The following is a 115,343-nucleotide window of genomic DNA, read 5'->3' on the forward strand; positions in this document are numbered from 1 at the left end:
CCGCTGGCGGCGTAGAGATAATCAATCCGGTAGAAATAAACCGGATAACGGTTAATCCAGTTGCAGCTGTGGAATCACCTGTTTGGCAATAGCCAGATACTCGCTGCGATCTTTACCACTTAACCCTTCTGAACGTGGCAACTTAGCCGTCAATGGGTTAACCGCTTGCTGGTTCATCCAGAATTCATAGTGCAGATGTGGGCCAGTAGAACGGCCAGTATTACCTGACAGCGCGATACGGTCGCCACGTTTCACTTTTTGCCCCGGCTTAACCAGCAGTTTCTTCAAATGCATATAGCGCGTGGTGTATTGGCGACCATGGCGGATAGCCACATAGTTACCTGCCGCACCACTGTGCTTGGCGATAACGACTTCGCCATCACCCACCGCCAGCACCGGTGTCCCGACCGGCATAGAGAAATCGACTCCTTTATGCGGCGCGATACGCCCGGTGACAGGGTTAAGACGACGAGGATTGAAGTTAGACGATACGCGGAATTGTTTTATCGTAGGGAAACGCAAAAAACCACGCGCCAGACCAGAACCCTGGCGGTCATAAAACTTACCGTCATCGGCGCGGATCGCATAGTAATCTTTACCACCGGAGCGCATACGCACCCCAACCAGCTGGCTTTGTTCACTACGACCATCAAGGATTTCGCGCGACATCAACACCGCGAATTGGTCGCCTTTACGCAGTTTGGCAAAATCCAATTGCCACTGTAACGCTTTAGTCACTGCGCGGATTTCAGAATTAGTCAAACCGGCCTTTTTCGCACTGGTAACAAAACTGCCATCAAGCCGACCCGTAAGAACCGAATTACTCCACTCACCCTTCTGCAGCTCTTTGGTCTCTTTGAAGTTATTACCAACGCGGTTATAAGTGCGGGTTTCACGACGTGAAACTTCCCACGTCAAACTTTGCAAATCACCGGCATCATTAACGGTCCAAGAGATTTGTTGCCCAATTTTCAGATTACGTAAATCACGATTCTGATTCGCCAATAACGACACATCGGAAATATCGATACCATATTGGGTAAGAATGCTGCTCAGGGTATCCCCCGTAGAGACAACATACTCATGGACGCCCGCTTCAGTGACATCCTTGGCATCTAATTCATCTTGCGGGATTTCGTCATCAGGGGCTGGCTGATCGATAGGTTCGCTGGCTTCAGGTAATAAAATGCGGGGTTGACTGTTATCTAACACCACGCTTTGGGCGATGGGTTCGTGCTCCGGATGATAAACAAAAGGCCGCCAAACAGCGACGGCCAGAGTCATTACGGTCAACGACCCCAGCATGATGCGGTGGGGGCGAGGGAGATTGTTATACGCCAAAGTGATAGTTCGGACTATCTGCTGCACTTATGAGTATCCTTTTAATCTTACTTCAGGCAGCTCACGTATTGGTTAGACAACTGAGACAAAAAGTTCACATAGCTGTCCTTGCCTAATACTATGCCACTCCCCAAAGGATCCAATGTGCCAGAACGCACATCTGTTCCTTTGGCGACAGCACTAATGACGGCCGGCCTGAATTGTGGCTCAGCAAAAACGCATACCGCTTTGTGCTCAACCAACTGTGTTCGAATTTGATGTAAACGCTGCGCACCAGGCTGTATTTCAGGATTGACTGTAAAATGCCCTAATGGGCTCAAGCCAAAGTGTTTCTCAAAGTAGCCATAGGCATCATGAAAAACGAAGTATCCCTTACCTTGGGCAGGCTTGAGCATAGTAGCAATATTTTTTTCATTTTGCGCTAGTTGATCCTCGAATCGGCGCAGGTTAGCATCTAATTTGTCCTTATTTTGTGGCATAAGTTCCAATAATCTGTCGTGAATAGCGATTGCAGATTGTTTTGCTATGGTTGGCGACAACCAAATATGCATATTATACTCGCCGTGGTGGTGCTCATCGCTGTGATTATCTTTAGCATGATCATGGTCATGCCCTGCTTGTTCCCCTTCATCTTCATCATGCTCGTCGCCTTTCATTAATAAAGGCGTAACAGAAGGTAATTCAGCCAGAGCTATCTGCTTGTTATCAGCAACTTGCGTCAGAGGCTTTGCCAGAAATGCTTCCATTTCAGGTCCGACCCAAATAACCAGCTCAGCACTACGTAACCGCTGGACATCTGATGGGCGTAGAGCATAATCGTGTGGCGACGCGCCATCAGGCAATAAAACTTCTGTTGGCAGCACACCATCCGCAATGGCTGAGGCGATAAAACCCAGCGGACGCACTGATGTAACGACCGCAGCCGAGGCAATATTAAATGGGTTAGCGACTAAAATTACGCTGGCCAGCATTGCCCGCTTCAGCCATTTATTTTTATGTAACATAATACGAATTCTCGACGTTTTGATGGGTAAAGCGTAATATTATAACATTCAATCGGTTCTGCAAACGTAATCATAATGTCCACATTGGTAACTCTAAATAAGATATCCGTCACTTTTGGTAGTCGACGGGTACTAAATGATATTTCCCTTTCTCTGCGTCCGGGAAGAATACTCACCCTGCTTGGGCCTAATGGCGCGGGCAAATCAACACTGGTTCGCGTGGTGTTGGGTTTGATTGCCCCCACTAGCGGCACACTGGTACGAGAGCCGGGTTTACGGATCGGCTATGTCCCGCAAAAACTCCATCTGGATGCAACGTTACCGCTCACTGTCAGCCGCTTTATGCGCTTAAAACCCGGCGTTAAAAAAGCAGATATCCTGCCGGCCCTAAAACGGGTGCATGCCGCTCATTTATTAGATCAACCGATGCAGAAACTGTCCGGTGGTGAAAACCAGCGCGTGTTGTTAGCGCGGGCATTATTGAATCGGCCGCAGTTATTAGTGTTGGATGAGCCGACGCAAGGTGTTGATGTTAATGGGCAATTAGCGCTGTATGATTTGATTGAGCAACTGCGTCGAGAGCTGGGTTGTGCCGTCCTGATGGTTTCCCATGACTTGCATTTAGTGATGGCTAAAACTGATGAAGTATTGTGCCTCAATCAGCATATTTGCTGCTCCGGTGCACCAGAGGTGGTATCAACTCACCCTGAGTTTATTGCCATGTTTGGCAATCGTGGAGCCGAACAACTCGCAGTTTATCGTCATCACCATAACCATCGTCACGATTTACACGGAAAGATTATTTTGAAGAACAGCGGGAGTCGTGACGCATGATTGAATTATTGCTGCCCGGCTGGTTAGCGGGTGTATTATTGGCAACCGCGGCGGGGCCACTGGGTTCTTTTGTGGTCTGGCGTCGAATGTCCTATTTTGGCGATACTTTAGCTCACGCATCTTTGCTTGGGGTGGCATTCGGTTTACTGCTAAATGTAAATCCATTCTATGCCGTGATTGTGATGACTATGGTATTGGCGCTGATTTTGGTATGGCTAGAACGTCGCCCGCAATTGGCGGTCGATACCCTATTAGGAATCATGGCCCATAGCGCATTATCACTAGGTTTAGTGGTGGTCAGCCTGATGCACAATGTGCGGGTTGATTTAATGGCCTATCTGTTTGGCGATCTACTTTCCGTAACACTGAGTGATATCTGGCTGATTGCCGCTGGTGTGGTGGTGGTATTGGGGGTTTTGTGCTGGCAATGGCGCGCACTGTTATCAATGACCATTAGCCCAGAGTTAGCCCATGTCGACGGGGTGAATCTGGAACGGGTACGCATGCTATTGATGTTGGTGACCGCACTCACTATAGGGTTGTCGATGAAGTTTGTCGGCGCCCTGATTATCACTTCACTGCTGATTATCCCCGCAGCTGCTGCACGTCGCTTTGCTCGAACACCAGAACAAATGGCCGGAATTGCCATCGGTATTGGCATTATTGCCGTGACTGGCGGCTTAACATTCTCTGCGCTATATGACACGCCAGCGGGGCCTTCAGTGGTGCTTTGCTCTGCGGCAATGTTTGTTCTTAGCCTGTCACAAAAAGCACGCGGGTAATCACTTTCTCTTGGGGTTTATATTGATAAGCCCCAATTCCCCTCAAACCTTTTCCCCTGCTATTCTTAATTATACTTAGTTGGTCATCACTTTATTCTCTGCCGATAAGCATCAATTCTGTATTTTATATTTTAATTAGTGTGATCAACCACAAATACAATTGATAGGCAGTGTAATACCCTGCCATTCTCTCAAACTAATGAGCATTATAATGGTTATGCAGTTATTTCTGCATAGGCTTTGTACGCTCCCAATTTTCGCACAATGATTATTGCGCAGAGGCGACCTATCATGGATAGATCCACCCCCACTGGTTTACTTCAGCAACCTAAACCGTTCTTTATGATCTTTTTTGTCGAGTTGTGGGAAAGGTTCGGCTATTACGGTGTGCAGGGGATTCTTGCTGTTTTCTTCGTCAAGGAGTTAGGTTTCTCGCAGGAGCAAGCATTTGTGACTTTTGGCGCTTTTGCGGCATTGGTTTACGGCTTGATTTCAATTGGTGGATACGTTGGCGACCATCTATTAGGCACCAAACGCACGATGGTTTTAGGCGCAGTGGTGCTGGCTATCGGCTATTTCGCCACCGGCCTATCACTGTATCAACCCAACTTAATTTTCTTCGCACTAGGTACCATCGCCGTTGGTAACGGTTTATTTAAAGCCAACCCAGCAAGCTTACTGTCGAAATGTTATCCGCCTAAAGATCCACGTCTGGACGGGGCCTTTACGCTGTTTTATATGTCGATCAATATTGGCTCCTTACTGTCACTATCATTGGCACCCGTTATCGCTGAACGTTTTGGTTACACCATTACCTATTACTTATGTGGCATTGGTTTGATTTTTGCCCTGTTGGTCTACTTCTGTTGTCGCCATATGGTGCGCCATATTGGTTCAGAGCCCGATGCAAAACCCTTAAATTGGCGAAACCTCTTCCTGGTACTGGCTGGGACGGCGGTAATGATATGTGTCTGCGCCTGGTTGATGAACCATGTGATTATTGCCAATCTGGTGCTGATCGTGTTATCGCTAATTGTGGTGTTTATCTTCTTCAAAGAGGCATTGAAGCAGGACCAACTGGGCCGCAATAAAATGTTTGTGGCTTTTATTCTGATGATTGAAGCCATCGTGTTTTATGTTCTGTATGCACAGATGCCCACCTCATTAAACTTCTTCGCTATTAATAATGTTCATCATCAAATTCTTGGGTTCAATATCAACCCGGTCAGCTTCCAGGCATTAAACCCATTCTGGGTGGTGGTTGCCAGCCCAATTCTAGCTTCGATTTATACCCGTTTAGGCAGTAAAAACCGGGACTTATCCATGCCAGCAAAATTCACTCTAGGGATGTTTTTATGTTCACTGGGTTTTCTGACCGCAGCCGCAGCCGGGATGTGGTTTGCTGATGCACAAGGTCTGACATCCCCTTGGTTTATTGTTCTGGTTTACTTATTCCAGAGCCTAGGGGAATTGATGATCAGTGCGCTAGGTTTAGCTATGGTGGCTGCACTGGTGCCGCAATATCTGATGGGATTTATTCTGGGGATGTGGTTCCTGACACAAGCGGCATCATTCCTGATTGGTGGCTATGTCGCCACCTTTACTGCGACACCGGAGGGGGTAACTGATCCGCTGGAAACATTGCCTATCTACACTGATGTGTTTGGCAAAATAGGTATGGTTACACTGGTCATTGCGTTGGTTATGGCGCTGCTTATCCCATGGCTTAACCGAATGATTAACACCCCGGTAGTAGAGAAAACCGCCGCCTGAAGATAGTCATAAACAGGGCTGATACTGACTCAGCCCTGCATTAAAGAAAACTTACTCTTCGCGAGTGATACCGAAATGTTTATAGGCATGGTTGGTGGCAATACGCCCACGTGGTGTCCGCTGAATAAAGCCTTGCTGGATTAAGTATGGTTCCAGAACATCTTCAATGGTTTCACGCTCTTCGCCAATGGCGGCTGCCAGATTATCTAGCCCCACCGGGCCGCCCATAAACTTATCAATAACTGCTAGCAAGAGTTTGCGATCCATGAAATCGAAACCTTCGGCGTCGACATTCAGCATATCCAGAGCTTTCATTGCAACATCACCGTTAATTGCGCCATCTGCCCTGACTTCGGCAAAATCCCGCACGCGGCGCAGCAAACGGTTGGTGATACGTGGTGTACCCCTTGAGCGACGCGCTAATTGATGCGCCCCTTCGGCGGTTAATTCCAGCCCCAGACACTTGGCGCTGCGTGAAACGATATGTTCTAAATCAGCAACTTGATAAAACTCCAGCCGCTGGACAATACCGAATCGATCACGTAATGGCGAGGTCAGTGACCCTGCACGAGTCGTCGCGCCAATCAGAGTAAAAGGCGGCAAATCAAGTTTGATTGAGCGCGCAGCTGGCCCTTCACCAATCATGATATCCAACTGATAATCTTCCATCGCCGGATAGAGAATCTCCTCAACGACTGGCGATAAACGGTGGATTTCATCAATAAACAGCACATCGTGGGGTTCCAGATTGGTCAGCATGGCCGCTAAATCACCTGCTTTCTCCAACACCGGGCCAGAGGTTGTCCGTAGATTTACTCCCATCTCATTGGCGACGATATTCGCCAGTGTGGTTTTACCTAACCCCGGAGGGCCAAAGATCAACACATGGTCCAGTGCATCGCCACGCTGTTTAGCCGCCTGAATGAAGATTTCCATCTGCTCGCGGACATGAGGCTGCCCGACATACTCTGCCAACAGTTTCGGGCGAATAGCCCGGTCAATACTCTCTTCATCACTGATAACACCCGCAGATATCAGGCGGTCTGCTTCAATCATCCTTAACCCCTATTATTTCTATAACGCGGCGCGCAGGGCATCACGAATGAGGGTTTCACAATCTGCACCCGGTTTAGCTATTTTACTGACTAAACGGCTGGCTTCTTGTGGTTTATAACCTAAAGCCACCAGCGCAGAAACAGCTTCTGCTTCAATATCGGCATCGGAAGTTTGCGAAGCACTGGCGGGTAACTGAATATCGCCGGTATTGTTGAACAAATCACCATTGAGGCCTTTAAAGCGGTCTTTCATTTCGACCACTAACCGCTCAGCGGTCTTCTTGCCCACACCCGGTAACTTCACCAATGTAGTGATATCTTCTCGCTCAACCGCTGCGACAAACTGCTGCGCCGACATGCCAGAGAGAATGGCCAGCGCAAGTTTTGGCCCAACGCCATTAACTTTGATCAATTCACGAAACAGTGCCCGCTCCTGCTTGTCATTAAATCCGTACAGCAGTTGAGCATCTTCGCGCACCACAAACTGAGTGAAGATAATGGCTTCTTGCCCCAAATCTGGCAGCTCATAAAAGCAAGTCATCGGCAATTGGACTTCATAGCCAACACCGTTTGTTTCCAGCAGCACTAATGGCGGCTGTTTTTCCAGAATGATACCTCTGAGGCGCCCTATCACGTTGACTCTCTCCTCGATTACCCACATTAGGGTATGAACATAATGGCTGTTTATAGCATAAAAAAGGCTGGATGGATATCCAGCCTACAATAACAGTTAACCCGCTCGCATAAAATAGTGGCTAGCGAATTCTACCGCGAGCCAACGTCATCTGCTCATTACCCAGTCGCAGGGTATTTTGACTCAGATGGCAATGGGTAATAGCAATTGCCAATGCATCAGCAGCATCGGCTTGTGGGTTCGCCGGGAGTTTTAACAGCGAGCGCACCATGTGCTGGACTTGGCTTTTTTCCGCCGCCCCGGTTCCTACTACCGTCTGTTTAACCTGACGAGCGGCATATTCGGAGACGGGCAAATTCAGATTTACCGCCGCGACAATAGCTGCGCCACGCGCCTGCCCCAGCTTTAAAGCTGAGTCTGGGTTTTTCGCCATAAACACTTGTTCGATGGCAAAAAAGTCGGGTTGAAACTGAGTGATAATTTCAGTCACGCCTGCATAAATTAACTTCAGGCGAGTAGGCATATCGTCAACAACCGTGCGAATACAGCCGCTGCCCAGATAGGTTAGCTGACGACCTTGCTGGCGGATCACGCCATAACCGGTGACACGAGAACCGGGATCGATGCCTAATACGATCGCCATACCAGCTTATTTACCTTTTCACATCAAAAGCCCTGGCCACCAATGCGGCCAGAGAGGATTACAGATAGATTTAAAGAGTAGGGTGAGTCAGCGATGATTTACAGGGTTGCTGCAACTTCATCAGAGATTTCACCATTATGGTAAACCTCTTGCACATCATCAGAATCTTCTAACATATCAATCAAGCGCAGCAGTTTTGGTGCCGTTTCAGCATCCAGATCCGCTTTAGTTGATGGAATTAAGGAGACTTCAGCACCCTCAGCAACCAGACCCGCAGCATCCAGTGCATCTTTCACCGCACCCAGCGATTCCCAGGCAGTGAACACATCAATAGCGCCGTCATCATAGACCACGATATCATCCGCACCCGCTTCTAGCGCCGCATCCATCACCGCATCTTCTGCTAAACCTGGTGCATAGGAAATAACACCTTTTTTGGTGAATAGATAAGAAACCGAGCCATCAGTCCCCAGATTACCACCTGTTTTGGTGAATGCATGGCGGACTTCAGATACAGTACGGTTACGGTTATCACTCAAGCATTCGACCATGACCGCAGTACCGCCCGGGCCATAACCTTCGTAAATGATGGTTTCCATGTTGTTATCTTCGTCACCACCCACACCACGGGCAATCGCGCGGTTCAGGGTGTCGCGTGTCATGTTATTCGACAACGCTTTATCGATAGCAGCACGTAAACGTGGGTTGGCACCCGGATCACCACCACCCAGACGTGCGGCAGTTACCAATTCACGAATAATTTTAGTGAAAATCTTACCGCGTTTAGCATCCTGTGCCGCTTTGCGGTGCTTTGTGTTGGCCCATTTACTATGACCTGCCATAAATAAGTATCTCCAAAATAGCCTAATTATCCCCTTGGTACTTGAAGCCACCGCGGTGTTAGCTGCCCTCACTCACCCGAATCACTTGCTTATATACGTTCAGCGGGCTGGTTCGGTGGTCGCCTACCTGTAATTTCAATTACCTTGGGGATAGACGGGAATTAAATAACAAACTCTTCAATCGCTTGCTGATTACTCCAGGACTTGGTCGATGCTGCGGCCTCCACAGCATCTACCCACTGATAAGCAAGATGTTCAGTAATAACCACATCCCGCTCTTCAGGTAACGCCAGACAGAACCAATGTTCTTTATTCCGCGTCACACCCGGTGCATAGCGATGGCGAAAATGCATAAAAATTTCAAATTCCACGCAGCGTTGGCAGTCGATCAACTCAAGGTTTTCACCCAGTATATCAATGCCGACCTCTTCCATTACTTCGCGCTGCGCAGTTTGCAACGGGGTTTCTCCCTCTTCCAGACTGCCGGTCACCGACTGCCAGAAATCAGGGTCATCACGCCGTTGCAACATCAGCACCCGACCACTCGATCTGGCGTAGATAACTGCCAGTATTGATTCGGGGCATTTATAATTCATTACTTCTCGTCTTCCACGCTATCCGTCGCCCCTTTCTTCGCCACAACGCTGATAGACAGCTCTTGCAGTGAAGCAGGATTAGCAAAACTTGGCGCATCAGTCATCAGACAAGCCGCAGCAGTGGTTTTCGGGAAGGCAATGACATCACGAATGTTATCGGTGCCGGTCAGTAGCATCACCAGGCGGTCAAGGCCAAAAGCCAGACCGGCATGTGGTGGGGTACCGTATTTCAATGCGTCCAACAAGAAGCCAAACTTCTCACGTTGTTCATGTTCATTGATACCCAGAATACCAAACACCTGCTGTTGCATTTCAGTGCGGTGGATACGCACCGAACCGCCACCTACTTCATAGCCATTGATGACCATATCGTAAGCATTGGCGATAGCTGTGGTCGGTGCCGCAGCCAATTGTTCCGGGCTCATATCTTTAGGGGCAGTAAACGGATGGTGCATGGCGGTCAGACCACCTTCGCTGTCATCTTCAAACATTGGGAAGTCAACCACCCACAGCGGTGCCCATGTCCCCAACTGAGTCAGTTGCAGGTCGCGGCCCACTTTCAAGCGCAGTGCGCCCATGGCGTCAGTGACAACTTTGTCGCTATCTGCGCCAAAGAACAGGATATCGCCGCTTTCTGCCTGAGTACGAACCAGAATCGCTTCCAGCACTTCTGCACTGAGGAATTTCGCCACCGGGCTTTGTACACCTTCAACCCCCGCAGCACGGTCATTCACTTTCAGCCATGCCAAGCCTTTTGCACCATAGATGCTAACAAACTGAGTGTATTCATCAATTTGCTTACGAGTCACTTGAGCGCCGCCCGGAACACGCAGTGCCGCAACACGACCTTTCGCATCATTAGCTGGGCCAGAAAAGACTTTAAACTCAACATCTTTGACCAAGTCAGCGACATCCACCAACTCTAATGGGTTGCGCAGATCGGGCTTATCGGAACCATAGCGACGCATCGCTTCGGCAAAAGTCATTACCGGGAAATCGCCCAGTGAAACACCTTTGGTCTCTTGCCACAATTCACGCACCAGTTTCTCCATCACTTCACGCACTTGATCGGCGGTCATGAAAGAGGTTTCCACATCGATCTGAGTAAATTCAGGCTGACGGTCAGCACGTAAATCTTCATCACGGAAACATTTTACAATCTGATAATAGCGGTCAAAACCAGACATCATCAACAGCTGTTTGAACAGCTGTGGCGATTGTGGCAAGGCATAGAATTTGCCTTTATGTACCCGGCTTGGCACCAGATAGTCACGAGCACCTTCAGGAGTTGCTTTCGTCAGCATTGGGGTTTCGATATCAAGGAAACCATGGCTGTCCATAAAGCGACGTACGAAGCTGGTAATTTTAGCGCGGGTCTTCAGGCGGTCGGCCATTTCCGGGCGGCGCAGATCCAAATAGCGATACTTCAGACGCTGCTCTTCACTGTTAGTCTGGTTGGAGTCCAGCGGCAAAGGCTCGGAACGGTTGATAATATTCAGCGCGTGGGCAAAGATTTCTACTTCACCGGTAGGCATATCTTTATTGATTTGGTTGTCAGGACGCGCGCGCACAGTACCAGTAATCTGAATACAGAACTCATTACGCAGCTCAGAAGCTTGCTCATAAGCGGCTTTATGGTCCGGATCGAAGAACACCTGAACGATGCCTTCGCGATCGCGCATATCAATAAAAATCAGGCCACCCAAGTCACGACGGCGGTTAACCCAACCACAAAGAGTCACTTCTTGGCCCACATGGGACAGATTCAACTGCCCGCAATACTCAGTACGCATACAATATCCTTTTACTCAGCCGATGCCGCACGCGTTATCTACTGTCCGTGCGGCTGTTTTCTGATGAGCCCTTATTGAGCCTCAGCTACTACTGTCTGGTTTACTCTTATTATCTGGTTTGCTCTTACTGCCCGGCTTGAAATCTGTCGCGTACCAGCCGGTGCCTTTCAATTGAAAACCGGCCGCAGAGATAAATTTCGATAACGCGGGCTGATGACACGCAGGACATTGAGTCAGAGGCGCGTCGGAAAATTTTTGCAGTTTCTCTAATCGATGGTTGCAAGCGCTACACGCCCTATTTTATCCCAAAAGAAGTTATATATTGGCATAGGTATTGATAGATTAAAGAGTGTTGAAAAAAGGGGGCCATTATAAAGGAATTTCGTGGCATAGATAAGAGCGAACGCACAGCTGAGAGACAACAAAATCCCTTTCGGTGATGTTTTAACACATCATTTAACAAATTTGTTCCCTCGCAAGGACTGCCCGATAACATATGTTGGCATAAACTGGTCAGCAGATTGAGCCAGTCGTTTTGGCTCTCCCCCATGATATAGAGGCACAACCACATGAAACTTGATGCAAAAACCACCGCTCTGGTACTGATCGATTTGCAGCAGGGGATTTTACCTTTTGCCAAAGGCCCCTACACTGCCGAGCAGGTTATTGCCACCAATGCTCGCCTGGCTAATACCTTTCGCCAGTCGGGTGCCCCAGTCGTTTTCGTGCGTGTGGGGTGGTCCGATTCATTCGCTGATGCGCTAAAACAGCCGGTTGATCAGCCAAGCCCACCTCCTGCCGGTGGTTTGCCGGAGTCATGGTGGACTTTCCCTGAAGAGTTGGCGGTGACCGATGGCGATATTAAAGTCATAAAACATCAGTGGGGAGCCTTCTACGGCACAGATTTAGATTTACAGCTGCGCCGCCGAGGGATTAAAACCATCGTATTGGCCGGAGTTTCCACCAATATTGGTGTCGAATCCACCGCCCGGGCAGCCTGGGAGCTGGGCTATGAGTTAGTCATTGCCGAAGATGGTTGCAGCACCGCAAGTGCCGAAATGCAGCAGTTTGCGGTTAACAATATCTTCCCGCGGATATCCCGCGTGCGCAGCAGCAGCGAAATTGTTGCAGCCCTTACCGAGTAACGATAAATTCTGTCGAGAGAATATCGCTAACTCGTTCTGTAGCAGCAAATATAATAAATTTACCCAAAATATTGGGTGTTACAGCCAGGCGGCAAGTGAATAAGTCCCGATGAGCTGACACCGGTCAGTGATTCGGGCGCGTGAATGCAGCCAACAACCCTGTAGCAGCAAATATAAGAAATTTACCCAAAGTATTTGGTGTTACAGCTAGGCGGCAAGTGAATAAGTCCCGATGAGCTGACATCGGTCAGTGATTCGGGCGCGTGAATGCAGCCAACAACGCTGTAGCAGCAAATAAGAAGGGTAAACATGTATATAGGACTGCCGCAATGGCAACACCCAACCTGGAACCGCTTGGGTATCAAGGATTTGGCCGATTACAGCCGTTATTTTAATTGCGTCGAAGGGAACACCACTTTCTATGCATTACCCCGGCTAGAAATTGTGCAGCGCTGGCGTGATATGACGCCCGATAGCTTCCGCTTCTGTTTTAAGTTCCCCGCCACTATTAGCCACCAAGCGGCCCTACGCAACTGCGATCAAGAACTGGGCGCTTTCTATCAATGCTTAGCACCGCTGCACCAGCGTATTGGCCAATTATGGATACAACTCCCCGCCGCTTTCGGGCCGAATGAACTACACCGCTTATGGCAATTTATCGACAAATTACCCGCAGATTTTCATTACGGCGTAGAAGTGCGCCATCCGGAGTTTTTCGCTAAGGGGGCAGCAGAACTGGCTCTCAATCAGGGTTTACACCAACGAGCCGTCAATCGCGTGATGTTGGACAGCCGCCCGATTCATGCGGCTAAACCGCTCACCGCCGCAGTGCGTGATGCGCAAAGTAAGAAACCGCGCCTGCCAGTGCATGCCATCGTCACTGGTGGCCAGCCTTTGGTGCGCTTTATTGGTGGCGATCAACTGGATGATAATTTAGCTCTATTTTCACCTTGGTTACAAAAACTGCCACAGTGGGAACAGCAATATCAGCCTTATGTTTTCATTCACACACCAGATAACAGTGACTCGCCACAGCAGGCACAAAAGATTTGGCAACAATTAGCCGCAATAATAACGACCTTACCTCCTGCACCTGACTGGCCAGAACAAGACCAACTGTTTTAAGGATATTGGCGTCTTTTTCGCCCTAACCCAGGGCTTTGGTCGCCTAACGCCACAATGTATCCGCAAGCTTATCTTTCCAAACATGAAACTGACTATTAAGAATTGTGCTTCTGTCCACTTTTTCTAGCGACAGTTTCTCGGTAGGCGGTTATCATTATTCAGCCAGTCGATGGTTGGGCAATGGAGTTAAAAATGGTTAGCTCGCTTTATGTCGTGTTGGGCGCACTGTTACTGATCAAGCTTTCATTTGATGTTGTTAAATTGAGAAATCAGTACCGAGTCGCTTATGGCGACGGTGGTTTTTATGAATTACAAACCGCCATCCGCGTGCATGGTAACGCCGTAGAATATATCCCGATTGCTGTCATTTTACTCATCATGATGGAAATGAACGGCGGTGAGACATGGATGGTCCATATTTGTGGATTAATGCTGATAGTCGGTCGTCTACTGCACTATTATGGTTTACGTCATCGCGAAATTCGTTGGCGTCGTTCTGGGATGAGCGCCACTTATGTTTCTTTAGTATTGATGATTATCGCAAATATTTACTATTTACCTTGGGATCAGATTTTCAGTCTGACCTAATAATGACTATTTTGTCGGTTCCGCAGCCAAACAGCCGGAACCTTGCTACTCTGGGCGGCTTATCACCGCCTTCATGTCTGCCTTTACCTATCTGATCCCCAACCTTCGCTTTATCGCGCTTATCTGCGGAGTTTTCTGTTATAATATGCGCCTTTAATTTCTTGTTAATGCCAATGACAGTCATGCCAAATCGCGACACTCAATCTCAAAACGACGCGCAGCACCATCAGTCTGGGGCAACAGAGCCACAGCGTGATAGCCTGTTTGCTGCCCCTATTGCCAAATTAGGTGACTGGACCTTCGACGAAAAAGTCGCTGAAGTATTCCCTGATATGATTCAGCGATCGGTGCCCGGTTATTCCAATATCATTTCGATGATAGGTATGTTGGCGGAGCGTTTTGTGCAACCCAATAGTCAAATTTATGATCTGGGCTGCTCGCTGGGCGCGGCCACACTGTCAATGCGCCGTAATATCAAAGCTGCGGGCTGTAAAATTATTGCCGTGGATAATTCACCGGCCATGGTTGAACGCTGCCGCCGTCATATAGATGCTTTTCGGGCAGAAACACCGGTGGAAGTGGTGGAGTCGGATATTCTCGACATCAAGCTGGAAAACGCCTCAATGGTGGTGCTTAACTTCACACTGCAATTCCTTGAACCGGCTGACCGTCAGCGCTTGCTTAATCAGGTATACCAAGGGCTGCGCCCAGGTGGCGCCTTAGTGCTGTCTGAGAAGTTTAACTTTGAAGATAACGATATTGGTGAACTACTGTTCAACATGCACCTCGATTTTAAGCGGGCTAACGGTTATAGCGAACTTGAGATTAGCCAGAAGCGCAGCATGCTAGAAAATGTGATGCTGACCGATTCCGTTGAGACTCATAAGCAGCGCCTGCATCAGGCCGGTTTTGAACATGCTGAAGTGTGGTTCCAATGCTTTAATTTTGGTTCGCTGATTGCCCTGAAATCGGGAGAGGCTCAATGATTGAATTTGGCGATTTTTACCGGCTGATAGCCAAAGGCCCATTAAGCCCGTGGCTAGATACCCTGCCCGCTCAACTCAGTGCCTGGCAGCGCGAATCATTACACGGTAAGTTTAAAACCTGGTTTAACGCAGTCGAACATTTACCGGCACTCACCCCCACGTCATTGGATTTGCGCGAAGGCGTGCGGGCAGAAATGTCCCCGCCGATTTCTGCTGGCCAGCGTGAAGGGATGGAAAATATGTTGCGCGCCCTGATGCCGTGGCGCAAAGGCCCATTTTCATTGTATGGGTTGGATATTGATACCGAATGGCGCTCCGACTGGAAATGGCAGCGAGTCTTGCCACACATTAGCCCATTGGCAGGGCGTACAATTTTGGATGTCGGTTGCGGTAGCGGTTATCATTTATGGCGCATGATTGGCGAAGGTGCTCATCTGGCGGTTGGCATCGACCCAATGCAGCTGTTTTTATGTCAGTTTGAAGCCATTCGCAAACTGTTGGGCGGTGACCAGCGCGCTCACGTGCTGCCGCTGGGTATTGAACAACTGCCTGAATTAGCCGCCTTTGATACCGTGTTTTCAATGGGTGTGCTGTATCACCGCCGTTCGCCGCTAGATCACCTCTATCAACTGAAAAATCAGTTGGTCAGCGAAGGGGAACTGGTGCTTGAGACTCTCGTGGTTGAGGGGGATAGCCAGCAGGTCTTGGTGCCCGGCGACCGTTACGCACAGATGCGTAATGTGTACTTTATTCCATCAGCACCGGCGTTGAAAGCCTGGCTTGAGAAATGCGGTTTTGTCGATGTGAGAATCGCCGATATGGCGGTGACCACCACTGATGAACAGCGCCGCACTGATTGGATGACCAGCGAGTCATTGGCAGAATTCCTTGATCCGAATGACCCAAGCAAAACCGTTGAAGGCTATCCGGCCCCACTCAGAGCGGTATTAATCGCGCGGAAACCATAAAAAACCCGGCCTAAGTGCCGGGCTTTTTATAAGCTGATATCCGTCAGTGACTCGGGTAAACCAATGCCACTAACAACGCTGTAGCGCCAAAGTCGCAAATCAAGACCCAAAGTCATTGGTGTTACAGCTAGGCAGCAAAATGAGTAAGTCCCGATGATCTGACATCAGTCAGTGACTCGGGTGAACGAATGCCGCTAACAACGCTGTAGCGCCAAGGCCGCAAGGTCTATGCTGACTGCGGTAAAGGCGCGCCCATCACCAACAAACTCTTCATTGCTTCAACCACTTCACCATCGACGCAATAATGAGCGAACTCATCAACATCACTGTCGGCGCACATGGTGACACCGGCTTTACGGTATTTCATGGCTGAGGGAACAAGACGCCCGGCTGAACTGTGTAGCTCGCGGATACCGGCATCGATAAATTTCTGCATATTGGTCAGGCGCACCCCCGCTCCAGCCATAATCACTGGCCCCTGATCTTTGGTTGCAGCCACTAAATCTTTCAATAATGCCAGCCCCAGCTCCGCATTCTGCTGCTGGCCAGAGGTTAAAATCCGCGCCACGTTAAGGTCGGCTAATTGCTGTAGCGCCACCATAGGGTTCTGGCACATATCAAATGCGCGATGGAATGTGACCGCCAATGGGCCACTGATCTTCATGATTTCCCGCATCCGCGGCATATCAATGTGACCATCAATATCCAGCAACCCCACTACAACACCCGCAAAGCCCATATCGCGAATTCGGGCGATATCATTCTTAATGATGGCAAAATCATTATTGCTATAACAGAAATCACCGCCACGAGGACGGACGATCGGGTGGACAGGGATAGTGACCGTCTCTCTGGCTTGCATTAAAGCGCCGATACTCGGCGTCAAGCCCCCTTCAGACTGGCCGCAGCATAATTCAATCCGGTCGGCTCCTGCCTTTTCTGCTACTTGCGCGCAATCTACGCTATAGCAACAAATTTCCAATGTAGTCATTCTCTCCCCCGTTTGATGGATGCCACTGCGACAGGCATATATCCATATTATTTCTGAACATATAAATAGGTATTCAACAATTACACCGTTGAATAAATAAAGTGCTGAATATAACGTTCACGCTAAAACAGAATGTAAGTAAACATGCTGAAGCATTTACTATGGCACTCATTTTGAATCCATGAGTAGATGTCAGTCACAGTGATAACCATAAGTGATAGTCGGTATTGAAATAAATAACCCATAGACGTTAGTCATTGCGTTCGCTATCCACTATTTGCCACAGAGTGTAAGGGTGAAACTTAATGGTTATCTCGCCATCACTCACCGCCAGTGTCGGGTTAGCCAAGCGCTCATGTTCACCTTGTGGTGAGCTAAATTTGGTATGAATCCCTTCTGGCAATGTGGCAGGTAATAAGGCCAGAGCACGTTGGTGCAAGGTTTGCGGATCACCGGACAACACCAGCTCAATGTGCTCCCACCCTTCATGAGGATAATGCGTCTTCCCCGGATACGGCAATTCGATACAGTCTATTTGCCATGGCCCGACAGCCAGTGGTTGCGCCAACTTGAACAGGCAAATGGGTCGCCCATTAATTTGCGACTCGGACATCAAATTACCACATTGCTCTAATCCACTGCGCCAGCGTTGCGCAGTCTCCGTCTGATGGCAGCGCAACGAAATATGGTCAGCACTGAATTGCGTTAAATCCAGCGTTAATTTAGCCGCGAAAATAGCCAGCTTTTGTTCAAAGCACGGTAAGTCAGTTAATAACTCCTGTAATTCGACGATATTTTTCAGGCCGTGCATCTTATTTTCCTTTTAAACTGTTATTTCCGGCATCGAAGCGGCCATAATCTACAGTTATTAGCGCTAATCAGCCATATTTAATCTGACTGTTTTATGACTTTACATTATTCATGGCTAATAAAATTGTCTGCGGCATTTCAGTCAAAATAGGCACCTCAAATAGATTAGCCGCAACCGTAGGCCTGATGCTGACGTCGGGGGTCAAATATGGTATAAATCCTGCCATCTTGTGACTAACGTTGTGTCAGACCATCACGCCGCTGGTCATTCTTTTGTGGTGTCATGTTTTGGCTCCGTTTGAATTAACTGGCACACAGATGCTCTTGTGTGTCTTTTGTGCGTAATTAAGGTAACCCGGTGAATATTCAGGCTCTTCTCTCAGATAAAGTCAGCCAGGCGCTGATTGCAGCAGGTGCTCCAGCAGGCAGCGAAGCTCAAGTTCGCCAATCTGCCAAAGCGCAATTTGGCGATTATCAAGCTAACGGCGTTATGGCCGTTGCCAAAAAACTGGGTATGCAACCCCGACAACTGGCAGAAAAAGTCATTGAACTGCTCGATCTTGACGGCATTGCCAGCAAAGTTGAAATTGCCGGTCCCGGTTTTATCAATATTTTCCTTGATCGCCAATGGGTTGCCAGTAAGGTAGAGCATGCGCTGACTGCGCCCAAATTGGGGGTTGCGCCAGTTGAGCCACAAACTATCGTGGTCGACTACTCGGCACCTAACGTAGCGAAACAGATGCATGTGGGCCACCTGCGCTCAACTATCATCGGTGATGCGGCGGTACGAACTTTAGAGTTCTTAGGCCACCATGTTATTCGCGCTAACCACGTCGGTGACTGGGGTACTCAGTTCGGTATGCTGATTGCCTATCTGGAAAAAATGCAGAATGAAAACGCCAGCGATATGGGCTTATCCGATCTGGAGCTTTTCTATCAGCAGGCCAAGAAAACCTATGATGAAGATGAAGAGTTTGCCCAGCGCGCCCGTGCCTATGTGGTGAAACTGCAAGGTGGCGACGAGTATTGCCGTCAGATGTGGCGCAAATTGGTGGATATCACCATGGCACAAAATCAGATTGCTTATGATCGTCTGAATGTCACCTTGACCAAAGATGATGTGATGGGTGAAAGCTTATATAACGCCATGTTGCCCGGCATTGTTGCTGACTTGAAAGCTAAAGGTCTGGCGGTGGAAAGTGATGGCGCAACCGTCGTGTATCTGGATGAGTATAAAAATAAAGATGGCGAGCCAATGGGCGTCATTATCCAGAAGAAAGATGGCGGCTACCTCTACACTACCACTGACATTGCTTGTGCCAAATATCGCTATGAGACTCTGGGTGCCGACCGTGTGCTGTACTATATCGACACCCGTCAGCATCAGCATCTGATGCAAGCTTGGACTATCGTGCGTAAAGCCGGTTATGTCCCTGAATCCGTGCCACTAGAGCACCATATGTTCGGCATGATGTTAGGTAAAGATGGCAAGCCATTTAAAACCCGCTCCGGTGGTACCGTCAAACTGTCCGATTTGCTGGATGAAGCCATCGAGCGTGCTGGCAAGCTAATTGCTGAGAAAAACCCTGACATGCCTGCGGACGAGCTGAAGCAGGTGGTTGAAGCTGTCGGTATCGGTGCGGTGAAGTATGCCGATCTGTCAAAAAGCCGCACCACCGACTATATCTTCGACTGGGATAACATGCTGGCGCTGGATGGTAACACCGCACCTTATATGCAATATGCTTATACTCGCGTGGTTTCCATATTTAAGCGTGCTGGAGTCGATGAAAACAGCCTGACACTGCCATTGGTCATTACAGAAGACCGTGAAGCTGCACTGGCAACCCGCCTGTTGCAGTTTGAAGAAGTTATCACCACCGTGGCCCGTGAAGGCACACCACACGTGATGTGTTCTTATCTGTATGACTTGGCCGGTCTGTTCTCAAGCTTCTATGAACACTGCCAAATCCTGAATGCAGAAACTGAAGAAAGCCGCCAGAGCCGCCTGAAACTGGCCATGCTGACAGCCAAAACCTTGAAACAAGGGTTGGATACCTTAGGCATTCAGACCGTTGAACGCATGTAGTTTTTATCGCTAGTCATTACTAAAAAAAGGCCCCGAGGGGCCTTTTTTATTACTGTAAAATCAGTTGGTTCTGCGCGCAAAGTCACGCAGTTTAAACCCAAGTAAGGCCAGCGCCCCAAAATAAGCAATAACCCCCGCCACCACGATAGCAGCCAGCCGGAGTAAACGATATGCCATACCGCCAATATCCCACGCTGGCATCACCCACAGCAATGCCAGTAACACCGCAGACATCACGATAACACCAATAACCAATTTGGTTAGGAACACCGCCCAGCCTGGTTGTGGCTGGAAGATATCTTGCTTACGCAATTGCCAATATAACAAGCTGGCATTCAGGCAAGCTCCTAAGCCAATCGACAGTGATAAACCGGCATGTTTAAGCGGCCCAATGAAAATCAGGTTCATCACCTGAGTTAATATCAGGGTGATAATGGCAATCTTGACCGGCGTTTTAATGTTCTGGCGCGAGTAGAAGCCCGGAGCCAGCACTTTTACCACGATCAGCCCCATTAAACCGACGGAATAAGCCACCAGCGCACGTTGCGTCATAACCGCATCAAAAGCGCTGAATTTCCCATACTGGAATAACGAAACAACCAGCGGCTTGGCTAGAATGCCTAAGGCGACCGCACTGGGTAATGCCAGCAAGAAGCACAGGCGCAGCCCCCAATCCATCAGTTTGGAGTATTCATCATGGTTACCGCTAGAGAAGCTTTTGGCCAGCGAGGGCAACAGAATTGTCCCCAAAGCCACCCCCAGCACACCCGATGGGAACTCCATTAGGCGGTCAGCGTAATACATCCATGACACTGAACCTGAGACTAGGAATGATGCAAAAATAGTATTTATGATCAGCGAAATTTGGCTAACGGATACCCCGAGTATCGCGGGCCCCATTTGGCGCATCACACGCCAAACTCCGGCATCGCGCAATGACAACCTTGGCAATACCAACATCCCTATTTTTTTCAGATGAGGTAACTGGTAGCCCAATTGCAGGACACCACCGACCACCACAGCCCAAGCCAGTGCCATCACCGGAGGATTAAAATAAGGGGCAGCAAATAGCGCAAAACCTATCATGCTGATATTCAGAAAGGTGGGCGCAAAAGCTGGGATGGAAAAACGGTTCCAGGTATTAAGAATCGCACCGACTAATGATGCTAATGAAATCAGCAAAATATATGGGAAAGTTACCCGCAAAAGTGCAGAAGTTAGCGCAAACTTATCCGGTGTATCGGTAAAACCGGGGGCAGTAATAAAAATAACCCACGGGGCTGCCAACATCCCTAACACCGTGACCACCGCCAAAATCAAGGTCAACAGACCAGAGACGTACGCCACAAATGTTCGTGTGGCTTCCTCACCCTGTTGGCTTTTATATTCGGCCAAGATAGGCACAAAAGCCTGTGAAAACGCCCCTTCAGCAAAGATACGACGCAACAAATTGGGCAATTTAAATGCCACAAAAAAAGCATCCGTTGCCATACCCGCACCAAAAACCCGTGCCACAATCGCATCACGAGCAAAGCCTAATACGCGGGAAAACATGGTCATAGAACTGACAGCAGCCAGTGATTTCAATAGGTTCATAGATTTTTCTAATAGACTTGGATGACAAAACTGGCGCTAGTCTACGTAATCAACACTGAATAGCCACTGATAGATGTAACAAATTAATGGCCCGTTATTATTTACGCCCATATTGCTATTGCTGCAAAATACGCTCAATCATCCGCTGTGCATAAATAGCCTGCTCACCAGAGACTTGTGGCGCGGTTTGGTTACTCACTGCGGTAATAAAGTGATGAACTGCGCCACTAAACCCGCGCTGTTCCAGTGTGGTTTGCCAGCCCGGTGTTGGCAGACTGATCACCTGCCCTTCAGACTCCTGTTGCCACTGGCGCATATCGGTAATTTGATAACAGGCTCCGGGACTGACGGCCTGTACACTTTCCCGCTGGGTGCCAGCATGTCGATGCATACTGGTGGTAATTAAGCAGTTACCCGCCTGAAAAAGATGCTCCGCATAGAGCATTTGCCCCTGCTCATTTGCTTGCACCGAGCCGGTCATCAAGGTTGCCGACTCGCCACCTAGCCACAGTGCAGTGTCAACCACATGCAGATAGTCATCAAGCAGCGTAAAACGAACATCATGTGGCCCAATACCATTCTGACGATGTTTCTCCATCCGCAGGGAGGCCGGCTGATTCATCTTTTGCTTAAGCTGCTGATACAATGGCGCAAAACGACGATTAAACCCCACCATCAGGGCCAAACGCTGCTTCGCCGCCAGGGCAATCAGTTGCTCGGACTGTTCGATTGTCTCGGCGAGCGGTTTATCGACATAAACATGAATACCAGCCTGCAATAACTCACTCACCACCTGAAAATGGCTGGCGGTGCTGCTGTGGACAAAAATGGCATCACAATCCGCCGCTAAGCTATCCAACCGCGAAAAATAGCGCATTCGATAGCTGTCACACACCGGTTGTGCTTTAGCCTGATTCGGGGAGAATGCCCCCACTAACTGCCAATCCAGCTCTTGCGTCAAGAGGGGCAAATAGGCTTTTTGCGCAATCCCACCAAGGCCGACAATGCCAACCCGCAGTTTTTTGCCAATAGAGGGCTTTTTCATAGCATCCTTATTAATCATCCAGTTGCAACAGCACTTCATCCAGACGTCGTGTTAGTGCAATCACCTGCTGCTCAAGTTGAGCCACGCGAGCTTCAAGGGCGCTGCTGCCCCCTTCGACACCTTCTTCCACTGACAACGTAGGCGCAATATCACCACTGAATAGATGCATAAAGCGGCTTTCACGTTTCCCCGGCTCACGAGCCAGACGCACCACAAATGGCCCATCTTCGCGTAAGGACAACTGAGTCAGAACCTCTTCAGTTTCAGCCACATCAGCAAACTCATACATACGATTGGTTCGGGTACGTAATTCACCCGGCGTCTGGGCGCCACGCAGTAATAACGTGGTGATCACCGCCAGTTCAGCGGGTGAAAATTTAAGATTACCAAACTCAGAATTACAAAAACGATGTTCGTATTTCATTACCCGGTTACCACTTTGGGTACGGATAAGATGCTTTTTCAGTAGGAAATCCAGCGTCTGTTGCACTTCTGACTCAGACAACTCCATCACCGGCTCGCGGTTAGTTTTCTGATTACAGGCAATAGTTACGCCGTTAAGCGACATCGGATATTGCTCCGGCGTCGTCACTTGTTTTTCCAGCAAACAGCCAATAACTCTGGCTTCCAGTGCATTTAAACTGTGTTTCATCCTGACCTCAGCGAGTTGGCGTCCATTCTTTGTTAGTCAAAGCCGTCAGCACGTGATCGCGCCATTGACCATCAATGAGTAAATAATCTTTCGCGTAACCTTCGCGCTCAAACCCAAGGCGCTCAAGTAAACTGCCACTGCGATGATTATGCGGCATATAGTTAGCCATAATACGGTGCATCCGCTCTTGGCGTTGCATATAACGAATCAGCGGTTGCAGTGCTTCAAACATTAAGCCCTGGCCTTGCCAGCGTTCACCTAATGAATAGCCCAGGAAGCAGGCGTGGAATGAGCCGCGCAATACATTGCTGAAATTCGCTACGCCACGCACTTCTTTTTCTTCTGGATCTAACAAAATAAAGTAGTAGGCGCTGCCCTGCTTTTGCAGCTCCATGATCATGCCCAGCCGCGCTTGCCAACCTGAAGGCATGCAGTGACTTTGATCGCGCACCGGTTCCCACGGTTTTAGAAAAGCCTGATTCTCAGCGTAATACTCCGCCATGCGGTAAGCATCACGTTCATTAACCAGCCGCAGTGACATACGGTCAGTCGTCAGGCGTATTTTAGGTGTTGCTGAATGATAGCCGAACATCTGCTCCCCTTGAGATATGCGCCGGACTTGATTTCGCGACACGCTTTTTCTTCAATATACCTGCTACGTCGTTGCCGCGTAAAACCACACTTGCGCGCTTTCCATACATCAATACAACAAAATTACGCAACAAAAGGGCTTAAATTGCATTTTATTATGAAATTGCTGGTGAGGTAACGTATTGACGATAAAAAAATATTATCAATCTACCCTCTAGAGTTCCCGACAATTTGGGTACAAACTATAAGCGTAATTTCCATTCCCTCCCTTTTTAATTTCTGACGGTGAAGCATGGCCTTGGTATCGCAAGCTCGCAGCTTGGGTAAGTACTTTTTATTGCTCGATAACTTATTAGTGGTGTTGGGTTTCTTCGTTGTCTTCCCACTCATATCTATCCGATTTGTCGATCAATTAGGGTGGGCTGCGGTGCTGGTGGGTCTAGCCTTGGGCTTAAGGCAACTGGTCCAGCAAGGGTTGGGGATTTTCGGCGGCGCGATTGCGGACCGTTTCGGTGCTAAACCGATGATAGTCACTGGCATGCTGATGCGTGCGGCGGGCTTTGCACTCATGGCAATGGCAGATGAACCCTGGATACTGTGGTTGGCTTGCGCACTATCTGGCTTAGGTGGCACCTTATTTGACCCACCGCGTACCGCGTTGGTGATTAAACTTACTCGCCCTCATGAGCGTGGCCGTTTTTACTCCATACTAATGATGCAAGACAGCGCCGGTGCGGTGATTGGCGCACTGATCGGCAGTTGGCTGTTGCAATATGACTTCCATTTTGTCTGTTGGACCGGTGCGGTTATCTTCATCTTGGCGGCAGGATGGAATCTCTGGTTGCTGCCCGCCTATCGCATCTCAACAGTGCGAGCGCCAATGAAAGAGGGCATGATGCGGGTGTTGCGTGATCGCCGCTTTGTCACCTATGTGCTAACACTGACCGGTTATTACATGCTATCGGTGCAGGTGATGTTGATGTTACCTATCATAGTAAATGAAATTGCCGGTTCACCTGCGGCAGTGAAATGGATGTATGCCATAGAAGCCGCACTTTCGCTAACCCTGCTCTATCCGATTGCTCGTTGGAGCGAAAAACGTTTTCGTCTTGAACAGCGTTTGATGTTCGGGTTGTTGATCATGACATTAAGCTTGTTCCCTATTGGCCTGATTAACCAGCTACAAACCCTGTTTATGTTTATTTGCTTCTTCTATATGGGTTCTATTATTGCCGAGCCAGCACGCGAAACTCTGGGTGCTTCACTGGCTGACTCCCGTGCTCGCGGCAGCTATATGGGCTTTAGCCGTCTTGGGCTGGCGTTGGGTGGTGCGATTGGCTATACCGGCGGCGGGTGGATGTATGATACCGGCCGAACCCTTGAAATGCCGGAGTTACCTTGGTTCCTGCTCGGCGTGATTGGCTTAATCACCTTGGTCGGGCTTTACTGGCAATTCAATCAGCGCCGCATTGAGTCGGCGATGCTGAGCGGAAGTTAGTCGGTTACTCGCCGGAGCCGTTTTGTCTCCGGCTCTTTTCCTCTCATTTCTATGTTCTCTGATTCAGGGTTATCTGATTGGCAATGACCCAATACTGCCGCACTATCGCCCTCCATCCCAAACCGTCATTGAACAAACAGGGTTAATAATACAAAACAGCTGATTAACCGGTTACTATTGGGCAAATTCTTTTTGTTTGATGTGATGAGTACATATTGCTACGAGGCTTTAATGAATAAATTAATGTGGGGCGCAGCGGCGCTGATAGTGACGGCAACACTGGTTGGCTGCAACCAACTGACGCAGTACACCCTGAGCGAGCAGGAAGTTAATGACTATCTGCAAAAGCATAATAATTACGAAAAACAGATTGGTATTCCGGGTCTGGTGGATGCTCATATTACCCTGACCCAATTGCAGAGCCAGATTGGCCGCGCCGAACCCGGTAAAGTGACATTAACCGGCAATGCTAAAGTGGATATCACCTCGATCCTTGGCCCGCAAACTGCTGATATGACACTGACCTTAAAAGCACAGCCAACATTTGATCGTAAAAAAGGCGCTATTTTCCTCAAAGATATGGAACTGACTGATTATCAGGTCAAACCGGAAAAGATGGATTCAGTGATGAAAGCGCTGACACCTTATTTAAATCAGTCGTTGAAGTCGTATTTTGATCAACAACCGGCCTATGTGTTAGACGGTGAGAAGAGTAAAGCGGAAGCAATGGCGAAAAAGCTGGCGAAAGGTTTAGAAGTTAAGCCGGGGCAATTAGTCATCCCACTGACTGACTAATCCTACCCCCAGCTTATTATGAGCAGATTAACTCTGGAGGAGCTCGAAATCATTCCTCCGGGTTATCTGCCTCAGACAACTCATCCCACATCGCCTGCAATGCTTCGCGGCTTAACTGTGCCAACGTGCGATAGAATCCGCTGGTGGCATGAGCTTCAACTTTACCCAGAAAACGGCCGCACCATGGCAGTAAATAGTCGCTAAACAGCGCAGTTTGTGCCGCAACTTCATCTTCAGCCGCTTGATCTTCCAGCCAGGATGCCGCCAGTAATAGCCCGCCAAAATGGTCAGTTGGCCCGTCACCCAGCGGCATACCGCGCTGTTGCAGGAAGGCTCTGACCTCAGATTCAGGGCGAGCATCCTCGTAATCAGAGCCATAAGGCGAAACGCTGCGCTCGTCACCCACGAACAGCGCGTTATAATCGGCACTCAACACTTCAGGTTGATACTCTTGCTGTAAGCGAGCCAGTAATTCACTTTGCTCCAGCGGCCAATGCTGTTCTAACTTCCCCTGGCTTATCAATGCAAACAGAGGTTCCAACAGCGGGTCTTGTGGCTGGCGATAAAACAGTGACCCGAGGATGCGGCACACCAGAGAAAAATCATTCATTTACATCTTCCTGTTTCTATCTATTTTAAAATCACATTTGTGACAACGTCACTATTTAACCTATAACTCAGCCAACTCAGGGATAGCAGGACGACCACGCTGCTCAAGGTAATCCAGTAAGCGACGTGGGCTGACATTCAGAATCCGCTCTGGTGGGAAATCCACTTCGGCAATAATACGTTCGCAGTGCTCAAAAATCCCCAATGAATAAGCGATATGGGAGTCAGAACCCAGCGCCAACCAGCCACCAGCATCTCGCACCGCGGCAGCGATGGCACGGCAATTAGCTTCACTGCCCTTACGTGAATGTGCGAAAGATGAGTTATTCAATTCCAAAGCTACATCGTAGTGAGCCGCGGCTTCAGCAACAGCTTTAATATCAATGGGATACTTAGGATTTCCGGGGTGACTGATGATATGCACATTGCCCTGCGCCATAGTAGCAATCATAGCTTGGGTATTGGCAGCCTTATCTTGGGGCGGGAACACCGGCTCATGGAAACCGGCAATCAGCAGATCGACAGCATCAAGCATAGGTCCAGTGCAATCAATGTCGCCGTCCAGATTTTTAATATTCGCTTCGATGCCGCGCAAGATCCCAACACCGTCAACCAGCCGTGGCCATACCCGCATATTCATGAAATGCCAATAATGGGGAGCATCGGCCATGTCCGGGCCGTGGTCAGTAATGGCAAACAGTTTGATATTTTTCAGCTTAGCTTCGGCGATATAATCGTGCAGGGTACTATAAGCATGGGTGCTGGCGATGGTATGCATATGTAAATCAACAGGATACATGACTACTCCACAAAGTCTTTTAAGGCGAGATAGATTTTTTGCAGGCAAAGCATAGTCCGCTAATGATAGCAGGAATTCTTCTCATCAACAGTGCTAAAAACCTCACCTGCCAATCACCCCAGTGAACTCAGGAGCGCCACGAATCAGTATCCTCGTGCCACATCAACCAAACCGACCGGTTCCCTGCCCGCTTCAATAGCATGAATGTTGGCTACCACTTGATCCATTGCGGCTTCGGGTAAGGTTACCGCGGCAATGTGTGGCGTAATGGTAATCCGCGGATGGCTCCAGAAGGGGTGCATTGACGGCAAAGGTTCTTCAGCAAACACATCTAATGTCGCCGCCGCTATTTTACCCGCACTCATGGCTGCCAATAAGTCCCGCTCTAACAGATGTGCCCCACGGGCAATATTGATGATATAGGCATTGGCATTCAGTTGTGAAAAGAGTGACTGATTAAGGATCCCGGCAGTTTCTGGGGTATTCGGTAGCAGGTTAATCAACAATTGTGTCCCTTGAATGAACGCGGGCAACTTTTCTTTACCGGCAAAACTGACCACACCATCAATATTTTTTGGTGTCCGGCTCCAACAACGTACTGTAAAGCCGAACTCAGCCAGCTTGTGGGCAACACTTTTACCTAATACCCCCGCGCCAAGAATACCCACGGTAAATCGGTCGTGCTGATGAGGTTCCAAGGGCTGCCACTGTTTCTGTTGTTGTTGCAGTTGATACTCGTCCATTCGGCGGAAATAGCGCAATACACTGGCAACGACATATTCCTGCATTTGCAAAGACATCCCGGTATCTTCCAGCCGAATTAATGGCACTCCGGCAGGTAATGTTCCCGGATAACGCCGCTCTTGATCCAAGATAGCATCCACACCGGCACCCAGAGCAAAAACCCCTTTTAACTCAACACGTTTTGCCAGCATTTCTTGTGGTGGCTGCCAAACCAGTGCGTAATCCGCCGGTTGTGTATCACCACGTCGCCATTGCCTGATTTTCGCGGTAGGTAAACGGGATTGCAGCCCTGATAACCACGGTTTTGCTTCAACAAACGGGTGATAAAAAATAATATTCATTATTTGCCAGCTCCTTGCGAAAGTGCCTGTTAGATTTCCGCGATTATCGTTGAGATGCAAGTGCTACTCGCAAGAAATGCCGATGAAATCAGCAAACTGCTGCAACTTTAGCTAAACAGCAGCAAAGCACACACAAGAGGGTTGACGCTGGGCACACTTTTGCCTACATTACGCCGGTCGACGACGGATAACGTGGTTGATAGCAGTAACACGGTGAGGTGTCTGAGTGGCTGAAGGAGCACGCCTGGAAAGTGTGTATACGCGTAAGCGTATCGAGGGTTCGAACCCCTCCCTCACCGCCATATTAAAGCAGTTAATAAGCGGCAATCGATGACAAACTTGGTGTTTTCCCTCAAGGCGGTTAATCAGATTGCCGTTTTTTTTCATTTTTTCTTCCCCTACACATTGGGCTATCTCATAACGTCCTTGGCTATTCCATGTAAATGCCACTCTGCATAAGCAGCAAGTCGCCTCATCGATTATGAACAATCTCTGTTATTAATTGATTGCGCTAGCGGCTCAAATTACATGCTACAAGGTAGTTTATATCTCCCTGAAATATAAACTACAAAGGTATAACGCATGAGGCTATATATTGGTTCGCTATTATTCATATTCGGTTTTAGTTCTGTATTTGCGTCCCCATTGATTGTCGCCCACCGGGCCGGAACAGCAGATCATCCAGAAAATACCCATCACGCCATCAGTATGGCGCTACATAATAAAGCCGATGTTGTATGGCTAAGCATCCAATTTAGTAAAGAAGGTATTCCGGTATTATATCGTCCCAGTGACCTTAAAGAACTGACTGATGGCAATGGCCCGGTCTCCAACTACTCTTGGGAGGACTTGCAGCAATTAGATGCTGCATATGCCTTTAATATTCAAGGCCAATATATTTATAGAGGTAAAGGAATAAAGATACCTTCATTGCGAGAAACAATTCTGTCCTATCCGGACGCAAAGTTTTTTCTGGATATTAAATCACCTGATACCGCCCCCATTATCATGGCTGGAATACTTGATAAGCTGATAAAAGAGACGCATTCTTTCGATAGAGTGACATTTTACTCTACCGAGAAAAAATATTTGGCCGCCCTGCCGGAATATATTAATAAATTTGAGACTCGAAATTTGACCCGCCGAATTCTCACTAATGTCATTATGGCCAATGACTGCAAAATCACTAAAATCCCCGAGGATATGTTGGTCAATGAGCCTGATAAGTATCATGCCTTTGAATTAAAGCGTGATGTCAGAGTGGTCGAAAAGTATACCCTTGGTAGAGGCTCATCACGATCACAGTTGATTTGGAATCAGCCAGCCATGGCATGTTTTAAAATAAACAAAGACACCAAAGTGCTATTAATGGGGGTCAATTCCTATAAAGACTACCAGTTAGCTGACACGCTGGGAGCAGATTATGTGATGGTGGATTCCCCGTCCGCAGCCAGATATTGGCGTTAAGTAGGCATAATTCGCCTGCGAATTCTTCTATATGAGTGCAGAATAACCAGATGACAAACAACGAATAAATACTGCTTGACCATCAGGCTGCCGGTCACTATAGTACCGCCCCGTTGCAGTGCATAGCGCGGTAACGTACGGTGAGGTGTCTGAGTGGCTGAAGGAGCACGCCTGGAAAGTGTGTATACGCGTAAGTGTATCGAGGGTTCGAACCCCTCTCTCACCGCCATATTCGAGCGAAAGGCTCTGACGAAAGTCAGGGCCTTTTTCTTTGCTGCCCCATCTGGTTGCTGCTCCGTTATGACTAGCGGCGGCGCTTCTCTTTCACCGTGCGATCCCCCAGTGGAGAAAACGGCATTAAGCGGCTATAAACCACTTGATTACGGCCTTGATTCTTAGCTTGATACAGTGCTTCGTCGGTCATTTTCAGTGCTGTTAGCATCGACATTCCCGGTAGATAAAGTGAAGCGCCAATAGAAATGGTCGCCTTTATTGTCCGTCCATCAGACAATTCTACCGTTAAGTCCTCAACTCGCTGTCGAATGCGCTCAGCAACGGCTTTAATAGCCTGTGGTTCATGACGATGAGTGATAATAATAAACTCCTCCCCGCCATAGCGGCCGACAAAATCCTCATCCCTGATAGCTGACATCAATAACTTGCCAACCGCCGTCAGCAAAATATCACCGCCGTTATGTCCATAGGTGTCATTAACGGATTTAAAATGGTCAAGATCTAAAATCATCAGGCCACATGCCTGACGACTGTTATGAATTGCCGTCAGCCGATAATCGACGCTGGCTCTGTTATTTAATTGCGTTAATTTGTCAGTATTGGCTCGGTTCTTCATCGAAAAATAGGCGTAAATATGGCGCTCTTTAAAATTCAACGCATGATAACAAATAGCCAAACAGAGCACAGAAATCAGCTGATATACCATGACCTGAGTCCAGGTAAGTGATTGCGGTACGAGTAATAAAGCGGCGATCATTCTGTAAATCGCGATTAAAATAATCGTCATGTAGAATATGCGATTACTCTTTTTCTCCCATACCTTAGAGAATAAAAGAGGAATAAAAGCTATTGTTATTAAAATGTTATCTAGCGTAATCCAGCCGGTAAAAGCAAAGTTTATCACCAGCGCAGTCAAACTACTGAGCCAGCCACCATAAAAGGTAACCAAAATAATTGGGATAAGCTCGAAGCTGTAGAAGAATGACCCGGAAATAATCCACTGGTCTTGATTGAGATAGAGTGAAACCAACCCCGAAGCAAAGCCAAACACGATGCGTTTCCAAATGTCACCATCGTAAGAAAAAGCGCTATTTTTACTTAAGGCAAAATAACTAATAGAGAGTGTCGCATAGGTTACACAAGCATCTCGATATAACGTTGACAGAGATTCTAATTCACTCATGGCGTAGCATCAGTCCTTTGAATTTTATATGTTGATTCTGACCGATATTGATGTTGCCAACTGGCGACTAACATTAGTTCGCTTTTTAATTTTAAGTTATTCATTGCAATTCCTAAACATTCAATTTGGCAATGGCTCTAGTTTCTAATCTAGATCTTAGCTGTGAGATAGCCTTTATTCCTGAATAATTTCATTATGCGGCCTGCCTCTCTCTTCAGGTAACAAGATATCTCCTAATCACTTAATTCTCATCCAACAGCGCCAGGTTTATCAGCTCTTAATGCTTATTATTCAGTTTCTGGTACTTGAGGTGGATAAACAGTGCTATAGAGCATAATAGCTACTTTTCATTTGCTGATAGCGTAAATTCTCTTGCCAGCTGTGAATCTGTTCATTTAAACCACTTTATAAAACGGACGGTTATCTACTTTTCCGCCAGAGATTGATATACATCTAGATCTCATCCTGCGAATTGGCGTATCGTTGTTATTAGCTACTCGAGACGGACCCATATTGGCCCGCCATTTATTTTGTCTTTTCTTTATTTGGTTTGCACCTTAGATGAAAACGCACGGAATTAACGGCATTAGGCCGTTCAGCGCGCTTATTGACGCTTGCTGGCGAGAAACCTATACATTTCAAAGGCTTATCAAAGATATAATTGCCGGTGTCACCGTCGGTATTATTGCCATCCCATTGGCTATGGCACTGGCGATTGCCAGTGGTGTTCCCCCACAATATGGCTTATATACCTCGGCTATCGCCGGGATCGTTATTGCTGTTAGTGGTGGTTCGCGATATAGCGTATCTGGCCCGACTGCCGCTTTTGTGGTTATTCTTTATCCCGTTTCACAGCAATTTGGTTTGGCTGGTTTATTATTGGCCACATTAATATCGGGGATATTTTTACTGTGCATGGGATTAGGCCGACTAGGGCGCTTAATAGAATATATTCCATTGTCAGTGACCCTCGGCTTTACTTCGGGGATCGGTATCACCATTGCCACCATGCAAGTGAAGGATTTCTTTGGCCTTCACATGGAGGAAGTGCCGGAAAACTATGTTGGCAAAGTTGCAGCTCTCGCACAATCACTGCCAACCATTAACTTCAGTGATACGTTAATTGCCACTGTCACATTGATGGTGCTGATTTTGTGGCCACGATTAAAACTAAAGTTACCGGGTCACTTACCTGCATTGGTTGCTGGCACCGCCGTTATGGGCCTGTTATCGCTGTTTGATCATCAGGTTGCCACTATCGGCTCACGTTTTGGCTATTTGCTGGCTGATGGTACTCAAGGCCACGGCATCCCCCCTATTCTGCCGCAGTTTGTCCTTCCCTGGCACCTTCCAGCTGCCAACGGGCAAGAGTTTGTCCTGAACTGGGCCACTCTCTCTGCACTACTGCCGGCGGCCTTTTCGATGGCCATGTTAGGGGCGATTGAGTCATTGTTATGCGCGGTGGTGCTTGATGGCATGACCGGGCAAAAACACCATTCAAATAGTGAATTGGTTGGGCAAGGATTGGGTAATATGGTCGCACCATTCTTTGGTGGCATCACCGCCACCGCCGCCATAGCGCGCTCAGCGGCCAACGTCCGCGCCGGGGCAACGTCACCTGTATCGGCCATTGTCCATGCCCTACTGGTGTTGCTAGCTTTACTGGTTCTGGCGCCGATGCTGTCTTATCTGCCGTTAGCTGCCATGGCCTCTTTACTGTTGATAGTGGCCTGGAACATGAGTGAGGCGCACAAAGTTGTCGATTTACTGCGGCGTGGCCCCAAAGACGACATCATCGTGATGCTGTTGTGTATGAGCCTGACAGTCTTATTCGACATGGTGATTGCTATCACTGTGGGGATTGTATTGGCCTCATTGCTATTCATGCGCCGTATCGCCCGCATGACGCGCTTAAGTGAAATACCGGCAGAAATGAATGAGCACACCTTGATATTGCGGGTTAACGGGCCGCTGTTTTTCGCCGCGGCTGAGCGCATATTTAGCGAGTTATTGAGCCGTAGTGAACATTACGAAACGATTATTCTGCAATGGGATGCCGTGCCGGTGCTGGATGCGGGGGGTCTAAATGCCTTCCTGCGCTTCACTGAGGCGCTGAATGAACATCAGCAACTCATCATCACAGATATACCTTTCCAGCCGCTGAAGACGCTGGCAAGAGCTAGAGTGCAGCCAATTGAGGGCAAGTTGAGTTTCTATGGCTCATTGCCAGAGGCCCTGGACGTTTTACGCGCCAAAGCTTAACCCGTTTGACACTCTTGTTCGGCGATCAAAAAAGGCAGTGTAGTTATCTACACTGCCTTTTATTTATTCACGCTAAATACCGAAAATATTAAGTTACTTGCTGGTATCTAGCTCTGGGAAGCTTTTGACCAAATCATCAATCGCTTTCATCTGCACCAGGAAAGGTTCCAGTTTGTTTAATGGCAGTGCTGATGGGCCATCGCATTTAGCGCTGTTTGGCTCTGGGTGTGCTTCAATGAACAACCCTGCCAAGCCAACAGCCATGCCCGCACGAGCCAGTTCCGCAACTTGTGCACGACGACCGCCAGATGCAGCACCAAACGGATCACGGCATTGTAAAGCATGGGTCACGTCAAAAATCACCGGGTGGCCGCCCGTTGCTTGCACCATGACATTGATGCCTAACATGTCAACCACAAGGTTGTCATAACCGAAATTGCTACCGCGATCGCAAAGAATAACCTGGTCATTACCGGCTTCTTTGAACTTCTCAACGATATTGCCCATTTGGCCCGGGCTGACAAACTGAGGTTTCTTAACGTTGATAACCGCACCGGTGCGGGCCATCGCTTCGACTAAATCGGTCTGGCGCGCCAAAAATGCCGGTAACTGGATAACATCGACCACCTCGGATACTGGCTTAGCCTGACTGGCTTCATGCACGTCAGTGATGACTTTTACGCCAAATTGCTGTTTCAGTTCCTGGAAAATTCGCATCCCTTCTTCCAGGCCTGGACCACGGTAAGAGTGAATTGAAGAACGGTTGGCTTTGTCAAACGAGGCTTTAAAAACGTAAGGAATACCCAGTTTTTGGGTCACAGTTACGTAATGCTCGCAGATGCGCATCGCCAGATCACGGGACTCAAGCACATTCATGCCACCAAACAGCACGAAAGGCAGGTCATTCGCTACCTTGATATCGCCAATGCTAACCACTTTCTGTTTCATACTAATACCTTTATAAAGGGTAAATCGAGATTAATAACAGCAGCTTAACCGCAACAAATAACGCAAGAATCCTGTCGCCGATGCTGCGCCACATCCGCTATAGAAAAGAGAATCAGTGCAACGTCACTCGCTGTTGTTCAATGGAGTGGATCTGCATTTTTATCATTTCAGCGATAGGGTCTTCTGGGCACTGTTCAACAAAATAGCTTAAATCCGAGATAGCAATGTGATTGCAATCCAGTTGGGCATAAATCAGGCCACGGTCGCGGATTTCATATGGGTCATCGGGATCAAAAGCCAATACCGCTTCACTGGCCCGCAAGGCCAGCTCCATCTGCTTCTCTTCCATTAATGCCGCTTTTAGTGTGTCGAGCATTTTGCGTACAATCAGGGTATTTTCCGCTTCTTCCAAATCTTCATCTTCCAATTCGGCACTCAGCCCCAGATTACCCTTGATCCACACTTCCAGCACATGCTCGTTCAGTGTTTCACCATTCAGTGGGTTAATCAGCCACATCTCTTCATCGAGCCAGTCGGCACGAAGAATTAATTGGGTTGGGAAAATGACTGGCATCAGCGGCAAGTCCAGCTGATGTGCAATATGCAAGAAAATAACCCCCAGCGACACCGGAGTCCCCTGCCGTTTATCCAGCACTTTATCCAGCCAGATAGCATCAGACAGACGATAAACACCACCTGCACCACCAAATTTCCATTGGTGGTAAAACAGATCGATAAGCACTTCTAATTGCTGATCCTGATTGAGCCCCTCGGGCATCGCAGCCTTGGCATCATCGACCAGCTGTTGCAGTTGATTGCGCACATCAGCCAGTGGAAAATTCTGTCGAATCTCCTGGGTAACCAGTAGCACCCCCTCACACAGGGACGCGTTGTTAAATTCGAAATCAGCAATGCGACTCATAGATATCCCATCAGCAGTGGTAACTTAGTTGTTGCCAGTTTGACAATTAAATACAGGCAACCCAATGCGAGTATAAAGGCCAGCCAGCGACTTTTCTGGCTGCGGGTTCGCTTACCTAATGCAACATAGCCAAGCAGGATATAGATAATAACGCCAAACAGCTTTTCAGTCAGCCATGTTCCTTGCGGACTGAAAGGATAAAATCCGGTAATAAAGATCAATACAATGCCGCTGACAAATAGCAGCGTATCATTAATATGTGGCGTTATCTTTACCCAGCGTTTGTCCATCATAGCTGAACCACGACATTTCCAGAAGAAACGTAGTACAAACAGCGTAATACTGATGACCACCGTGAGTAAATGCAAATACTTCATGGCGATGTAATCAATCCACATGACTTCGCTTCCTTATTTTACCCATTTTGATTGGTATTGCAGCCATCTCAGCCGCCTTACTCGTGACGTTGGGCATATGTTAATTATTCATCGCTATTTATGTATTCAGTACAGAAATTCGATTTTAACGGGAATTTTCTTGATTAAACCGCCACTGCCCAAGTGTGACACGATCATTATTACCATAATCTTTATGCGTCATTACAGCACTAAATCCCGCATTCTTAAGTAATTTCTGTACCGCCCCGGCTTGCTGCCAACCATGCTCCAGCATCAACCAGCCTCCCGCCTCTAAATATGCCGGCGACTGGCGAATAATCTCAGCCAAATCAGCCAGCCCTTCAGCAGGGGCCACCAGTGCACTGTGCGGTTCATAGCGAACATCACCTTGGTTAAGGTGGGGGTCATTAGCATCAATATAAGGGGGGTTACTGACAATCAGCGTAAATAGCCCGCTCACTGACTCAAACCAGCTACTTTGCAGAAAATACACATTATTGATGGCAAGTTTTTCTGCATTATGGCGGGCTAGTGCCACAGCATCGGCTTTAATATCGCCGCCAACCACTGAGCAATCTGGGCGTTCGCTGGCGATAGCTAATGCGATGGCACCGGTGCCGGTACCTAAGTCCAAAATGCGGCAAGGAGTGGCGGGTAGATGAGCCAATGCCTGTTCCACCAAGCATTCGGTATCTGGGCGCGGGATTAATGTGGCGGAGGAAACACTCAATGGTAGCGACCAGAATTCGCGCTCCCCGACCAAATATGCTATCGGCTCCCCTTGTTCACGACGAGCAGCCAATGGCTCTAATACAGCTAATTGTTCCGCGGTCAGCACGGTTTCACCGAAAGCCAGCAAATAGGTACGCGCACGCCCTGTCACGAAACTCAACAGGATCTCGGCATCGCGCTTCGGGCTGTCACTCTGGTTAAAACGGGCTGCCGCTAACGACAGCCACTGCTGATAATCCATTAGTCTTGCTCAGACAACGCAGAGAGTTGATCAGCTTGATATTCCTGCACAATTGGCTGAATCAACATATCCAATTTGCCTTCCATCACTTCATCCAGACGGTACAGTGTCAGGTTGATACGATGGTCAGTGACACGCCCCTGTGGGAAGTTATAGGTACGATTGCGGTCTGAGCGGTCGCCAGAACCTAACAGGTTGCGACGTTCAGAGGCTTCCGCCAACTGACGCTTCTGCATTTCTGCGGCACGGATACGCGCCCCCAACACTGACATCGCTTTAGCTTTATTCTTATGCTGTGAACGCTCGTCCTGACACTCCACCACAATCCCTGTTGGGATATGGGTAATACGAATGGCCGAATCCGTGGTGTTAACGTGCTGACCACCGGCACCTGATGAGCGGAAGGTATCAATACGCAAATCACCGGCATTGATCTCTGGCATTTCAGCTTCAGGAATAGCTGGCATCACCGCAACGGTACAGGCCGAGGTATGAATACGGCCTTGCGATTCGGTTTCTGGTACACGCTGCACACGGTGACCGCCGGACTCAAACTTCAACTGGCCAAAGACGCCGTCACCGGAAACCTTGGCAATGACCTCTTTATAACCGCCATGCTCACCTTCACTGGCGCTCATGATTTCAACTTTCCAACGGCGCGCTTCGGCATAACGGCTGTACATGCGGAACATGTCACCGGCAAAAATAGCTGCTTCGTCGCCACCGGTTCCAGCACGAATTTCCAAGAAGCAATCGCGCTCATCGTCAGGGTCTTTTGGCAGCAATAACAGTTGTAATTGCTGTTCCAGCTCTTCACTACGAGCTTTGGCTTCTTTCAGTTCTTCCTGTGCCATTTCACGCATTTCAGGATCTTCGAGCATCATTTCTGCCGCTTCGAGGTCATCTTGCACACTGCGCCATTCTTTAAAACAGCGAGTGACATCCGTCAATTGCGCATATTCACGAGATAACGCGCGGAAACGGTCTTGATCGGCAATAACGCTGGCATCGCCAAGGTGCGCCAGCACTTCTTCGTGGCGCTCTTGTAACGCTTCCAGTTTGGCAACAATAGAAGACTTCATCCGTGGTTTTAAACCCTGTAATTAGAGGAAACTAGTGCTGATCCAGCCCAAGGCTGTCGCGTAATAATTGCAACCGCTCCATATCGCCATCGCTGGCTGCCTGCTGGAGGGATTTGGTGGGCGCATGAATCAGGCGGTTGGTTAGCTTGTAGGCCAGTTCGTTCACCACCTGTTCGACATCAGCCCCCTGCTCAATGGCGGCTAAAGCTTTCGCCGTCATTTCACTGCGCACCTGCTCGGCCTGAGAGCGGTAATCACGAATGGTTTCGACCGCCCCCTGCGCACGCAGCCAGGTCATAAAATTCATGCTTTCTTGTTGTACTATTGACTCAGCCTGAACTGCTGCCGCCTGACGCTGCGCCATATTGTGCTGAATAATCGCCTGTAAATCATCAACACTGTATAAATAGGCATTCGACAGTTTACCGACCTCAGGCTCAATATCCCGTGGCACGGCAATATCAACAAACAACATTGGCTGATTACGACGACTTTTCAGAGCGCGTTCGACCATGCCTTTACCAATAATAGGCAGCGGGCTGGCCGTTGAACTGATAATGATATCGGCATCCGCCAGCCGGGCATCAATCTCCGGTAAAGTAATGACCTCGGCCCCGACTTCTGTCGCCAATGCTTGGGCGCGCTCACGCGTTCGGTTAGCAATAATCATATGCTTAACTTGGTGTTCGCGCAGATGACGCGCTACCAGCTCAATGGTTTCACCGGCACCGACCAGCAACACATTCAGTTCAGAGAGTGACTCAAAGATTTGGCGTGCCAGCGTACAAGCGGCAAAAGCGACTGAGACCGCACTGGCGCCGATTTCAGTTTCGGTACGGACCCGTTTAGCCACTGAGAATGACTTTTGGAATAAACGCTCCAACTCGCCAGAAAGTGATTGCCCACGTTGAGACTCGGCAAAGGCTTTTTTCACCTGCCCCAATATCTGCGGCTCACCTAAGACTAAAGAGTCCAGGCCACTGGCAACGCGCATCAAATGGCTGACGGCATCATTTCCGTGATGCCAATACAGGCTTTTTTTCACTTCGTCCGGGCTAAGCTGATGATAATTACATAGCCAGCCGACAAGCTGTTCGTGCAGATTTTCTTGCTGTTCTACGCTGAGATATAACTCAGTTCGGTTACACGTAGACAACACGACACCGCCCTGCACCAACGGCTGTTGGAGCAAGCTAGCAAGTGCCTGATCGATAGATTCCGGTGAAAATGTCACGCGTTCACGTAGCGATACAGGTGCGGTTTTGTGGTTAATGCCTAATGCAAGCAGAGTCATGAGAACGGCTTCGAGTAATACTGGTGTTAGTATGGATTCTCGTCTGAACCGCATTCTACTTGATGCGAGGGATCAATAAAAGTCGCAGTGCATCATCCTCAGTATTATCCCAAATTATGCTCAGAAATTGATTATATGATGTACAAAATAGAACAAGATATTGACGCTCAGCCCTCAGGTCGTTAGCGTGAACAGCAATAATGCCGATTTAACATGCATCAAATACAACACATCAAAACGATTTGCTTTATTATTAAGTTGCTTCATTAGAAACGTGCCGCCAGTGAAAACCCTGCGACCGATAGGATTTATACCCATATGCCTCAGCGCAAAATCAGTTTTTATCGCCTACTTCCATTAGCTACTCTGCTGTTGGCTGCTTGTAGCACTACGCCGCCAAGCGGCCCTGCAACTAGCCCGACATCGCCACAATGGCGTCAGCATGAGCAACAATTACAGCAACTGAGCCAATTCCAAACCCGTGGTGCTTTTGCTTATATATCTGATAAACAAAAAGTTTATGCCCGTTTCTTTTGGCAACAGACTACCCCTGAACGCTACCGCCTATTGCTCACCAACCCGTTGGGTAGCACCGAGCTTGAGTTAGTCGTGCAACCCGGTGTGACTCAGTTGACGGATAATCAAGGCAAGCGCTATGTCAGCGATGCCCCACAAGAGATGATTCAAAAATTGACCGGAATGTCGATTCCGTTGGAGAGCTTACGCCAATGGATTCTAGGCTTGCCGGGAGATACCACTGACTTCATCCTTGACGATAAATACCGTCTGAAGCAACTGACTTACCGGCAAGATGGCGTGACATGGGTGGTTGATTATCAGGAATACAATACTCAGGTAACACCCGCATTGCCTAGCCGTATGGAATTAAGCCAAGGCGGGCAGCGCATCAAGCTAAAAATGGATAACTGGACGGCCAAATAGCATGACTATCACCAATCAACATGTCTGGCCGTCGCCCGCAAAGTTGAATTTATTTCTTTATATCACTGGGCAACGTGCTGATGGCTACCATCAGTTACAGACCTTGTTCCAGTTTCTCAATTATGGTGATGAACTCACTATCGTGCCGCGAGATGATAACCAGATTCGCTTGTTAACTCCCATTGCTGGTGTGGAAAATGAGCAGAATCTGATCGTTCGGGCAGCTCGCTTGCTACAACATCATCATAAACAGTCCGGTGTGATAAATATGCCACGCGGCGCGGATATCAGTATTGAGAAGCGTTTACCAATGGGCGGCGGACTGGGCGGTGGCTCTTCCAATGCCGCCACCGTGCTGGTCGCACTCAATATCTTGTGGCAATGTGGCTTATCTGATGAAGAATTAGCCGCCATAGGCCTAACATTGGGGGCCGATGTGCCGGTATTTGTGCACGGACATGCCGCCTTTGCCGAAGGAATTGGTGAAAAATTACAACCCGCAGAGCCGCCAGAGAAGTGGTATTTGGTCGCACACCCCGGTGTAAGCATCCCAACACCCATTATTTTTTCCGATCCTGAATTAAAAAGAAATACGCCAGTTCGCCCGCTGGCGGCGCTTTTAAGCGATCCGTACGCAAATGATTGCGAACCGATCGCAAGAAAACGTTTTCGCGAGGTTGAACAGGCTCTTTCATGGCTGTTAGAATATGCCCCGTCACGCCTAACCGGAACCGGCGCTTGTGTGTTCGCAGAATTCGACACTGAGTCTTCGGCCCGAGAGGTGTTAAGTATTGCCCCAGAGTGGTTGCACGGTTTTGTCGCCCGTGGCGTGAACATTTCGCCATTGCATCGCGTACGCTCTGGGAACATTGTAAGCAGTGAGCACAGATAACGATTTACAGCGTTATGTAAGGTCGAAGTAATGGCCCCACAGACCTTGAGTTCTGAAATACTTGTCTCACTTGATTGAAAGCCGGTTCATAATGCTGTTTTAGGTTTGATGTGTTTTGGCTTTAAATACCCGTATGTATATTGCAGTCAGTATGTGTTAATCGCCCCTGATTACTGATCTGACAATATCTTCTCTGGACGCATGCCTGAGGTTCTTCTCGTGCCTGATATGAAGCTTTTTGCTGGTAACGCCACCCCGGAACTAGCACAACGTATTGCCAACCGTTTGTACACCAGTCTTGGTGACGCCGCTGTAGGTCGTTTTAGCGACGGCGAAGTGAGCGTGCAAATCAACGAAAATGTACGCGGTGGTGATATTTTCATCATCCAGTCCACCTGCGCACCCACGAACGATAACCTGATGGAACTGGTTGTCATGGTTGATGCCCTGCGTCGCGCCTCCGCAGGACGAATTACTGCTGTTATTCCTTACTTCGGTTACGCCCGTCAGGATCGCCGTGTGCGCTCCGCTCGTGTACCTATCACTGCCAAAGTTGTTGCCGATTTCCTCTCAAGTGTTGGGGTTGACCGCGTATTGACAGTGGACCTTCATGCTGAACAGATCCAAGGCTTCTTTGATGTTCCGGTTGATAACGTATTTGGTAGCCCAATTTTGCTGGAAGATATGTTGCAGCAAAATCTGGAAAACCCAATTGTTGTCTCTCCAGACATCGGCGGCGTTGTTCGTGCCAGAGCTATTGCAAAACTGCTGAACGATACTGATATGGCGATTATCGACAAACGTCGTCCACGCGCTAACGTTTCTCAGGTGATGCACATCATCGGTGACGTTGCTGGCCGTGACTGCGTATTGGTTGACGATATGATCGATACCGGTGGCACTTTGTGTAAAGCGGCTGAAGCCCTGAAAGAACGTGGTGCTAAGCGTGTATTTGCTTACGCAACTCACCCGATCTTCTCTGGCAATGCGGTTGAAAACATCAAACATTCCGTTATCGACGAAGTGATTGTTTGTGACACCATTCCGCTGTCAGCTGAAATCAAAGCATTGAAAAACGTACGAACTCTGACATTGTCCGGTATGTTGGCTGAAGCTATCCGCCGTATCAGCAATGAAGAGTCAATCTCAGCGATGTTTGAACATTAATCAGTATTGAGTAATGAATCTGCGGTGCTGGCTGGCCGCAGCTCTAACGTGATCAGCCACTTTCAGGGCATCACATTAGGTTATTCATTACTTTTTGATATTGTGCGATGAGAGAATTAAAGCAGATAAAGAAAAACCCGTTGAAGCGGATGCAACAACGGGTTTTCTACTCTTGATCGATAGGTTCTTGATCAGTTGATTCTTGGCCAATAGATCTTTGAGCCGTCATTTACCCCTCCCTAACATCAGCTCATTAAAAAGCCGTGACGATAGGTTGTATATTTGCTGCCTTTACCACCGTAACACTATCAATAATAGCTAAGCACGCTAATTGTTAAGAGTGACGTTGGTTACGATTGCAACGTTTATCAAAGTGTTTAACCCACCAATAACGGTCAGCCACTTCTTCACGCCCGCCAATACGTGCACCAACTAGCCATAACAGTGCCCCGACAAAAATACTCATCACTGCACCGTGGGCAAAGAATTGCGGTAAACCAAGTTGAGTGACTTCAGTTAGTATGGAGTAACCTACCCCACCGACCATTGTCACCAAACCCAGACCCATCAGCACATTACCGAGCATTGCTGCGCTTTTACGTTTCATATGCCACCTCCACTTGGGTTGCCAATAAATAATCACCCAGCTACGCATCCCGACTGCTTGCTTAATGCGATTATTCATGTCCACTTAATAACCAAGTATAGTCAGGCTGGCGACAAAGGTATTGCGCTGGCGATCACAACTGGCAAATATATTCCAACAAATCTTTACATTATCCAGTCATTTGGCACTAAACTTGAATTATACAGATATGTAATTATTCACATTGTAAATTAGTTCACTTATCATCTGTACCTAAAGTAACTGCCACGCTGGACTGCCGGCAGCGTCAAGCACCAAGTATGCAAACCTTGGTTTTGTTATTACGCGCCATGACAGGTAAACTGTCACACTTTAATTCCTTTAGTAATAGCGAATGACGACGTGAGCAGTATTAAATTAATCGTTGGGCTGGCAAATCCGGGCGCTGAATATGCCCAAACCCGCCATAATGCGGGAGCCTGGTATGTGGATTTATTGGCTGAACGCCATAATCAATCACTGAAAGAAGAGAGCAAATTCTTCGGTTATACCGCACGGTTAAATCTGGCAGGCCAGGATGTTCGCTTGCTGGTGCCCGCTACCTTTATGAATTTAAGTGGTAAAGCGGTTGCGGCGATGGCTGGATTTTATCGCATTTTACCAGAAGAAATTTTAGTCGCTCACGATGAGCTTGATATCCCACCGGGTGTGGCAAAATTGAAGCTGGGCGGCGGCAATGGCGGCCATAACGGTCTGAAAGATATTCAGAGCAGACTTGGGAATAACCCGAACTTCTATCGCCTACGCATTGGTATTGGCCATCCTGGCGATAAAAGCAAAGTGACCGGATTTGTTCTGGGTAAACCACCCGCAAGCGAACAAACGTTAATTGACGATGCCATTGATGAATCTATCCGCTGTACTGAAGTATTGCTGAAAGAAGACATCACCAAAGCAATGAATCGCCTGCATTCCTTTAAGGCGAGTGCATAGCCATTCATCAGGTTCCCCGGCTGGCTAATATGCCTCGGGGAACCCGCTTTTAACCCTCACTCATTTCGATTGCACAGTGCGTTGATCCCCTGCTGCCCTTCGCTCGTCAGTACCACCCCAGCAATAATCACCTTCACTCGCCCAAGAAAATTATTGCTCTTAGCATCATATTCACCAGCAATATCTTGTAGTTCGTCAGTGCAAAATAGCGACGCCCAATCCGCCGCCTTTTTCTTATTTTCTGCCAATTCGTGGCCACGTTCGAATTTGTCGTTTATGGCAGTAAAGGTCAGTTGAACACTATCAAAATCCTCATAAAGCGTATTTTTCTTATAGCCGACATATCTGACACTCTTGCCAGACTTGTTTTCTATTTGCACACCATATTGGTCGACAAGCTGCGCAAAAGTGGGCCCTGCTGGCTCAATGTCTGCCGTTAGAAAGCGCATGCCTACAATGCCTACTACTCCCCCAAACAGAATTACTATCAGCCATTTATAGATGCTCATTTCCATGGGGATTATCCAAATTCCTATGCAGACTCTAATGACTTGTTATCGGACATTAGCCAGAAAACTTCAGATAGCAGAAGCGTGATCTCGGACACAGAGTTAGAAAAATCAATTACCTATCGGCTATGGCAGCAAAAGTGATTCCGGCAACGCAAGAGCATGATCGAGATAAATCGTCATTATGTGTATAATGGCGGCATAAATTTTGATTACATCGGTTCGTTAAACCTAACGAGTTGATTTTTAAGTTATTTAAGGTGATATAAAACATGGGATTCAAATGCGGTATTGTGGGCCTACCTAACGTCGGTAAATCCACCCTGTTCAACGCGTTGACACAAGCGGGCATCGAAGCAGCTAACTTCCCGTTCTGCACCATTGAACCCAATACGGGTGTGGTGCCAATGCCGGACCCGCGTCTGGACCAATTAGCCGAGATTGTTAAACCTCAGCGTATCTTGCCGACCACTATGGAATTTGTTGATATCGCTGGCCTGGTTAAAGGGGCATCCAAAGGCGAAGGTTTGGGTAACCAATTCCTGACTAATATCCGTGAAACCGAAGCAATTGGCCACGTAGTTCGTTGTTTTGAAAACGATAATATCATCCATGTTGCTGGCAAAGTTGATCCAGTAGATGACATTGACACCATCAATACTGAACTGGCCCTTTCTGATTTAGAAACCTGTGAACGTGCGATGCATCGTGTACAGAAGAAAGCCAAAGGTGGCGATAAAGACGCTAAAGCCGAACTGGAAGCGTTGGAAAAATGCCTGCCACATTTAGAGAATGCTGGCATGCTGCGCGCGCTTGACCTAACAGCAGAAGATAAAGCGGCTATCCGTTATTTGAGCTTCTTGACGCTGAAACCGACCATGTACATTGCCAACGTCAATGAAGATGGCTTCGAAAATAACCCATATCTGGATCAAGTACGGGCTATCGCTGCGGCTGAAGGTTCTGTCGTCGTTGCAGTATGCGCTGCCGTTGAATCAGATATTGCCGAGTTAGAAGATGAAGACCGCGCCGAGTTTATGGCCGAGTTAGGTATTGAAGAACCGGGTCTGAACCGTGTTATTCGCGCAGGTTATGAATTGCTGAATCTGCAAACCTATTTCACCGCCGGTGTTAAAGAAGTTCGCGCCTGGACCATCCCTGTTGGTGCCACCGCACCACAAGCCGCCGGTAAAATTCATACCGACTTTGAGAAAGGCTTTATCCGTGCCCAAACTATCGCGTTTGACGACTTTATCACCTATAAAGGTGAACAAGGCGCGAAAGAAGCCGGAAAAATGCGTTCAGAAGGCAAAGAGTACATCGTAAAAGATGGCGACGTAATGAACTTCCTGTTTAACGTCTAAATAGAATTTGTTGTTTCATGAGGTTTCACTGAATCTCATGAATGTGAACAAAAACCATAAAATCCACGCGCTTGCGTGGATTTTTTATGGCGTCTCAGATTAACTCATGGAAACACAGTTAAAAATGGGAACGTAAATGAGTACAATGGCGTTATAAGTATCACGAATGCGAAGGACAAAAGACAGGACCTTTTAGTCATGTAATGCTTCGAGATTACTGGACATAATTGCAGTAAGGTTTTGAGTAATCTTTTCTACAGGCCAATCCCACCACGCCAGTTTTTCCAGCATTGCTATCGTTTCATCAGTAAAACGTTTCTTGATCACGTTGGCAGGATTGCCACCTACCACCGCGTATGCAGGTACATCAGAAGTCACCACCGAACGTGATGAGATTATCGCCCCGTTACCGATCTTGACTCCAGGCATAATCAGCGCTTTATACCCGATCCACACATCATTACCGATGATAGTATCGCCTTTGTAAGGCAAATCATCAGCTTGGGGCATGGCTTTCTCCCATCCATTCCCGAAGATATAAAACGGGAAAGTAGAGAAGCCGGAAAGTTTATGGTTTGCCCCGTTCATAATAAACTGAGCACCTTTTGCTATGGCGCAAAACTTACCGATAATCAGCTTGTCCCCAATAAAAGGGAAATGATAGAGAACGTTGCGCTCGAAGTTTTCTGAGTCCTCTGGATCGTCGTAGTAAGTAAAATCACCCACTATGATATTTGGATTTGTCACCGTATTTTTGATGAAACAAACCTGAGGAAATCCCTTCATTGGATGTGTATTCGATGGATCGGGTCCGTACATACTCCCTCCCGCTATGAATGATTCTAATTTTTGAAGGCTAACACATCATAATGTCAGCCGTCCTTTTAGCGTGAGCGGAAAAATTTTGCATATCGAAGACCATTTTTCGCTCATGTAGACACACATCATGATATCTCCCTAATCACTGGAATTAATCGTGAATAAATCCCCCCAGAATACGCATCTGATTCACTGTATTGAATAACTATGAGCCACCACAGACTTACATGATGGGCAGCGTTTGCCCTAAGACGGGAGAACAGCACCTTCATTTAATGGTATCCATATTTTTACCTCTGCCCCATTACGGTCAGAAAGCGGCCTGCTTCCTCAGCAGCAAAGCCGCAGTACCAGCACTCTCTTACTGAACCATAGGCAATCAGAATACATGGTGGCTCTTGTAACTGTAGCCGCTCAACAATTTGTTGATCAAAGCAGTCAACTTTCAGGGCTGGAAATTGTTCCACTTTTTAGTCTCTATTTGGATTTGATGATTTAAAAAATAACATATATGTTTTATCATATATATATTCCAAGTGCGTAGGAGCTAAAAATGCTACAACCTGTTCAGCTTTTCAAAATCCTGTCAGATGAAACCCGGCTGGCTATCATCATGCTTCTTAGAGAGTCTGGGGAATTATGCGTCTGTGATCTCTGCGGCGCCACCTCGGAATCACAACCTAAAATATCTCGTCACATGGCTATTTTACGTGAGGCAGAGCTGGTTCTGGATCGTCGGGAAGGGAAATGGGTTCATTACCGACTTTCACCGCATATGCCTGCGTGGGCCGCAGAAATAATTGCAACGTCTTGGCAGTGTCTGCGGGAAGATGTTCGTGGGTGGCTGGCACAATCAGCGACTTCCTCCTGTTAGCCCATTCGCTAACATATAACTTTAAACATATGTAATGGAGTCTGAGATGGTACTGGCAGGGAGTATCTTTTTACTGACGCTAATTCTGGTCATCTGGCAGCCAAGAGGTCTTGGTATTGGCTGGAGTGCAAGTATTGGTGCTGTGCTGGCATTGGTATGTGGTGTTATCCACCTCAACGACATTCCAGTCGTCTGGAATATCGTCTGGAACGCTACAGCGACGTTTATCGCAGTGATAATCATCAGCCTGCTGCTCGACGAATCAGGTTTCTTTGAATGGGCCGCACTGCACGTCTCTCGTTGGGGTAATGGGCGCGGGCGGTTGCTTTTCACTTGGATTGTATTGTTAGGGGCGACTGTTGCAGCCTTGTTCGCCAACGATGGCGCGGCTCTCATCCTGACACCTATCGTTATTGCCATGTTACTTGCGCTGGGTTTCAGCAAAGGAACCACCCTGGCCTTCGTTATGGCTGCCGGGTTTATCGCGGATACCGCCAGCTTGCCACTTATCGTTTCAAATCTTGTGAATATTGTTTCTGCGGATTTTTTCCAGCTCGGTTTTACAGAATATGCTTCGATCATGATCCCGGTTGATATTGCTGCGATTGCCGCCACGTTGGTGGTGTTACACCTCTTTTTCCGCAAGGATATCCCCGCGACCTATGATGTCGCATTGCTGAAATCACCCGCTAGTGCGATTAAAGATCCTGCAACGTTTAAAGCTGGCTGGATTGTCCTTGCATTGCTGCTCGTTGGTTTCTTCGCTCTTGAGCCGTTGGGGATCCCCGTCAGTGCAATTGCCGCAGCTGGCGCTGTTGCCCTATTTGCTGTGGCGAAAAAAAGTCATTCCATTAATACCGGGAAAGTATTGCGTGGGGCACCGTGGCAGATCGTTATCTTCTCGCTGGGCATGTATCTGGTGGTTTATGGCCTGCGAAATGCGGGGCTTACGGAATATCTTTCTGGTGTGCTGAATGTTCTGGCAGATAACGGATTATGGGCTGCAACATTTGGTACCGGCTTCCTGACGGCATTTCTGTCGTCAGTCATGAACAATATGCCCACCGTGCTAATTGGTGCTCTGTCGATTGATGGCAGCAGCGCAACAGGAGTGATCAAAGAAGCCATGATTTACGCCAACGTCATTGGCTGTGATTTAGGCCCAAAAATCACGCCGATTGGCAGCCTGGCAACGCTGCTCTGGCTGCACGTACTCTCACAGAAGAATATGACAATCACCTGGGGATATTACTTCCGCACCGGCATCATCATGACCCTGCCTGTGCTATTTGTCACTCTGGCCGCGCTGGCGTTGCGGCTCTCCATCACTTTGTAATGAGATAACGCTATGAGCAACATTACTCTCTATCACAACCCAGCTTGCGGCACTTCACGCAACACGCTGGAGATGATCCGCAACAGTGGCAACGAACCGACGATTATTTATTATCTCGACACCCCACCGTCTCATGATGAGCTGGTAAAACTTATTGCAGATATGGGGATTACGGTGCGTGCGTTATTGCGTAAGAACGTTGAGCCTTATGAACAATTGGGCCTTGCTGACGAGCAAATTACTGATGAACAGCTGATTGGATTTATGCTCCAGCATCCGATCCTAATCAATCGCCCAATTGTTGTAACTCCGCTAGGCACCCGGTTGTGCCGCCCTTCAGAGCAGGTGCTGGATATCCTTCCGGAACCACAGAAAGGGGCATTCGCGAAAGAAGACGGTGAAAAAGTTACTGATGAGGCTGGGCGACAAATTAAACAATAACTCAGAAAGAGAAGTTCTATTTCAAAGGAGATTAATCAGCGATATGAATAATACGGTTTCTGAAAAGAAAGTTTAGAAATACTCAGAAATAAAAAACCACCTCCAGAGGTGGTTTAAAGCTGACAATAAAATCCACGCGCTTGTGTGGATTTTTGTTTCCTACGACGTCTCTATCAAAGTGGATAACAATATCATTCACTACTGAATCATGATAAATAGAAAGAAAATTGAGCTACTCACAACTACGAGGCATGAATGCTCGATCGCTTAACCAGTATGGAAGTGTTTGTGCGCGCCGCAGATCTGGGCTCTTTCGCCGCGGCAGCTACAGCATTGGGGCTTTCGCCGCAAATGGTGGCCCGCCATATAGAGGCACTTGAACAGCGATTGGGCGTGCGGTTACTTAACCGTACCACCCGCCGTCAGAGTTTGACTGACGCAGGTAGTCAATTTTTGCAAAGCTGCCGAAGGATATTAGCAGAGACGGCTGCGGCCGAATCATTGGCCGATGAAATGCAATCCATTCCTCAAGGTAAGCTGCGGATCAGCGCACCGCTGATTTTTGGCACCTACAGCTTGACGCCTTTTCTCAGTGGTTTTTTACAGCAATTTCCTGATCTCGAGGTTGACCTCACACTGAGTGACCGCTACCTGGATTTGATTGAAGAAGGATATGATGCTGCGTTCCGCATTGGGCCGCTAGATAGTCTGAGTCTGGTTGCCCGCCCGCTTGCGCCCTATCGCTTGCTGGTTGCCGCCTCCCCTAGCTACCTTGAGCACAGTGGCAAGCCTAACATCCCAGAAGAGCTTACGCAGCACAGTTGTATTAGCTACATTTGGTGGTCACGTAACAGCAATGCTGCCTGGACTTTTACCCATGATAAAAAGGTACACACGGTTGAAATAGCCAGTCGTCTGCGGATTAATGATGCCAGCGCACTGTTGATCGCGGCGCTAACAGACCAAGGTATTATCATGGCTCCCGAGGCTTTGCTGCGCGAGAGCCTGGAAAATGGCCGCCTGGTACGGATTTTGCCCGACTATGCGCCCCCTTCCAGAGAATTGCACTTAATCTATTCGGCTGATCGCCAGCGCACGGCCAAGCTGCGCTGTTTTATCCAGCAGGCTGTTGACGCCTTTTCTTAACTCACGTGGCATCAGTCAATTGCAGCCAACCCTCTCAACGCCAACATCCGTCAAGAGGCTCTCCATCAGAATCAGAGTGACTTTTATTTATCAGCACAACAGATTTAGCACCTATTCAAAACGTGCCTGCAATTCAACGGGTATATTCTTACTGGAAATATCCGACAGCATGCCAAATAGCGGGTCCCACTGTTGAATATCCAAAGTAACAATTAACTGCTCCCTGGCAAACGGATCGGCATCGACCATTGCCCTGACCTCTTCACTATTTTCTGCCCGAAAGATAATAAAACCTGCGCGTAGCGGCGTTCCTTTCAATGGACCAGAGGCCAAAACTCTCCCTTGTGAAATTAAATCCTTCAGGTACACCACATGCTCAAACACAAACTTATTCCACTCAGGGCCATCTGGGTGTTCCATTTTTACGATGTAAGTATTCATACTGTTTTACTCGTTGATGTTACGGATTGAATTCAGTGTAGTGGAACATCATGGTGCTTAAAATGGGCTGCGAGTAGATTGAGTAACAACTGACAGTTGTTAATGTCAGATGAGATTATTGGCCGCTATCAGAAAAATAGAAACCTTATTTCACTAACATGTATGCCAAAAGTTGGAGGATAATAATGCTTAGTTTTACATTAATATATTTGGCATATAATATCTTTAGCTCAAATCAAGATTCCTTTGCTAGAAAGCAATGAATATTTTATATCCAATAATATACTCCACACTATTCAACTCACCTTATTTTAACCATGCCAGATAGCTATTTTGGTTGACTATGGTTAGCTTGAACACGCTCATTTAGCGTTATAAAACACTGCTCAGTTCTATTGCTAACCAGTTGATTCTATATTAATTGCATTAATCTACCGTATGAAGTCAACTTATCCATTGTGCGTATAGATAATCGATCTAATGACTAATTTTCAATACATCAATGTAAAGCTATTGTTACAGAGCCTTATTATTTCTTACTTAACGTCTCATTTGGCCTAGTTGCGTAATTTAGACCTCTTTGCTAACATTTGAGATAATTATGTATTTATATGTTATGAAATGATATATACAAATAGAAATAATAAAAAAACAAATTAATTAGCATACTTACTACAAACAATAAGTTTATTCCTCAGTCGTCGATTTAATTATAAATCTACATATTGCATCGTAATTAAATGAATAAATATCGGGAATTAGCATTTATAAACAGAGAAAAATAGGATAGTTAACTCACCTGCGAGGTCATAAAGAATGGAAGTTCTATCTCTTATCGATGAAATTAAAAAAGAATATATCAATAACCGAATGGTATTTATTCCAGGCGATACAGTACAAGATATTTTGCTGGCGCTAGGTGCCAATCCTGACGATCTGCTAAAACTGAAAAATGTTAGCGAACATTTACTCAGTGATCCTACTCTGCCATTTCGCAAGACTAAAACTGGTCGGTTCTGTTTTGACTTTGAGAATACCAAGATTGAACGTATAGAATTTCAACCTTTTGTTCTCTCCGTAGAAGAAGGTTTTGTTCGCCATGACTCAGGTAAAAACCGTAATTTTCGCGGTATTGGTGATGATTTACAGCTTAATACGGCATTCCAGGCACTCCTGAAGCTCAACGCTTATCTGATTCATGAGGTTGCTGTTGCACCCCGCGCCAAGCTAAACCAAGGTAGCAATAAATCTCTTTGTACTGCGTTTAATATCAGAACAGTGACAACTCCAACTATGTTGGGGGAGCCCACTCTGGAGGGGGTTCATAGTGATGGTGTCGACCACACCATGACAACCTTCATTGGCAGTAATAATATGACCAGTGACAGCGCCAAGACATTTGTTCATGATATAAAACAGAAGAATGGATTAAAACATGCCGAGATAGACAAAAGTCTTGTGCGGCAAGAGGCGCAACATAAACTATTTCTCGATACTTTATTATTCGCCGATCACGAAGTAAAACACAACTTAACCCCCGTTTTTGCGCAAGATAAAACCAAGGAATCAACACGAGATATGTTAATTTTTCTCACCAGAAAACCGGTTGATAATGGGCATGTCGCATTTAAATATGACTCCTTTATCCCGCATGTAGAAATGCCACTAACAATAGACATGATAGCGCGGACGAGCTAAGTAGCGCCGAAATTAAAACGAGTTACTGCCATATTTTTATTAGTAACCCGTTGATGCAGACTGGCAATACGTCTCTTATAATGCTGCCAAAATATGAGTGAATATTAATGAGCGGGTTCGTCCCGCAGCAATTTTTACAGCAACAGCTCACGCAACAAGAATTTTTTAATTTTGCCCGAAGCGGTGCGCGGTAAATGGTCCACCAACTCTAACCGTTCGGGATATTTATACTTAGCCACTCGTCTGCTGCGGAAGAAATCAACCATTGCGGCGAAGGTTAAGGGCACGCTAGGGTCACGGAGTACCACATAAGCACAGGCTCTTTCACCGAGTCTGTCATCCGGCATCGCCACCACCCCCACATCCTGAACCAAAGGGTGCAATAGCAAGATTTCTTCTACCTCGCGACTGCTAATATTCTCACCGCCGCGAACAATAATATCTTTCTTCCGCCCGGTTATTTTGATGTAGCCCTCTTCATCCATTCGACAAAGGTCGCCACTGTAATACCAACCTTCCTCATCTAATGCTTGAGCAGTAAGTTCCGGTTCCCCCAGATAGCCGACAAAGACATTAGGGCCACGAGAAGCTTCTTCGCCTTCTTCACCATAAGCAATGGTTTTGCGCGCTTTATCGACAACTTTTATTTCGACGCCAGACACCGCGGTGCCATCGGTATTAATCACCCGCGCTAGCGGATCATCAAGTTTAACCACTGCATGAGGTGAGCTTTCTGTAGCACCGTAAACACTCAGTAATTTTATTCCGGCCTGTAAACAGTCACGGGTAATCTGTTTTGGGATGGTCGTGCCGCCACACAAAAAGAAGCGCAATGAAGAGATATCGTAAGGTTGTTGCTGCACAGTACACAGCAGGTCGTAAACAAAGGGCGTCGCCCCCATCACGCAGGTGCATTTTTCCCGCACTAACAAAATCAGACAGTCGATCGGATTAAAAATATCCAATAGCACGCTGCGAGCACCAATGATAAAAGGCGCAGTCACACCATGCAGAAATCCGGTCGCATGCCCCAGCGGCGCAGGCATCAAGATGGTATCCATCCAACTCAAATTCAGTGTTGCACAATAAGCGCGCTCGCTCGCCAGCACATTATTATGTGTGAGCATCACACCTTTAGGGACACCCTCGGTGCCGGAAGTAAACAGCACCACAGCCAATTCGTCGCCATGAACCTTCACCGGATTTTCCAATGGGGAATAATCGCGCAGCAATTGGCTGAGTGATGGTAATGACGTTGCCGGGGCCAGTTTATCCACCGCCACCACTTGCTGTAGATAGGAAAGCTGGGAACGTAGCGGTGCAATCATCGCCACTGGATCAGTATTTTTAAACAAGGTTGGAACGAATAAAACCCGAGCCTGGCTCTTATTGAGCGTCCAGATAAGTTCGGTTTCGCGATATGCGGGCAGCAGAGGAACCGAAACGGCACCGACTTTGAGGCAAGCCAGATAGATCAGGGTGAATTCACTCCAACCCGGAAGCTGAAAGGCGACTCTATCACCGGGTTGAATACCGCAGTCCAGCAAATAAGTGGCAAGGCAGGCAGCAGCCCGATCCAATGCGGCATAAGTATATGACGCCCCTTGATTATCAAGGACAGCTATCTTTTCCGGGGCAACTTTAACGGAATGATGCCAATAATCAGCCAGTGAAGCATCGCCCCAGTAACCCTGCCGCCGATACTCTTCCCTGCGTGCATCATTAAGTTTAATGGTGACAGTCATTCTTTTATCTCACTTATTAACAGCAACTGCGCGGTGTAGTTGTCTATCTAATCGTTCTTGTGATGCAGGAAGATGGCCTACGAATAGGCCGGATATGAGAACAATCAATGCGGGGTTAGCCGAAACGGAATTCAACACCAAAAGTACCCTGCGGATATTCCCATTTTTCCAAAATTGTATCGCCACAGAGCACTCGGCAAGTGCCGCATTCCAGACATCCGGCATAATCAAAATGAATATTGCCATCGCTATCTTGCTTGTAGAGCCCCGCAGGACAGGCATTAATCAGCTTGCGGAAGTGTTCTCGGTCAGGGTTATCAACCAGTACAATGTGCGGATTACTTTCATCCACGCGAAATTTATTAATGCCCAGTTTTACATCTACATTGACGGTATTTTTACTGTTCATAGTGCCGTTGCCCCCTTGATTCCGTCCTTCAGCAGATTAATCAGCCCGACCTTTTTGGCGTGGTTAAATATCTTCGAACGTATAGGTTTGCTTGGGCTGCCATCAATAATGAACATATCAGCCATGATGTCGGCGACCATGCGAGGGTATTGCGTAAACATCCGCGGGTTTTCCATCATGGCCGGCATCTTGCGAAAATGGTGCATATCCTGCATCACAAAGCTCTGTTCCAGTTTTTTCTTGTAACCCATCAGCCCATTAGCAGAGAAATCCTGCTGCTTTTTCGCTTCAATGGCAGTCAGCGCGGCAGCTTCTGCCGATGCAATCGCCAAATCCATACCGCGAATGGTATAGCCTAAATTTAAACAGAGCCCCGCAGCATCACCGACAATCATCACACCATCATTCACCAGCGGCGGTATCATCGCTAACCCGCCCTCAGGCACCACATGGGCTGAATATTCCAGCAATGTGCCACCTTGAATCAGCGGACGAATGGCAGGATGCTGCTTAAAGTCTTCCAACATTTGTGGCACGCTTTTGCTGGCGTGCTCAATGTCAGCCAGCCCGCAAACCAATCCCAGCGAGATGGAATCGCGGTTGGTATACAGGAATCCGCCCCCCATCAAACCATTAGAAGGAGACCCGGCAAACAACCAAGCGGCCCCCTCGCCAGCAGAGAGATTGAAGCGCTCTTCTATTTGGGATGGCGACAGCGCAATCACCTCTTTGACCCCTACGGCATAATGATGAGGCGACGGCGGCGGCACCATTCCAATCGAGCGTCCCAGCAGCGAATTAACGCCATCAGCCAAAATGACAATATTCGCTTCCAACGAATCGTCGCCAGCCTGTACACCAGTGACCCGGTTACCATCACGGAGTAAAGCATCGACTCTGACGCCGGGAATAAATTGCACCCCAGCTTCTTCAGCCTTTTCCATTAACCAAGGATCGAACCGATTGCGCAGCACGGTGTAAGAGGCTTTAAGCGGAATATCCGGCTGTTCACTATGGAAATCCAAGGTGACGGCGCTTTCATCAGTGAGAAATGAAATCTTTTCTTTAGTGACTTTACGCTCGACCGGAGCCTCTTGTGCAAAGCCCGGCATAATCTTCTCCAGACTGTGTGCGTAGAGACGCCCTCCGGTCATGTTTTTACTTCCGGCGGTATTCCCGCGCTCAATGACCAGGACATCCAGCCCCGCTTTCGCCATGACATAGCCCGCAATACAACCCGCGACCCCAGCGCCGACGACGATGGCATCGAACTTTTCTTCCGACATTGCTTGACTCCCTACCCCGCCACGATTTCCGCTATCTTGCGCGGTGCCTGAGTGACACCGCAAAATAAGGGAGCAAACAGTGGCAAAGTACTCAGGTGGTTAACGGGATAATTGCTCAATAAGGGCGGGGACTACTTTGTAAATGTCCCCCACCAGGCCATAGTCGGCATATTTGAAAATAGGTGCGTTTTTATCTTTATTGATAGCAACAATCGTTTTCGCGCCATTGCCCCCGACCATGTGCTGAATCTGCCCGGAAATGCCCAACGTTAAGTAGAGATCGGATTTCAGCAACACACCGGAGACCCCGATATAGCGTTCACGCTCCATCCAGTGTTCACCTTCAGCTATCGGACGCGAGCATCCTACTTCTGCACCTATCACCGTCGCCAATTCCTGCACCATTCTAAGGTCAGCCTGTGAAACCAAACCACGGCCAATCCCCACCACCCGCTTAGCTTTACTTAGATCGACGCTGCTCAATGACTTGCTACGGCGCTCCTTACACAGGATTTCCTGACGCGGAGTAACATAATTTGCCTGATAAACAGCGCAGTCATGAGAAGGGTTTTCCGCAATGGGTTCGACCGCCCCCGGCGCTAGCGTGACAATGGCTATCGGCGTAATAATTTTCTCTCTACCAAAGGCCAACCCACCATACATGCGGTGTTCAGCGCAGGTACCTTCATCACTGACTGACAATGAAGTGACATCATTAACCACCGCCGCGTCGAGTAAAACCCCCAATCTGGCTGCCAGTGCTTTACCACGTTTGGTTGCTGACATCAGGATCAAGGTGACGGGCGAGTGTTGAGCTGCGGGTTTTTCTATCAGAGAAACCAAGGTTTCAGCATAATTTTCTACCCGCTGTAGCGCAGATTGTTCTGCCAAAACATAGAGGACGTCTGCACCTAGCGGCTTAATCGCCGGAACGGCTTCAGCGCCCTGAACCAGAACGTTAACCTGCTCTCCCCACTGGCGCGCACCGGCTAATAACTCGGCGTAGCGATCAAGATTGTCGCTGAACACCCATACATTGGTTAATTTACTCATAATCATTTTTCTCCGTATCGGGTTAGTTCAGCACTTTTCTTAAGTGCTCTGCCAATTCAGCAATGGCTTCTGAAGAGTCATTTTCAATAATGATGTGTTTACGTTCGGCCTGCGGTGGCACTTGGATATTGACCAGTTCGGTATAGGGTTGAGTTGGCGTCCAATCAATATCGCTGGCTTTCCAGTGGGTTACCGGTTTTTTGCCCGCACCAAGAATGGCTTTCATGGAGGGAACTTTAGGGACGTTAATATCCGAAGTCACACAGAGCACCGCTGGCAAGGGTAATTCCAGCACTTCAACTTCCTCTTCCAAAGTACGTTCAATCAGAACCCGTCCATCTAGCAACTGAATATGACTGACGGCATTAACTGTAGGAAGTTCCAGCATTTCGCCGACCAATAGCCCCACCTGCTGGGCATATAAATCACCAGAGCCTTCACCAAATAGCAGCAAATCAAAACCTATTTTATTAGCTGCGGTTGCCAAAGCCTGAGCAGTATCTTTAGGCAGCGCGAGCTCCAAAGCAGCATCCTGAAGCAAATACAATTCATGCGGGCCGCGCGATAAAACGTCTTTACGCACTTTAGTATTTTCTAAATATTTTCCTCCCACGCTGAGCGCCATTACCTGACCATCATCACCAGACAATTGCATTGCTGCTTCAATAGCATTCAAGTCGAATTGGCTTATTTTAGGATCAGCACGATCAAAACTGAGTTGGTGCTCAGCGGTCACTACAATGTCTTGCTCTTCAGGTACTAGCTTAAAACAGGTTATAATTTTCATAGTATTTCCTATTATCTCAAACGGATATATAAGGCTAATGATGATATATTGATACTGAGTCAGGAAAATAACGACATGATAATATGTTTTAGTTACCAACTATCTTGCAAAAAAAACAGCTCAGAGATATCAGAGTGTCGATTATTTATTTTCAACTTGCATTCTCACGTTATATATAAAGATAAAATTGCGATAAACCCACATTAATAGATAGAGAAAACCATTAAGACAATATGTAATAATCATCAAAAAATGTGATGCATGTTTGAGAAAAAACCCTTACTTGCCATGCAAAAATAAAATTAAATGCTCATTGTAAAAACTCTGTATTGATTTTGTATATTATCAGTCAAATCAGATACCGCCATAACGTGTAAAACCGTCAATAATTGGTAAGCTTGGTATTTTAAAACAAACTTACCACCAGCATATTATCTTGCACAGCGCACAAACAATCTTGTTTTGGCATGCTAAATTCGTGGTATATCTGGTTATCTGTTGCATGAAAATGACGGGTGTTCATCTCACAGTTAAATATGGAGGTAGCCATGTATCAGCGCTGTTTTGACAATAAGTCAGATGCCATTTTTGAAAACGGACTCACACCTAAGCTCTCCAGATATGTGGTTAGCGACGATCCAAACTGGGAATCAGGTCATCATATGCATGAAGCTGAAACCGAGCTAATCTACGTAAAAAAGGGGGTGGTCAAACTGACCATTGATTCATCAAACTATGTTGCTCAAGCTGGTGATATTATTGTTATTGAACGTGGTTGCTTGCATGCCCTGGCCTCTGACACCGAGTCGCCCGCGACGACCTATGCCTGTGCAGTGTATGGATTTAAAATAAATGGGCTTGAAGATAACCGAATAATGCAGCCCAATTCCTACCCCGTGGTTTCTGCCGTTAAAAACAAAGACGTTATACATGAAATCAGTATGCTATTACCGCAACAGAAAGATAATCTTTCATCATCAGTCTATGATGCATTTGGCTCCCTTCTGACCGTTATATTTTATGAGAATTTTAAAAGCGCCTACCGAACCAATACTGGCAATATAATCAAAGACGTCTTGGTAAAAGACATTCTGATTTATTTAAACAATAATTACAGAGAAAAAATAACCTTAGAACAATTAGCAAAAAAATTCCGGGCCAGTGTGAGTTATATCTGTCATGAATTTAGTAGAGAGTATCGAATTTCGCCTATAAACTATGTCATTAAGCGCCGTATAACCGAGGCAAAATTTGCATTGACCAATACCGATTTGTGCTTGAATGAAATTTCTTTCCGAGTTGGCTATGAAAATGTCGATCACTTCACGAAATTATTTATTCGGCATGTCGGCTGTTCGCCTTCTGAATATCGCAAACAATTCAAAAGTGACCTTAACAGAGAAGAATATATAGCAGAATTTGGCGAACGCTCAGAAATGCTAACGTGAGATTAATGGTAAACTCAATGCCTTATCTCAAATTCAATCCGTTCACATTTGATGCAGTGAACGGATTGTCAAAGCGAGTTACTTATTCTGATAGTCTTTTAGGATCTGACGGCCAGCAATATAAATCATTATTTCATCGGTCCCGCCCCCAATCCGCTCGCACCGAACATCGCGCCAGAATCGGGAAACACGCGCATCATCGGTATAACCGAGTCCACCCATAATTTGTATTGCATCATCAATGACTTCAAGTGCAGTACGAGCACAATATAATTTGCACAAAGCCGCGCTGGTTCTTAACGACTGATGCATATCAGCCTGCCATGCCACTTTTAACACCATATTGCGCATGTTTTCTATCTTCACTGCCATTAGTACTAATTTTTCCTGAATCATTTGATTATGGCCAATTGGCTTACCAAACTGAATACGCTGGTTGGCATATTTGGCGGCATCCTCAAAAGCACATTCAGCAAAACCGGTGCTGCGAGCCGCATTAATCAGGCGCTCCATCTCAAAGTTATACATGACATTCAGGAAGCCCATTCCCTCTTCGCCAACCATATCGCTTTCATCTACTTCGACATTGTCGAGATAGACTTCGCACGTGCTCAGCATGTGCCAGCCAATTTTATGTAATGGGTTGATTTTAATACCAGGGCGATTCGACTCAACCCACCACAGTGTAAAGGCTTTTTTAGGATCTTGCGGTTCAGGGTCTCGCGCTAGCACCAACATATAAGGGTATTCTTTTGCCCCAGTGATAAACGTCTTCTGGCCATTCAAATACACTTTGCCATTCTTACGTGTGTAACTGGTCGTGGCACTGTTATTGTCTGAACCCGCACCGGGCTCGGTAAGGGCCAAAGCATAAGCCGGATCACCGGTTGCTAATGTACTTTCCGCCGTTTTCCGCAATTGTTCCGGCGAACCAAATCGCATCATACTGTGAATACATTGCCCATTAGTAATTAGAAATGCCGGTGCGCCGCATTTTGAGACTTCCATTAGCGCCAGCATTTGCGTGACATAATCAGCAGGGATCCCGTTATATTCCTCTGGTACCCCTAACAGGGAAATACCGTTATCGGATAACGCCCGCATAAACTCTTTGGGATAAGTTCCTGTTTGGTCACAAGTCCTGAAATACTCTTCGGGGAAGTCATTAGTAATGAGTTCCCGAATACTGGCCAGCAATAACTCTTGCTCTTCGGTTAAGCTAAAATCCATATTCTTCACTCCCCTACATTAGTTATCTTCAGGCAAAATAAATCCCATGACGTTATCGTAAAACATCCTTTCATCCATTAATTTGAGATTACTGGATATAATAGGTTTGAAGTCCATTTGCGATAAAACATCCCGTTCCAGATCAACGCCGGGGGCAATTTCAACTAAATGCAAACCATCTTCTTTTAATGTAAATACCGCACGCTCAGTGATATAACGAACATCTAAGCCACGCTCTAGCGCAATTTTCCCACTAAATGTTATTTCCGGTATTTCTTTAATGAATTTTTTGACTCGCCCTTCTTGGACAATTTTCAGTGTTCCTTCACTGACTTCTGTTTTTAGACTGCCTGCAGTTAATGTTCCGCAAAATATAATTTTCTTCGAGGTGGCACTGATATCAATAAAGCCACCGGTGCCCATAATTTTGCCATTGAATTTATGCACGCCAACATTACCCTGTTGGTCTATTTCAGCAAAACTCAAATAACAAACATCCAGACCACCGCCGTGATAAAAATCAAATTGTGAGGTCATATCCAGAATAGCGCGGGTATTAACATTGGCACCAAAAGCCACACCTTGTGTTGTAATACCACCTATTGGGCCGGTCTCTACCGTCAATACAAAATCATCAGCGCAACCTTCTTCTCTGGCAACCAGACCGATACCATCCGCAATACCCACTCCCACATTACCGACGGCCCCTTTACGCATTTCAAACAGTGCCCGGCGGGCAACTAACTTGCGCTGGTTCAGCGGAATCGTCATCTTGGTACTATCATCCAACACAAAATCACCGGAAATAAAGCGGTTAACCGGCGCTCCACCATAGAGTTGAGTTTGTGCTGGGTCGACAACTACTATATCGATAAGATAACCGGGAATTCTGACAGATTTAGGATGAAGAGTGGCTTTCTTAACCATCTTCTGCACTTGCATCATCACAATACCGCCATTGTTATGTACGGCCTGTGCGATGACCAAGGCATCCAGATACATTACTTCATCTTCAAAAGATGCATAACCTTCACTATCACAAGTCGTGGCGCGTATAAAAGCAATCGTTGGTGCAATGGCTTTATAAAACAGGTATTCCTGATCATCAATCTTAACCAATTTAATAAGATCTTCTTTGGTCACTTCATTGAGTTTCCCCCCTTGCTGGCGTGGGTCAACAAATGTACCGATGCCTATATTAGTTAAAATACCGGGCTGGTGAGCAGCAGATGCCCGAATAACCTGAGTTAAAACACCTTGCGGATAGTTATAGGCACTAATCTTATTCTGTTCAGCCAAATCAGAAATACGTGGCGATTGCCCCCAATGACCACAAAGTGCCCATTTGACCAATCCCTCTTGAGCCAGTGGGCTAATGCCTCTTTCTGCCCGGTCGCCTAACCCTGTTGGGCTAATTAAAGATAAATCACGAGGTGACTGCGTATTTTTATATTGCTCAGCTAAGGCTGTAATTAAGGTTGTTGCTTCAAGAATCCCACCACCTGCACCTAATACGCAAAGTGTCGCTTCATCCGGAATATATTTTACAGCATCCTCAGCGGATAAAACGGGAACCCGACCATTAATTCTTTTCGGTCTTTCCAGTTTCATAATTTCTCCAATTTTATAGATGCGACTAATCATGGCTAAATTAATTTATTTTCATCAAGAGAATAAAAAACCATATTGCCGCCAGGGCATTTTAAATAAATATCGGGTAGGAATGGTTATTCAGAAATCTGAGAGACCTCTGAATAACCGTTAAATAATCACTAAATTAGGATTGGTGTATTATTGTTAAGACAGACCTTAATTCCTTAATATCTATCTGGCCTGGCGCAGATGCTTTCTTCAGCGCGCCAAAGGTTGCTGCCGAGCCAAAGACTTCACCCGATAAACGGGAAATAATTCCCAACTTCGACATCGACATAGTAATGATTGGACGATCGGCATATTTTTCATGCATTTCCAATGTCGCCGCCAGCAGTGTCATCACATCGCTTTTGTTTTGGGGCATTAATGCGATTTTAGGAATATCGGCCCCAAGATCTTGCATTTTACGTAGGCGCTTAACAATCTCATCTTTGGGCGGGGTTTTATGGAAATCATGATTAGACATGATAACTTTTACACCTTTAGCATGAGCATATTCTATCGTGGCGCTGACGTCTTGATCGCCAGTAAAAAGCTCCAAATCAATCATGTCAACCTGGCCGCTATCAATCATCTTCTTATTTAGAGCAAGATAATCATTAGGCGATATCTCTTTCTCTCCCCCTTCTTTAGCTGTACGAAAGGTAAAGAGAATAGGTTTATTATGAATAATATTTCGGAGTTGCTGTGCGGCTTCAAGAATGCTCTCGACGTCTTTCACATCATCAAAATGATCGATACGCCATTCCAGAATATCAAAATCAAAGTCTTGGTAATATTGGGCTTCTGACTTTATCGCCGGTACATCTTTTCCCATCAATGACACGATGATTTTAGGAGCACCTTCACCTATTACCAGATTCTTTACTGTTACGGTTTTCATTCTTGTCCCTTCCATTAATGCCTGACCACGGGCATCAGCCAGTATGCTCCCAAAGAGGATAACTATGCGTTGAACCCCATAACCTTTTTAATATATTCCAGTGGGAACTCTTTTCCGGTCCAAAGCTTAAACTGCTCAGCCCCCTGCCATAACAACATCCCATATCCGTCAACAGTTTTACACCCAGCTTCCATGGCCATTTGTAGCAGCTTAGTCATATGGGGGTTGTAGACGCACTCAGAAACCAGCAGCTCAGGGCGCAGCATAGAGATATCACTGACGATACTTTCATTTTCCAGTGGCTTCATTCCCACTTTTGTACCGTTAGTAAGAATATCTGCATTGGCAATTGCATTAGCAAACGCTTTTTGGTTCGCCAAGTCGTTAACCGTAACAGTACAGTCGGTGTTGTCATTAACGCGTTTGGCAAAGGCGAGTGCCTCTTCATAAAACTCATCGCGCCGGTTAAATAGCATTATTTCCTTGATACCTTCAATTGCCGCCTGTGCGCCAATGGCGGTAGATGCACCACCCGCACCTACCAGTACCATTTTTTTACCTTTAATATCAAAACCGGTTTCTTTGATTGCTTTGATATGTCCGGTCCCGTCAGTATTATATCCGCGAAGAAAACCGTTATCATTAACAATGGTATTGATGGCACCCACTAATTTGGCCGCGGGTGTTAATTCATCGACATATTGGCAGGCTAACTGTTTATTAGGCATAGACACGCCGGTGCCACGCATTTTTAATGCCTTGAGACCTTCAATAGCTTTGCCAAAAGTGGAATTATCCACCTCGAAAGCCATATAAGTGTAGGGCAGACCCATTTCTTCCAATGCCTTATTCTGCATTTCTGGCGATAAGCTATGTCTGATAGGATATGCCATTAACCCAATCAATTCATATTTTGCAGTAACGTCCATTAACAACTCCTCACTAAAGATGGGTATATTCAGATTTCTTTAATTAATATTTCTCTTATTTGTTCTCAGCAATAAAGTCACTGAAAGAATCGCTCACCAAAGCGGAAGTCACTTTGTGGAATTTTGAAGACTTTATAGTAGCGAATAAAGACGACTATCGCGGTGAGGAAAGCAACAAGAGCAAATACGATGTCCAGTAATATGATATATTGCAGGCCAATAGTTGATAGATAACCGGTAGCTAGCGGAATAACAAAATTCGCTAACCCACCCATCATCATATAAATGCTGGTAACCTTGGCTTTGCTTTTCGGGAAGAATTCAGACATAACCGAGACACCCAATTGCAATATCCCACCCGCAGCAGAGAAACCAATAACAAATGCCCCGACATTACATACCAACGGAGATGGATACAGATAAATAACAGCAGCGGCAATGACAGATAGCCCGGTATTAAATACATTGGCCCACACAGGGCGCACCATACTTTTAAGCAGGAAAGCAAAGAGGAATACACACAGTAATGAGCCTAAACTATAGTAAGAAATAGTTTTTAATGCATCAGCTTCTGCCATTCCGGCAAAGGCCATTGCATATTTTGGCATCCAAACGACGATAACATAAAATGTAGAAAATGCCGCGACGCCAAATACCACTGAGGCGACGCCTTCCAGCCATGCTAAAGGCTTACTGCTCATCTGAGGCAAGTCTTTGGCAATAGTAGCATCCACTGTCTGACTGGGAAATTTACTCTTCATCACCAGCAGAGTGACCAGAATAAACAGTATGCCCGGAATGATCATGGCATAACCAAACCACAACTGACTCACCATCAAGAAACTAACAAGCATCGGATAGAACATTTGCCCAAAGGAAATGGTGGCCTTAAGCAGAATCACAGCAGAGCCGGAGGTTTTCGGGTAACACTCCATCAATGCGGGATAGCCCCCAGTGTCTAATGCTGCGTTCGCTGCACCCACACAAAAGGCCAGAATAAAGGCCACAATCAGATTGGGACTGGCGAGGATACCGAAGAAAAATAGGATATATAATGCTATACCGACAAAAATAACTGAGCGCCTACCGAACTTGTCAGAAATAACACCAAAGAATAGGATACAGACTAATCTTCCCAGACCTATCCCAGAAATCACATAGGCTATCCCGGCACTGTCGGTATTAAATTTTTCTGCCAAGGGAGTCATATTTTGCGCCAAGGTAATAACGCTGATCCCATGAAGAAAATAGCTTAGATATATACTTATGGCAGCTAATAAAAATGGCGCATTGAAGTCCTTGCTCTGGCTCATGCTTCTCTCCGTTTATTGTTAATTTTTTATTAAGTACATTCTTATAAAGCATCAATAAACTACCAACCCTATATAATGTATATAACGCCAACCTTGATTTATACGTAATATGAGGTTTTCATTTTCAATTTTATTGCAGAGCACCAATAGGAAATTACGAAAATATTGTTGTTAGGTTGTGTTGATTTTACAAAACCAATACAACATTACGATAGGACCAGAGAATTACTTGGTAACAGTATGGATGCTTAATTTTTGTGAGTCAGTTAAAACTTATTAAATCTAAAAAATTAATATGCTGAACATGATGGATTTGTAAAATAAACATCAGAAAAATTGGCGTTATTACTGTGAGCCAGTAGACATTATTGCGATATGCATCCATCTGAAAAAATCACCCTCATCAACTGCTATTATCCATCTATGACTTATTGCTAACGTATTTAACAGTTTATTTACCCGGTTTACTTTCCCCTATGGTTAAAAGTGCATATTATATTGCACCACGCCATAATGATTTTGCATATCCTAGGTAAGTCAGCACCCATTTTCATTCAATAAATCAGATAATGCCCAAAACACACCACAATATTATGTGACCGAGTCAGTGGTACAAACAGAATGTTTGCCGTATGTTCAACTATGAGTCAAATTGACCATAATGCTCTTGAAATGACAGTGTTACAGTGAGGGAAAAATTAACAAAGCGCCACGGGAAACGGAATGAACTTAAAACAATTACACTATTTTAAGCGCTTAGCCGAAAAACAACATTACACAGAAGCAGCATCAAGTCTGTTTATCGCCCAGCCATCTTTAAGCCATGCTATATCTGAGCTTGAAAAAGAACTCGGCGTCACTTTGTTTGAAAAAACCGGCAGAAATGTGCGAATAACAGAGAGTGGGAAAATCTTTCTACCTTATGTGGAAAATGCACTGCTTGAGTTGGAGAACGGCCGCCTTGCCTTGCGCCAAATGACTGGCTGTGAAAATAATACCATCAAGCTGGCATTTATTTATACCATGGGGGAGACCGTCGTTCCACAGCTGATTGACCGTTTTATACATATTCCCGGTAATGAAAATAAGCGTTTTTGCTTTTACCAAGGAACATCGTCATCAATTATTGATGATCTAAAAGCTGATAAGTTTGATCTGGCTTTCTGCTCTCAAATGCCAGAAGAACCCGAAATAGAGTTTATCCCGCTAATTAGCCAGGAGCTGGTACTCGTCACCTCCCGTGATCACCCATTAGCATTACGCAATGAAAGTGAAATCGCCTTAGAGGACACAATTCCCTACCCATTTATCTTTTTTTCGCAAAAAAGTGGCTTACGTCAGTTTATTGATAAGATGTTTATGCAGAAAAAACTGATGCCAGAAATAACCTGCTATGTCGAAGAAGATACGGCCATGGTGGGGCTAGTGAGTATTAATTACGGTATTGCCATTATGCCGCGGATAAGCACACTTTCACATTCTAATGTTCACGTCATGCATATCAAAGATCCCGGCCCAACTCGCTATATTTGCCTGGCAACCCGTAAAAATCAGATATTATCGCCAGCCGCTCAGACATTTAAGAAATTTGTCTTCAGTTCATGTCAGCTCATGACATTTAAGTAACCGGTAAATTAACGTGTAGATAGCCGCTGCTATCTACACACTATTTCTTCTTTCAGGCCTGAACTTGATTCATTTTTACGCTATAACTTTGCTCCCTCCGGCTGCGATAACCAATAAACAGTGCCGTCAAGAAACCGGCCGCAGCGAGGCCAACATCAAACCACATAATATGGGCGATGCTGGTTTGCGAGAGTTTGGCTGTAATTAATGGGATAGTGAATGTCGCCAGGCTCCCTGCACTATAAAAAATAGCGGTGGCTTTACCTTTAGCCTGCGGAAAGCGCATCGCCATCAGTGTCAAGCCGAGTTGCATAACACCGCCAGCAGCAGAGAAACCAATCACAAAGGAAAAAATAAACACGGTTGTGACGGTGGTATATAAACACACCGCTAGCAAGGCAACGAAAGATATAAAGGTATAAAGCATAAGCAATGTAGTTGAATTAACCGTTTTCTTAACCAATCCCGCCGTAATAAAGACACATAGCAAAGAACCTATGGTGTAGACACTGAGGAGTTTGATAGACATGGTATAAGACATACCCGCCACAAACTGCCCATACTGCGCCAGCCACTGGCTAATCAAATAAAACGTCGCCATAGCGATGTATCCATACAGCGTAAAGCTGGCGAGATCCAACATTGAGCAGGTATAACTTTTAGATGTTTCAGATTCAGCGGTATCCGTCATCGGCTCTATTTTCACTGGGGATTTATGCTGTGGGAAGGGGCATCGAAACAGATAGAGTGCATTCACCAGCATGACGCAGGCGGCAATTAAAAACGACCAGCCGAACCAGAGATCAAACCACACTAATATGCTAATCATAAACGGCAAAATAAATTGCCCGCCAGAAACAAATGCTTTGATAAGAATATTCGCCGTGCTTGGCGTATTTGGGAAAGCTTCCATCAATGATGGATAGGTACCAGAGTCAAGGAAGCTGTTTGCCATTCCCGCCAAGAAACCGAAACAATAGGCCACAACAATACTTTGTGTGCCAAGGACACCGAGGAAAAAGACCAGATAACAGGCCATTCCCAGATAAACAAAAGGTTTGCGACCAAAACGATCAGAGAGCATGCCCGCCACCAGCAAAATACTCAGCCGCCCTATTCCCAATGAAGAAATGACAATCGAGACACCAGCAGCGTCAGTGTGCCACTGCTGTTGTAGATGGGGCATATTCAAACTGATCAATATGACACCCATGCCGTGGACCAGATAATTAATATACAAGCCGATAGATGTAGGTATGTAATTGTTTTTCATATAAACCCTTTTCAGAAAAGGATTTTTTGATTCGATCTACAGGATTTTCTTTCCTGTTCTTTATCTCAAAAAACCTGATCTATAGGTACTTTCCCGGTGAATTTTGTGATGCAAGAAAATGACAACCAGACTCAATGCGACAAGTAAAATAATCCTGAAAGGCTAGGCACTTCATGTATTTCCATACTAACAATCCGGTCTAGCAATAAATAATTCATTTTTTGAAAGCAATTCATAGATTATGTCTATGGACGGCCTATCAGGATGCTATTGGTCTACTTGCTCTGTTATAATTGTGTTTTTTATCAACGCCACTGACAGCTATTTAGCAACATTATCGAAACATGTAGATTGGTGATTTAACAAAGGTGGTATTTGTTTAATAGCAAAGACTAAAAAGATGGTATTTAATGATGAATATAGAGCAGTGAGCATGCCGCTAATAGGCAATAACACACAAGGTGTTTATTTTTAAATTTGTGTGAAAGGATACATATTATTCATTTTTATGATGAGAGTCATATTATTAAAACCAGTAATTAATTTCCTTGAAGTGTCAATATGCTTAGGCCATCAAGGAATAATTAATGCAAGATATTTTCTTTTCAGAAAGTAAATTTATTCATTGGTCACAAAATTCCTAGCGCGGTTAACACAATCTCTCCAGATCATGAGAATAAAGTTCGGCAGCAACAGATTGATATATTTTCCATTCTAAAAAGTCTGCATCAGCATAAACAGCATGAAATTCCTTATAATCGGGGAAAAAGCGCATAGTATTATTCCCAATACGATTATTTATCTTTTTAATGATGGCATTAACCCTTTCTTTTCTTTTTTCATTCATCAAAGTCATTGTTTCAACCACTGATACGGGAATCTCTTGCTCTCCATTTTCCCATTGTTGCCACATTTTTGTGTTTTTATCGCCTGCAATATAATTTGCCGCCTCGTCATAACTCATAAAAAAAAGCTGACGCAATGCCTGCAATTCTAAATTGTTCATAATGACTCCAACATTAATCAGGATGAATGATTAAATAGCATTATAATTCGCTGGACGAAATGATCATTATCACAATAAGTTAAACCAGCTATTATCAGATAATCCTGATGAATACAAAAACCCGCTCATCTATAACGATTGCGGGCTGTTTGTATTGTGGAGATCACTGTCACTATGTCAGATGAAGCCAAATGTTTGCATGAGTGAGAACCGGCTGCTACTCCCCAACCAGAATAACCTCAATCCCACCTTTACGTAGCCCATTCAAACTTTCCGCTGGAATGCCTTGGTCAGTGATGACCATATGTATGCGCTGAGTATCAATAATCTTATGTAAACTGGAACGATTAAATTTGCTGGAGTCAGTAACCACAATAATCCGCTCCGCGACTTCACACATACGGCGATTAAGCCGTGCTTCGTCTTCATTATGTGTGCTTACGCCCCGCTCAAGACTGATGGCGTCCACCCCAAGAAATAACATATCAAAGTGGTAATTCTGTAAGGATTGATCGGCTTGATCGCCATAGAAGGAAAGCGACTGACGGCGCAAATGCCCGCCAGTCATCAACAATTCCACTCCTTCAGCATCTAGCAATGAATTGGCCACATTCATGCCGTTGGTCATCGCAATGACCTCCTTATGATGGCGCATATGGCGTGCAATTTCATTGGTGGTGGTGCCGGAGTCCAGAATGACGCGGTGCCCCGGTTTAATCAGGTTGGCGGCCACCTGAGCAATACTGCGTTTTAGTGATGTATTAAGGGAACTTTTATCTTCTACCGTCGGCTCAAGCGCAGGGGTTCCAGAGTCGCACACGAGCGCGCCGCCATATGCCCGAACCGCAATTCCTTGTTTTTCCAAGAAAGCCAGATCATTGCGGATCGTAACCGTCGAAACACCAAAGAATGACGATAAGTCATTAACCTGAACACTTCCTTGTTGGCGCAGGCGTTGAATAATCTGCTCGCGCCTTTCACTTGTACCCGTTATACGTTTGTCTGCTATTGAATCAGTATTGCTCATAGGAAATCCTTTCTAAAATCCTTTCGTTTCTTTTCACTTTGCCTATTAACACCTTTCTTTTGCGGGAAAGCAAGCCTTAACATTGCGCAAAACCAGACTTCTTTCCGGCCAAACACCCTTTCATTATGTTTCTTTTGCGAAACAGATCCCAATTTTATTATCTTTCGTTTTGTTTTTATTCCATGATAAAGCAGTATCCTTGAAACAAATCGAAAGATAAAAGTCACCTAAAACCCATACGGAGAGGAAAGTGAAACATTTAACCGAGTTTGTGGCCGACCATAAACAGGATACAGGATGTGGCATTTTTGCCGTCTGTTCTGCACACCCCTTGGTTCTGGAAGCAGCAATACGCCACGCCCGGGCGGCAGAATCTATCTTATTAATAGAGGCGACCTCCAATCAGGTAGATCAGTATGGCGGCTATACCGGCATGACTCCGGCTGACTTCCGTGGTTTTGTTGAACAAATGGCCGATGACCATCAGTTTCCTCGCGACCAATTGATTTTAGGTGGCGATCACCTTGGCCCTAACCGCTGGCAAAACGCCCCTGCAGAAGAAGCGATGACTCAGGCGGAAGAACTCATTCGCCACTATGTTGCTGCGGGCTTTAAGAAAATCCACCTTGATTGCAGTATGTCTTGTGCTGATGACCCGGTGCCATTAACCGATGAAATTGTTGCTAAGAGAGCTGCCAGATTGGCTCTGATAGCAGAACAAACCCGTAAGGAACAATATGGTTCCTCTGATTTGGTTTATGTCATCGGCACCGAAGTCCCGGTTCCCGGTGGTGCGCATGAAACCCTATCAACACTGGCTGTCACCTCACCACCAGCAGCAAAAGCCACATTGGAAGCTCACCGCCACGCTTTTGAACAACAGGGCTTGAGTGACCTATGGCCGCGGATTATCGGGTTGGTCGTCCAACCGGGTGTCGAATTCGACCATACCCATGTTATTGATTATCAACCGGAGAAATCGCTGGCTCTCAGTCAAATGATCGAAGAATTTGACACCATGGTCTTTGAGGCTCACTCCACCGATTATCAGACCCCACTCGCCCTACGGCAGCTCGTTCAACATCACTTTGCGATTTTGAAGGTAGGCCCGGCGCTCACTTTCGCGCTACGTGAAGCCCTTTTTTCACTGGCCGCGATTGAACAGGAATTACAACCAGCACATCAGCGTTCAGGTTTGCGGGATGTACTGGAAAATGTCATGCAGGAACAACCGAAATATTGGCAACACCACTATCACGGTAATGGTGAACAACGTCGTTTAGCTCGAGGTTATAGCTACTCCGACCGCATTCGTTACTACTGGCCCGATCAGGACATTGACAAGGCTTATTCCAAATTAATAGAAAATTTGGAGGATGAATCGATTCCACTGCCTTTAATCAGTCAGTATCTGCCTCTTCAATACGTTAAGGTCCGTGAAGGCCTTTTTGCAGCAACACCGCACGAACTGATTATCGATCATATCCAGGATGTATTGCGCCAGTACCATGCTGCCTGCCTGGGAACATCGCCATCCAATTAACACAATGATAATAAGGAAGAAAATATGCCAAACATTGTATTAAGTCGTATTGATGAGCGCCTCATTCACGGTCAGGTTGGCGTCCAGTGGGTAGGTTTTGCCGGAGCGAATCTGGTGTTAGTGGCTAATGATGAAGTTGCCGAAGATCAGGTGCAGCAAAGTCTGATGGAAATGGTGCTGGCGGAAGGGATTTCTGTCCGTTTCTGGTCACTGCAAAAAGTCATCGACAATATTCATCGCGCCGCTGATCGCCAGAAAATTTTGCTGGTTTGCAAGAGCCCCGAAGATTTTCTGACATTAGTTAACGGTGATGTACCGGTGACTCGCATCAACGTCGGCAATATGCATTACGCCGACGGTAAACAACAAATAGCAAAAACTGTCTCTGTTGACGATCAGGATATTGCCGCCTTTTATGGCCTGAGAAAAGCAGGGGTGGAATGTTTTATTCAGGGCGTGCCAACCGAGCCCGCTCAGGATCTCTACAAACTCCTCTGAGGTATTTTCTATGGAAATTAGCTTACTACAGGCATTAGCGTTGGGGATTCTGGCCTTTATTGCGGGTCTGGATATGTTCAACGGCCTGACACATATGCACCGCCCGGTGGTCCTCGGGCCACTGGTTGGCCTGATATTGGGTGACCTTCATACCGGCATTCTGACCGGCGGTACATTGGAACTGGTGTGGATGGGGCTTGCTCCACTGGCGGGTGCCCAGCCTCCTAACGTGATTATCGGCACTATTGTCGGCACTGCCTTTGCTATTACCGCTGGCGTAAAACCAGAGGTCGCCGTTGGGGTGGCAGTCCCCTTCGCCGTAGCAGTACAAATGGGGATTACGTTCTTGTTCTCCATTATGTCCGGTGTGATGGCACGCTGCGACAAAATGGCGGCAAATGCTGATACCGCCGGCATTGAGCGCGTTAACTATCTGGCCTTACTGGCACTGGGGACGTTCTATTTTCTGTGTGCATTCTTGCCCATCTATTTTGGCGCGGAGCATGCAAAAACAGTTATCGATGTCCTGCCAGCCCGTCTGATTGATGGCCTTGGCGTGGCCGGGGGCATCATGCCAGCAATCGGTTTTGCCGTATTGCTGAAAATCATGATGAAAAACATTTATATCCCCTACTTTATTCTTGGTTTTGTCGCTGCCGCCTGGCTAAAACTGCCGGTGCTGGCTATCGCCGCCGCCGCACTGGCAATGGCTATCATTGATTTTATGCGTAAAGACCCACCGGCGCAGCAGCCTTCCCGTACTGAGCAAGAGGAATTCGAAGATGGTATCTAATACTCAAGTTTTGCCAGACGTCAGCGTAACGGAAAAGTCGGTGGTTGATGGCAACGACAATATCTATGAAGATCAAACTATCGGTGCCGAACTGACGAAGAAAGATATCAACCGTGTGGCATGGCGCTCCATGCTGCTGCAAGCCTCCTTTAACTATGAACGTATGCAAGCTTCTGGTTGGCTTTACGGTCTGTTACCGGCGCTGAAAAAGATCCATACCAATAAGAATGACCTGGCGCGGGCGATGAAAGGCCATATGGGATTCTTCAATACCCATCCTTTCCTTGTGACTTTCGTTATCGGCATCATTCTGGCAATGGAACGTTCAAAGCAGGATGTCAACAGCATCCAAAGCACCAAAATCGCGGTTGGCGCGCCACTTGGCGGGATTGGCGATGCCATGTTCTGGCTGACCTTGCTCCCTATTTGCGGTGGTATTGGGGCCAGTCTGGCCCTGCAAGGATCGATTCTTGGCGCGGTGGTGTTTTTGGTAATGTTTAACGTCGTTCATCTTGGGCTGCGTTTCGGTCTGGCCCACTATGCATACCGCATGGGTGTGGCGGCCATCCCACTCATTAAAGCCAATACGCGTAAAGTAAGCCATGCGGCATCTATTGTTGGGATGACGGTGATTGGCGCTCTGGTGGCCACCTACGTTCGCTTATCCACCACACTTGAAATCACTGCCGGGGACGCGGTGGTTAAGTTACAAACCGATGTTATCGATAAACTGATGCCAGCTTTTCTTCCACTGCTATACACCCTGACTATGTATTGGCTGGTACGCCGTGGCTGGAGTCCTCTGCGACTCATCGGGCTCACGGTAGTGTTAGGAATTGTTGGCAAGTTCTGCCACTTCCTATAATCGCGAGAGAAAATAATAAGCGAGATAAAACAAGATGATAAGCATTATTCTCAGTGGCCACGGTGGGTTTGCCACCGGAATGGAAAAGGCGATGAAGCAAATACTTGGCGAACAACCGCAAGTGATAGCCATCGATTTTCCTGAAAGCTCCTCCACCGCCCTGCTGACGGCTCAGTTTGAAGAGGCGTTAGCCAGTCTGGATGAGCGCAAAGGGCTGGTTTTTTTGACTGATTTACTCGGCGGCACCCCCTTCCGCGTAGCCTCAACGCTGGCAATGCAGAAAGCAGACCGCGAAGTGATCACCGGTGTAAATTTACAGCTCTTGCTGGAAATGGTGCTGGAGCGCGAAGGCCTGAGTAGCCAAGAGTTCCGCCGCATGGCGCTCGAATGTGGTCACCGGGGATTGACCAGTCTGGTGGACGAGATGGGGCGCTATCGCGAAACAGCACCCGTTGAGGAAGGAATATGACGGTATTGCTACGAGCCAGACGTGTTCTTATGGAGCAAGGCTGGCTCGACAATCACCAGTTGCATATCGATGGCGACACTATCGTCGCCATCGAGCCAATCCCAACCGGCGTGACGTTGCGTGATGCTGAACTGTTGTGCCCTGCCTACATTGATATTCATGTCCACGGTGGCGACGGTGTTGATGTGATGGATGACGATCCCCACGCGCTGGGCAGGTTAGCATTACATAAAGCGCGTGAGGGGGTGGGCGGATGGCTGCCGACCACTGTAACCGCCCCACTGGAAGAAATAGCGCGCGCACTGCAACGTATCGCTCAGCACTGCCATCAAGGAGGGAAAGGGGCCACCGTGCTGGGAAGCTATCTTGAAGGCCCCTATTTCACGCCACAGAATAAAGGGGCACACCCACCAGAACTGTTCCGCGAACTGGATGTTACCGAGCTCGATAGATTGATTCAGATTTCGCGGAATACATTGCGTGTGGTGGCGTTGGCACCTGAAAAACCCGGTGCGCTAGCGGCCATTAAACATCTGAAAAGCCGCGGGGTAAAGGTCATGCTCGGCCACAGCGCGGCGAGTTATGAAGAAACATGCCGTGCTTTTGATGCTGGGGCTGATGGGCTAGTTCACTGCTTTAATGGCATGACCGGCCTGCATCATCGTAACCCCGGCATGGTTGGTGCGGGGTTAACTGACCCGCGCGCCTGGCTTGAGTTGATTGCCGATGGTCACCATGTGCATCCTGCCGTAATGAGCCTTTGCTGTGGTTGCGCCAAGCCGCGAATATTATTGATAACTGATGCGATGAGTGCGGCAGGGATGCCAGATGGTGACTATTCGATTTGTGGTCACCCGGTAACAATGCAGCAGGGGGTTGTCCGCACGGCTAGTGGAGGCTTGGCTGGAAGTACGCTTTCGCTGGATGCCGCAGTGCGAAATCTGGTTAATGACGTGGGTATACCGGCGGCGGATGCTATCCATATGGCCTCACTGCATCCCGCCCGCATGCTGGGGCTTGAACAAACCTATGGCTCACTGTCAGTGAATAAACGCGCCAATATCATTGCGCTTGATTCCCAACTCAAACTGCAAACTATTTGGATTGATGGCTTGCCGGTTCTCCTGTAGCCCTTTCATTACGTATCACATTGGTTTGTGGCTCGCACTGTCACAAACCTTTCTTTTCCTTTCGCACTTTTCGCATCAATCTACTATAAAAAACAATATTCATATATAAATCAACAGCATTTAAGAGATTTACTGCTTTTCACATCACGTTTTTCGTTTTATTTCTTTTCTTCTGTTGACCTTTCGTTTTCTTTTCTATAGATTCTCATTTAAACACAGAGCGGGTTAAATGAAACAAAACGAAAGATTACCATGTGCTGCTTTGTGCTGACCCTTTGAATATGCACTGCTAAGGACTGAGTTATGAACGAAACCCATTCTGCCCGTATTTCCAACACCTCGACCTGGACTGAAAAAGAGATTCGCCAACAACCTGAGTGCTGGATCCGATCCCTGAAAAATATTGAAAGCTTACGTCATGATATCGATGCCTTCCTTGCGCCACTGCTGCAAAAACCTGATTTACAGATTGTCCTGACCGGTGCGGGAACCTCAGCGTTTATCGGTGATATTATTGCGCCATGGCTATCACGCCATACTGAGAAAAATTTTGTCGCCGTGCCGACAACCGACCTCGTCACCAACCCGGTTGACTATCTGTCTACCGAGCAGCCCACACTGCTTATCTCCTTTGCGCGCTCAGGTAACAGCCCTGAAAGTGTGGCCGCCGTGGATTTAGCCAACCAATTAGTCAAACAGTGTCATCATCTGGTCATCACCTGCAATGAAGCCGGCAGCCTGTATCAAAATGCAGCGAAAAGCGACAATGCACTGGCGCTGCTGATGCCAGCAGAAACCCATGACCGCGGCTTCGCCATGACCAGCAGCATCACTACCATGATGGCAAGCTGCCTGGCAGTTTTTGCTCCTGAGGTTATCAGCAGCACTCGCTTCCAAGATGTTGCCACCCGCTGTCAGCAGATCATTACCGCACAAGGTAACCTGAGTGAAGCCGTGTTTGGCGACCTGCCGTTCAAACGAATTGTTTACCTCGGTAGCGGTGGATTACAAGGTGTGGCGCGGGAATCGGCACTGAAAGTATTAGAGCTCACTGCCGGTAAATTGGTCGCGTTTTATGACTCTCCTACCGGCTTCCGCCACGGGCCAAAGTCACTGGTCAATGGCGAAACACTGGTGGTGGTTTTTGTTTCCAGTCACCCTTACACCCGCCAATACGATCTCGACTTGTTGGCTGAGTTGCACCGCGACCAACAAGCCATGCGTGTCGTGGCGATCTCTGCCACCACCAGCCCAGAAATCGAAGCCGGGCCCTCTATTCAGCTACCGGCTTCCCGCGACTTTATTGATATCGAACAGGCCTTCTGCTTCCTGATGTACGCGCAAATTTTTGCCCTGACCGAATCCATCAAAGCAGGTATTACTCCGGATACCCCTTCCGCCAGCGGGACAGTTAACCGTGTAGTGAAAGGCGTGGTTATTCACCCGTGGAAAGGCTGAGAGGATCATTATATGAGTATTATTTCTACCAAATATCTGCTTCAGGACGCGCAAGCAAGAGGCTACGCGGTACCGGCGTTTAATATCCATAACGCGGAAACTATTCAGGCAATCCTCGAAGTCTGCAAAGAGATGCAGTCGCCGGTGATCCTGGCTGGTACGCCGGGCACGTTTAAACACATCGCTTTTGAAGAGATCTATGCGCTGTGTAAAGCTTATTCGGCAAGCTATGACATGCCGCTGGCGTTACATCTTGATCATCATGAATCATTGGAAGATATCAGTCGTAAGGTTAACGCCGGGGTACGCAGCGCCATGATTGACGGCAGCCACTTCCCGTTTGCCGAGAATGTGCAATTGGTGAAAACGGTGGTTGATTTCTGTCATCGCAACGATTGCAGCGTCGAAGCTGAGTTAGGCCGTCTGGGTGGCGTAGAAGATGATATGGATGTCGATGAAGAGAGCGCTTTTCTGACCGACCCACAAGAAGCACGGCGCTTTGTCGAACTCACCGGTGTTGATAGCTTGGCGGTTGCCATTGGAACCGCCCACGGCCTCTATACTAAACGCCCCAAAATTGATTTTAAGCGTTTGGCAGAAATCCGGGAAACAGTTGATATTCCGCTGGTTTTACATGGCGCAAGTGATGTCCCTGATGAATATGTCAGACGTGCTATTGGGCTGGGTGTTTGCAAAGTCAATGTGGCAACCGAGCTAAAAATTGCCTTCGCGGCGGCGGTGAAAAAATGGTTTGCCGATAATCCAGAAGGCAATGACCCGCGCTATTACATGCGAGTCGGTATGGACGCCATGAAAGAAGTGGTGCGCAGTAAAGTGACCGTCTGTGGATCTGCTAACAAATTAATTCCTGAAACTGAAGCCTCGCTATAAATAGGTTGTGCTTAGCATGTTGCCCGGTGACTGCCGGGTAACGCTACCAACTCAACACTGATTCGATTAGAAACACTTTTTAATTTAATGCCCTATCCGATTCAAAGCACTAGCTGAAAAACTGCCAACACCTTTTCTGGACCTCAAATAACAAGGACATCCGCATGAAGAAAATCATACCGAGTTCGCTCTTATTGTTACTGGTGAGCAACGGCGCTTTTGCTGCCGAATACCTCTTGAATAACGATAAACTGTCCCTCTCATTTGATGATAAAAATTCAGCTGTCGTGGTGAAAGATAAACTTTCAGACCACAAACTTGCTCCAGTGGAGCTGTTTTTCCTCACCCTCCCCAATGAAGACGTTATCCACGCCGCCGACTTCAAAATTAAAAATGTCACTCAGAAAGATGATGCTATTCACATCGATTACGAGCATAAAGACTTCGATGTCAGCGTGGTACTCAATGTATTAAAAGGGAAATATGCCAGCATCGACTATACGATTAAGGCAAAAGGTAAGGCGCGTGAGGTGGCCAAAATCACTTTCTTCCCAACCAAAGGTCAATCCCAAGCCCCTTACGTTGATGGCGCAATTAATAGCTCGCCGATTATCGCCGATAGCTTCTTTATCTTGCCGGAAAAACCTATCGTCAATACCTATGCGTATGAAACTACAACCAATCTGAATGTAGAATTAAAAACGCCGATTGAAACTGATGCGCCCGTTACTTTCACCACCTATTTCGGCACCTTTGAAGAAAATAACCAGTTGCGCCGCAGCTTTAACCAATTTATCAATGCGATGCGCCCTCGCCCTTATCAGCAGTATCTTCACTACAACAGTTGGATGGATATCGGCTTCTTCACCACGTATACCGAACAAGAAGTGCTCGACCGGATGGACACTTACGCCGATGAACTGATTAAAAAGCGTGGCGTCCAGTTGGACGGTTTTCTACTGGATGATGGCTGGGATGACCGCACCGGCAAATGGCTTTTTGGCCCAGCGTTCAGTAAGGGATTTGGGGTGGTGAAAGAAAAAGCCGACAGCCTGAATACCTCGGTGGGCTTGTGGTTATCGCCGTGGGGTGGATATAACAAGCCGCGCGATATTCGTGTTTCTCACGCCAAAGAGAATGGCTTCGAAACCGTAGATGGGAAATTCGCTCTCTCCGGCCCAAATTATTTCCGTAATTTTAATGAGCAGATTATTAAACTCATTAAAAACGAGCATATCACCTCCTTTAAACTGGACGGCATGGGCAACGCCAACTCTCATATTAAAGGTAGCCAGTTTGCTTCCGATTTTGACGCCTCCATCGAGCTGATTAAGAACATGCGTGAGGCCAATAAAGATCTGTTTATCAACCTGACAACCGGCACCAATGCCAGCCCTTCATGGTTGTTCTACGCCGACTCTATCTGGCGTCAGGGCGATGATATCAACGTCTTTGGTAAAGGCTCGCCAGCGCAACAATGGATGACCTATCGTGATGCCGAAACCTATCGTTCTATTGTGCGCAAAGGCCCGCTGTTCCCGATAAACTCGCTGATGTACCACGGTATTGTTAGCGCCGAAAATGCCTATTTTGGGCTGGAAAAAGTACAAACCGACCACGATTTTGCTGATCAGGTGTGGAGCTACTTTGCGACCGGGACTCAGTTGCAAGAACTCTATATCACCCCGTCAATGCTAAACAGCAACAAGTGGGACACACTGGCAGACGCGGCGAAATGGTCCAGGGAAAATAGTGATGTGTTGGTTGATACCCACTGGATTGGCGGTGATCCTACCGCACTGGCGGTGTATGGCTGGGCATCATGGAGCAAAGATAAAGCTATCTTTGGCCTACGTAACCCATCAGATAAAGCACAAAGTTACTATTTAGACCTGACCAAAGACTTTGAAATCCCGAGTGGTGAAGCTACCCGTTTCACCCTCAAAACGGTGTACGGTACCAACACAAGTCTTGCCAAAGACTATAGCAAACCGGTGATTATCACCTTGAAACCACTGGAAACGCTGGTCATCGAAGCCACACCAGTGGCTAGCATCAAATAATTTGCCTTCCACTATCAGGCCGGGTGATGATATTTGCCCGGCCTATCAGCCCGCACTGCAATTTTTACTCTTCACTGAAAACGCGACAGTTCATCGAGTGGGAATTGCAGCGTTTCATCCTGTTTAAACCGCGACAATAGATATTCCACCGTAACCCGCACTCGCGGCGCTATCAGTGCCCGGTGTGGATATTGAATCACCATTTCATAGTTACCCGGGTCATGTTGACCAAACAGCACTATCTTCAACGCCCCTGACTTCAGATGCTGAAGCGCATGGTGCACCCCGACCTGTGCGATGCCAAGCCCCAAACAGGCGGCCTGAGCCTGAGCTTCCGGCGCTGAAATGGTGACCACCGCTGAATCCGGCTCCACCGTGGTAAGACTGCCATCCGTGGCCCGGAATCCCCAAGGCGCAACGCGCCCGCCCAAAAATCGCCGGGCGACTAAATGATGCTTATCAAGATCTGCTGGGGAGTGAGGAACGCCATGCAGAGCCAGATATTCTGGCGCGGCAACTAAAATCATATTGAGATGACAAACCGGGCGCGACACCAATGACGAATCCGCGATACGGCCACCACGAATAGCAAGGTCATAACCATCCCGAACCAAATCCGTCACTCTGTCATCAAAATCAACTTCCACCGACAGGGCCGGATAGCGCGATCGCAGGCCCGGTAATGCGGGCAATAATTGTTCGCGGCCAAATGCCGCACTGGTTGAAATTCGCACATGCCCGCTAGTCTCCATCTTGCGTGCGACCACCATATCCGCAGCCGTATCTAGCGCCTCAATAGCAATACGGGCCTGTTTCAGGAAGACACTGCCCTCCTCAGTCAAACTTAGCTTTCTTGTTGTTCTATTCATCAGACGTATACCGAGAGCCTGTTCAAGGCTGGCGATATTTTTACTGACGGCAGCAGCACTGATGCCCTGAATACGGGCCGCGGCAGTAAAACTGCCAGAATCAGCGGCCTCAACAAAAGACAAAATGGCCCGCACCCGCTGTGATAATTCCATATCCCTTCCTCGCGAAATCAATATTTCCGACAGCTCCCCATCAATTATTAACCTCAGGTTGAATATGATTCAACCATAGCTGCCATTAAAGTTATCAATAAACCGCGTCATACTCTCCGCCATCAAGGGTGAGCAGTAAAAAATGAATAAAGGAAATAGAGAATGAAAAGCTTAGTTATTGTTTCGCATCCCTATCCAACCCAATCAAAAATAATCAAATCATTGCAGCAGACAGCGGAAGGAATAGAGAACGTCGAGGTACGTAACCTTGAGTCTCTCTATGGCAATAACCTGAACGGATCTGATGTCGCCGCAGAGCAGGCAGCTTACGAAGATATTGATCGCATTGTTTTTATCTATCCAACGCACTGGTTCAATATCACTCCTATGCTGAAGGCCTATTTAAATGAAGTCTGGACTTACGGCTGGGCTTTCGGCCCGGGTGGCGATGCACTCAAAAATAAACAGATGCTGGTCGTCACCTCAGCGGGTGCGAGTGAATATACCTATTCTCATGATGGATTGATTCAAAGCACCATGGATGAAGTATTGACACCAATGAAAGCCAGTGCGCTCTATGTTGGGATGAATTATATGAAGCCGCTGGTATTTCATGACGTCGCCGGTGCGAATAAGCCACACATCGCGCAGTTCCAACAAAAATTGTTAGCAGCACTTTCAGATAAATAATTCGTCGTCACGTAGGGCGTGTCAGGGCATCAGGTCTTTCCGCCATGCCCTGGTAGAGTCAAAATCATCAACAAAGGAGGTAACAGTATGAATTTTCTGACCAGCATGGCCGCCACTACCCTATTTTCTGTCAGCCTCATGTCAGTGGCTAATGCCGCACCTCTTTTACGGATTTTTGAGCTTGGCATTCAGGATAATCAGCAACAGGCATTTAATTTGGCCGGTCAGGAGAACCTGACAGCGTCTGTCAGCACCGAACCGGGAGTATTGGCGATGTATGCGGTTAGCCCAGTAGATAAGCAAAATCTGTCATATTTATTCGAGATTTATCAGGATAAAAATGCTTATGAGGCGCATGTTGCGTCACCTCATTTCAAGGCTTACCAAGCGAAAGCGCCCAGTTTACTCACCGAGCATAAAAAACTTACCGAAACCGAGGCTCAGTTTTTCGCGGAAAAAGCCGCCCCCGTATGGATAATCAACGGCTCAGATAAACCGGTAATGCGCTATGCAGAAATCACTCTGAAAAACGGCGTCAATGAACAATTCCGCCAGATTGTGATCGATGAAATGAAAGCGGCAATGGAAAAAGAGGACGGCGTGTTAGCGATGTATGCCGCCACAGTGAAAGGCCATCCTGAACAGTGGCGTTTTGTGGAAATCTATGCGGATGATGCAGCCTATGAACTTCATCGCCAGACCCCGCATTTTCAGCATTACATTCAGGCTACAGCCGACATGTTGCAGGATAAGAAATTGACAGTATTAACCAATCGCAGCTTGGTCAATAAAGGTGGGCTCTATTTCAACGTTCTTGATTGATATCCCTGTAATGAAAGCAACCTAATAGTGAAGATATAAATAATATGACTGCCACCAAAACCTGGTTGATTACAGGCGCGTCGAAAGGCCTTGGCCTGATATTAACGCAACAATTATTAGCCGCCGGACACCGTGTTGCGATTGCGCTTCTTTATCGGGGAAGATGTTTATCAAGCGGCGAATACCAAGCTTGATTCAGTAAAATGCGATTTAGCAATCCGGCAAGCTGATACACTCTCAATTGGCTTTTAACCCTCGGTTGTTGTACAAAAAACCATGCAATTGCTGGGTTTCTGTTTTTATGATCCCCTGCAAAAAGGTGCCGAGCTTCTTTTGTTTTTCTCATCCCCCCTCAATTCAGGCAATAACCTTGCTCTGGCTTTTGACGCTTATCATTCAAATGTTAATATAGGTGGCTGAGGGTGCTTGATATTTTGATGACAAAGGAAACGTTTTGAACACAAAAAGCAGAATGCGGTTGTGGCCACGGTTGGCGTTATATGCAATAACTATTTTGCTATTGGCTGGGTGCTCAAACAAATCAAAGCGCGACTATTCCACGTTACCGAAAGGCAGTTACAACGATAAATCCTATACCGTTAAGCGCGGCGACACGCTCTATTTTATTGCCTGGATCAGTGACAGCGAAGTCAGTGATCTTGCCCGAATCAACAAACTCAGCCCGCCCTATCGGCTAGAAGTTGGGCAAAAACTGCGACTCAACAGCGCTACCTCTAGTGGAAGTTTGGCGTCGAATAAACGTAAATCTTCCAGCTCTACGATAACTAAATCCACACCGCCACCAGGAGCAGGTGGTTGCTGGCGTTGGCCAACCAGTGGTCAGGTGATATCGAAATACTCCACTGCCGATGGCGGTAATAAAGGTATTGATATTGCGGGCAAACGTGGGCAGCCGGTATATGCATCAGCCAAAGGACGTGTCGTGTACGTTGGGAATCAGTTACGCGGTTATGGCAATCTAATCATGATTAAGCACGGTAATGACTTTATTACGGCTTATGCTCATAACGACACCATGCTGGTGAAGAATGCGCAGGATGTGAAAGCTGGGCAAAAAATAGCCACATTGGGAAGTTCGGGAACCGATACTCTGATGCTGCATTTCCAAATTCGTTACCGGGCGACCGCCCTTGATCCCCTGCGCTATCTGCCCGCACAAGGAACCACACCTAAGTGCTAATCCTTGATACTTATCCTATTTAGTCCATCTCAGATAAGCAAAAGGCTCCTCAAAAGGAGCCTTGGTATTGCGACGTGAAAGATTATGACGCCAGAACTTGTTTCACGAATGCTTTAATTTCTTCAACCTGACAGTTGTCGAAGAAGCACTGCTGGAAGCGTTCACCGCTCACCGCAGTTTTGACCAATTCAGGGTCGATCGCGCGCAGTGTATCCAGATAATTTTCTTTCACTACCGCAGCCTTAACTTGGTTCAAAATACCTGCGTTACGTACTTGCGGCTCTTTACGATCCAGTGGGTAGCCTTCACCTTTAACGCCAGTAAATGCTTTCTCAAAGATATAACGCACATTCAGTTCTGCACCCCAGCCAAAACCTTTGGCGAATGGCAGGGACAGGGCATTACCGTTATTAATCTGAGCAAACAGGAAAGCATCCGCAGGATCGATGCAATAACCGCACACAACACCAGGATGGATGTTCAATGACATCATTGCACCCTGACCAGTACCACAGCCAGTTACCACAAAATCGACTGCTTTAGAGTTAAGCAGAATGCTGGCCATAATACCCAGATGAATATAAGTCAGGTGATGATCGTTTTCATCACTCATGCCCACGTTGTATACCGGGTACGCTTTTTCTGAGGCTACAGCGTTCAGCTCTTTCAGGATAATCGCGTTTTTAGTTGCCTGACTGTTTTCCATCATCAGTGCAATTTTCATTATATTCTCTCCGATTTGGTCAATGAAACCGAGTCCATTGAATGTGTTGTTTGGCTTGATTATAGCGAAGATATCACTATCAAAACAACATTTCAATTTTAATGAAAATTAGTTCTACACACATCACATATCAACATGACGCAGATTGAGAAGGCTCGATTTTCTCTTCTCCTATCGCTAGCACTCAGTTTGGATAACAGCCTAAAGTAGCAAAGCCGCGCAAGGTGGACTGCGCGGCTTCGTTGTTACACAGGATAACTGATTAGGGCAACATCAGTGATGTAGCATCTCGTGAACAATTTCATCTTTGTCCGAAGATATTGGGTAAAAAGTTGGCCAGTTTTCCATTTCTTTGAGGAGTTTTTCTTGTGACTCATTACCCATGTATATATGAAAATGATGGGATTTATGCGGCTCGATAATATGGTCACTAAACTGGACATATTTAGGCGCTTTGGCATTAGCATCTTTACACTCATACAAATAGCGCACCCCTTTCTTCCCTGACTCATAGTGCATTATTTTAAAACCTGAGTAAGTATATTGGCAGGAGCTAACCGCCTCAGCAGTATGAAAATCAATAGTGTTATTCTCAATACCGATCATATTAATATCGGTGGCATAACCTTTTTTATAATATTCTCGGTATTGCTCAACTGTTTTATCTTTGTTCTTTTTCGCCTTATCGGCGAGTACCGGATCCAAATCTCCCTTTAACAGATAGGGATTAACAGATTGCCAGACTCCGTCCCAATCACTGAGCGACCGATCTTTGACATCTTTATCGGCAAAAATACCTTCACTCGCTTTGCGAGCAACATCCGACTGTTGATGCTCGTGACCATGGCTATGTTTACCGTGGGCCAACGAATTAAAACTGGTCAATGAGAGACAAATGCTGAGTGCTATTAGTGGTAAATGGGGAAGTTTCTTTGGCATGCGTGCCTCCTGGCTGATTGCTTAATGTGTTATGTTATACCATTACACATCAAGCAATCAATAGCTTTGGCACTTTCAAGCCATCCGGAATTGGTATTGAATAACTAGCGTTTTTTACGATTACGGTGCATATCGATAGCTACTGCACTGACGATGATAATCCCTTTAATAATGTCTTGGATGTATGAATCCACACCAATAAAAGTAAAACCACTTTTGATCAATCCCAATATTACCGCCCCAATCACTGTGCCGGTAATGCGCCCAACGCCCCCCATCAAGCTGCTACCACCAATCACTGCAGCGGCGATGGCATCCAGCTCATATGATTGACCCATACTGGATTGCCCGCTGCTTACGCGCGCCGCCAGAACCACACCAGCTAAACCAGCCAATCCACCGGCAATGGTATAAACCATCACCAGATATTTATTAACGTTAATGCCAGAGACTTTCGCGGAAATCATATTTCCACCAATGGCATAGACATATTTACCGTAGCGAGTGTGTTTTAATGCAATATGGAAAATGACAGCGACAACTAAGAAAATAATAACGGGCATTGCCCCCTGACCGATTGCCGTAAAATCATCAGAGAGAAAACTGACCGGATTACCTTTGGTATAGTACTGAGCCAGCCCTCTAGCAGAGACCATCATCCCCAAAGTTGCAATGAATGGCGGGATCCCGGTGCGAGTAATTAGGAAGCCATTAATAAAGCCACAGAGAATCCCTACCCCTATTCCTGCAGTAATAGGAACAACCGCAGGCAAATCCAATAGGTGTGGATACATTGGAGAAATACTATCAGATGTTTGTGCCAAACTTGCGGCAACCACAGCAGTTAATGCAATTAAAGAACCAGAGGAAAGATCAATACCCGTGGTGATAATGACCTGTGTCACTCCGACAGCAATAATACCTATTATTGCAACTTGCAAGATAATCAATAATAATCGATTAGGATTTAATAGAAATGACTGGTCACGGATAAACCAACCAAGAAACTCGAAGATTAATGCAATACCGATCATGACAATAAAAATACCGGTATCTTTAGGTAACTTACCTTTTAATCCGGACATAAACGAATGTTCTTTTATCGAGCTAGTCGTCAGTGACTTATCAGCTTTAATATTATTCATTATCATTACCTTCCTGCAATTATTCAGAGGCTAGCGCCATTATCTTCTCTTGGCTGGCATCTTGCTTGTCTAATATTCCCGTAATATGACCACCATGCATAACCATAACTCTGTCACTCATTCCTAGAATTTCAGGTAATTCAGAGGAAACTAAAATAATGGCAACACCACGATTGGCTAATTCACTAATTAAGCGATAAATCTCTGATTTTGCCCCGACATCAATACCGCGAGTGGGTTCATCAAGAATAAGTATCTTAGGCTGAGCTAATAACCAGCGTGCAATCAAAACCTTTTGCTGGTTGCCGCCGCTCAGATTATTAATAATTTGGTCCATGGTAGGTGTTTTAATATTTAGCTTTTTAATCTGCTCCATGCAGTCTTGTGCCATTTGCCCATGACTGACGAAACCTTTTTTATTGATATACTCTGAAAGATTCACAATGCTCATATTCTCAACCACCGACAGCACGAGAAATAATCCTGATTTCTTGCGGTCTTCGGTCAAAAAAGCCAACCCTTGTTCAATAGCTTTTGAGGGTGAGTCAATGTTGACAGGCAAGCCCTCAATAAAAATTTCGCCACTATCTGCTGGATGCATGCCGAATAGACTTTCCATCACTTCACTGCGGCCCGCACCGACTAAGCCAGCCACACCCAATATCTCACCTCGTTTAACCGTAAATGAAATATCACGGAACAAACCATCACGGCGCAATGCACTGACTTTAAGTACTTCTTCGCCAATGTTATTATTAAATTTTGGGAACATATGGGTCAGTTCACGACCAACCATCATGGTGATTAAAGATTGTTTTGTCAGATTTTCTGTCTTATCTGTAGCAACAAACATTCCATCACGAAAAATACTGACTTCATCCGTAATTTCAAAAATTTCATCCATTTTATGGCTGATATAAATAATGCCTTTGCCTTGCTCTTTTAATTCATTAATAATCGCAAAAAGGTGAAAAACTTCCCCTTCAGTCAATGCTGATGTTGGCTCATCCATGATTAAAATATCGGCATCATATGAGACAGCTTTGGCTATTTCGACCATTTGTTGACTGGCTATATTTAACTCACCAACGACCATTTCTGGTTTTAATCTTATATTGAGATGCTGTAATAAATCCCCCGTCTTACTGTTGAGCAAGTCATGATTAACTAACCCATAATGAACAGGCTCTCGTCCTAGCCAAATATTTTCCGCCACCGTCATATGTGGCACCAGATTTAATTCCTGATGAATCATTGCAATACCCGCATGAAGCGCGTCTAAAGTATCGCTAAAAGTGACGACCTCACCTTTTACTTTTATTGTGCCTTCATCTGGATGATATATTCCAATCAAACACTTCATGAGTGTTGATTTCCCTGCTCCATTCTCTCCCATTAATGCATGGACACTGCCTGGTTTTATTTTTATGCCCACTTTATTCAGTGCTTTAACACCAGGGAATTGCTTACTGATGCCTTCAGCCTCGAGAATGTAAGGATACATATGACCATCTCCATCATCTCATTATCTTCTGTTGAACGTGCCGTATTTATTCACTTAATAAAATGATAAATACGGCATTATCTATCTATTAAAATAGCGTCAAAGCACACATTTTATTGTGTGTAATTCTAAGTTTAAAAAAAATATTGACCTATTCACCGCAAGTTATTGAGTTAATTACTTACTAAGAATAGTTTCTATTTTATTTTTTGTTTTTATTGGCGAAATCTTGATAATTATCTTTGGTAATTAACTGGTAAGGGATCATCACGCTACTTTCTACTTTCTGACCAGATGCTAATTTAATGGCGGTATCTACTGCCCCTTCTCCTTGTCCTTTCGCATCTTGGAAAATACTGACATTAAGATCTCCTTTCTTAATAAACTCAAGTGCATCCGGCGTGCCATCAATCCCCCCAATCACCACACCTGTTTTCTTGGCTTGTTTTAAAGCAAGAATAGCACCAATAGCCATTTCATCGTTATTTGAAGCGATTGCATCTATTTGCTGCCCAGAAAGAATCCAATCGGTAGTAACATCAACAGCTTCTTTGCGGAAGAATTTTGCAGTTTGTTTATCAATAATATGAATGCCTGGATACTGAGCCGCAACTTTCTCAACACCTCGGGTTCTGTCTCGGGTCGCCTCACTTGAGAGCTCGCCCATAAGAATCATGACGTTACCCTTTCCACCCATCAGTTTTGCCAGTTCTTCCATCTGTAAGCGCCCTGCCAGTTCAGAGTCAGAACCAACATAGGCCATACCAGAAGGTAAGGTTATTTCAGGGCGACGATTTACAAAGACCAGCGGGATTTTGGCCTGCTCAGCCAGTTTAATCATTGGCTTCACACCTTGAGTATCAACCGGGTTGAGAATAATGGCATCGACTCCCTGACTGACGAAATTCTCTACCTGCTGAATTTGTTGAGCAATATCTCCTTTTGCATCTTCAAATTGCCCAGAGACATTCCCTTCTTCTTTCATCTTATTTTGCATAGCCTGACGCAGTATTGTCAGGAAGTTGTCATCGAAGTAGGCCATAGAAACGCCAATCTTCAAGTCTTTAGCATAGGCGCCCAATGGCAGCATACAGATAGCGAGTGAGGTAATAATGATTTTCTTCAGCTTCATGATCTATACCCTTCAATAGTGGAATGCATTAACATTTCGATGCCTACTTATTGAAAATATTTTTTTACCACTACTTAACTTGGTCAGTGATAAACATAGCTATTTTAGGCATCTCAGTGCGCTTTCCGTGAATGCAACCGCCCCATCCCCGGCCTACAAATTTCATAACTCAATATAAAATAATGAATTAATATTTTTTACTTTCTAATGACAATCCCTCCTTCGTTTTTTAAATATTTATTTCAAAATTAAGATTATTGAAATTTTTAACACCAAACAACCGAAATGTGTGTTTTGTATCGAGCAAATAACAAAACTATGACAGGGATCTAACAAATGCTGGTAATTTAAGCGCCAGCCAATGAATGGACGCATGATTAAACTGCGGCAAAATCACCTATAGCGGATTTAAGCAGAAGAGAAAAATGGAAGAAAGTAATAGCGGAAAACCCTGAGTATATGCCCATTCACTCTTAAATATCGGGCATATACTGGGTGTTTTTGATGAAATCAAATGATGGTTTAATAATTTAAATCAATAGGTTAGTGTTAAGTTCAAAAAACCGAACCGACTAATATCCTATCTCTCGGGAAACAGGTCTACCCACAACAAACAGCTGTCCGCAACCAGTGGTTGTAGTTGTCCCCCTTTGATAGCAGGTAACCACCAGCAGCCTTGCGAAGCGGTTAGCTCATGAGTTTCTGTGTGACTAATGAGCCATTTTCCCTTCACAACATAAATCAGCCCACCATGAGATACGGGTAGTTCTTGTGCTGAGCTAATAGATGTTACTGAAGACTGCCAGCAACCTCGCCGAGTCATGATGTTAAAATCCTGACTACTCCCCCCAAGCAGATGTGCATGGATAGGAATATCCCCGGGGAAAGCAAAAGGCTGTAATGGCTGTGAAAGTGTGTGGGCTTCCCAGTTTGGGCTGGACAACACAACGCCCTTCCCAGAAAGTAAGGTAATGGACCGGTCTATATCAGGGAATACTGAGAATGGACCATCTTGTTCAATCGTCGCAATACTGGCGCGCCAGGCAAAATCATCTCCCCCGACAGGCCAACACACAATTTCACGGGTTTCTCCGCCACCATTTCGCCAACGACTTACCGGTAAGCTGGCAAAATCAAAAACGGTAAAGCTCATCAGACCTCCTGTTGACAGGCTTTCAATACAGCCAGAAAATCCTGTGCAGTTTGCTGTTGCATTGGATGATATCTATCCACTATTACCGCTTTGCCCGCCACATAAACATCCCGAATTTGCGATTTGTCCCCCGCAAATAACCACCGATTCAATAAAGAAGCAGATTCTGTACCGGCAATGTAAGGATCGTCACCATCCAAAACTAGCCAATCAGCACGATATCCCTCAGCCAACTGTGCAATTTTACTGGCACAAGCTTGCCGTCCCCCGGCCAAAGCTTGGCTATAAAGTAAATCTGCCACCGCAGAATGCTTTTCATTTGTTAGCCGATTACGGCGTTGATCCCGTAGACGTTGGCCATATTCCAACCAACGTAGCTCCTCCACCACATCAAGAGAAACATGGCTATCAGAGCCAATTCCCCATCGCCCTTGATGATGTAAATAATCCACTGCCGGGAAAATACCATCCCCCAGATTCGCTTCTGTTGTGGGGCATAAACCCGCGACAGCTTGGCTGCTCGCCAGACGCACAAGCTCGGTTTCATCCAGATGCGTAGCATGAATCAAGCACCAGCGACTATCGACAGGTAAATTATCGTATAACCAAGTGACCGGTCGTTGCCCACTCCAGGCCAGACAGTCATTAACCTCTTTTTGCTGCTCAGCAATATGAATATGCACCGGTAACAGCTTATCCGAAGCCTGCAAAATTTCCTGCATTTGACCTAGCTCTACAGCGCGTAATGAGTGGAAGCAGAGCCCTTGATTTTGTAGTGGTTGATTTGCCAGCTGTTGGCGAATAACTTGCTGCTGCTTGAGATAGGTTTCTGTGTTTTGTATAAAACGGCGTTGACCCTGTTGAGCGGGTTGAGCACCAAACCCCGCATAACTGTATAACACGGGTAATAAGGTCATCCCTATTCCGGCATCTTGTGCAGCTTGGCTCAGCTGTGACGTCATTTCGCCAGGATTACTGTATGGGATACCGTCAGGGCCATGATGTAAATAATGGAATTCAGCAACTTGGGTATAGCCGCCTTTCAGCATTTCTATATACAGTTGACGAGCAATCACCCCGACTTGCTCTGGCGTCAATTGCTGTACCAAGCGATACATCAGATCCCGCCAAGTCCAAAAGCTGTCCTGTGGATTACCCGCCACTTCAGCTAAACCAGACATCATCCGCTGGAAAGCATGAGAGTGAAGGTTTGGCATTCCCGGTACTATTGGCCCGGATAAAACCTGACAACCTTCATTGCTGCTGCCACTAATAATACGCTGAATAACCCCTTGTTCATCCACCGTAATCTGTACGTCAGTTGCCCATCCATCAGATAAAAAAGCACGTTTGGTAAAATAAACTGGCATAGCGATATCCCAATATTTGGTTCAGAGTCAAACGCGCTAAGCAGCAGCTGCGTCAATTAATTAAATCACTTACTTGTATATACATATACACCGGCTAAATTCAACCGTAGACTTACCCTATAAATTCTCTTATTTGATGAGGTTAACGCCGTGGCGGAACAGCAAACGGTCTTAAAATTAAGTGCCGTAATGGACGATATTCCTGCGCCAATTTATCAACGGGTTAAATTGGCTATCATTCGCCAGATTAGAACCGGTGTCTGGCAGCCACATCAACGCGTTCCTTCAGAAAGTGAGCTCGTCGCCGAGTTAGGGGTCAGCCGTATGACCATTAACCGTGCACTGCGTGAGCTCACCAATGAAGGTTTTCTCATCCGTATGCAAGGCGTCGGTACCTTTGTTGCCGAGGCAAAAGCACACAGTGCCTTGCTTGAAGTCCATAATATTGCTGACGAAATTACCGCTCGCGGTCATCGTCACAGCAGTAAAATCCTACAATTAGAGGCTCGTCCAGCAAGCCCTGAAGAAGCGGTTGCTTTGGGTATTCAACCCGGCCAACTACTGTTCTACTCACAAATTGTTCATTATGAGAATGACACCCCTATTCAAGTCGAAAACCGTTGTGTTAACCCCAGTACCGCACCCGATTACATGAAACAGGATTTCAATCAAATAACGCCCTACAGCTACCTCACCCAGGCAGCCCCATTAACCGAAGGTGAACATATTGTTGAAGCTGTGATCCCCACTCAAACCGAGCGCCAGTTGCTGCAACTAAGTGAACATGAGCCCTGCTTATTGATTCGCCGCAGAACTTGGTACGGGAAAGCAATTGTGACTGCCGCTCAACTGCTCTATCCGGGTTCCCGTTATCAACTCTATGGCCGTTTTACCGCACAAGGTACCGTGACGTCCTGATCAATTTTTTTTCTCTGCAAGAACTGCGAAGTGTTACGCAATTGTTTAAATCCCTATCTTGCCGATAGTGAATTTATACGCTAGGTTGTCCATAATTGTATATACAACTTAATTCTGTGCATTCTTAGGGAGTCAGATGGTGTTAACAATTCACTGTGACAGTCTGTGGTACGGTGCCGATATCGTGACCATGCGTGAAGGGAAATATCACCTGATACCGCAAGGGGCAATGGCGGTCACTGACGGAAAAATAATCTGGATTGGGCCGCATAACGAATTGCCCTCGGTCAGTGCGTCACAAGAAGTCGTTTACCAAGGTGGCTTGATAACCCCCGGGTTAATCGATTGCCATACCCATCTGGTTTTTGGTGGTGATCGCAGTGCGGAGTTCGAACAGCGCCTCAATGGTGTGAGCTACGCCGAGATTGCAGCTAGTGGTGGCGGTATTGTGTCAACAGTCAGAGCGACGCGAAATACCAGCGAGCAGCAGTTACTTGAACAAGCTTTATTTCGCCTAAAACCCCTACTCGCCGAAGGTGTGACCTGCATTGAAATAAAATCCGGTTACGGTCTAAGCCTTGAAAGTGAAATAAAAATGCTGCGTGTTGCCCGTAAATTGGGTGAGTTATTGCCAATTACAGTTAAAACAACCTGTCTGGCTGCGCATGCTTTGCCCCCTGAATATTCGGGTCGGGCTGATGATTATATCGATTTTGTATGTGACACCATCATTCCTCACGTTGCCGCTGAAGGTCTGGCTGATGCTGTAGACGCATTTTGTGAACACTTGGCATTTTCTCCTGTACAAGTTGAACGTGTATTTTTAGCCGCGCAGCTTGCTGGCTTACCCGTCAAACTCCATGCAGAGCAACTTTCTGCACTTAATGGCAGTACTCTGGCCGCTAAATTTAATGCACTTTCAGCCGATCATCTTGAATATGCAACTGAATCTGATGTTCAAGCCATAGGTAAAGCGGGTACCGTCGCGGTATTGCTACCAGGAGCCTATTATCTGTTGCGGGAAACTCAATGCCCGCCAATAGAGCTGTTTCGCCAATATAACGTCCCGATGGCACTCGCCAGTGATGCTAACCCAGGCACATCCCCGGCACTTTCTCTGCGTTTGATGTTAAATATGGCATGTACATTATTCCGAATGACACCGGAAGAAGCTCTGGCCGGTGTCACTTGTCATGCCGCTCAAGCACTTGGATTACAAGACTCTCAGGGCACCCTCGAAGCAGGTAAATTGGCAAACTGGGTTCACTGGCCACTATCGCATCCTGCCGAACTGGCTTACTGGCTCGGCGGTCAATTACCTGCAACTGTTGTTTTTCAAGGAGACGTCCGCCAATGAACCTAACTGATCCTTTGAGTTTCCAGGCTGGTAAACTGCCCTTGTTAATCAGCATTCCACATGCAGGAACACGGCTAACGCCCGCAGTTGAAGCGAGCCTGACAGAAGCCGCTCGTCCGCTTTCCGATACTGACTGGCATATTCCTCGCCTTTATGACTTTGCCCGTGATATCGGGGCCAGCATAGTGATTGGCAATTACTCCCGTTTGGTTGTTGATCTAAACCGCCCTGAGGACGATCAGCCACTCTATACCACTGCGACTACCGGCCTATTCCCTGAAACACTATTTGATGGCCGTCCTTGCTTCATGGCGGGTAAAAACCCATCAGCGCAGGAACGTCAATCCTACCTGCTACAGATCTGGCGGCCCTACCACCAGCAACTTCAGTTAGAACTGGCACGGCTTAAAGCCAAGTTTGGCTATGCACTACTGTTAGATGCACACTCAATTGCCTCGGTTATTCCGCGGCTATTTGATGGGCAACTACCCGATTTGAATTTTGGCACCAACAGTGGAGCCAGCTGTAATCCATCGTTAAGCCAGCAATTGCTCGAATGTTGCGAACATCAAACTACATTCAGTCATGTCTTAAATGGCCGCTTTAAAGGCGGATATATTACTCGCGCATATGGCCAGCCACAGAATCACCAGCATGCAGTCCAGCTTGAGTTGTCACAGTTAAACTATATGTCTGAAACTGAACCCTATTCCTATCTGCCTGAGCGAGCTGTTCATTTACAGCAATTACTTCAGCAATTGGTTAATACCATGCTGAAATGGGGTAACGAACACTACCCACACTAATATTTGCAATATCTTGGCTATTCTTTGCTATGACTGAAAATCCGCAGATTTGAAATGCAAAAAAGGCGGGGTTAGCCCCGCCTTTTTAATTCACCAATTTCCGACACAGAAAAGGGTAATAATTACTGCTTAAATTAACTTAGAAACGGTAAGTCAAGTTAACGGCAACAGTATCATCGGTGCCCAGACCCAGTGGGTTGTTGTCTTGGTCCAGCAAGTTAATCTGGTAGTCAACATAGGCAAACATGTTTTTGTTGATGTAGTAAGTCACACCAACTTCAGCATATTTCAGCAAATCTGCATCACCCACAACGGCCAGATCTTTGCCTTTAGACTGAACATAGGCGATTGACGGGCGCAGACCATTTTCGAATTGATACTGAGCAACCAATTCTACGTTTTGGGTTTTGTTGGCAATCAGTGCCTTGTATGGAGTCATGTTCAGCGTTTCGCCGTACATTGCTGCCAGATAAACCTGGTTTGCATCATATTTCAGCGCAGTGGCCCAAGCCTGAGCTTTGTCACCGGTAGCACTGTTAGCCAGATTTTTCTGACCCAGAGTACGGTTGGAAGAGGAGTATGCTGCTACGAAGCCAACGCCACTGCCTTCGATGTCTTGATAGTCAACAGACAAACCGAAACCGTCGCCGTTAGCTTTCTGAATTGCACGCTCATTCTTGGTAGTATCGCCATCGTCGTTACGACCTTGATACTGAGCTGCAACATTCAGGCCTTTCACCAGACCGAAGAAGTCAGAATTACGATAAGTTGCCAGACCGGTTGAACGGCCAGTCATATAGTTGTCAGTATAGGCGATTGAGTCACCGCCGAATTCTGGCAACATGTCGGTATAAGCCAGCGCGTCGTAAACTACGCCATAGTTACGGCCATAATCAAAAGAGCCGAACTCAGCAAATTTTAAACCCGCAAAGCCCAGACGAGTTTTGTTGCCTTTATCGCCCTGAGATTCAGCGTTTTTAGCTGCAACGTTATATTCCCACTGGCCGAAACCGGTCAGTTGGCTATTGATCTGTGTTTCACCCTTAAAACCAAAACGCACATAAGTATCATCGGCGTTATTATGATTTGAAAAAAGGTACTTAGCGGCTACGCGACCATAAAGATCCAGCTTGTTGCCATCTTTATTATAAATTTCAGCTGCGTTTGACAGAGTTGGAACCATACTTAAGGTGACCGCTAAGGCCAGCACACTGCGCTTCATCATTATTTTTCCTTTAAATTTTAATAAAATTAACCCGCGGGCTGAATTAATTTTTCAGCCTCATAAAAGTTAACTTTTAATTTTTTATAGTTACCTGTCTTTGTAAAGCGAGTAGACATTATCATTAAGCACGAAAAGTTAAAACGGTAAAATTGAAGATATATAGGTATAGATAGGTAATCAATTGTAACAAAATGTTTTTAATGGAACTTTCCATAACCCTTTGATTAATTGAATTTTTAAGTAATTACATATAACCAAAACAGTGCATTAGCACCAAATTAGTGCAAAGTCATTTCAATTTGTTTCTTTTTTGTTCTATTGGATGATTAGTTTTGTGAAATGGAGTTGATATCACACTTCTAATGCATTTTTTTATATATTCAAAGTAATTAATTGACTATTTAAAATACAAACCACAAAGAGTTGAGTGTCACATTTGGTGCAATGAGAATAAAAGAAAACATCAATTCCATTAATAGATTTATAAAAAGTGTGGTTTTAACTCAATTTTAATTAGATGAGATTCAATAAGAGATAGATTCTTTATAAAAAATAAAATGAGGAAAGATTTAACTTGGTGAATAAAAAATGAGCTTTTTATTACTAACAGCTCATTTTTTTGTATGCTAAAAACGATATATAACTTTTAATTTAACTTAAGTAAAACTCACGCTAGTGATATTACCCCGCGTAACTATCTTTTGCGGTATTAGTAATAGAGCCTTACTTATACTTGTGGCAGTTCATCTTGCTTCATTTGCACCAACATGATCCCCGCACGTAATCCCAATGCAACTCGCGGGTTTGGAAACAAAATCCACTCATATTCATGTTCAACGCGGTAGCACTCATTATGTTGCTCGACCAACAAGGTACCTTGTTTAAATCGCGTAAAATTCACGGTGTCATCGGCTACCCACAATCTAAAGTCTGGGTGCTGCTTGAGCAGTGACTTCGTCACACGATAAAATTTCATCTCTTCTATCGATCGCTGCGGTAGTCGTCCACCGCTCACTAAGGCGCGTAAACCAGTGATAACCATCCTAAATTGTTCAAGCTGATTCTCACCAAAGGGCAATGCTTTACCGAGCTCCAACGTACAACTGGCGGCCTGACAATGCTCGCTACTAAAATGAGCAAAAGTGCCTCCTGCAGACGTGTGCATCACTAATGCATCCAGCTCAATATCCTGTAACCAACGTAGCATTGACGATGAGTAGGGAGTGGTTTGATAAGGGAGCAACCCAAAACGGGTATGATGTGAAGCACGGATTGCCGTGTGCAAATCATAATGCAGCCGCGTTGATTGAGAATCAGCAGCAAAGAACGCCAAGACTTTTTGCTCTAGTATTTCAGCCCGCAATGTCTCATCACTCGATGGATAATTCTGATAGCGCTGACCAAACATACGATTGATATCCGCAGTGAGATAGCGCTCTCCGGCTCTGATTGCGGGCGGGTTGCCTAATATCACTAATAGCCGTACTGCCAAGGATAATTTTTCAGCTAATAAGTCTGATACCAATTGATTTAAAATCTCAATCGGCGCTGTTTCATTTCCGTGAATCCCGGCGGATAACACTACTGACTGCGCATAGCTGCCGTGAGGCGTCAGCAACAATATCCCTTCATCCAGCCATTGCCACTTAAGGCTTGCCGTTTCCCCCGCGCTGACAGAGGGTGAATGACCCGATAATGTGACCGACAAAAAATCTGGCATAATCTTCCTTTCCTCTGCTTATTTATGGCTTCTAGCACTAATTACGTTGGAACGGGTATATCGAGCCAAGATTGAGTATTCTCGTCAATTCATCCAGTGCCTGCCGCCCTTCCTGCAACAACTGTGGGTCAGCTAAGTCCTTAAATTGCAAATGATCACGATAATGCTGGTCGATCCAATTATTCAGCGCAACAAACAAGGCTGGCGTTAGCATGACTCTGCTGTTTACCGCCTGCAACTCTGCACTGTTTAGTGCCACTCGCAAGCGCAAACAGGCTGGCCCCCCACCATTGCGCATACTTTCGCGCAAATCGAATACCCTCACCTCATCAATTGGCCCACCACTTTGAATCAATTCAGAAAGATATCGCCACACGGCGGGGCTTTCTTGTGATTCTTGTGGAATAACCAGCAACATTTTGCCGTTTGGCTTACTTAGCAACTGGCTGTTAAACAGATAGGTCGATACCGCTTGCGCCACTGACACCTGTGCGGCAGGCACTTCAATCGAGACCAGTTGCTGCTCTATCCGTCCCAGCTTGCGGCGAATATCGTCAATAACATCGATGTCTGGTATGAATGCATGCTGATGGTGGAATAGCACATTTTGATTGCTGACCGCGATAACATCATTATGGAAGACCCCTTGGTCAATCACCGCCGGGTTCTGCTGCACAAAAACCGTGCGATCCGGCTCCAATAAGTGTAGCCGCGCAACAGCTTCACTGGCTTCCAATGTCTGGCGGGCTGGATATCGGCTAGGCGCATCGCCGCCTTCCAACCCTTTACGGCCATAAACGAACACCTGAATCGCCGGGAGGTCATATTCACCGCCCAGACGGTTATGATTCGCTGCTCCTTCATCACCGAATAGCTCGACCGACGGCAGAGCATCATGATGAACAAAGTGCCGGTGGTTATTGAAAACACCTTTTAATATCGCGGAGGTGGTATCGGCTTCTATCGCCCGATGGAATTTATTATTCAAATTGGCGACGGTAAAGTGAACACGACCATCGGCACTGTCTGCCGACGGGGAAACAGTGGCTGCATTGGCCGTCCACATCGAAGATGCAGAGCTTACCGCAGAGAGCAAACGTGGAGATTTGCGCGCTACCTCACTCAATACCTGCTCATCTGAACCACTGAAACCGAGCTGGCGCAAAACATTTATCGCTGTGCGTTCCTGTGGTGGCAAAACACCTTGTTTGTACCCCAAGTCAGCTAAAGCTTTCATCTTCAGCAAACCCTGCTTCGCCGCTAGCCGGGGGTTGGAAATGTTATTTTGATGCCTGGCAGAAGCTTCATTGCCAAAAGACAATCCAGCATAGTGATGTGTCAGCCCGACTAATCCATCAAAGTTAACTTCATATCCTGCCATCGTATTATCCTTATTGACCTATTTGATATCAGGTGAAAAATGGCTATCAGGCAGATCGAAAGTGATACCCGGCGACAGTGTTGCTGGCAATGTCAGGCTTTCGCTTTCAAGTGAAGCCATTGGCCAGGCACAATAATCAGCAGCATAAAATGCACTTGGCCGATGATTGCCTGATGCCCCTATCCCACCAAATGGCGCGGCACTCGAAGCTCCAGTCAAGGGTTTGTTCCAGTTAACAATGCCTGCACGCGCTTCCAGCAGCAGTTGATCAAATTGCTGGCGGTCTTCTGAAACCAGGCCAATTGCTAAGCCAAATCTAGTCTGATTGGCAATCTGTAATGCCTGATTAAAATCGCTGTAGCGAATAACACTGACCAGCGGCCCGAAATACTCTTCATCGGGAACATCGCTGATCCCTGTAATATCAATGATACCTGGCGTCAATACCGCACTTTGGCTGTCGGGCCGCGTCATGGCTAACAGCGGCTTACCCCCGAGTGCCATCAAATGCTGTTGTGCCGCCAGCATTTTTTCTGCTGCCTGTGATGAAATCACCGCGCCCATAAAAGGAGCCGGTTGCATATCCCAGCGGCCAATACGTAGCGCTTTAGCGACTGCGACAAACCGTTGTAGAAAAGCATCGCCGTCCGCACCGCGCTTCACTAACAGGCGGCGCGAGCAGGTGCAGCGCTGACCGGCGGAGATAAAAGCGGACTGAATAGCCAGGTTCACCGCAGCATCACGGTCGGTTACCTGCTCAACAATCAAGGCATTATTCCCCCCCATCTCCAGCGCCAGAATTTTCTCTGGCTGGCCCGCCAGTTGGCGGTGCAGGTGATAGCCGGTATTGGCACTGCCGGTAAAGAGCAAGCCATCAATATCTGCTTGAGTCGCCAGTGCTTCGCCGGTTTCTCGCCCGCCTTGCACTAAATTGATGACGCCATCAGGAATACCTGCCAACTGCCATAATTTGACTGTTTCTTCTGCCGTCAGCGGTGTCAGTTCACTGGGTTTGAACACTAGGGTGTTACCCGCCAACAATGCAGGAACAATATGTCCATTGGGTAAATGTCCGGGGAAATTGTATGGGCCAAATACCGCCAGCACGCCATGTGGCCGGTGACGTAACACTGACAGACCATCGGCCATGGCGGTTTGGCTGCTGCCTGTTCGGGCTTGATAGGCTTGCAATGAAATAGCCACTTTGCCAATCATCGCCTGTACTTCGGTCAACGTCTCCCAATGGGGCTTACTCGTTTCCAGACTAATAGTGCGCGCCAGTTGCTGCTTATGCTGCTCAAGTAGTTTGGCAAAGCGTTGTACCACTGCCGCTCGTTGTTCCAGTGGTGCACGCGCCCAAGCAGGGAAAGCTTCCCGTGCAGCGCGGCAAGCCGAGGTGACATCAGCACTGTCGGCTGCACGTGCTTGCCATAATAATTGCTGATCCATCGGATCATGCTTATCGAAATGTGCACCTTTCCCGGTGCGCCACTCCCCGTCAATAAACAGTGCAGGATGGGTCATTTTCTTGTCTCCGGAGCAAAAAGGCTGACTATCCGAACCGAATCACCGGCGACGACACCCAGTGCAGCTGCATTTTCAGTGGTTAAATGCAGTAATTCGTCTGATAGATGAGTGTTAATCAATATTGAGCGGAAATATTGATAACTGTCATTTGCCACAAGGTAGGCACTGCCACTGGGGTCTATATCGATATCATCGATAATCACTTTTCGTTTAGTGCTATCACGCACCGCCCGCACTTCGTCAGTGTTAGCCTCCAACGTTGGCCCACCATCAAAGATATCTACATACCCTTGATATTGCAGGCCTTCAGTCTCTAGCACCGCACGCGCAGGAGCAGTATGAGGATGAACCTGACCAATCACTGCGCGGGCTTCTTCCGCCAAGAAATCAACATACAGCGGGTGTTTGGGCATCAATTCAGCAATAAACGCTTTCTGCCCTGTGCCACTGAGATAGTCTGCTTTGGCAAATTCAATCGAAAAGAAGTGGCGGCCGACATTCTCCCAAAATGGCGAGCGACCTTGCTCATCAGTGTAACCTCGCATCTCTGCGATCACTTTGCGTGAAAAATACTGACGAAATGCGGCAATAAACAGGAAGCGTACTTTTGATAAGAAAGGGCCGTTTTTATCCTTACGATATTCCGGATCAAGAAACAGCGTGCATAATTCGCTATAGCCGGTGTGGTCGTTACTCAGAAACAAAGTGGGTACTGATTTATACACATTGAGCGTTTTGGAAGCATGAACCAATGTCCCAACGCGGAAATTATACCAAGGGTCATTCATTCCCACGGCCACTTCAATGGCGCTGACCCCCACCACTTTTCCGCGTTCGCTATCTTCCAGCACGAACAAATAACCTTGTTCACCCGCCGCCAAGGAACCTTGCCAGGTATTTAATGCGCGCTCAATCCGAGCCGCCAGATGGGGTTCATTTTGTGGCAGTGAGGTCATGCCGACGCCAGTTTTTCCAGCTAATTCCAAAATATCAGCTAAATCACGGCGCTCTACCGGGCGAATGATCATCATATTCAAGGTTCCTTGCTGACTGCATAAATGTTACGACTTAGCCTTGCGACAGACCTGCTCAATACCCAGAGCAAGTCGAGCCAAGCCCTCTTTAATATCCTGCTGAGAAATAATGAGCGACGGAGCAAAACGCACCACATCCGGGCCAGCAATCAAGGCAATCAACCCATGTTGGGCGGCGGCCTGAACGATCTCTTTTGACTTACCGGCATAATCACTGTTGAGCACACAGCCAATCAGCAACCCACGCCCACGAATTTCTGCAAACACTTTGTAACGCGCATTAATTTCAGCCAGTCCATCCAAGAACCACTGATGCCTTTCTTTCACCCCGGTCAACACTTCCGGTGTATTAATCAGAGATAAAACGGTTCCTGCCACGGCACAAGCCAGTGGATTACCGCCGTAAGTGGTCCCATGACTACCGACATTCAGTGCACTGGCATATTGGGTCGTCGTCAGCATCGCCGCAATGGGGAACCCACCGCCGAGTGCTTTGGCGCTGGTCAACACATCCGGCGTGACGCCATAGTGCATGTAGGCGTATAGCTCTCCGGTACGGCCTACACCGGTTTGTACTTCATCAAAAATCAGTAAGGCATTATGTCGATCGCACAACGCGCGCAAGCCATGCAGGAATTCTCTATCTGCGGGTAGCACGCCGCCTTCACCTTGGATCGGCTCCACAATGACGGCACAGGTTTGGTCAGTAATAAGGGCTTGTGCCGAGGCCAAGTCGTTAAAAATGCCATGGCTGATGCCCCCCGGTAACGGTGCAAAATCCTGTGAGTATTTCGGCTGCCCACCAGCAGAAACCGTAAACAGCGTCCGGCCATGAAATGCATTTCTGAAAGCGACAATCTGGTTCTTCTCGCCCTGTTGCCCCGGCTTATTGGCAAAATTATCCAGCGCATACTTACGAGCCAGTTTCAGGGCCGCTTCATTAGCCTCGGCCCCTGAGTTACAGAAAAACACTTTCTCCGCGAAGGTGGCGTCAATCAGTTGTTTCGCCAGACGCAGCACCGGCTCGTTGGTATAGCCATTGCCCAAATGCCACACTTTATCTGCTTGCTCAATCAGCGCGGCTTTAACAGCCGGATGCCCATGCCCCAAAGCATTTACGGCAATACCACCAGCAAAATCGATATAAGATTTGCCCTGCTGATCCCACAGCGTCGCACCTTCTCCGCGCACCACAATAAAATCAGCTGGAGCATAGGTTGGTACGATCCATTCATCAAAAGACTGTCGGGTAACCGCGATTGGCTGTTCCATATTGGCCTCTTTAATCAGCGTAAATATTAGGTTGAGAGACTTGTGGCTAGGGTTTGCTTCAAGGGCCAACAAAATTCTCTTACTCTGTTAACAATGAAAAATGAAATATATTCACCTGATATAAAGTGTACAGCAGCTTTCATGCCATACCAGTCAGTATGTGAATAAAATGTATAAATTCCATTAAAACAATAATTTATAATGCATAATTATGCAAATAGCTCGCATTCATACTGCATTTAAGGGGATTTATTGAGCAATTTGTTAGATTTTCTCGAAATTATATGCATTCGATACCAATTTTGATTTTTGCTCTATCAGATCACATTTCGGCAACACGAAAATAACAATGACGAATCCCTACGCCCTATAAATGGGCAGTGAATGCATCAATTAAGTGCATTTCTGCTACCAAGATAGTGGGCTGGAAGTGTCGGGCTAAGCTGTTTATGCATAACAGCGGGCGAAAATATCAGTAGAGGATTATGCTGACTTAGCCCCCTTTTTTGGGGCTGTCAGCATCATATATTGGTGGGAAATTTAGCGAGAGCGACGTTCTGCGCCACTGGTTAATTGGGTAATAAGCAAGGCCAGAATACGAATGGCTTTTTCGCTCTGTTCTGACCAGGCAAAAGAAGCATTAAGGCGGAAACAGTGATCAAATTGGTTGCCCGTGGTAAACATTCGCCCCGGCGCAATGCTGACCCCCTGCTCCAGTGCTCGCTGATATAATTCACTGGCATTAAAAGGGGGTTCCAGCTCTAGCCACAAAAAATAGCCCCCAGCAGGATGGCTGATTTTGACATTTTTAGGGAAATGTTCGGCGACAGCCTGACGCAGTGCATTTAACCGCTGCTCCATGACACGGCGCAAGCGGCGCAGGTGGGTATCGTAGCCGCCTTGCGTCAGATAATCGGCAATCGCCAACTGGGTTGGCACACTGGCTGAGACGGTACTCATCAGTTGCAGATGCTGTATCCGCTGCGCATGTTCCCCCGCCGCCACCCAGCCGACGCGAAACCCCGGCGCTAAGCATTTAGAAAATGAGGAGCAATGTAGTATTTGCCGGTGTTGATCGAGGGCTTTGGCTGGCAATGGCCGTTCAGCACCGAAATACAATTCACCATAAACATCATCTTCAATCAGCGAGATATTATTTTGTTGTAACAGCGCCACCAGCCGTTTTTTCTGTGGCCAAGACATAGTAGAACCCAATGGATTTTGAAAATGGGTCATCAGCCAGCAGGCTTTGATGGGGTACTGGCTGATAACCTGTTCAAGTGCATCCAAATCTATGCCCTGCTGCGGGTGAGTGGTAATCGCAATGGCTTTTAGGCGCAAACGCTCTATCGCCTGCAAGGCACCATAAAATGCAGGCGACTCGATAACCACCCAATCTCCGGGCTGAGTGACGGCTTGTAAGCTTAGGCTCAGTGATTCCATCGCGCCGGCGGTAATCACAATTTCCTCGGGTGAAACATTCATTCCACTGGCGGCATAACGCTGAGCAATATTGCGACGCAAACTTTCATTGCCCGGTGGCAGGTTAGTCACTGAACTCTGTGGCGATATCTTGCGCGCAACACCGGCCAGTGCGCGCGACAAACGCGGCTGTAGTAATAAGCTAGGATCGGGAAATGCCGAGCCAAAGGGCATGATAGCCGGATCTTTTCCTGCCTGTAGCACATCAAAAATAAAGGTATTAATGTCTACCTGCTCATCCAGATGCAGCTTTTTACCCCGCTGAGGCTGCGGCAATTGGGTCGGACGCGAAGCAACATAATATCCCGATTGCGGTCGCGCCACGATCCAACCCTGACTCTCCAGCAACTGATAAGACTGCACCACGGTCATTAAACTTAAACCTGATTGCTTACAACTTTCCCGCAACGAGGGCAGCTTGTCACCGGCTTGCCAAACCTTGGACTGTATTTGCGCCCGGATTTGTTGTGCTAACTGTTCATATCGAGTCATAGGCCAACTGTTATAGGTAAGATTGAATTAATTGTCACTATTATAGCCACTTTAACTTATGGTTAACTAACTGCCAAGTTTACGCCGCGAAATAATCGCCGATAGCTACCCCAACGAATAGCTATCGCGCGCATGATTCATTTTACAAATTAATGAGGCAGTACCATGTTTGCAGCGAGGTCGCTATGTTTGGCTTAACCGCTCTCGAGTTGGCCAGAATCCAATTCGCTTTCACCATTTCATTCCACATTATCTTCCCGGCAATCACTATTGGGTTAGCCAGCTTTCTGGCGGTACTGGAAGGTTTATGGCTCAAAACCAAAAATGAGGATTACCGCGATCTTTATCATTTCTGGTCGAAAATCTTTGCCGTCAACTTTGGTATGGGCGTGGTTTCTGGCTTGGTAATGGCTTACCAATTTGGTACCAACTGGAGCTTCTTCTCTGAATTTGCCGGCAGTATCACCGGCCCATTATTAACCTATGAAGTGTTAACCGCATTCTTCCTTGAGGCAGGTTTCCTTGGTGTCATGCTGTTTGGCTGGAATCGTGTTGGCCCCGGTTTGCATTTCTTTGCAACCTGCATGGTGGCATTGGGGACCTTAATGTCGACCTTCTGGATACTAGCCTCTAATAGCTGGATGCAAACTCCCCAAGGTTTTGAAATCATTAATGGGCAAGTGGTCCCGGTTGACTGGTTAAAAGTGATATTTAATCCGTCATTCCCTTACCGGCTGCTACACATGTCAACCGCCGCCTTCCTGGCCTCTGCATTCTTCGTCGGTGCTTCTGCGGCTTGGCATCTACTGCGCAAGCGCGACACGCCCGCGATGCGAAAAATGCTCTCAATGGCGATGTGGATGGCGTTAATTGTGGCCCCACTTCAGGCGGTTATCGGGGATGCCCATGGTCTGAATACGCTGGAATATCAACCGGCTAAAATTGCGGCTATTGAAGGACACTGGGAAAACCAGCCCGGCGAGCCTACACCACTGATTCTGTTTGGCTGGCCAGATATGAAGCAGGAGAAAACTCATTTCGCGCTGAAAGTTCCTTACTTAGGAAGTTTGATCCTGACACACAGTTTGGATAAACAGATCCCGGCGCTGAAATCTTTCCCACCGGAAGACCGGCCCAATTCCACCATTGTGTTTTGGTCCTTCCGCATCATGGTCGGGTTAGGCATGTTGATGATTTTGGCTGGCTTCTGGAGTTTATGGTTACGTTGGCGCGGCAAATTGTATCAATCACGCCCTTTCCTCCACTTCGTATTGTGGATGGGGCCGTCAGGGCTGATAGCTATTCTGGCGGGCTGGTTTACTACCGAGGTGGGTCGCCAGCCTTGGATTGTCTATGGCTTACAACGCACCAGCGATGCGGTTTCATCTCACGGTGAAATACATATGAGTATCAGTCTGCTGATCTTTATCGTGGTCTATGGCTCGGTATTTGGGGTGGGCTACGCCTACATGATGCGACTCATCCGCAAAGGGCCAAAAAAAGGAGCTCATCATGGGCATTGATCTGCCACTGATTTGGTTTGTCATTATTGTTTTCAGCACCATGATGTACGTAGTTATGGATGGTTTCGATTTGGGCATCGGGATCTTATTTCCGCTGGTCAAAAACAGCCGTGATCGGGATCTGATGATGAATAGCGTCGCCCCGGTCTGGGATGGCAACGAAACTTGGCTAGTACTCGGTGGGGCCGCCCTGTTGGGCGCTTTCCCTCTGGCCTATGCGGTCATTCTGGATGCACTGGCAATCCCACTGACCCTAATGTTACTCGGGCTGATTTTTCGCGGTGTAGCATTTGAATTTCGTTTTAAAGCCAGCCCGGAAAAGCAACACATTTGGGATAAAGCTTTTATTGGCGGTTCGGTAATCGCCACCTTTACGCAGGGAATGGTTGTGGGTGCTTTTATTCACGGCTTCCCTGTGACTGGCCGCAGTTACAGTGGCGGTCAATTTGATTGGTTTACGCCCTTTGCCCTGTTTTGTGGCTTGGGTCTGGTTACTGCTTACGCCCTTTTAGGTTGTACCTGGCTCATCATGAAAACCGAAGGCCATGTCCAGCAAGTCATGCATAAACTGGCAACCCCACTGACGCTGATGTTGCTGTTAATTATTGCCGTCATTAGCCTATGGACCCCACTGGCGCATCCACAAATTGCCACGCGTTGGTTCAGCTTACCCAACCTGTTCTGGTTCTTGCCGGTGCCATTATTAGTGCTGCTGGCCAGTTGGGCTTTGCTCCGCTCAGTCAGCCATGGCGGTCATTATGCCCCCTTCCTACTGACACTGCTGCTGGTGTTCTTGGGGTACAGCGGCTTGGGTATCAGCATCTGGCCTTACCTTATTCCGCCATCAATTACGTTATGGCAAGCCGCCGCTCCACCGCAAAGTCTGGGATTTATGCTAGTTGGCGCACTGTTTATTATCCCAATCATTCTGGTTTACACCTTCTGGAGCTATTACGTATTCAGAGGGAAAATCAATCACGAACAGGGTTATCACTGAATGATGAAATCACAATCACCCACCCAACCTTTGGCGCAGGTAAAATCACCTTGGTGGAAAAAGGCGGGCTGGATGCTGCTTATCTGGTGCGGTAGCGTGCTGGCTTTATTGGCAGTCTCTATGCTGTTCCGTATGATGATGACTGCTGCTGGCATGAAGTCTCACTAGATTTCATGCCGATGAGTCTCAAAAGCGGCAAGGTTGCCACGCTTATTGGTTAAAGGAATTCCACTTTATGAAACGTTATCTAATCCCATTAGTTAATCAGATAGCTTTGCTGATGATACTGTTGGGGATGTTGGGGCTGGCTGGCATGACGATTTCATCATGGATGGCACAAAGCATTCAGGGTAACGCGCACGCCATCAATAAAGCGGGTTCACTGCGTATGCAAAGCTACCGGCTACTGTCAATGGTGCCGCTAGATAAGAATGATTTACCTTATCTGGCAGCACTGGAGCAGGACAAAACCAGCAGCGATTTACAGCATGCACTCCAGCGAGAAGGCTTAACCAGCCAATATCAACAAATTGAGCGCTACTGGCAAACCACATTAAAACCACAACTGCTGCAAGCTAAACATCCTGATGACGTCTCCGCCAGTGTGGCAGATTTTGTGCATCAGCTTGATGCTTTGGTATTAGCCATCGACCATAAAACAGAGCAGCGCCTGCTGTTAGTCACCATGATCCAGTTGGTGTTCATTGTGCTGACTTTGGGGCTGCTGTTGGCGACTATTTATTACTTGCGCCGCCGCTTATTACGCCCGTGGCTACAGTTAATCTCAATGGCAAATGCCATTGGCCGCGGTGATTTCAGCAAGCGCTACACCCTCTCATATCAACGTGACGAGATGGGGATGTTGGGGACGGCGCTGAATCGAATGTCACAGGAACTGTCATTTATTTACAAGGATTTAGAGCAGCGAGTCGCGCAGAAAACTGCCGATTTACAGCAGAAGAATCAGGTACTGGCATTTCTCTATCACAGCAGTCGTCAACTGCATACCCACCAACCTTTGGGTGAACGTTTAGTGCCGATCATTGAGCAATTACAGGCACTGACGCCGCTGGAAAATGTGCAGATCTGTTTGTATGAAAATCATCTTTATCGTGCTCATCTCACTGACGATACCGATGGCGAATACTTGCCACCGCAAAATCGCCCGACGCAATTGACCATTAGCGGCTCAGCCGCCGCCCTAAGCCATGCAACTTCACGTGAATCTCTGAGTTGGAGTTTGAGTGATAAGCTCGGTCAATATGGTTTGCTGTTGGCAAAACTGCCATCAGAGACGCCGCTTAACTCCGATCAACAGCAACTGGTTAACATGCTGGTTGAACAACTGACCAGCACGCTGGCCTTGGAAAGTCAGGCCAAACATCAGCAACAGTTATTGCTGATGGAAGAGCGCTCGGCAATTGCCCGCGAGCTACATGACTCTATCGCCCAGTCTCTCTCTTGCCTGAAGATACAAATTAGCTGCTTGCAGATGCAATCGCCGGACTTAGCTGAACCCAGCAAACTATTGGTACAGCAAATGCGCGATGAACTGAATATCGCCTACCGCCAATTGCGTGAGTTGCTGACGACATTTCGTCTGAAATTGCATGAGGCGACATTACAAGCCGCGCTGCAAACCTTGGTCAACGAGTTCAGTGAGCGGGCCGGTTTGCCTATCACTTTCAACTTTAATTTACCCTCGGGCTTGATTCCCGACCACCAAGCTATTCACATGGTCAATATTGCCCGTGAAGCACTCAATAATATTTATAAGCATGCGCATGCCAGTGAAGCCACGATTAATGTCACTGTCGAAGCCGGCGAAGTGATTATGTCGATCATCGACAATGGCTGTGGTATTGGTCAAGCCAGTGAGCGGCCCAATCACTATGGCTTAATTATCATGCAGGACCGAGCGGCCAGTTTGAATGGGCATTGTGTCATTCGCCAGCGTGATGAAGGGGGAACAGAAGTTCGGGTGCGGTTTATCCCTGATAATAATGATATTGACTGACGTTTTCACCCAAACTGCCAGCCAGTACCACTAAATTTGGTAATCGATCACCACTTCATCTGCCGCCTCCGCCAATACTTTCTCTTTAATATCATGCAGAGAAAGTGTTGGATTACAGAGCTGGATAAAGAACCAGATAAAGTTACGTTGTAACTGACCGCGTTTTAGCCCTAACCAAACGGTATTAGCATCAAAGAGATGCTCGGCATTCAGCCGCACTAACCCCTTATCCCGATGTGCCTCATAGGACATATCCGCCAGAATACCGACCCCCAGTCCCAACTCGACATAAGTTTTAATCACATCAGAATCTTGCGCGCTTAATGCGATATCGGGTGTCAGACCGGCATTCTTGAAAGCATTATCTACACGAGAACGCCCGGTAATACCTTGGCGATAGGTAATTAATGGCAAGTGGCTTAAGGTTTCCAGTGTGATATTGCTCTCTTGAGTGAGCGGATGATTCTCTGGCACCACAATTGCGTGATGCCAGCGATAATAAGGGAATGCAGCCACAGATTCGTCACTCATCAAGACTTCAGTAGCGATACCAATATCAGCTTCGCCGGATTGCAGCATCGCGGCAATCTCTTGTGGATTCCCCTGACTAATAACCAGTTTGACCTGCGGATACAGCAGGCGAAATTCTTTAATTACGCGTGGCAAACTGTAGCGTGCTTGAGTATGAGTGGTCGCGATATGTAACTGGCCGCTATCATTGTTACTGAATACATCAGCCAAACGTCGAATTTGGTTGGCATCATTTAGCATCCGTTCGGCCACCGTCAGCAACTCTTTACCTGGCTCGGTCATTCCTAGCAAGCGCTTACCGCGTCTGATAAATATCTCAATACCTAACTCTTCTTCCAGCTCGCGAATATGCCGACTGACACCTGATTGTGAGGTAAATAATGTGTTGGCGACTTCAGTCAGGTTGTAATTGCAACGAGCCGATTCCCGAATAATTTTAAGCTGCTGGAAATTCACACTAAGCCCCTTTCGTTTTATTCTGATTGATACATAGATTTACGAGGGATAGTGACGACAAACAAATACAAAAAAACCGTTGCTTATGTTTTTTTGTACTAAGTAAAGCTGAGGGTGGATGTTGGACAGCGCGTTTTAATTGAAAAAGTGAAAATAATATTATTTATCAGGGCAATAGATTCTCACCGAGTATTTTTATAATTGGCAAAATTCAAGACAATAAATAGAATTCGCTATATTCAATTACTTTTTAATATATATCCAATAGATTTCGAACTATGGGAAGGCGGCAAAGGAGATGCCTTGATAAGCTTACATTGCTAACTGATTCGGGTGAGCAAGAGTGGCAATCCCCCTGTAACAGGCAAGATGCCAGAATAGCACTTTGCCGTTAGACGCCATTTTATGCCGATGATAAAATTGTCCGATTAAATTCACCTGCATAGACTTTATCTCCTTCATATTCATGCCAGGGAGTGAGTTGATATTGATGTTATTCAGCCTCTCATGCCAAGAGAGGCTGTTCGGGAGTTATTCATGCCACTGGCTATTATTGCGCTGACCATTGCTACATTTGGCATTGGTACCAGCGAGTTTGTCATTATGGGATTATTACCGGAAGTCGCTCGTGATCTGGGGGTTAGTATCCCTAAAACCGGAATGTTGGTTTCTGTTTATGCCATGGGGGTTGTTATTGGTGCCCCTCTTCTGGCTATCGCGACCGCGCGCATCCCTCGCAAATCCACACTCTTGGGCTTAATCGTTCTATTTATTATTGGCAATGTTCTGTGTGCTTTGGCTGAAACTTATAACCTATTAATGGCCGCGCGTATTATTGCCGCATTGTGCCATGGCACATTCTTTGGGTTGGCATCAGTGGTCGCAACTGATTTAGTGCCACCCAATCGCCGGGCGCGAGCAATTGCATTAGTCTTTATGGGGGTTACGCTGGCTAACGTGCTGGGTGTCCCTTTAGGAACCGCTATTGGGCAAGCTTTTGGCTGGCGAGCGGCATTTTGGGGTGTCAGCGCCATCGGTATTGTCGCCATCGTCGCCGTCATTGCCTGGTTACCCAGCCATATTCCGATGAAAAGAATCAGTCCGAAATTGGAATTCAAAACACTCATGCAGAAGAAAGTGCAAACCGCCTTGCTGCTATCTGTGTTAACCAATACCAGTTTATTTACTGTTTTCACCTATATTGCCCCGTTACTACGCGAAGTGACTCGAGTTTCTGAGCATGGTGTCACGGTAGTCCTGCTGATCCTCGGGGTTGGGTTATCCATCGGCAGTGTTTTGGGCGGCCGTTTAGGTGATAAAAATCTAGTCGGCTCAATGACCCGTTTGATTACCATCTTGATAGGTATTTTGCTGGCGCTGCATTACACCATTGGCTTCTATTTACCGGCAATACTGACCTTATTTATCTGGAGTATCGTGGCTTTCGCTTTATGCCCAATGCTACAGCTCTTGGTAGTTGATCAAGCCCGTGACGCCCCGAATCTGGCGTCCACCTTTAACCAGAGCGCCTTCAATTTGGGCAATGCTTTAGGGGCTTGGCTCGGTGGCACCTTGCTGGCATTTGGCCTGCACTTACAGCAACTTCCGCTCGCGGCAATGGCCGTCATGGTTGTTGCACTGGTCACCATGTTGCGGCTAAGAATGCATTTTCGGCGCACAGCCATGGTGCAACCCATCAGCTAAATCCCTCTTTGATACCTGTTGATTCTGTCCCCACTGCGGTGGGGCATGAAACCTTTTCGTTTCCCTGACACTCTTTTCATGCAAATAATTATCATTAACATTGGTTAATGGTATAATTTCGCCCACTAAAAGCCACGACCCTTGCTGGCTGATGCAGCAGAATAAAACACCATAAGATAAGAAGGACAAACTGTGACTACAGAATCAACCGCAGCAAAACCCAGATATCGCCCAACTCCGCCGCGCCTGATACAGGTAAAAAAGGTTGTCGACATTTCACCTCATTTGCGCCGAATTACTTTTCATAGCCCAACACTGGAGAATTACCCGTCAGACTGTGCTGGCGCTCATCTAAAAGTTTTCCTGCCGCTGGCACACCAAACCCAGCCAGAATTGCCGGTGCTGAGTGACAAAGGCCCGGTATGGCCCGCAGCCGACGTTCGCCCGATTGTTCGTACCTATTCGGTGCGCGCAGTCCGCCCTGAACAAGGTGAAATCGATATTGAATTTGCCCTCCATGATCACCCTGGCCCGGCGGTGAGTTTTGCTCGCAATGCCAAAATCGGTGACTGGATGGGGATTACCAATCCAGGCGGCCCTGAAACCATGTTGCCCGCAGCGGCCTACAGTTATTTGGTAGGCGACCCCTCGTCACTGCCAGCTATTGCGGCATTATTGGAAACATTACCTGCCGACGCGCAAGGCCATGCCATTATTCGTGTAGATACCCCAGAAGATGTGCTCAACCTGATTAAACCTGCCGGTGTTGAACTGAGCTGGGTCATCGGTGGCACCGATAAAACGGATGATGTTATCAGCCAATTCTGTGCACTAGAGTTGCCAATGGCAGAAGCTACATTCTGGTTGGCGGGAGAAGATAGATTGGTAGTGGCGCTGCGCCGTTATCTGCGTCGTGAAAAAAGCTGTGAACGCCAACAACTTTATGCTGTTCCCTACTGGCGTGAAGGGCTGAATGAAGAAGATTATCATCACAAACGCCATGAAGTGATGGACAATATCGACGACTAAGCGACATTAATCTCTATGAAATCAATGGACATCACTCTGTAATGTCCATTTTGACATCTGTTTTTTTACCTTTCCCCGTTAAAACCTTGTAAATTTCCTGCGACAATTCCCTGTTATTTGTTAGTCTTAAAGCTACTTAGCCTGCAATATGGCACTTAATTATCGTTAAATGGCTCTAATGCCTGTTTAATGCAGTAAAGTTATTAGGAGTGTGCTCGAAATGAAGTCGCAAAATGATCCTGGCCGATCTAAATCCCGCCATCACGAATACTCCCTTATCCTGCCTATTATTGCGCTGGTTATTCTTAATATCTGGGGTGATACCAGCAATTTTGCTGCCGTGATCATTATTAACCTGATTGCACTGGTCGGTATTCTGAGCAGTGCATTTAGTGTGGTGCGTCATGCTGACGTATTGGCACACCGGTTGGGTGAACCCTATGGCTCGTTGATCCTCAGTCTGTCAGTTGTCGTGCTTGAGGTTAGTTTGATCTCAGCAATGATGGCGACCGGCGATGCTGCACCGGCACTGATGCGCGATACTCTCTATTCCATCATCATGATTGTGATTGGCGGATTGGTTGGGGTGTCTTTATTACTTGGTGGCCGCAAATTTGCTACCCAACACGTCAATCTGGTCGGTATCAAACAGTATCTGATGGCTATCTTCCCGTTGGCTATCATTGTGTTAGTGCTGCCAAGCACCCTGCCTGGCGGTAGTTTTAGTGTGACACAATCATTGGTTGTCGCGGCTATTTCAGCGGCGATGTACGGTGTTTTCCTGCTGATCCAAACTAAAACGCACCAAAGTCTGTTTGTTTATGAACATGAAGATGAAGGGGATGACCCAAGTGATCCTCACCACGGTAAACCTTCATCTCATAGCAGCCTGTGGCACACATTTTGGCTTTTGATTCACTTGGTTGCAGTCATTGCCGTGACTAAGTTTGATGCCAACCCATTGGAAGCCCTGTTAACAGAATTGAATGCTCCGGCTAAGTTTACCGGCTTCCTGATAGCCTTGCTTATCCTGTCACCTGAAGGTTTGGGGGCGTTGAAAGCCGTGTTGGCCAATCAGGTACAGCGGGCCATGAACCTGTTCTTTGGCTCAGTGCTGGCGACCATTTCTCTGACAGTTCCGGCGGTAACATTGATTGCGGTACTGACTGGGCAAGAGTTGAACTTTGGTCTGGAAGCACCGCACATTGTGGTGATGGTCAGTGTGTTAATTCTGTCGCAGATTTCATTCTCTACTGGCAGAACCAACGTGCTCAACGGCACCGCTCATCTGGCGCTATTTGCGGCTTATATGATGACAATTATGCTGTAGCGGCAATAAGTTAAAAATATCCTTGAATAAGCAAAGGGCAAGCGCACATCACGCTTGCCCTTTTTTATCGGGTCATCCATTCATAATCTTGAGTTATGAATAGGCATTTAAGGTGTGCTGACAGAGTGCAGAACGGACACAGTCCTGTTTATCAAAGCGAATGATGCCAATCATTTCATCCTCAGCAAAACGCTCCAGCGCATCACTAAGGCCTGATTTCACACCGCGTGGCAGGTCACACTGGGTGATGTCACCATTAACGATGACTGTGACATTTTCGCCAAGGCGGGTCAGAAACATCTTCATCTGGCTGGCGGTTACGTTTTGTGCCTCATCGAGGATCACCACCGCATTCTCAAAGGTACGCCCACGCATATAGGCGAAAGGCGCAATCTCTACCTTGCCAATTTCTGGCCGCAGGCAATATTGCAGGAAAGAGGAACCGAGTCGGCGCAACAGAATGTCATACACCGGGCGGAAGTAAGGCGCGAACTTCTCAGAGATATCACCAGGCAGGAAACCCAGATCCTCATCTGCCTGGAGCACCGGCCGCGTCACAATGATGCGATCAACTTCTTTGTGAATTAATGCTTCAGCAGCCTTGGCTGCGCTGATAAAGGTTTTACCACACCCCGCTTCACCGGTGGCGAAGATGAGCAGTTTACTTTCTATGGCTGATAAGTAATGACCTTGAGCTTCCGTACGCGCCTGAATAACGGAGGTATCACGGCTATCCCGTGCCATACCTATTGATTCAACACCGCCCATTTGTACTAACGATGTCACGTTTTCTTCCTCACGCTGACGATGACTACGTGAATC

Annotated in this window: 106 protein-coding genes, 2 tRNA genes and 1 pseudogene (1 of these 109 only partly in view); 49 read left to right on the forward strand and 60 right to left on the reverse strand. The window is 46.9% G+C overall.

All coding sequences use genetic code 11. From position 1 onward, the window contains the following. Positions 1-51: 51 nt before the first annotated feature. A complete protein-coding gene (mepM, locus tag FTA96_RS03950) occupies positions 52-1,368 on the reverse strand; it encodes a murein DD-endopeptidase MepM (RefSeq protein WP_050122153.1) in 1,317 nt (438 codons plus the stop codon). Positions 1,369-1,388: 20 nt separating this feature from the next. Further along, positions 1,389-2,345, reverse strand: coding sequence for a zinc ABC transporter substrate-binding protein ZnuA (gene znuA / locus FTA96_RS03955; protein WP_050107249.1), 957 nt, complete (start codon positions 2,343-2,345; stop codon positions 1,389-1,391). 75 nt (positions 2,346-2,420) lie between these two features. On the opposite strand from znuA, the gene znuC reads away from it, so the two are divergent. The 3 genes from znuC (at position 2,421) to dtpB (ending at position 5,734) form a co-directional block, all read left to right on the forward strand. Beyond that, positions 2,421-3,179 (forward strand): zinc ABC transporter ATP-binding protein ZnuC, encoded by a 759-nt coding sequence (gene znuC, locus FTA96_RS03960; RefSeq protein WP_049556201.1) that lies wholly within the window; start codon positions 2,421-2,423, stop codon positions 3,177-3,179. Beyond that, positions 3,176-3,961, forward strand: coding sequence for a zinc ABC transporter permease subunit ZnuB (znuB, locus tag FTA96_RS03965; protein WP_050122152.1), 786 nt, complete (start codon positions 3,176-3,178; stop codon positions 3,959-3,961). Before znuC ends, znuB begins: the two co-directional genes overlap by 4 nt. Before the next feature lie 291 nt (positions 3,962-4,252). Then, positions 4,253-5,734, forward strand: coding sequence for a dipeptide/tripeptide permease DtpB (gene dtpB, locus FTA96_RS03970; protein ID WP_050107251.1), 1,482 nt, complete (start codon positions 4,253-4,255; stop codon positions 5,732-5,734). Between the two features lie 51 nt (positions 5,735-5,785). On the opposite strand, the gene ruvB is transcribed toward dtpB, so the two are convergent. The 7 genes and pseudogenes from ruvB to FTA96_RS04005 all read right to left on the reverse strand — a co-directional run. Beyond that, a complete protein-coding gene (gene ruvB / locus FTA96_RS03975; RefSeq protein WP_004708521.1) occupies positions 5,786-6,790 on the reverse strand; it encodes a Holliday junction branch migration DNA helicase RuvB in 1,005 nt (334 codons plus the stop codon). A gap of 18 nt (positions 6,791-6,808) precedes the next feature. Then, positions 6,809-7,423 (reverse strand): Holliday junction branch migration protein RuvA, encoded by a 615-nt coding sequence (gene ruvA / locus FTA96_RS03980; protein WP_050107252.1) that lies wholly within the window; start codon positions 7,421-7,423, stop codon positions 6,809-6,811. Positions 7,424-7,544: 121 nt separating this feature from the next. Then, positions 7,545-8,066: a crossover junction endodeoxyribonuclease RuvC gene (gene ruvC, locus FTA96_RS03985; RefSeq protein WP_004708525.1), complete on the reverse strand. Its 522-nt coding sequence runs from the start codon at positions 8,064-8,066 to the stop codon at positions 7,545-7,547. A 98-nt stretch (positions 8,067-8,164) separates the two neighbouring features. Then, positions 8,165-8,908: a YebC/PmpR family DNA-binding transcriptional regulator gene (locus tag FTA96_RS03990; RefSeq protein WP_050107253.1), complete on the reverse strand. Its 744-nt coding sequence runs from the start codon at positions 8,906-8,908 to the stop codon at positions 8,165-8,167. Between the two features lie 161 nt (positions 8,909-9,069). Next, positions 9,070-9,504, reverse strand: coding sequence for a dihydroneopterin triphosphate diphosphatase (gene nudB, locus FTA96_RS03995; RefSeq protein ID WP_050122150.1), 435 nt, complete (start codon positions 9,502-9,504; stop codon positions 9,070-9,072). Continuing rightward, positions 9,504-11,297 (reverse strand): aspartate--tRNA ligase, encoded by a 1,794-nt coding sequence (gene aspS, locus FTA96_RS04000; RefSeq protein WP_050107255.1) that lies wholly within the window; start codon positions 11,295-11,297, stop codon positions 9,504-9,506. Before aspS ends, nudB begins: the two co-directional genes overlap by 1 nt. 81 nt (positions 11,298-11,378) lie before the next feature. Further along, a pseudogene (locus FTA96_RS04005) lies at positions 11,379-11,579 on the reverse strand (FmdB family zinc ribbon protein); the annotation flags it as partial. 287 nt (positions 11,580-11,866) lie between these two features. On the opposite strand from FTA96_RS04005, the gene FTA96_RS04010 reads away from it, so the two are divergent. From FTA96_RS04010 to cmoB, 5 genes are all read left to right on the forward strand, one after another. Beyond that, a complete protein-coding gene (locus FTA96_RS04010; RefSeq protein ID WP_050146452.1) occupies positions 11,867-12,442 on the forward strand; it encodes a hydrolase in 576 nt (191 codons plus the stop codon). A gap of 309 nt (positions 12,443-12,751) precedes the next feature. After that, positions 12,752-13,567, forward strand: a complete 816-nt coding sequence (locus tag FTA96_RS04015; RefSeq protein WP_050133977.1) for a DUF72 domain-containing protein — start codon at positions 12,752-12,754, stop codon at positions 13,565-13,567. Between the two features lie 192 nt (positions 13,568-13,759). Continuing rightward, complete coding sequence (locus FTA96_RS04020; RefSeq protein WP_050107258.1) at positions 13,760-14,155, forward strand: MAPEG family protein; 396 nt, start codon at positions 13,760-13,762, stop codon at positions 14,153-14,155. A 182-nt stretch (positions 14,156-14,337) separates the two neighbouring features. Next, positions 14,338-15,141 (forward strand): carboxy-S-adenosyl-L-methionine synthase CmoA, encoded by an 804-nt coding sequence (gene cmoA, locus FTA96_RS04025; protein WP_050122146.1) that lies wholly within the window; start codon positions 14,338-14,340, stop codon positions 15,139-15,141. Beyond that, entirely contained in the window at positions 15,138-16,109 is a 972-nt protein-coding gene (gene cmoB, locus FTA96_RS04030) for a tRNA 5-methoxyuridine(34)/uridine 5-oxyacetic acid(34) synthase CmoB (RefSeq protein ID WP_050107260.1), read from the forward strand. The genes cmoA and cmoB overlap by 4 nt, the downstream gene beginning before the upstream one ends. A gap of 226 nt (positions 16,110-16,335) precedes the next feature. Here the strand turns inward: cmoB and cutC are convergent, their stop codons facing one another. Together cutC and FTA96_RS04040 are read right to left on the reverse strand one after the other, a co-directional pair. After that, complete coding sequence (gene cutC / locus FTA96_RS04035) at positions 16,336-17,100, reverse strand: copper homeostasis protein CutC (RefSeq protein WP_050133968.1); 765 nt, start codon at positions 17,098-17,100, stop codon at positions 16,336-16,338. 250 nt (positions 17,101-17,350) lie between these two features. Continuing rightward, positions 17,351-17,911, reverse strand: a complete 561-nt coding sequence (locus FTA96_RS04040; protein WP_145573210.1) for a VOC family protein — start codon at positions 17,909-17,911, stop codon at positions 17,351-17,353. A gap of 357 nt (positions 17,912-18,268) precedes the next feature. Here FTA96_RS04040 and argS point away from each other — a divergent pair, with 357 nt between their 5' ends. Beyond that, positions 18,269-19,999: an arginine--tRNA ligase gene (argS, locus tag FTA96_RS04045; protein WP_050107263.1), complete on the forward strand. Its 1,731-nt coding sequence runs from the start codon at positions 18,269-18,271 to the stop codon at positions 19,997-19,999. Between the two features lie 60 nt (positions 20,000-20,059). On the opposite strand, the gene murJ is transcribed toward argS, so the two are convergent. From murJ to rimJ, 4 genes are all read right to left on the reverse strand, one after another. Beyond that, the gene (murJ, locus tag FTA96_RS04050; RefSeq protein ID WP_050122141.1) at positions 20,060-21,595 is read right to left on the reverse strand and encodes a murein biosynthesis integral membrane protein MurJ; all 1,536 of its coding nucleotides are present in this window, start codon (positions 21,593-21,595) and stop codon (positions 20,060-20,062) included. A 115-nt stretch (positions 21,596-21,710) separates the two neighbouring features. Continuing rightward, positions 21,711-22,658: a Gfo/Idh/MocA family protein gene (locus FTA96_RS04055; RefSeq protein WP_145573212.1), complete on the reverse strand. Its 948-nt coding sequence runs from the start codon at positions 22,656-22,658 to the stop codon at positions 21,711-21,713. Next, entirely contained in the window at positions 22,651-23,292 is a 642-nt protein-coding gene (locus FTA96_RS04060) for a YceH family protein (protein ID WP_145573214.1), read from the reverse strand. Before FTA96_RS04060 ends, FTA96_RS04055 begins: the two co-directional genes overlap by 8 nt. Before the next feature lie 7 nt (positions 23,293-23,299). Beyond that, the gene (gene rimJ, locus FTA96_RS04065; RefSeq protein ID WP_050318255.1) at positions 23,300-23,884 is read right to left on the reverse strand and encodes a ribosomal protein S5-alanine N-acetyltransferase; all 585 of its coding nucleotides are present in this window, start codon (positions 23,882-23,884) and stop codon (positions 23,300-23,302) included. Between the two features lie 291 nt (positions 23,885-24,175). Between rimJ and mdtH the strand changes: the two genes are divergently transcribed. Further along, the gene (mdtH, locus tag FTA96_RS04070) at positions 24,176-25,381 is read left to right on the forward strand and encodes a multidrug efflux MFS transporter MdtH (protein ID WP_050122137.1); all 1,206 of its coding nucleotides are present in this window, start codon (positions 24,176-24,178) and stop codon (positions 25,379-25,381) included. A gap of 231 nt (positions 25,382-25,612) precedes the next feature. Beyond that, on the forward strand, positions 25,613-26,176 hold the full coding sequence (locus tag FTA96_RS04075) for a lipoprotein (protein ID WP_145573216.1): 564 nt from the start codon (positions 25,613-25,615) through the stop codon (positions 26,174-26,176). 49 nt (positions 26,177-26,225) lie between these two features. On the opposite strand, the gene FTA96_RS04080 is transcribed toward FTA96_RS04075, so the two are convergent. The 3 genes from FTA96_RS04080 to ghrA all read right to left on the reverse strand — a co-directional run bounded on the left by FTA96_RS04080 (position 26,226) and on the right by ghrA (position 28,669). Continuing rightward, positions 26,226-26,786, reverse strand: a complete 561-nt coding sequence (locus FTA96_RS04080) for a TorD/DmsD family molecular chaperone (RefSeq protein WP_050122136.1) — start codon at positions 26,784-26,786, stop codon at positions 26,226-26,228. Positions 26,787-26,846: 60 nt separating this feature from the next. After that, positions 26,847-27,584, reverse strand: coding sequence for a phosphatase (locus tag FTA96_RS04085; RefSeq protein ID WP_050107270.1), 738 nt, complete (start codon positions 27,582-27,584; stop codon positions 26,847-26,849). Positions 27,585-27,727: 143 nt separating this feature from the next. Beyond that, positions 27,728-28,669 (reverse strand): glyoxylate/hydroxypyruvate reductase GhrA, encoded by a 942-nt coding sequence (gene ghrA, locus FTA96_RS04090; protein ID WP_050318258.1) that lies wholly within the window; start codon positions 28,667-28,669, stop codon positions 27,728-27,730. A gap of 212 nt (positions 28,670-28,881) precedes the next feature. Here ghrA and FTA96_RS04095 point away from each other — a divergent pair. The 3 genes from FTA96_RS04095 to FTA96_RS04105 all read left to right on the forward strand — a co-directional run bounded on the left by FTA96_RS04095 (position 28,882) and on the right by FTA96_RS04105 (position 30,365). Next, a tRNA-Ser gene (locus tag FTA96_RS04095) sits at positions 28,882-28,971 on the forward strand. Positions 28,972-29,251: 280 nt separating this feature from the next. Further along, on the forward strand, positions 29,252-30,136 hold the full coding sequence (locus tag FTA96_RS04100; protein WP_050146438.1) for a glycerophosphodiester phosphodiesterase family protein: 885 nt from the start codon (positions 29,252-29,254) through the stop codon (positions 30,134-30,136). Positions 30,137-30,275: 139 nt separating this feature from the next. Further along, positions 30,276-30,365 (forward strand) — tRNA-Ser (locus tag FTA96_RS04105). Between the two features lie 75 nt (positions 30,366-30,440). Here FTA96_RS04105 and FTA96_RS04110 read toward each other — a convergent pair. Next, positions 30,441-31,553 carry a GGDEF domain-containing protein gene (locus tag FTA96_RS04110; protein ID WP_145573218.1) on the reverse strand — a complete coding sequence of 371 codons (1,113 nt, stop codon included), beginning with the start codon at positions 31,551-31,553 and terminating at the stop codon, positions 30,441-30,443. A gap of 561 nt (positions 31,554-32,114) precedes the next feature. Here FTA96_RS04110 and dauA point away from each other — a divergent pair. Continuing rightward, a complete protein-coding gene (gene dauA, locus FTA96_RS04115) occupies positions 32,115-33,815 on the forward strand; it encodes a C4-dicarboxylic acid transporter DauA (RefSeq protein WP_050122129.1) in 1,701 nt (566 codons plus the stop codon). Between the two features lie 93 nt (positions 33,816-33,908). Here dauA and kdsA read toward each other — a convergent pair whose 3' ends face one another. The 6 genes from kdsA to hemA all read right to left on the reverse strand — a co-directional run bounded on the left by kdsA (position 33,909) and on the right by hemA (position 39,432). Next, positions 33,909-34,763, reverse strand: a complete 855-nt coding sequence (gene kdsA / locus FTA96_RS04120) for a 3-deoxy-8-phosphooctulonate synthase (protein WP_050107275.1) — start codon at positions 34,761-34,763, stop codon at positions 33,909-33,911. 112 nt (positions 34,764-34,875) lie between these two features. Beyond that, positions 34,876-35,685 (reverse strand): invasion regulator SirB1, encoded by an 810-nt coding sequence (sirB1, locus tag FTA96_RS04125; RefSeq protein ID WP_050107276.1) that lies wholly within the window; start codon positions 35,683-35,685, stop codon positions 34,876-34,878. Then, positions 35,682-36,083, reverse strand: coding sequence for a SirB2 family protein (locus FTA96_RS04130; protein WP_004708579.1), 402 nt, complete (start codon positions 36,081-36,083; stop codon positions 35,682-35,684). The genes sirB1 and FTA96_RS04130 overlap by 4 nt, the downstream gene beginning before the upstream one ends. 124 nt (positions 36,084-36,207) lie before the next feature. Beyond that, a complete protein-coding gene (prmC, locus tag FTA96_RS04135) occupies positions 36,208-37,056 on the reverse strand; it encodes a peptide chain release factor N(5)-glutamine methyltransferase (protein WP_145573219.1) in 849 nt (282 codons plus the stop codon). Then, positions 37,056-38,138, reverse strand: a complete 1,083-nt coding sequence (prfA, locus tag FTA96_RS04140) for a peptide chain release factor 1 (protein WP_050107278.1) — start codon at positions 38,136-38,138, stop codon at positions 37,056-37,058. Before prfA ends, prmC begins: the two co-directional genes overlap by 1 nt. A gap of 31 nt (positions 38,139-38,169) precedes the next feature. Further along, positions 38,170-39,432, reverse strand: a complete 1,263-nt coding sequence (gene hemA, locus FTA96_RS04145; protein WP_050107279.1) for a glutamyl-tRNA reductase — start codon at positions 39,430-39,432, stop codon at positions 38,170-38,172. 318 nt (positions 39,433-39,750) lie between these two features. Between hemA and lolB the strand changes: the two genes are divergently transcribed. The 3 genes from lolB to prs all read left to right on the forward strand — a co-directional run bounded on the left by lolB (position 39,751) and on the right by prs (position 42,433). Next, complete coding sequence (gene lolB / locus FTA96_RS04150) at positions 39,751-40,374, forward strand: lipoprotein insertase outer membrane protein LolB (protein ID WP_050133956.1); 624 nt, start codon at positions 39,751-39,753, stop codon at positions 40,372-40,374. Position 40,375: 1 nt separating this feature from the next. Next, positions 40,376-41,266 carry a 4-(cytidine 5'-diphospho)-2-C-methyl-D-erythritol kinase gene (ispE, locus tag FTA96_RS04155; RefSeq protein WP_145506868.1) on the forward strand — a complete coding sequence of 297 codons (891 nt, stop codon included), beginning with the start codon at positions 40,376-40,378 and terminating at the stop codon, positions 41,264-41,266. 219 nt (positions 41,267-41,485) lie between these two features. Beyond that, a complete protein-coding gene (prs, locus tag FTA96_RS04160) occupies positions 41,486-42,433 on the forward strand; it encodes a ribose-phosphate diphosphokinase (RefSeq protein ID WP_004390739.1) in 948 nt (315 codons plus the stop codon). A gap of 334 nt (positions 42,434-42,767) precedes the next feature. Here the strand turns inward: prs and ychH are convergent, their stop codons facing one another. Further along, positions 42,768-43,040, reverse strand: coding sequence for a stress-induced protein YchH (gene ychH / locus FTA96_RS04165; RefSeq protein ID WP_050107282.1), 273 nt, complete (start codon positions 43,038-43,040; stop codon positions 42,768-42,770). A gap of 381 nt (positions 43,041-43,421) precedes the next feature. Here ychH and pth point away from each other — a divergent pair, with 381 nt between their 5' ends. Continuing rightward, on the forward strand, positions 43,422-44,012 hold the full coding sequence (gene pth, locus FTA96_RS04170; protein WP_050107283.1) for an aminoacyl-tRNA hydrolase: 591 nt from the start codon (positions 43,422-43,424) through the stop codon (positions 44,010-44,012). 56 nt (positions 44,013-44,068) lie between these two features. On the opposite strand, the gene FTA96_RS04175 is transcribed toward pth, so the two are convergent. After that, a complete protein-coding gene (locus FTA96_RS04175; RefSeq protein WP_050122124.1) occupies positions 44,069-44,527 on the reverse strand; it encodes a hypothetical protein in 459 nt (152 codons plus the stop codon). 266 nt (positions 44,528-44,793) lie between these two features. Between FTA96_RS04175 and ychF the strand changes: the two genes are divergently transcribed. Further along, complete coding sequence (ychF, locus tag FTA96_RS04180; RefSeq protein ID WP_050122122.1) at positions 44,794-45,885, forward strand: redox-regulated ATPase YchF; 1,092 nt, start codon at positions 44,794-44,796, stop codon at positions 45,883-45,885. A gap of 192 nt (positions 45,886-46,077) precedes the next feature. On the opposite strand, the gene FTA96_RS04185 is transcribed toward ychF, so the two are convergent. Together FTA96_RS04185 and FTA96_RS04190 are read right to left on the reverse strand one after the other, a co-directional pair. Next, a complete protein-coding gene (locus tag FTA96_RS04185; protein WP_050122121.1) occupies positions 46,078-46,704 on the reverse strand; it encodes a Vat family streptogramin A O-acetyltransferase in 627 nt (208 codons plus the stop codon). Between the two features lie 290 nt (positions 46,705-46,994). Continuing rightward, a complete protein-coding gene (locus FTA96_RS04190; protein ID WP_391592620.1) occupies positions 46,995-47,171 on the reverse strand; it encodes a hypothetical protein in 177 nt (58 codons plus the stop codon). Between the two features lie 86 nt (positions 47,172-47,257). Here FTA96_RS04190 and FTA96_RS04195 point away from each other — a divergent pair, with 86 nt between their 5' ends. The 4 genes from FTA96_RS04195 (at position 47,258) to FTA96_RS04210 (ending at position 50,501) form a co-directional block, all read left to right on the forward strand. Beyond that, positions 47,258-47,578, forward strand: a complete 321-nt coding sequence (locus tag FTA96_RS04195) for a transcriptional regulator (protein ID WP_050107287.1) — start codon at positions 47,258-47,260, stop codon at positions 47,576-47,578. A gap of 46 nt (positions 47,579-47,624) precedes the next feature. Then, positions 47,625-48,914 (forward strand): arsenic transporter, encoded by a 1,290-nt coding sequence (locus FTA96_RS04200; protein ID WP_145573222.1) that lies wholly within the window; start codon positions 47,625-47,627, stop codon positions 48,912-48,914. Between the two features lie 12 nt (positions 48,915-48,926). Further along, positions 48,927-49,355: a glutaredoxin-dependent arsenate reductase gene (gene arsC / locus FTA96_RS04205; RefSeq protein ID WP_050122119.1), complete on the forward strand. Its 429-nt coding sequence runs from the start codon at positions 48,927-48,929 to the stop codon at positions 49,353-49,355. Between the two features lie 255 nt (positions 49,356-49,610). Then, on the forward strand, positions 49,611-50,501 hold the full coding sequence (locus tag FTA96_RS04210; protein ID WP_050146423.1) for a LysR family transcriptional regulator: 891 nt from the start codon (positions 49,611-49,613) through the stop codon (positions 50,499-50,501). Positions 50,502-50,612: 111 nt separating this feature from the next. Here the strand turns inward: FTA96_RS04210 and FTA96_RS04215 are convergent, their stop codons facing one another. Then, on the reverse strand, positions 50,613-50,942 hold the full coding sequence (locus FTA96_RS04215) for a YciI family protein (protein ID WP_050133935.1): 330 nt from the start codon (positions 50,940-50,942) through the stop codon (positions 50,613-50,615). An 816-nt stretch (positions 50,943-51,758) separates the two neighbouring features. Between FTA96_RS04215 and FTA96_RS04220 the strand changes: the two genes are divergently transcribed. Then, complete coding sequence (locus FTA96_RS04220) at positions 51,759-52,640, forward strand: 2OG-Fe dioxygenase family protein (RefSeq protein ID WP_145573223.1); 882 nt, start codon at positions 51,759-51,761, stop codon at positions 52,638-52,640. A gap of 134 nt (positions 52,641-52,774) precedes the next feature. Here FTA96_RS04220 and fadK read toward each other — a convergent pair whose 3' ends face one another. From fadK to FTA96_RS04245, 5 genes are all read right to left on the reverse strand, one after another. After that, positions 52,775-54,385 carry a medium-chain fatty-acid--CoA ligase gene (gene fadK, locus FTA96_RS04225; protein WP_145530735.1) on the reverse strand — a complete coding sequence of 537 codons (1,611 nt, stop codon included), beginning with the start codon at positions 54,383-54,385 and terminating at the stop codon, positions 52,775-52,777. Between the two features lie 115 nt (positions 54,386-54,500). Beyond that, positions 54,501-54,794, reverse strand: a complete 294-nt coding sequence (locus FTA96_RS04230) for a ferredoxin (protein WP_050107304.1) — start codon at positions 54,792-54,794, stop codon at positions 54,501-54,503. Beyond that, positions 54,791-56,080: an FAD-dependent oxidoreductase gene (locus FTA96_RS04235; RefSeq protein WP_145573225.1), complete on the reverse strand. Its 1,290-nt coding sequence runs from the start codon at positions 56,078-56,080 to the stop codon at positions 54,791-54,793. The genes FTA96_RS04230 and FTA96_RS04235 overlap by 4 nt, the downstream gene beginning before the upstream one ends. A gap of 99 nt (positions 56,081-56,179) precedes the next feature. Further along, complete coding sequence (locus FTA96_RS04240) at positions 56,180-57,133, reverse strand: electron transfer flavoprotein subunit alpha (protein WP_145573228.1); 954 nt, start codon at positions 57,131-57,133, stop codon at positions 56,180-56,182. Between the two features lie 22 nt (positions 57,134-57,155). Next, positions 57,156-57,920, reverse strand: a complete 765-nt coding sequence (locus FTA96_RS04245) for an electron transfer flavoprotein (protein WP_050318271.1) — start codon at positions 57,918-57,920, stop codon at positions 57,156-57,158. 548 nt (positions 57,921-58,468) lie between these two features. On the opposite strand from FTA96_RS04245, the gene FTA96_RS04250 reads away from it, so the two are divergent. Next, positions 58,469-59,368 carry an AraC family transcriptional regulator gene (locus tag FTA96_RS04250; protein ID WP_050107307.1) on the forward strand — a complete coding sequence of 300 codons (900 nt, stop codon included), beginning with the start codon at positions 58,469-58,471 and terminating at the stop codon, positions 59,366-59,368. A gap of 78 nt (positions 59,369-59,446) precedes the next feature. Here the strand turns inward: FTA96_RS04250 and FTA96_RS04255 are convergent, their stop codons facing one another. The 5 genes from FTA96_RS04255 to FTA96_RS04275 form a co-directional block, all read right to left on the reverse strand. Continuing rightward, positions 59,447-60,598, reverse strand: coding sequence for an acyl-CoA dehydrogenase (locus FTA96_RS04255; protein ID WP_050107308.1), 1,152 nt, complete (start codon positions 60,596-60,598; stop codon positions 59,447-59,449). An 18-nt stretch (positions 60,599-60,616) separates the two neighbouring features. After that, positions 60,617-62,209: an acyl CoA:acetate/3-ketoacid CoA transferase gene (locus FTA96_RS04260; protein WP_050122100.1), complete on the reverse strand. Its 1,593-nt coding sequence runs from the start codon at positions 62,207-62,209 to the stop codon at positions 60,617-60,619. A gap of 166 nt (positions 62,210-62,375) precedes the next feature. Next, positions 62,376-63,134 carry a type I 3-dehydroquinate dehydratase gene (gene aroD / locus FTA96_RS04265; RefSeq protein WP_145507910.1) on the reverse strand — a complete coding sequence of 253 codons (759 nt, stop codon included), beginning with the start codon at positions 63,132-63,134 and terminating at the stop codon, positions 62,376-62,378. 62 nt (positions 63,135-63,196) lie between these two features. After that, positions 63,197-64,063: a quinate/shikimate dehydrogenase gene (gene ydiB, locus FTA96_RS04270; protein ID WP_050107311.1), complete on the reverse strand. Its 867-nt coding sequence runs from the start codon at positions 64,061-64,063 to the stop codon at positions 63,197-63,199. A gap of 77 nt (positions 64,064-64,140) precedes the next feature. After that, positions 64,141-65,376 (reverse strand): MFS transporter, encoded by a 1,236-nt coding sequence (locus FTA96_RS04275; RefSeq protein ID WP_145573230.1) that lies wholly within the window; start codon positions 65,374-65,376, stop codon positions 64,141-64,143. A 723-nt stretch (positions 65,377-66,099) separates the two neighbouring features. Between FTA96_RS04275 and FTA96_RS04280 the strand changes: the two genes are divergently transcribed. Then, complete coding sequence (locus tag FTA96_RS04280) at positions 66,100-67,002, forward strand: LysR family transcriptional regulator (protein WP_050107313.1); 903 nt, start codon at positions 66,100-66,102, stop codon at positions 67,000-67,002. Between the two features lie 52 nt (positions 67,003-67,054). Here the strand turns inward: FTA96_RS04280 and FTA96_RS04285 are convergent, their stop codons facing one another. The 3 genes from FTA96_RS04285 to FTA96_RS04295 form a co-directional block, all read right to left on the reverse strand. After that, positions 67,055-68,275 (reverse strand): MFS transporter, encoded by a 1,221-nt coding sequence (locus FTA96_RS04285; RefSeq protein WP_050122097.1) that lies wholly within the window; start codon positions 68,273-68,275, stop codon positions 67,055-67,057. Between the two features lie 649 nt (positions 68,276-68,924). Next, positions 68,925-69,281 carry a YdiL family protein gene (locus FTA96_RS04290; protein WP_050122095.1) on the reverse strand — a complete coding sequence of 119 codons (357 nt, stop codon included), beginning with the start codon at positions 69,279-69,281 and terminating at the stop codon, positions 68,925-68,927. Between the two features lie 217 nt (positions 69,282-69,498). Then, positions 69,499-70,308 (reverse strand): DeoR family transcriptional regulator, encoded by an 810-nt coding sequence (locus FTA96_RS04295; RefSeq protein WP_050107316.1) that lies wholly within the window; start codon positions 70,306-70,308, stop codon positions 69,499-69,501. 250 nt (positions 70,309-70,558) lie between these two features. On the opposite strand from FTA96_RS04295, the gene kbaZ reads away from it, so the two are divergent. From kbaZ to yacT, 9 genes are all read left to right on the forward strand, one after another. After that, positions 70,559-71,851, forward strand: coding sequence for a tagatose-bisphosphate aldolase subunit KbaZ (gene kbaZ, locus FTA96_RS04300; RefSeq protein ID WP_050122092.1), 1,293 nt, complete (start codon positions 70,559-70,561; stop codon positions 71,849-71,851). A gap of 24 nt (positions 71,852-71,875) precedes the next feature. Further along, a complete protein-coding gene (gene agaV, locus FTA96_RS04305) occupies positions 71,876-72,349 on the forward strand; it encodes a PTS N-acetylgalactosamine transporter subunit IIB (RefSeq protein WP_050107319.1) in 474 nt (157 codons plus the stop codon). Positions 72,350-72,359: 10 nt separating this feature from the next. Next, the gene (gene agaW / locus FTA96_RS04310) at positions 72,360-73,142 is read left to right on the forward strand and encodes a PTS N-acetylgalactosamine transporter subunit IIC (RefSeq protein ID WP_004712318.1); all 783 of its coding nucleotides are present in this window, start codon (positions 72,360-72,362) and stop codon (positions 73,140-73,142) included. Then, a complete protein-coding gene (gene agaE, locus FTA96_RS04315; RefSeq protein ID WP_050107320.1) occupies positions 73,132-74,007 on the forward strand; it encodes a PTS N-acetylgalactosamine transporter subunit IID in 876 nt (291 codons plus the stop codon). The genes agaW and agaE overlap by 11 nt, the downstream gene beginning before the upstream one ends. A gap of 34 nt (positions 74,008-74,041) precedes the next feature. After that, positions 74,042-74,476 carry a PTS galactosamine/N-acetylgalactosamine transporter subunit IIA gene (agaF, locus tag FTA96_RS04320; RefSeq protein WP_050107321.1) on the forward strand — a complete coding sequence of 145 codons (435 nt, stop codon included), beginning with the start codon at positions 74,042-74,044 and terminating at the stop codon, positions 74,474-74,476. After that, the gene (gene nagA, locus FTA96_RS04325; RefSeq protein WP_145573231.1) at positions 74,473-75,606 is read left to right on the forward strand and encodes an N-acetylglucosamine-6-phosphate deacetylase; all 1,134 of its coding nucleotides are present in this window, start codon (positions 74,473-74,475) and stop codon (positions 75,604-75,606) included. The genes agaF and nagA overlap by 4 nt, the downstream gene beginning before the upstream one ends. A 303-nt stretch (positions 75,607-75,909) precedes the next feature. Beyond that, positions 75,910-77,064, forward strand: a complete 1,155-nt coding sequence (locus FTA96_RS04330) for an SIS domain-containing protein (protein WP_145573233.1) — start codon at positions 75,910-75,912, stop codon at positions 77,062-77,064. Positions 77,065-77,076: 12 nt separating this feature from the next. Then, positions 77,077-77,955 (forward strand): tagatose-bisphosphate aldolase subunit KbaY, encoded by an 879-nt coding sequence (gene kbaY / locus FTA96_RS04335; protein ID WP_050107324.1) that lies wholly within the window; start codon positions 77,077-77,079, stop codon positions 77,953-77,955. A 164-nt stretch (positions 77,956-78,119) separates the two neighbouring features. Then, positions 78,120-80,018: an enterotoxin YacT gene (yacT, locus tag FTA96_RS04340; protein WP_145573235.1), complete on the forward strand. Its 1,899-nt coding sequence runs from the start codon at positions 78,120-78,122 to the stop codon at positions 80,016-80,018. Positions 80,019-80,089: 71 nt separating this feature from the next. On the opposite strand, the gene FTA96_RS04345 is transcribed toward yacT, so the two are convergent. Then, a complete protein-coding gene (locus tag FTA96_RS04345) occupies positions 80,090-81,040 on the reverse strand; it encodes a LysR family transcriptional regulator (protein ID WP_145573237.1) in 951 nt (316 codons plus the stop codon). A gap of 162 nt (positions 81,041-81,202) precedes the next feature. On the opposite strand from FTA96_RS04345, the gene FTA96_RS04350 reads away from it, so the two are divergent. The 3 genes from FTA96_RS04350 (at position 81,203) to actS (ending at position 83,753) form a co-directional block, all read left to right on the forward strand. Further along, a complete protein-coding gene (locus FTA96_RS04350; RefSeq protein ID WP_145573239.1) occupies positions 81,203-81,730 on the forward strand; it encodes an NAD(P)H-dependent oxidoreductase in 528 nt (175 codons plus the stop codon). Between the two features lie 87 nt (positions 81,731-81,817). Then, complete coding sequence (locus FTA96_RS04355; protein ID WP_145573241.1) at positions 81,818-82,552, forward strand: putative quinol monooxygenase; 735 nt, start codon at positions 81,818-81,820, stop codon at positions 82,550-82,552. Positions 82,553-83,024: 472 nt separating this feature from the next. Continuing rightward, positions 83,025-83,753 carry an amidase activator ActS gene (actS, locus tag FTA96_RS04365; RefSeq protein ID WP_050107329.1) on the forward strand — a complete coding sequence of 243 codons (729 nt, stop codon included), beginning with the start codon at positions 83,025-83,027 and terminating at the stop codon, positions 83,751-83,753. 82 nt (positions 83,754-83,835) lie between these two features. Here the strand turns inward: actS and FTA96_RS04370 are convergent, their stop codons facing one another. The 7 genes from FTA96_RS04370 to FTA96_RS04400 all read right to left on the reverse strand — a co-directional run bounded on the left by FTA96_RS04370 (position 83,836) and on the right by FTA96_RS04400 (position 91,720). Next, complete coding sequence (locus tag FTA96_RS04370) at positions 83,836-84,477, reverse strand: RpiB/LacA/LacB family sugar-phosphate isomerase (RefSeq protein ID WP_050107330.1); 642 nt, start codon at positions 84,475-84,477, stop codon at positions 83,836-83,838. A 273-nt stretch (positions 84,478-84,750) separates the two neighbouring features. Continuing rightward, on the reverse strand, positions 84,751-85,416 hold the full coding sequence (gene zinT, locus FTA96_RS04375; protein ID WP_145573243.1) for a metal-binding protein ZinT: 666 nt from the start codon (positions 85,414-85,416) through the stop codon (positions 84,751-84,753). Positions 85,417-85,520: 104 nt separating this feature from the next. Beyond that, positions 85,521-86,561 (reverse strand): ABC transporter permease, encoded by a 1,041-nt coding sequence (locus FTA96_RS04380; RefSeq protein ID WP_050107332.1) that lies wholly within the window; start codon positions 86,559-86,561, stop codon positions 85,521-85,523. 19 nt (positions 86,562-86,580) lie between these two features. Continuing rightward, on the reverse strand, positions 86,581-88,065 hold the full coding sequence (locus FTA96_RS04385; protein WP_145533573.1) for a sugar ABC transporter ATP-binding protein: 1,485 nt from the start codon (positions 88,063-88,065) through the stop codon (positions 86,581-86,583). A 202-nt stretch (positions 88,066-88,267) separates the two neighbouring features. Further along, entirely contained in the window at positions 88,268-89,197 is a 930-nt protein-coding gene (locus FTA96_RS04390; RefSeq protein WP_050107334.1) for a sugar ABC transporter substrate-binding protein, read from the reverse strand. 580 nt (positions 89,198-89,777) lie between these two features. Continuing rightward, on the reverse strand, positions 89,778-90,350 hold the full coding sequence (locus tag FTA96_RS04395; RefSeq protein WP_050107335.1) for a HutD/Ves family protein: 573 nt from the start codon (positions 90,348-90,350) through the stop codon (positions 89,778-89,780). Beyond that, positions 90,350-91,720 carry a formimidoylglutamate deiminase gene (locus FTA96_RS04400; RefSeq protein WP_050107336.1) on the reverse strand — a complete coding sequence of 457 codons (1,371 nt, stop codon included), beginning with the start codon at positions 91,718-91,720 and terminating at the stop codon, positions 90,350-90,352. Before FTA96_RS04400 ends, FTA96_RS04395 begins: the two co-directional genes overlap by 1 nt. Positions 91,721-91,870: 150 nt before the next feature. Between FTA96_RS04400 and hutC the strand changes: the two genes are divergently transcribed. The 3 genes from hutC (at position 91,871) to hutG (ending at position 94,801) form a co-directional block, all read left to right on the forward strand. Then, positions 91,871-92,638, forward strand: a complete 768-nt coding sequence (hutC, locus tag FTA96_RS04405) for a histidine utilization repressor (protein ID WP_050107337.1) — start codon at positions 91,871-91,873, stop codon at positions 92,636-92,638. Between the two features lie 136 nt (positions 92,639-92,774). Next, the gene (gene hutI, locus FTA96_RS04410) at positions 92,775-93,995 is read left to right on the forward strand and encodes an imidazolonepropionase (protein ID WP_145573245.1); all 1,221 of its coding nucleotides are present in this window, start codon (positions 92,775-92,777) and stop codon (positions 93,993-93,995) included. Next, on the forward strand, positions 93,992-94,801 hold the full coding sequence (gene hutG, locus FTA96_RS04415; protein WP_145573247.1) for an N-formylglutamate deformylase: 810 nt from the start codon (positions 93,992-93,994) through the stop codon (positions 94,799-94,801). Before hutI ends, hutG begins: the two co-directional genes overlap by 4 nt. Positions 94,802-94,940: 139 nt before the next feature. Here hutG and FTA96_RS04420 read toward each other — a convergent pair whose 3' ends face one another. From FTA96_RS04420 to FTA96_RS04450, 7 genes are all read right to left on the reverse strand, one after another. Beyond that, a complete protein-coding gene (locus FTA96_RS04420; protein WP_050107340.1) occupies positions 94,941-96,026 on the reverse strand; it encodes a porin in 1,086 nt (361 codons plus the stop codon). 727 nt (positions 96,027-96,753) lie between these two features. Continuing rightward, positions 96,754-97,746, reverse strand: a complete 993-nt coding sequence (gene astE, locus FTA96_RS04425) for a succinylglutamate desuccinylase (protein WP_050122217.1) — start codon at positions 97,744-97,746, stop codon at positions 96,754-96,756. 37 nt (positions 97,747-97,783) lie between these two features. Then, complete coding sequence (gene astB, locus FTA96_RS04430) at positions 97,784-99,127, reverse strand: N-succinylarginine dihydrolase (protein ID WP_145573249.1); 1,344 nt, start codon at positions 99,125-99,127, stop codon at positions 97,784-97,786. Between the two features lie 18 nt (positions 99,128-99,145). Continuing rightward, positions 99,146-100,651, reverse strand: a complete 1,506-nt coding sequence (gene astD / locus FTA96_RS04435) for a succinylglutamate-semialdehyde dehydrogenase (protein WP_145573251.1) — start codon at positions 100,649-100,651, stop codon at positions 99,146-99,148. After that, entirely contained in the window at positions 100,648-101,685 is a 1,038-nt protein-coding gene (astA, locus tag FTA96_RS04440) for an arginine N-succinyltransferase (protein WP_050107343.1), read from the reverse strand. The genes astD and astA overlap by 4 nt, the downstream gene beginning before the upstream one ends. A 30-nt stretch (positions 101,686-101,715) precedes the next feature. Then, entirely contained in the window at positions 101,716-102,960 is a 1,245-nt protein-coding gene (locus FTA96_RS04445) for an aspartate aminotransferase family protein (protein WP_050107344.1), read from the reverse strand. Between the two features lie 540 nt (positions 102,961-103,500). Further along, positions 103,501-104,934 carry an aminotransferase-like domain-containing protein gene (locus FTA96_RS04450; protein WP_050107345.1) on the reverse strand — a complete coding sequence of 478 codons (1,434 nt, stop codon included), beginning with the start codon at positions 104,932-104,934 and terminating at the stop codon, positions 103,501-103,503. A 185-nt stretch (positions 104,935-105,119) separates the two neighbouring features. On the opposite strand from FTA96_RS04450, the gene FTA96_RS04455 reads away from it, so the two are divergent. From FTA96_RS04455 to narX, 4 genes are all read left to right on the forward strand, one after another. Further along, positions 105,120-106,457, forward strand: a complete 1,338-nt coding sequence (locus FTA96_RS04455) for a cytochrome ubiquinol oxidase subunit I (RefSeq protein WP_050107346.1) — start codon at positions 105,120-105,122, stop codon at positions 106,455-106,457. Then, complete coding sequence (gene cydB / locus FTA96_RS04460) at positions 106,447-107,454, forward strand: cytochrome d ubiquinol oxidase subunit II (RefSeq protein ID WP_050107347.1); 1,008 nt, start codon at positions 106,447-106,449, stop codon at positions 107,452-107,454. The genes FTA96_RS04455 and cydB overlap by 11 nt, the downstream gene beginning before the upstream one ends. Then, positions 107,455-107,622, forward strand: coding sequence for a DUF2474 domain-containing protein (locus FTA96_RS04465; RefSeq protein ID WP_145573253.1), 168 nt, complete (start codon positions 107,455-107,457; stop codon positions 107,620-107,622). It begins immediately after the preceding gene. A 67-nt stretch (positions 107,623-107,689) separates the two neighbouring features. Continuing rightward, the gene (gene narX, locus FTA96_RS04470) at positions 107,690-109,471 is read left to right on the forward strand and encodes a nitrate/nitrite two-component system sensor histidine kinase NarX (RefSeq protein WP_145573255.1); all 1,782 of its coding nucleotides are present in this window, start codon (positions 107,690-107,692) and stop codon (positions 109,469-109,471) included. A 30-nt stretch (positions 109,472-109,501) separates the two neighbouring features. Here narX and cbl read toward each other — a convergent pair whose 3' ends face one another. Next, the gene (gene cbl / locus FTA96_RS04475) at positions 109,502-110,458 is read right to left on the reverse strand and encodes an HTH-type transcriptional regulator Cbl (RefSeq protein WP_050122068.1); all 957 of its coding nucleotides are present in this window, start codon (positions 110,456-110,458) and stop codon (positions 109,502-109,504) included. Between the two features lie 537 nt (positions 110,459-110,995). Between cbl and FTA96_RS04480 the strand changes: the two genes are divergently transcribed. From FTA96_RS04480 to chaA, 3 genes are all read left to right on the forward strand, one after another. Further along, positions 110,996-112,162: an MFS transporter gene (locus FTA96_RS04480; RefSeq protein WP_050146382.1), complete on the forward strand. Its 1,167-nt coding sequence runs from the start codon at positions 110,996-110,998 to the stop codon at positions 112,160-112,162. 192 nt (positions 112,163-112,354) lie between these two features. Then, positions 112,355-113,191 carry a siderophore-interacting protein gene (locus FTA96_RS04485; protein WP_050146380.1) on the forward strand — a complete coding sequence of 279 codons (837 nt, stop codon included), beginning with the start codon at positions 112,355-112,357 and terminating at the stop codon, positions 113,189-113,191. Positions 113,192-113,411: 220 nt separating this feature from the next. Next, the gene (gene chaA / locus FTA96_RS04490) at positions 113,412-114,521 is read left to right on the forward strand and encodes a sodium-potassium/proton antiporter ChaA (protein ID WP_050107351.1); all 1,110 of its coding nucleotides are present in this window, start codon (positions 113,412-113,414) and stop codon (positions 114,519-114,521) included. Between the two features lie 93 nt (positions 114,522-114,614). Here chaA and phoH read toward each other — a convergent pair whose 3' ends face one another. After that, positions 114,615-115,343, reverse strand: the 3' portion of a protein-coding gene (phoH, locus tag FTA96_RS04495) for a phosphate starvation-inducible protein PhoH (RefSeq protein WP_032910125.1). Its footprint extends 60 nt past the window's final position; 729 of the gene's 789 nt are visible here — the last part of the coding sequence; its start codon lies beyond the right edge, outside the window; the stop codon is at positions 114,615-114,617.

This window comes from Yersinia alsatica (genome assembly GCF_902170305.1).
Classification (GTDB): domain Bacteria; phylum Pseudomonadota; class Gammaproteobacteria; order Enterobacterales; family Enterobacteriaceae; genus Yersinia; species Yersinia alsatica.

What these genes read in the sequence shown, in the direction of transcription:
- znuA (WP_050107249.1), bottom strand. Translation starts at nt 2,345, where the DNA reads ATGTTACATAAAAATAAATGGCTGAAGCGGGCAATGCTGGCCAGCGTA.
- znuC (WP_049556201.1), top strand. Translation starts at nt 2,421, where the DNA reads ATGTCCACATTGGTAACTCTAAATAAGATATCCGTCACTTTTGGTAGT.
- znuB (WP_050122152.1), top strand. Translation starts at nt 3,176, where the DNA reads ATGATTGAATTATTGCTGCCCGGCTGGTTAGCGGGTGTATTATTGGCA.
- dtpB (WP_050107251.1), top strand. Translation starts at nt 4,253, where the DNA reads ATGGATAGATCCACCCCCACTGGTTTACTTCAGCAACCTAAACCGTTC.
- ruvB (WP_004708521.1), bottom strand. Translation starts at nt 6,790, where the DNA reads ATGATTGAAGCAGACCGCCTGATATCTGCGGGTGTTATCAGTGATGAA.
- ruvC (WP_004708525.1), bottom strand. Translation starts at nt 8,066, where the DNA reads ATGGCGATCGTATTAGGCATCGATCCCGGTTCTCGTGTCACCGGTTAT.
- FTA96_RS03990 (WP_050107253.1), bottom strand. Translation starts at nt 8,908, where the DNA reads ATGGCAGGTCATAGTAAATGGGCCAACACAAAGCACCGCAAAGCGGCA.
- nudB (WP_050122150.1), bottom strand. Translation starts at nt 9,504, where the DNA reads ATGAATTATAAATGCCCCGAATCAATACTGGCAGTTATCTACGCCAGA.
- aspS (WP_050107255.1), bottom strand. Translation starts at nt 11,297, where the DNA reads ATGCGTACTGAGTATTGCGGGCAGTTGAATCTGTCCCATGTGGGCCAA.
- FTA96_RS04010 (WP_050146452.1), top strand. Translation starts at nt 11,867, where the DNA reads ATGAAACTTGATGCAAAAACCACCGCTCTGGTACTGATCGATTTGCAG.
- FTA96_RS04015 (WP_050133977.1), top strand. Translation starts at nt 12,752, where the DNA reads ATGTATATAGGACTGCCGCAATGGCAACACCCAACCTGGAACCGCTTG.
- FTA96_RS04020 (WP_050107258.1), top strand. Translation starts at nt 13,760, where the DNA reads ATGGTTAGCTCGCTTTATGTCGTGTTGGGCGCACTGTTACTGATCAAG.
- cmoA (WP_050122146.1), top strand. Translation starts at nt 14,338, where the DNA reads ATGCCAAATCGCGACACTCAATCTCAAAACGACGCGCAGCACCATCAG.
- cmoB (WP_050107260.1), top strand. Translation starts at nt 15,138, where the DNA reads ATGATTGAATTTGGCGATTTTTACCGGCTGATAGCCAAAGGCCCATTA.
- cutC (WP_050133968.1), bottom strand. Translation starts at nt 17,100, where the DNA reads ATGACTACATTGGAAATTTGTTGCTATAGCGTAGATTGCGCGCAAGTA.
- FTA96_RS04040 (WP_145573210.1), bottom strand. Translation starts at nt 17,911, where the DNA reads ATGCACGGCCTGAAAAATATCGTCGAATTACAGGAGTTATTAACTGAC.
- murJ (WP_050122141.1), bottom strand. Translation starts at nt 21,595, where the DNA reads ATGAACCTATTGAAATCACTGGCTGCTGTCAGTTCTATGACCATGTTT.
- FTA96_RS04055 (WP_145573212.1), bottom strand. Translation starts at nt 22,658, where the DNA reads ATGATTAATAAGGATGCTATGAAAAAGCCCTCTATTGGCAAAAAACTG.
- FTA96_RS04060 (WP_145573214.1), bottom strand. Translation starts at nt 23,292, where the DNA reads ATGAAACACAGTTTAAATGCACTGGAAGCCAGAGTTATTGGCTGTTTG.
- rimJ (WP_050318255.1), bottom strand. Translation starts at nt 23,884, where the DNA reads ATGTTCGGCTATCATTCAGCAACACCTAAAATACGCCTGACGACTGAC.
- mdtH (WP_050122137.1), top strand. Translation starts at nt 24,176, where the DNA reads ATGGCCTTGGTATCGCAAGCTCGCAGCTTGGGTAAGTACTTTTTATTG.
- FTA96_RS04075 (WP_145573216.1), top strand. Translation starts at nt 25,613, where the DNA reads ATGAATAAATTAATGTGGGGCGCAGCGGCGCTGATAGTGACGGCAACA.
- FTA96_RS04080 (WP_050122136.1), bottom strand. Translation starts at nt 26,786, where the DNA reads ATGAATGATTTTTCTCTGGTGTGCCGCATCCTCGGGTCACTGTTTTAT.
- FTA96_RS04085 (WP_050107270.1), bottom strand. Translation starts at nt 27,584, where the DNA reads ATGTATCCTGTTGATTTACATATGCATACCATCGCCAGCACCCATGCT.
- ghrA (WP_050318258.1), bottom strand. Translation starts at nt 28,669, where the DNA reads ATGAATATTATTTTTTATCACCCGTTTGTTGAAGCAAAACCGTGGTTA.
- FTA96_RS04100 (WP_050146438.1), top strand. Translation starts at nt 29,252, where the DNA reads ATGAGGCTATATATTGGTTCGCTATTATTCATATTCGGTTTTAGTTCT.
- FTA96_RS04110 (WP_145573218.1), bottom strand. Translation starts at nt 31,553, where the DNA reads ATGAGTGAATTAGAATCTCTGTCAACGTTATATCGAGATGCTTGTGTA.
- dauA (WP_050122129.1), top strand. Translation starts at nt 32,115, where the DNA reads ATGAAAACGCACGGAATTAACGGCATTAGGCCGTTCAGCGCGCTTATT.
- kdsA (WP_050107275.1), bottom strand. Translation starts at nt 34,763, where the DNA reads ATGAAACAGAAAGTGGTTAGCATTGGCGATATCAAGGTAGCGAATGAC.
- sirB1 (WP_050107276.1), bottom strand. Translation starts at nt 35,685, where the DNA reads ATGAGTCGCATTGCTGATTTCGAATTTAACAACGCGTCCCTGTGTGAG.
- FTA96_RS04130 (WP_004708579.1), bottom strand. Translation starts at nt 36,083, where the DNA reads ATGTGGATTGATTACATCGCCATGAAGTATTTGCATTTACTCACGGTG.
- prmC (WP_145573219.1), bottom strand. Translation starts at nt 37,056, where the DNA reads ATGGATTATCAGCAGTGGCTGTCGTTAGCGGCAGCCCGTTTTAACCAG.
- prfA (WP_050107278.1), bottom strand. Translation starts at nt 38,138, where the DNA reads ATGAAGTCTTCTATTGTTGCCAAACTGGAAGCGTTACAAGAGCGCCAC.
- hemA (WP_050107279.1), bottom strand. Translation starts at nt 39,432, where the DNA reads ATGACTCTGCTTGCATTAGGCATTAACCACAAAACCGCACCTGTATCG.
- lolB (WP_050133956.1), top strand. Translation starts at nt 39,751, where the DNA reads ATGCCTCAGCGCAAAATCAGTTTTTATCGCCTACTTCCATTAGCTACT.
- ispE (WP_145506868.1), top strand. Translation starts at nt 40,376, where the DNA reads ATGACTATCACCAATCAACATGTCTGGCCGTCGCCCGCAAAGTTGAAT.
- ychH (WP_050107282.1), bottom strand. Translation starts at nt 43,040, where the DNA reads ATGAAACGTAAAAGCGCAGCAATGCTCGGTAATGTGCTGATGGGTCTG.
- FTA96_RS04175 (WP_050122124.1), bottom strand. Translation starts at nt 44,527, where the DNA reads ATGGAAATGAGCATCTATAAATGGCTGATAGTAATTCTGTTTGGGGGA.
- ychF (WP_050122122.1), top strand. Translation starts at nt 44,794, where the DNA reads ATGGGATTCAAATGCGGTATTGTGGGCCTACCTAACGTCGGTAAATCC.
- FTA96_RS04185 (WP_050122121.1), bottom strand. Translation starts at nt 46,704, where the DNA reads ATGTACGGACCCGATCCATCGAATACACATCCAATGAAGGGATTTCCT.
- FTA96_RS04195 (WP_050107287.1), top strand. Translation starts at nt 47,258, where the DNA reads ATGCTACAACCTGTTCAGCTTTTCAAAATCCTGTCAGATGAAACCCGG.
- FTA96_RS04200 (WP_145573222.1), top strand. Translation starts at nt 47,625, where the DNA reads ATGGTACTGGCAGGGAGTATCTTTTTACTGACGCTAATTCTGGTCATC.
- arsC (WP_050122119.1), top strand. Translation starts at nt 48,927, where the DNA reads ATGAGCAACATTACTCTCTATCACAACCCAGCTTGCGGCACTTCACGC.
- FTA96_RS04210 (WP_050146423.1), top strand. Translation starts at nt 49,611, where the DNA reads ATGCTCGATCGCTTAACCAGTATGGAAGTGTTTGTGCGCGCCGCAGAT.
- FTA96_RS04215 (WP_050133935.1), bottom strand. Translation starts at nt 50,942, where the DNA reads ATGAATACTTACATCGTAAAAATGGAACACCCAGATGGCCCTGAGTGG.
- FTA96_RS04220 (WP_145573223.1), top strand. Translation starts at nt 51,759, where the DNA reads ATGGAAGTTCTATCTCTTATCGATGAAATTAAAAAAGAATATATCAAT.
- fadK (WP_145530735.1), bottom strand. Translation starts at nt 54,385, where the DNA reads ATGACTGTCACCATTAAACTTAATGATGCACGCAGGGAAGAGTATCGG.
- FTA96_RS04230 (WP_050107304.1), bottom strand. Translation starts at nt 54,794, where the DNA reads ATGAACAGTAAAAATACCGTCAATGTAGATGTAAAACTGGGCATTAAT.
- FTA96_RS04235 (WP_145573225.1), bottom strand. Translation starts at nt 56,080, where the DNA reads ATGTCGGAAGAAAAGTTCGATGCCATCGTCGTCGGCGCTGGGGTCGCG.
- FTA96_RS04240 (WP_145573228.1), bottom strand. Translation starts at nt 57,133, where the DNA reads ATGAGTAAATTAACCAATGTATGGGTGTTCAGCGACAATCTTGATCGC.
- FTA96_RS04245 (WP_050318271.1), bottom strand. Translation starts at nt 57,920, where the DNA reads ATGAAAATTATAACCTGTTTTAAGCTAGTACCTGAAGAGCAAGACATT.
- FTA96_RS04250 (WP_050107307.1), top strand. Translation starts at nt 58,469, where the DNA reads ATGTATCAGCGCTGTTTTGACAATAAGTCAGATGCCATTTTTGAAAAC.
- FTA96_RS04255 (WP_050107308.1), bottom strand. Translation starts at nt 60,598, where the DNA reads ATGGATTTTAGCTTAACCGAAGAGCAAGAGTTATTGCTGGCCAGTATT.
- FTA96_RS04260 (WP_050122100.1), bottom strand. Translation starts at nt 62,209, where the DNA reads ATGAAACTGGAAAGACCGAAAAGAATTAATGGTCGGGTTCCCGTTTTA.
- aroD (WP_145507910.1), bottom strand. Translation starts at nt 63,134, where the DNA reads ATGAAAACCGTAACAGTAAAGAATCTGGTAATAGGTGAAGGTGCTCCT.
- ydiB (WP_050107311.1), bottom strand. Translation starts at nt 64,063, where the DNA reads ATGGACGTTACTGCAAAATATGAATTGATTGGGTTAATGGCATATCCT.
- FTA96_RS04275 (WP_145573230.1), bottom strand. Translation starts at nt 65,376, where the DNA reads ATGAGCCAGAGCAAGGACTTCAATGCGCCATTTTTATTAGCTGCCATA.
- FTA96_RS04280 (WP_050107313.1), top strand. Translation starts at nt 66,100, where the DNA reads ATGAACTTAAAACAATTACACTATTTTAAGCGCTTAGCCGAAAAACAA.
- FTA96_RS04285 (WP_050122097.1), bottom strand. Translation starts at nt 68,275, where the DNA reads ATGAAAAACAATTACATACCTACATCTATCGGCTTGTATATTAATTAT.
- FTA96_RS04290 (WP_050122095.1), bottom strand. Translation starts at nt 69,281, where the DNA reads ATGAACAATTTAGAATTGCAGGCATTGCGTCAGCTTTTTTTTATGAGT.
- FTA96_RS04295 (WP_050107316.1), bottom strand. Translation starts at nt 70,308, where the DNA reads ATGAGCAATACTGATTCAATAGCAGACAAACGTATAACGGGTACAAGT.
- agaV (WP_050107319.1), top strand. Translation starts at nt 71,876, where the DNA reads ATGCCAAACATTGTATTAAGTCGTATTGATGAGCGCCTCATTCACGGT.
- agaW (WP_004712318.1), top strand. Translation starts at nt 72,360, where the DNA reads ATGGAAATTAGCTTACTACAGGCATTAGCGTTGGGGATTCTGGCCTTT.
- agaE (WP_050107320.1), top strand. Translation starts at nt 73,132, where the DNA reads ATGGTATCTAATACTCAAGTTTTGCCAGACGTCAGCGTAACGGAAAAG.
- agaF (WP_050107321.1), top strand. Translation starts at nt 74,042, where the DNA reads ATGATAAGCATTATTCTCAGTGGCCACGGTGGGTTTGCCACCGGAATG.
- nagA (WP_145573231.1), top strand. Translation starts at nt 74,473, where the DNA reads ATGACGGTATTGCTACGAGCCAGACGTGTTCTTATGGAGCAAGGCTGG.
- FTA96_RS04330 (WP_145573233.1), top strand. Translation starts at nt 75,910, where the DNA reads ATGAACGAAACCCATTCTGCCCGTATTTCCAACACCTCGACCTGGACT.
- kbaY (WP_050107324.1), top strand. Translation starts at nt 77,077, where the DNA reads ATGAGTATTATTTCTACCAAATATCTGCTTCAGGACGCGCAAGCAAGA.
- yacT (WP_145573235.1), top strand. Translation starts at nt 78,120, where the DNA reads ATGAAGAAAATCATACCGAGTTCGCTCTTATTGTTACTGGTGAGCAAC.
- FTA96_RS04345 (WP_145573237.1), bottom strand. Translation starts at nt 81,040, where the DNA reads ATGGAATTATCACAGCGGGTGCGGGCCATTTTGTCTTTTGTTGAGGCC.
- FTA96_RS04350 (WP_145573239.1), top strand. Translation starts at nt 81,203, where the DNA reads ATGAAAAGCTTAGTTATTGTTTCGCATCCCTATCCAACCCAATCAAAA.
- FTA96_RS04355 (WP_145573241.1), top strand. Translation starts at nt 81,818, where the DNA reads ATGAATTTTCTGACCAGCATGGCCGCCACTACCCTATTTTCTGTCAGC.
- actS (WP_050107329.1), top strand. Translation starts at nt 83,025, where the DNA reads ATGCGGTTGTGGCCACGGTTGGCGTTATATGCAATAACTATTTTGCTA.
- FTA96_RS04370 (WP_050107330.1), bottom strand. Translation starts at nt 84,477, where the DNA reads ATGAAAATTGCACTGATGATGGAAAACAGTCAGGCAACTAAAAACGCG.
- zinT (WP_145573243.1), bottom strand. Translation starts at nt 85,416, where the DNA reads ATGCCAAAGAAACTTCCCCATTTACCACTAATAGCACTCAGCATTTGT.
- FTA96_RS04380 (WP_050107332.1), bottom strand. Translation starts at nt 86,561, where the DNA reads ATGAATAATATTAAAGCTGATAAGTCACTGACGACTAGCTCGATAAAA.
- FTA96_RS04385 (WP_145533573.1), bottom strand. Translation starts at nt 88,065, where the DNA reads ATGTATCCTTACATTCTCGAGGCTGAAGGCATCAGTAAGCAATTCCCT.
- FTA96_RS04390 (WP_050107334.1), bottom strand. Translation starts at nt 89,197, where the DNA reads ATGAAGCTGAAGAAAATCATTATTACCTCACTCGCTATCTGTATGCTG.
- FTA96_RS04395 (WP_050107335.1), bottom strand. Translation starts at nt 90,350, where the DNA reads ATGAGCTTTACCGTTTTTGATTTTGCCAGCTTACCGGTAAGTCGTTGG.
- FTA96_RS04400 (WP_050107336.1), bottom strand. Translation starts at nt 91,720, where the DNA reads ATGCCAGTTTATTTTACCAAACGTGCTTTTTTATCTGATGGATGGGCA.
- hutI (WP_145573245.1), top strand. Translation starts at nt 92,775, where the DNA reads ATGGTGTTAACAATTCACTGTGACAGTCTGTGGTACGGTGCCGATATC.
- hutG (WP_145573247.1), top strand. Translation starts at nt 93,992, where the DNA reads ATGAACCTAACTGATCCTTTGAGTTTCCAGGCTGGTAAACTGCCCTTG.
- FTA96_RS04420 (WP_050107340.1), bottom strand. Translation starts at nt 96,026, where the DNA reads ATGATGAAGCGCAGTGTGCTGGCCTTAGCGGTCACCTTAAGTATGGTT.
- astE (WP_050122217.1), bottom strand. Translation starts at nt 97,746, where the DNA reads ATGCCAGATTTTTTGTCGGTCACATTATCGGGTCATTCACCCTCTGTC.
- astB (WP_145573249.1), bottom strand. Translation starts at nt 99,127, where the DNA reads ATGGCAGGATATGAAGTTAACTTTGATGGATTAGTCGGGCTGACACAT.
- astD (WP_145573251.1), bottom strand. Translation starts at nt 100,651, where the DNA reads ATGACCCATCCTGCACTGTTTATTGACGGGGAGTGGCGCACCGGGAAA.
- astA (WP_050107343.1), bottom strand. Translation starts at nt 101,685, where the DNA reads ATGATGATCATTCGCCCGGTAGAGCGCCGTGATTTAGCTGATATTTTG.
- FTA96_RS04445 (WP_050107344.1), bottom strand. Translation starts at nt 102,960, where the DNA reads ATGGAACAGCCAATCGCGGTTACCCGACAGTCTTTTGATGAATGGATC.
- FTA96_RS04450 (WP_050107345.1), bottom strand. Translation starts at nt 104,934, where the DNA reads ATGACTCGATATGAACAGTTAGCACAACAAATCCGGGCGCAAATACAG.
- FTA96_RS04455 (WP_050107346.1), top strand. Translation starts at nt 105,120, where the DNA reads ATGTTTGGCTTAACCGCTCTCGAGTTGGCCAGAATCCAATTCGCTTTC.
- cydB (WP_050107347.1), top strand. Translation starts at nt 106,447, where the DNA reads ATGGGCATTGATCTGCCACTGATTTGGTTTGTCATTATTGTTTTCAGC.
- FTA96_RS04465 (WP_145573253.1), top strand. Translation starts at nt 107,455, where the DNA reads ATGATGAAATCACAATCACCCACCCAACCTTTGGCGCAGGTAAAATCA.
- narX (WP_145573255.1), top strand. Translation starts at nt 107,690, where the DNA reads ATGAAACGTTATCTAATCCCATTAGTTAATCAGATAGCTTTGCTGATG.
- FTA96_RS04480 (WP_050146382.1), top strand. Translation starts at nt 110,996, where the DNA reads ATGCCACTGGCTATTATTGCGCTGACCATTGCTACATTTGGCATTGGT.
- chaA (WP_050107351.1), top strand. Translation starts at nt 113,412, where the DNA reads ATGAAGTCGCAAAATGATCCTGGCCGATCTAAATCCCGCCATCACGAA.